We start from the raw sequence: 115343 nt of genomic DNA, 5'->3' as shown, positions 1-115343 counted from the left end.
CCGTACTGCATCCATAGGACAGACTACTTTAGTGAATTCTGCAGACAGTGCACGACAATCTATTACCAGTGTTTCGATGGATGAAGAAATGACTAACATGATGAAATATCAGTTTGCATATAACGCAGCAGCCAGAGTGCTCAACGTTTTTGATGAAATGTTTGATTCAATAGTCAATAGGTTAGGACTTGTGGGAAGGTAATGATCTTCATAATAAATGTTAAAATTCATTAAAAGTATTAAAGAACGGAATAACCTACCTATGACAACAGGAGGAAAGTGCTATGAGATCTTCGTTTTTTGGCCTTAATGTAGCCTCTAACGGATTATACACAGCTCAGAGAGGGCTGGATGTTATAAATCATAATATAAATAATGTAAATACGCCGGGATATTCAAGGCAGATGTCTGTGCAAAAAGCATTACCGGCAATGTCGGTACATGACGGGACAGGAATGATAGGGACAGGATCATATGGGGCATCTGTAGACAGGATACATGATGATTACCTGGACTTCAAATTCTGGAGTGAGAGTGATACTCTGGGAGAATGGGGAGTTAAGGCTATACAGCTGATGGATATAGAAAAAACCTTTAATGAACCCTCGAACAGCGGTTTCAATGTAGTAATAAACGATTATTTTACAGCTGTTCAGGAGCTGTCAAAGGATCCTAGCAGTACTGCCGCAAGAAAACTTCTAATAGGTGAGGGCATAACCCTTACCAAGTATTTCAATAATGTTGCAGTTCACTTGGAGAAGCTTCAGTCGGATCTTAATTATGATATAAAAATAAAAGTAGATGAAATCAATTCTTATGGAAAACAGATTCAGCAGCTAAATAAACAAATATTTGCAGCTGAGCTTGATAACAATAAAGCAAATGATTTGAGGGACCAGAGGACCTACCTGGTGGATAAGCTATCCAAGCTTATAAATGTTCAAGCCTCTGAGGTAACTGTAGGAAAGCTTCCCAACGGACAGGATGAAAAGCACTTTTTAGTTACTATAAATGGAAAAGCTTTCATAGATCATTATAATCTATCTGCACTTAAAGTAGAACAAAGGGATAAAAAGATCAATGTTGATGAAGACATAGAGAATCTTTATGACGTTTCATGGGAAGATGGCAATTCACTGGAGGTAAGAGGCGGTGAACTTAAGGGATACCTTGATATGAGGGATGGAAATGAAGGGGTGGATCAGGGCAACGGAGCATCTCCGAACTATAAAGGCGTGCCGTTTTATGTAAAGAAGCTTAACGAATTTGTCAGAAAGTTTGCTCTTGCTATGAACGAGGGTATTACAATTCATACAGATGATTCAAATAATACGGTATATACAAAGACTACTTCAGGCCACGCAGACGGCTTTGGGATGAAAAAACCGGGTGGGTCTTTAAGCCCCACAGGTATAAGATTTTTTACGGTGAAAGGATGGTCACCGATACAGAATGCCGTGTCCGAGGTTTACACATCAGAATTTATAGGAAGTGCTTCAACAGTAAATGATATAGGTAATATATATAGCAAAATGACTGCAAAAAACTTTTCGATAAGTGCAGATCTTATTCATGAAGAAAGCGGAGAGTATAATGTGGCAGCGTCCACCACTTCAGGACTTGCTGAGGATGGCTCAAACCTTTTGAATCTTATAAATATGAGGCATAACGGTCACCTTTTTATGGAAGGTACTCCTGAGGATTATATGAAGGCTATGATATCCACCCTGGGTATAGATACCCAGCAGGCTATGCAGATATCAAAGACGCAGGATGTTATAATCGGACAGATTGAGAACAGAAGAACTTCGGTTCAAGGGGTATCTTTGAACGAAGAAATGGCTAACATGGTCAAATATCAGCACGCCTATACGGCAGCTGCTAAGATGATTTCAACCTTAAGTGAGATATATGATACTCTGGTAAACCGTGTCGGGGTTTCAGGAAGGTAGGTAATATAGATGAGAATTACAAATAACATGCTGATTAACAATATGATGGGATTTATAAACGGAAATCTCAGCAGGATGAATAAATATCAGACTCAGTTGGCAACCGGAAAAAAGATCAGTGTGCCTTCAGACGATCCGATAATTGCAGCCAAAGCGTTAAAGCTTCGAACCGATGTTGCAGAGGTTGAGCAGTTTAAAAGGAACTCTAATGATGCCAATTCATGGATGAATGTAACTGAGAGCTCAATGGGAATGGTAGTTGATGTTCTTCAAAGAGCAAGAGAGCTGGCTGTTCAGGCGGCTAACGGGACAATGACAATCGATGACAGGGATAAGGTGCGAAAAGAGGTAGAGCAGCTTAAGGATCAAATAATCCATATATCCAACGCAACTTATGCAGGAAGGTATGTCTTTTCAGGTTATACCACAGATTCACCCCTGATGAATGCTGATGGCACATATAAGGTTTCCGTTGCATCAAATGAAACTGCAATAATAAAAAGCGGATTAATTGATCTTGCAAAAGCACCTATTGATAATACGGCATCAAACTTATCATTTCAGATTTGTTTGGATGGTACAAACTACAGGAACATTGCACTCCCGCAAAAGAATTATGACGGGACGGCAAATGATATAAATAGTATGGCTTATGATATACAGACAGCCATAAATGCATATCCTGAGCTTGAAAACATAAAGGTGAAAAATGACGGAGGCAGGCTTGAGTTTTCACTAAAAAACACTATCGACCCCAATGGAAACAGGCTGAAAATGTATATAAAGAAAGGCAGTCCGGAGGATTTGCTGGACAGTATAAAATTAAAAACCGATCCGGTTACAAATATAACTGTATCAAAAAGTGAAAACATAAATTACCAGATAGGCATAAGTGACAACTTAAATGTAAATGTTTTAGGTACTCAGCTTTTCGGCACTGGAACAAAGAATGACATGGGTGACTTTATGGTTGCCATGAACAGGTTTATTGATACACTAACCAGGCCTGACACAAATACATTTATTGCTGGGCATAATATTTCTGCCAGTGCAAGCAATCCATTGGTGCTTACTGACAATAACCAGTTCAATATTAAAGTTGACGGAATGGCCGCATACACCACAATTACTATACCAGACCCCGGTGGTTATACATATGACGGTACTCCCGGAAAAACTTTAAATGATCTTGTAAGCGGCATTCAAACTGCAATTGACGGCGACCCGAGTTTGGTGGCTGCAAAGGTTACAGTAAAAAATGAAGACGGCAAGCTTGTGTTTTCTGCAAATGAAGGCAGAAAATTAACCCTCATGGAAGGGCCTGCGAATAACGATGCACTTAGTGCACTGAAGATATATACCAAGCTGGATAGGACAATAACTTCACAAAGCGGGACAGAAGGCATAAGTGCAGCACTTACTGATATAGATCATCTAAGGGACAGGGTTATGAGTATACGTTCCGATATTGGTGCAAGGACCAATAGAATTGATCTTACACTTAACAGGTTGGAAAATGATACAGTAAACTTTACCCAATTGATGAGTGAAAATGAAGATGCGGATATGGCGGAAACCATAATGAACCTTAAGAATGAGGAAAATGTGTATAAGGCATCATTAGAAGGAGGAGCCAGAATTATTCAGCCAAGTCTCATGGATTTTATAAGATAGAATTGGTTTGAGTGTAAAGTAATATGAAGTATTTGGTTTGGTGTTGTAAGATCCCTGTATAGGGATTGGATTTGATGGTGCAATATGGGATTGGAAATAAGTCAGACTTATGCAAGGGTTGGTATTAATAGAACTCCAGCCGCTCTTGAAATAAAAACTGAAAATGCAAAACTGGAACTTGATAATAAAGAACCTAAGGTAAATATTCGTGCTGAGCTGCCGAGGGTAGAAATAGATCAGTATGAATGCTTTGCAAGCTCAGGCCTTAAAGGTCCTATTGATTTAACCAGGGAGTTTGCTCAAAGGGGTTATCAGAATGTTCTTGATTATATAGCAAAGACCGCTCAGGATGGTAATATGATGGCTGCTATAGAAAGTGGGGGGAGAGCTATTCCTGAGATAGCTGCCAGGGATGCATATCCACAGCATGAGTTTGGAATGGTATCCATGCCATCGGCAAAGCCACAGATTACTGTAAAGGGATCTCTTGAGATTGAGCCTGAGAGAACAAGTGAGGGGGTAAATAACGGTGTTGATGGCGTTTATACGCCAGGAAATGTGGAAATCAGGTACACTCCTGACAAAATAAGGTTTTATATGGAGCAGTATGCTTCAGTTAACATAAAGTATGTTCCTGAAAATAAGGTAGACGAAAAGATCTGATAAAAATTATATTATTGTAAAATTATTGTAACGGGCTTTCATAAATGATAGAATAGTATTAATTATCGATAGCCCGACCTATTAAATAAGGAGGAAAGATCATGCTTCTTAATACCAAGCATTTCGGGCAGCTTGAAGTGGATGAAAAAGGGATTATTGATTTCCCGGAAGGATTACCTGGATTTGAGGATGCAAAAAGATTTGTTTTGATTGCCAATAGTGGAGAAGACTCAATTTTTCAGTGGCTTCAAAGCATAGACAACCTGGATTTGGCATTTGTGGTTATTGATCCTAAGATTATCAAGGATGATTATATTGTGGATGTTCCTGAGGAAGAGGTTGAAGAGCTTCAGATTGATGAGAGCAGCGAAACCATTGTGCTCTGCATTGTGGTTGTACCTGAAGATTTGGCTAAGATGACTGCAAATCTTAAGGCACCGGTAATAATCAACAATACCAGTAAAAAAGGAAAACAGGTAGTTTTGGACAATAATGATTACGAGATAAAGCACTATATAATGCAGGAGCTTAGACAAAGGGGAGGATGAACCTAGTGCTGGTACTTACTAGAAAGAAAGAGCAGTCTATTATTATTGGGGACAATATTGAGATTACAATAGTGGATATTCAAGGTGATCAGGTAAGAATTGGCATTAATGCACCCAAGAATATAACCATTCACAGGAAAGAGGTTTATCTGGAAATCCAGGATGAGAACAGGCGAGCCGCAGACTTTAAAGGTGTGGCAATTAATAGGATTCTTGAAAAAAGGGATAAATAGCAGGTTAGTACTTTTGTTACCAAGTTTTTTATAATCAAGACACATTTTGAATGATGTATAAGCATTATTTGAAATGTGTTTTTTATGTCTTGCTAGGAAATTTATAACTTGTCTAAATATTTTGTTAAGTAAAAAAGGAGATATAACGATATATATATTGAATGGATTCAATAAGTATTTAGCTAGGCTGGCCGGATAGCTGAATATTTACTTGGACAGTAAATTGGGAATGGATTCCCTAAAACAAACAAAAATCAAGGAGGAGTTTATTATGAGAATCAATCATAATATTGCATCGTTAAACACTTATCGTCAATTATCAAGTAACCAGACTACAGGTGGAAAATCTCTTGAAAAGCTGTCATCAGGTCTTCGTATAAACCGTGCAGGCGATGATGCAGCAGGTCTTGCAATCAGTGAAAAGATGAGAGCTCAGATAAGAGGTCTCGATCAGTCGTCAAGAAATGCCCAGGATGGTATTTCACTTATACAAACAGCAGAAGGTGCTCTTGCAGAAACTCAGTCCATACTTCAAAGAATGAGAGAGCTTGCTGTTCAGTCATCAAATGATACAAACGTTGATTCAGACCGTTCTGAAATCCAGAAGGAAATCAACCAGCTTTCTTCAGAAATAAACAGAATCGGTAACACTACAGAGTTCAACACCCAGAAGCTCTTAAGAGGTAAAGATGTAGCAGTAACTGAAACAGCAGCTGCAACAACTCAGCTTGTTAAGGGTGCTGCAGGTACTGTAACAGGTGATGTAAGTGCTCTCAGAGTAGATGCAAAGAGTGTTGCGGTTGGAAAGAGCTCAAAAACTGAGGTGCAGGCATCATCAGCAACTTCAAACGGCAAGTTTGCTGACGTAGTAGAAAACACTGCCAGCATTAAGGGTGTCAAGTCCACAGCAACAATTACTAATGGTATTACTTTTGAATCAGGTACAACAAATAATAACGCATTAAATACAAAGACAATAACAATGGCTCAGTCAACCACTGCCAATGCAGCATCTTCGCTTTCAATCGACGGCAGCGGTAACTATACCATTACAATTGGTGCTGATGCCAGCGGCAACTCCAAAGCTAATGACAGGGCAACCCTATTTAATGAGATAAAGAGTGCTTTGGATGCATATGAGTCAGGAACAGGATTTACCGCTACCAACCGGATAAGCGTTAAGGCTCCTTCCAGTTCGGCTGAATCTCTTGTTGACTTTACAGGAACCTATACAATGTCAGGTGGTATAAATGAGCAAGCTGGGGACTATACTCTTGCATTGTCAAATCAAATCAAAGAAGCCGGTGATACTGTAACAGTTGGAGGTAAGACCTTTACAGCTGTATTTGGAACAGCTGATACAGCTAAGGGACAGTTTAGTATAGGTGCTGATGCTGCAAATATAGCTGCATTAAATACTCAAGCAGCTAATTTGACAGCAACGCTTGCGGCGGATGCCGACCTTAAGGCACACTATACAATAACCAATCCGGGTGCTCCATCAGCTGACATACAGTTTGTAGAGAAAACGGGGCAGGCTACAGGAACAGCCCTTGCAAATGCAACTGTAAAAGGTGCAGGATCAAATGACAAGCTTATTATAACAAATGATGGCGGTAATAACTTCAACAAAGTGGTAATAGCTCAGGCATCAACATCTGCTGCGGCAGCAGGAACAGCTACAATAAGTGATGGTGCTAATACCCTTGATTTAAATACTGTTGCTACAGGTGCAAAATATGCAAGCCTACAGGTAAAGGTTGAAGCCAATACAGCAGCTACAGCAGGTGCAAGCTATAAGGACGGCGTGTTGACAGTAAAGCTGGGAACAACCGGAGCAAATAACACAGCAGCCAATATCCAGTCTGCTATCCAGGCACTGGGTACACAGGATGGCTTCGCATTTGGCGGTTTTACAGCAACCGGTTCAGCTGGTTGGGATGCTGCCAATAATACTGCTGGTAGTATAAACAATGCCAGCAAGGAGCAGTTCATAGCAGGTGCACAGGATGCAAGGGCAGCAGGAACTATGAGCGTTGAATCGAAAAATGGAGACCTGTACATCCACCTGGCCCATGACAATGCTTCAGAAAACACAGCAGCAAAAATACAGGAAAAGGTGCAGGCATTAGGTGTTCAAAAATACGCTGATCCTAGTGGGCAGTGGAAGCAAGTAGACTTTTCAAAGTTTACCTTTGAGGCACAGGGTAACTGGGATACTGCAACATTAGGAAACCAAATAACTAAGGGCACAGGGGTTCTTGCAGGAGGTACCGAAACCGTCAAGGGTCAATACTCATTCAGTGTTACCATGGGATTTGCAGCAGGTGATGTGGTTGAAATTAAAGGCCAGCAGTTTAAAGCTGTTGCCAGCGATGCTGATGCCACCAAGGGTGAATTCAATGTGGCAGGCGGAGATATTGCCGTTCAGGCAGCAGGCCTTATGGATGCCGCAAGTGTTAACGCAACTATAAAATCACAATATAATCTCTCCTTCGGATCATTAAATACAGAGATTGTACTTACTGAAAAAGCTCCTTCAGGAGTTGACCTTTCAGCTTCAGACCTCTCAGTGAAGAATGTAGGAACTCAGGGCAAGACATCAGTAGATATGTCTACAGTTCTTGATAACGGATCAAAATTCATTATAGATGGTGAAGAAATATCTGTTTCCAACAAAAATGAGCATTCAGGCTATAGTAACGGAACTGCCATCAAAGCTTCAGACAATTCAGCAGATCAGGCTAAAGCCCTTGCAAATGCAATTAATACAAACAGTAAGCTAAGTGCAAAATATGAAGCTTCGGTCGGAACAAACGGCAATCTGGAAATTACCCAGAAGACAGGTTCTGAAACAGCTCCCAAAATTACAACAAAGAACTCATCCAGCGGTGATTTTAAATCCAACTTCCAGGTTGGTGCAAACAGCGGTCAGAGCATGACCATCGAAATAGGTGATATGCGTGCCAACGCATTATCAGTAACCGGTGACGGTACTGTAGGTACTGTTAAGGCTAGCAATGGTGTAGAAGCAAGCTATGTAAAAACAGCTAACGTAACTGACGGAACAACAAATAAATCAGTGGAATATGCTTTGGATGTTTCATCCCATGAAAAGGCAAGTGCAGCTGTAAGCGTAATCAATGATGCAATAACTGCTGTATCTGCTCAAAGATCTCAGCTCGGTTCATTCCAAAACAGACTTGAGCATACAATCAACAATTTGGGAACAACTGCTGAAAACCTTACTGCATCCGAATCACGTATCCGTGATGTAGATATGGCGAAGGAAATGATGGAGTTCACAAAGAACAACATTCTAAGCCAGGCCGCACAATCAATGCTGGCTCAAGCAAATCAGCAGCCTCAGGGAGTATTGCAGCTCTTAAGGTAATATTGGGACTCTCAATTAAGGGTCAGGGGTATACCTCTGACCCTTTTTATATAAATGATTTGCCAATAAAATGAAAATAAATTTTAAACAAATTTAAATATATTAATACATAGAAGAGGTGGCTTATGAACGAGAGAAAAAGACCTGTTTTAGAGCCGCAGTATATGAAAAGGTTTCGCTGCATAGGTTCAGCCTGTGAGGATAGTTGCTGTAAAGGCTGGAGAGTTGATATAGATCATGAAACCTACAGGAAGTATAAAAAGGTTAAGGATGATGAGCTTACAGCTATGTTTGAATCATATATTCATAGAAACAGAGCTGATAATCACGCAGACAATAATTATGCCAAAGTGAAGCTTATAGACGATGCAAAATGCCCGTTCCTGACGGAGGAAAGCTTGTGCAAGATTCAACTTAAGCGGGGAGAGGAATATCTCTCTGATGTTTGTGCAACTTATCCTAGAAATGCCAATATTATCAACAATACATTGGAAAGGTCTTTAACTATGTCCTGTCCTGAGGCTGCCAGGATTGCACTTCTAGATCCAAAGGAAATGGAATTTGATGAGTATGAGGAAACTGTAAGCACAAGAAATATTGTAAAGATCAGCTTTAATACAAAGGATATAAAGTTTAACAATAAGCCATATAAGTATTTGTGGGAACTCAGAATATTTATTATAAATGTGCTTCAGGACAGAAGGATGAGATTATCTGAAAGGCTTATTGTTTTAGGGATGTTTTTTAACAAGCTTCAGGAATATTTAAACGAGAACAGGGTAGATGACATACCTGTGCTAATCGGAACATATGTGAACTACTTGGAAACAGATGCTTTTGGCGAAAGCCTTAAGGGAATTCCAGTACAATATAATATTCAGATGGAGCTTTTAAAGGAAATATCCGACAGACGGTACCAAATGGGTGTTAACAGTACAAGGTATATTGAGTGTTTTGCAGAATTTTTAAATGGAATAGAATACAGGTTGGAGGCAACCATTGAGGAAAATGGTGAGAGATACAGGTCTGCCTGGGAAGATTATTATGAACCCTTTATGAAAGAACGTGAGTATATCTTGGAAAACTATCTGGTAAACTATGTGTTTAGGACAGCGTTTCCCTTCTCCAATGAGAAAAATATTTTTGATATATATACCGTAATGGTTCTCCATTATGCACTTATTAAAATGCAACTTATCGGTATGGCAGGATTTCGCAAGGGGTTGACGGATGAATGCGTAGTCAAACTAATTCAGGCCTTTGCAAAGGCTGTCGAGCATAACAAGGTATTCATTAACGATATGGTGGACGTGCTAAGGAGGAATGGTTATAATACCATGACTTTTATGGCAATTTTGATAAAAAACTAATACAGTTGAAAAGTTTATATAAAAAATTGCTAAAGCACTAACTTATTTGACGCTTCAATGTCAAATAAGTTAGTGCTTTAGTTTTATGTTGTGATTTTGCTTTATAAACAAAAATACTTGACACTGTTTATTAATAAGTGTTAAATAAATATATAAATTAAATGTGATAATTCCATAGTTATAAAAAATAACTAAATTTTCACGCAATTCTTGCACAGCGGTTCGTTGTTCTATTCGTGAAGTAACCGGTTTATGGCAGTAATGGCAGTCTTTGATTTTGTTGTTAAGCAGAATTAATCTTAATTTGACAGAGCAAAATAATTAATGTAATCTAATCACTTTTGTACCTAAGAGAGGTTAATCAATGATTCGACTGGAAACTGCAGTAGTTACTACTTCACGTGCTGATTATGGCCTTTTATATCCTTTGCTTAATAAATTATGCCAGGACAGTTTTTTTAACTTGAATCTGATTGTTACAGGAAGTCATTTGCAGCCTGATTTTGGGAGTACATTGGATTATATTAAACAGGATGGCTTTTCATCTTTCCATGAGGTCCAAACTTATCTGGGACGTGATGATGAAAAGGGCACAACAAGTGCTGTAGCAAAAGGGATTACCGGGTTTTCGGATTTGTTTTCAAAAGAGAAATTGGATACCGTTATAGTGTTAGGTGACAGGTATGAGCTATGGTCAGTAGCTATTGCGGCAGTCATACACAGGATACCTATTGTCCATATCCATGGGGGTGAAACTACCGAGGGTAGCACTGATGAGGTTGTAAGGCATTCGGTAACCAAATCTGCAGCAATACATTTTCCATCCATACCCCAGTATGCCCGGAGAATTATTGCTATGGGGGAAGAACCCAAAAGGGTATTTACAGTAGGTGCTTTAGGTATTGATAATATAAAAAACATAAAGCTAATAGGTATTGATGAATTATCCCGTAAGCTGGAGGTTGATTTCAAAAAAGATGTGGCACTTATGACATTTCATCCTGTTACGCTGGATAGCTATGAGGAATCAGTGTTGCAGATAAAGGAACTGCTTGATGCCATGAATGAATTGAATTTTTTTACAGTTATGACAATGCCCAATGCAGATGCAGGAAGCAGACTGATATATAAATGCATGGAGGACTTTGCAAAAAAATATCCTGACAAATTTAAAATTATTAAAAATATGGGAAGTGAAGCCTATTTAAGTGCTATGAGTCATGCTGCCATTATGATTGGGAATTCTTCAAGCGGCATAATAGAGAGTGCATCTTTTAGACTTCCTGTAGTAAATGTTGGGGACAGGCAGGCGGGAAGAATGAAGCCTGATAATGTGATTGATTGTCCTTGTTATAAAGATGCAATCAAAGAAGCGGCTGGAAAGGCCATGTCGGAAGCTTTTAAAATAGGCCTCAAAAATCTCACTAACCCTTATGGTGATGGAGATACGGCAGATAAAATAGTTAAAATTTTAAAAGAAATTGATTTTAAAGAAAAGGAAAAGCTTATAAAGAAGAAATTCTTTGATATAAACTAACATGAGTTTTATTTAAAATTCCTTTAAGAAGGGGTGTGAAAACCAATGAATAAATCACCGGGATTTATTAAAGGAAAGAACAACTATGTGGTTTTGATGGCAGGGGGTAGAGGAAGCAGGCTTAGGCCTCTTACCAATGAAATCCCCAAGTCCATGTTGAAGGTAGGAAATAAGCCTATTCTTGAAATAATTATGGATCTATTTAAAGGGTATGGATTTAATAATTTTATTATATCTATAAATTACCTGGCAGATATGGTAGAGGGGTATTTTGGAGACGGAAGTGATTTCGGTGTAAATATACAATACTTCAGAGAGTCCAAAGGGCTTGGAACAGTAGGCTGCATAAGGCATTTGAAGAGGTACCTTATAGATCCTTTTTTTGTTATGAATGGAGATCTTCTTACCAAGCTAGATGTTGAAAGCATGCTAAGGCATCACATAAATAATAAATTTGATCTTACTATTGGAGTTAAGAAATATCAGTATACTCTTCCTTATGGGGTGGTAAATACCGAAGGCGGCAAAATTACTGGTATTGTTGAGAAACCTGTAGAGTCATGGCCGGTAAACGGAGGGGTCTACTGCTTAAAGCCCCAGGTAATTGATTTTATACCGGAAAACGGGCCTTTTGATATAACCTGTCTTATAGACAGTTGCATTAGGATGGGAGCAAACGTTGGGGCATACGAAATAAACGATTACTGGGTTGACATTGGGCAAATTGAGGATTATTACAGGGCTAACCTTGAGTATGACTATGTTTGCGGGAAACACAACGAGTATGAAGGAAGGTTGATTGATATTGGATTTAAGGGGTAAAAGCGTACTTGTTACGGGTAGTGAAGGGTTTATAGGGAGCCATCTTGTTGAGAAGCTGATTGAAAGGGGAGCAGAGGTAAAGGCACTGGTACAATACAATTCTTTTAATAGATGGGGATGGATAGACACTTTACCGGATAGCATTAAGCAGGAGATAGAGATTTTCCTTGGAGATGTGAGAGAATATGACAACATAAAAAAGGCTGTAAAAGGTCAGGAAATTGTTTTTCACCTCGCAGCACTTATTGCCATTCCCTATTCATATTTGTCGCCTGCGGCTTATATTAGAACCAATGTAGAGGGAACATTAAACGTTATGCAAGCCTGCTTGGATTTCGGAGTGTCGAAGGTAATTCACACCTCAACCAGTGAGGTTTATGGGACAGCAATGTATGTTCCGATGGATGAAAATCATCCTCTTCAAGCCCAGTCTCCTTATGCTGCCAGTAAAATCGGTGCTGACAAGATAGTTGAGAGCCTGAACTTGTCGTTAGGGCTGCCTGTTACCACAATAAGGCCTTTTAATGCTTATGGCCCCAGGCAGTCAGCGAGAGCTGTAATTCCTACTATAATATCCCAGATTCTTTCGGGTATGGAAAGAATCAAATTAGGGTCCTTATTTCCATTAAGGGACTTTACCTACGTGAAGGATACCGCCGAAGGTTTTGTGAAGGCAGCAGAATCTGAAAGAAGCAGCGGACAAACAATAAATCTGGGTAATAGCAGTGAGGTATCAATCGGCCAATTAGCTCAAAAAATTATGGGTATCATGAATCGTGATATAGTTGTAGAAACTGATGAAGACAGGATCAGACCTCAAAAGAGTGAGGTAGAGAGGCTTATGTGCGACAATAAAAAAGCTGCGGAAGTCTTAGGCTGGAGACCTCAATATGATATTGATGCAGGCCTTAAGGAAACCATTCAATGGATGGAGTCCAATTTTCACCATTATAAGTCTGATATATACAATTTATAAAAAGAGGTTTGCCATGGGGAAGACAACTTGCAAAAGGAAACCTATCGTGCTTGTGGGGGCGGGAGGACACTCCCGGGTTATTATTGATATAATAAAAACATACTGCAGTGACCTGGATATAGTTGGTATTTTGGACAAGGATCCTTTGAAAAGAGGATGTCAAATTGATAACATATCAGTCATAGGTTCAGATGTAAAGCTTATTGAGCTTATGGAAGCCGGGGTTGGCAATGCCTTTATCTCAATTGGGCTTATAGACAATTTCAAGTCAAGGATGGATATTTATCATAACTTAAAAAACATGGGTTTTATGCTTCCCACTCTTATACACGGAAAAAGTGTTGTTTCAAAGGGTGTTCAAATAGGGTGCGGAAATGCTGTTATGGCATTGTCTGTGATAAATGCGGGAAGTAGGGTTGGAAATAATTGTATAATAAATACCGGAAGTATCATTGAACATGAAGCGACAATAGGAGATAATGTGCATATCGCACCAGGTGCAGTCATTTGCGGCCGAGTATGCATCGGAAGCAACTCTTTCATCGGTGCAGGTTCTACCGTTATACAGGGTGTCACAATTGGTGATAATGCAATTATTGGTGCAGGAAGTGTTGTAACAAGGGACGTTCCGTCTTTTTCCAAGGCTGTAGGTGCTCCTGCAAGATTGATATAAGGGTGATGATATATGTCGGTTTTTATTATAGCTGAGGCTGGTGTAAACCATAATGGAAGCCTTAATACAGCCATACAACTTGTGGATGCGGCAGTTGATGCAAGGTGCGATTCCATAAAATTTCAAACATTTAAAGCTGAAAAGCTGGTTACAAGAAAGGCTTCAAAGGCCGTTTATCAGGTGCAAAATACCCTCAAGCCAGGTACCCAGCTTGATATGTTGAAGGAACTTGAATTGGGGGAAGAAGAGCACAGGGTTCTCTTTGATTACTGCGGACAAAAGGGTATAAGCTTTATGTCTACTCCGTTTGATGAAGAATCTGCAGACTTTCTTGATGAGTTGGGAATGGAGATATTTAAGATACCTTCCGGTGAGATTACCAACAAGTTTTTTTTAAAGCACATAGCAAGGAAGAATAAACCCATTATACTGTCAACTGGAATGTCAACTTTAGATGAAGTAGAGGAAGCAGTCGAATGGATTTATGAGGAGGGAAACAGGAGTTTGGCACTTTTGCACTGTACATCCTGTTATCCTGCACAATATAAAGATGTCAATTTGAAAGCGATAGCTACTCTCAGGGATCGTTTTAATTTAAGAACCGGCTATTCCGATCATACCCTCGGGATTGAAACAGCAATCGGTGCGGCGGCCATAGGAGCTCAAATAATAGAAAAGCATATAACACTAGATAAAACTATGGAAGGACCTGATCACAAGTGCTCATTGGAGCCTTTTGATTTTTTCCGGATGGTCTGTTCAATAAGAAATATAGAGCTGGCATTGGGGGACGGAATTAAAAAACCTGTGGAGAATGAGCTTGAGATAAGGAATGTTGCAAGGAAGTATATTGTAGCACAAAAGCATATAATTAAAGGGCAAAGGATTACCGAAGACATGCTTTCATTCAAAAGGTCGGAATGTGGAATGGAGCCTAAGTATATTGACTTGATCTTGGGAGCATTTGCAGCAAAAGACATAGAAGAAGGCTGTACTATAAAGGCGGGAGACTTTTACGTGTAGTAAAGGAGAAAGAGTATGGACAACCTCATTCACTGTGTCATACCTGCAAGAAAAGGTTCAAAAAGGCTGAAGGGCAAGAATACCAGACTTTTTTTAGACAAGCCGCTGATTTCATGGACCATTGAGGAAGCTATGAAATCCAAAAATATTGGCAGTATAACTGTTTCGACTGATGATGAAGCTGTAATGGAAATAGCAAACAATTATGGGATCAGTATATTGCAGCGACCCCAAGAGCTTGCAGCAGATGATTCGACTACTTCAGATGTTGTGCTTCACTTTATTTCTGGTATGATGGAAAGGGGGGACGCGGTATCCCACATAATGCTTTTGCAGCCTACCTCTCCTCTCAGGACTGCTAAGCATATTGAAGAGGCTATAGATTACTACTTTTTCAATATAGATAAAATAGACTCACTCATATCCGTTTCAAGGTCTGAGCATCCGCCGTGGTGGAATAAAAAGATTGGGGAAAACGGACTTTTGACGGATGCATTCCCTTATGACAGATCAAAGTTTAATAAATCACAGGATTTTCCACGCACCTATATAGTGAATGGGGCTATATACATTGCAAAGGTTGATGAACTCATTATCCATAAGGGGTTTGAGACAGGTAGAATATTGCCCTATATAATGGAACGACAATGCTCTATCGATATAGATAACGAATTTGACTTGCTGCTGGCAGAGTTTATTGCAAAGGCATGAATAAAAAATTACTTCCGCTTTTGAGCGGGTGTTGACGAGTTAAGTCAACACATGAGCGAAATTTATAGCGGAAGTTGTTTTTTGATCATGACTAAGGCATGAATAAAAATCCAAAAAAATAAAAAAGGATGAATCAACATGTATGATAAAAGTATCAATATACCTGTAGATCAGAAATTTAATCAGTTTAAGAGCAAGTTTGCCTGTGAGTGGGAGGAGAGAAAAGGGGAGGAATATAAAAAATATAGAGATAAATGGGTTCAAAATCCAAAGAATTTTATTTTAGAAGACGGTCCAATCAATTTGGATATTGAAATAACCAACTGCTGCAACTTAAAATGTCCCATGTGTCCAAGGACTGCTATGATAAAGGATAATGTACAGGTTAGCGGGGGAAAATTTAATACCGGGTTTATGGACTTTTCTCTGTATAAAAGTCTTATTGATCAGGCAGATCAAATAGGGGTTAAGGCGGTTAAGCTTAATTGGCTTGGGGAACCCACAATGCACAAGGATGTTGTGAAAATGGTGGCCTATGCAAAGGATAAAGGCATTATAGATGTTCTAATGAATACGAATGGAGTGCTTTTAGATAAAGAGCTGGCGAGGGGATTGATTGAAGCAGGACTTGACAGGCTCCTATTTTCGTTTGATTCACCATATAAGGGAGATTATGAAAAGATTAGGATTGGTGCAGACTATGAAAAGGTTATGGAAAACATCAAATCTATTAACAAATTAAGAAATGAACTTCAAAAAGATAACCCACTGACAAGGGTTTCCATGGTTAGGATGAAGGAGAACGAGAATCAGTTCAAGGATTTTATGGAGCTTTTTAAAGAACATGTTGATATAGTGGCATGGTCGGAATATACCAACAAGGAAGAACTATTAAGAGACGAGATGAAAAGAATAAAAAGAGACAAAATTAAGAATTTTGCATGTGCCCAGCTTTGGCAAAGGATGTTTGTGTCATGGAACGGTAATGTAGTGGTTTGCTGTGCAGATGTGACGATGGAATATTTTGTAGGAGACGCTACCAAAGAAAAGCTTATTGACATTTGGAAAAATGATAGTTACCAAAATATAAGAAAAGTGCATATGTCAGGAAATTGTCAAAGCATATCTATCTGCAATAAATGTGATATGCCTGAGTTTTCAGAGGGAGGACAGAAATGATTCCTTTGAGCATACCGGAAATGACGGGGAAAGAGCTGTTCTACATTAAAGAGTGCCTTGATTCCGGATGGGTATCAAGTGCAGGACCTCATGTAAAGCTTTTTGAAGACAGGTTCAAGGACTATATCGGAGCCAAGTATGCTGTGGCGACTGTAAACTGTACATCCGCTCTTCATTTGGCTCTTATGTGTATTGGAGTAAGGGAAGATGATGAGGTTATAGTGCCCTCCCTTACCTTTGCTGCAACTGTAAATGCTATAAGATATTTGGGTGCTGAGCCTGTGTTTGTTGATGTTTGCAGGGACAGCTATTGCATGGAACCTCACAAGTTGGAAGAGCTTATAGGGGAAAAAACAAAGGCAATTATGCCTGTGCATTTGTATGGACAGACTGTGGAAATGGAATGTGTTATGGAAATAGCAAATAAATACGGGCTTAAGGTTGTTGAAGATGCAGCACAATCACTTGGCTCCAAATATAAGGGAATGAGCACCGGTACCATAGGGCACGCGGGGTGCTTTAGCTTTAACGGTAATAAACTCATAACCACAGGAAGCGGAGGAATGCTTGTTACCGATGATGAGGAAATTGCAAGCCGAGCACTATATTTGTCAACCCAGGCAAAGGACTTAAATCATAAAGGGGCGTTTTATCACAATGATGTAGGATACAACTACAGAATGTCCAATATAAATGCAGCTGTTGGATTGGGGCAGCTTGAGGATATTGAAAGAAGAATACAAATTAAAAAAAGCATATCTGATTTATATTACAAACATTTAACGGGAGTTGATAATATAGTGCTCCCCGTTAAAAAGACTTATTGCGATACTGTCTTTTGGTTATATCCAATTCTTGTAAAGTATGGAGCTAAATATGACAGGACAAGTCTTGAAGAAAAATTTTGTCAATCGGGAATTGAAACAAGAACTTTTTTTACACCTCTCCATCTTATGCCGCCTTATGTATCTCACAGACATGGAGATCTGGAAAACACCGAGTATATATCAATGCTTGGTTTAAATCTGCCAAGCTCCATAGGTATCGGAGATGATGAAATAATTAAGGTTTGCCGAATACTAAGGCATGAATGATTCAAGAAATATTGGAATAATGATTTTATTTAAATACCCTAAATCAAACATAACTATTTTCCGATATATTTAATGTAAGAACTTAAAGGCAAGTGTGTTTTAAATCATGGAGGGATTTGTTATGAAGATTGATGGCACGGATGCTACCAGTAGTGCAGTACCACGACAGCATGAGAATAACACAAACAGGACTGAAAATAAACTAACACAGGATTCCGGCCAATCTGCTTCCATTGACTTAAAGAGCTACATGAACATGTCAAGTTATGAGAAAAGCGAGCTGCCTATATCGGATAAAGTGGTGATTGAAGCAATAGAAAAAGCTAATAAAGCCATTTTAGGGTCAAACAGAAGCTTTGAGTTTTCAATACATGAGAAGACAAAGGCAATAATGGTCAAGGTAATAGACAATGAAACCCATGAGGTTATACGGGAGATTCCATCTGAAAAAATTCTTGATATGGTTGCAAATCTTTGGGAAGTGGCCGGCATCATGGTAGATGAAAGAAGGTAAGTGCTATGGCTGTAAACAGTGTATTCGGTTCTAACAGCAATTCCAACAAGCTAAGACTGACGGGTCTTGCTACAGGCCTTGATACTGATACTATTATAAGCAGTCTAATGAAAAGTGAAAAAGCACCTCTCAACAAAATTATGCAAAAAAGGCAGCTGGCAGAATGGAAAAGAGATAGCTACAGGGAGGTAACCAATCTTTTAAGAGGATTCAAGGATGAGTTCTTTGATGTGTTGAAGCCGGCTAGCAATATGTTGTCTCAAACAGGCTTGAAAAAGTTTGCGTCAACCAGCTCAGACAGTGCAGTTGTCACAGCTTTAGGCAGTTCTGAGGCCCAGGCTGGTGAACACAAAATTACAGTAACAAGGTTGGCGACATCAGCGGCAAAAGCAAGTGGTAGTACTGTAACACAAGCATTGGAGAGTACCGCTGCCATAACATCTGCCGATATTGCTAACGCTAGTGGAAAAAGCATAAAAATAGTATTGGATGGGGTTGCTAAGGAAATTAAGCTGGGGAACTATACCAGTTCAACAACTTTGTCAGAGTTTGCTTCAGATATTGAGAGTATTATAGGCAATGAATTCGGGGCGGGAAAGGTAAAGATAGATGTATCAGGAACCGGTAGTGATAAGCTTACCTTTTCTACAGCAGCTGGAGCAAGTAAGCTGACCCTTTCATCAGCAGCATCTAATGACGGGCTGTCAAGCTTCCATATAAACTCGGGAACATCCAACAGGTTAAGCTTGAGTGATACCCTGGCAACATTGAAGGACAAGCTCAAAACAACTTTTCAGTATTCGGAGAGCACAGATGGAAGTCAGAAGGTTACATTCAGCATTAATTCAAAGTCTTTTACATTTTCAAGCAATACAACTCTTTCTACGGTGTTGAACACCATCAGTAATGATACTGATGCCAAGGTTAAAATTACATATGATGATGTAACGGACAAGTTTACTATAGATGCAAAAAGATTAGGTGCAGGAAATAATATCAACATTAATGAAGCATCAAGTTCATTTTTAGCATCAATGAACCTTACTGATTTGAGGCAGGGGCAGGATGCAATTGTTGTTTTGGATGGTCAGACCATAACAAGAAGCAGCAATTCCATAACTTCAAACGGTGTAACATATAATCTTCTGAAGGAAAGCACAACTGAACAAACCATATCTTTAAAGACTGATACTGAAGCTGTATTTAACAATGTAAAGAATTTTGTAACTAAATATAATGACCTTATAGGCAAGCTTAATAGTAAGCTGACAGAAAGATACAGCAGAGAGTTTCAACCCCTTACTGAAGAACAGAAAGAAGGAATGTCTGAAGAACAGGTGAAAAAGTGGGAAGAAAGAGCTAAAACAGGTCTTTTGAAAAACGACAGTTATATTACAAAAGTGGTTGATAGTCTGAGAACTGCTCTATATGATAATATAAGCGGAATAACAACAAAGCTGACTGATATCGGAATTACCACAGGCACTTTTACAGATAAGGGTAAACTTATCATTGATGAAGACAAGCTAAAGCAGGCTATAGCGGCAAATCCCGATGGTGTAATGAACCTTTTCAGCAAGAAATCAGACAGTAATCCTTCTTACAGCCGCAATCTGACTGCTTCGGAAAAGAAAACCAGATATAATGAAGAGGGTATGGCACATAGAATTTATGACATCATAGAAGATAACATTTCAACGATCAGAGATTCTGAAGGCAAAAAAGGAATATTGCTGCAGGTAGCTGGGATTACAGGAGATACATCAGAGTATTCCAACACTATATATACACAGATTAGCCAGTATGATACCCAAATAGATAGACTCCAAGACAAACTGGCTGATAAGGAGAATAAGTATTATAAGCAGTATGCTGCACTCGAATCTGCCATATCCAAAATGAATAATCAAAGTAACTGGTTAATGAGTCAGATTAGTGGTAAATAATGGTTTCGTATAAACAAAAAATACCGGAGGGATTATTATGGTAATGAACAAAGCATCAGACCAGTATAAAGAGAACTCAATATTTACAGCTAGTCCGGAGGAATTGACACTTATGCTGTATAACGGACTTATCAAATTTATTATGCAGGCACAAATGGCAATAGATGAGAAAAATATTGAAAAGGCACATAATTGTATAGTTAGAGCAGAAAATATAATAGGCGAGTTTCAGGCAACTTTGGACCAAAAGTATGATATATCAAATAATCTGTATTTAATTTATGATTATATGAATAGAAGACTTGTAGACGCAAGCATAAAAAAGGACAAGGAAATATTAAATGAAGTTTTAGGCTTTGCAAAGGAACTTAGAGATACCTGGAGTCAAGCTATGAAAATGGCCAAACAGCAAATGCCCAAATCTCAACAAGTTGCAAAATAGGAGAACACTATGGATAATAACAATAGGATAACTGTAAATAAAAGCCCCAATACTTATGTTGAAAGGCTTTTGGAGATTACAGATGCTAAATATGCATGTTTGCAGGAAATGCTTGAGTTAACAGCTGAGCAGGCATCTGTTATAGACGAAGATGAAATAGAAAGACTTGAGAATATTTTAGATGAAAAACAAAGAATAATTGAAAAGGTTGACAAGCTTGATGATGAATTTGAGGTTTATTTTCATCGCCTTAAATCGGAATCCAGGATTAAAAGTCTTGAAGAGTTAAGCTCAAACGAAGTAAAAGGACTAAAGGAACTAAAAATCTCAGTATCAAATGTCATGGCAGTTTTAAAGGAATTATCGGATTTGGAGAAATCCAATAATTCAAGAGCAAAGAAGGCGTTAGAAGATATTGGCAATGGATTGAAAAATATAAATGTAGCCAAAAAAGTCAATTCCGCTTACGGAGCATTACCTATCCAAACCGAATCCTTTTTCATAGATAAAAAGAAGTAAAAGTTCCCTTAAAGCCAACATATGTTGGCTTCATTGCATTTATTGATGTATCTCACCACAGCTGCCAAGGCTGACAAAATCATTTCGTGATTTTCTTTAAAAAATGTGATATAATAATATTAGGTGGTTTTTTTTATACTCCACTGTACCCCACTGATAAAGGCAAACTTATCGAAAGGTAAGGACGCAAAGTCATGGGCCTTAAGCTAAGGGATGACTAAAAAATTACTTCCGCTTTTGAGTGGGTGTTGACGAGTTAAGTCAACACATGAGCGAAATTTATAGCGGAAGTTATTTTTGATCATGCCTAAGGGATGACTAGAATGGTATTTTAGTCACTAAATGCGATGGTTGCCAGATTACCGGGTGGAACATATCTTATTATTTAATCTAAAATTATTGTTCGTATTGCTCAGATCTGGTTTCCTTCCGATTGGAGGAGATTCTTCTATGAAATCCAAGTTCAATTTGTCGTGTTTTGTTATACTGGCAGTGATAGCAATATTTGTTGCTGTACCGGGGGTTGTTTATGCAGGTGATGACACAGCTGCTTCACCTGTGGACTTAGCGGAGAAGGTTAAATCGGCTATGCTTTTGAGAAATCCAACATACACAATACAGTATACAGGGGATGCAACAATAAAAAGCAATATCAAAAGCTTATTTAGCGATATTTTTAGCTCGGACGATTACCTTCACTACAGCACAAAAACGTATGGAGTTACCATCTATGGTATTACAGGAAATTTATCCATGAAGTTTAATTTTTCCTACTGGGAGTCAAAAGAGCAGTCGGATTTTGTTGAAAGTAAAGTTTCTGAGGTGTTAAATGAAATTATTACTCCTGAAATGAACGACTATCAAAAGGAAAGAGCAATTCATGACTGGATTGTAACTAATGTTGCCTATGATATTTCTCTTGGGCAGCATTCAGCATATGCAGCTCTCGTCTCACCTTATAAAACCGTATGTCAGGGTTACTCCCTTCTAGCATATAAAATGCTTAACGAGGTAGGAATAGAAACCAGAATAATCGAAGGAAAGGCAGGTGGGCAAAGCCATTCATGGGTTTTGGTAAACTTAGATGGAGCCTATTATCATCTTGATCCCACTTGGGATGATCCTGTACCCGACGTTAAGGGAAGAATTAAATATGATTATTATAATTTAACGGACGAAGAGATAAAATCTAACCACTCGTGGACTAAATCCTACCCAAAAGCTGAGAATTCTTTTGTAGATATCCTTAAATCAAAAATGGTAAGTGATGCTGAGAACTCTAGTGTTTATGAGACCATTATAAGCGATTTAGGTCTTCAGTTTACAGATGAGTCTTTGACCGTATCAAATTCTTTGGGATTGAACTCAAAAATACAAGAGGCTATCGTAGAAGAGAAAACATCAATAAAGGTTAGGTATACCGGATTATCTATTGCTACAGATATCAAGGAAGCATTCAAGGGCATCAGTAATGTGAAAACATACAGCTATACATATACTGATTATGTTCGTACTCCACAGGTTGGAGATGTGATTTTGGAATTAAACTTTTCATACGAACCTCAGGTAAATATAACAGAAATATCATTGAACCAGAGCTCTATTTCCATTGATGTTGGAAAATCCTCAACAAAGCTTATACCAACGATTAATCCTACTACTTCAAGCAATAAAAGTGTTATATGGTCTTCATCAGATATAAGTATAGCAACAGTTACTGATGGGATAATTAAGGGAATTTCCGGCGGTAATGCGACAATTACTGTGAAAACTATTGACGGTGGAATTGAGGCAGATATAGATGTTACGGTTACTGTTCCTGTTGCAAGGATAAAGCTTGATAGGGCATATTTGCAGCTTAAAGTGGAAAGTGAAGATGTGGTTCTGAAGACTTCTGTTTTTCCTGAGGATGCCACAGATCAGGATATTGTGTGGAGCAGTAATAGCCAAAATGTAGCTGTGGACGAAAATGGAACGGTACATGCTGTTGCACCTGGAAAGGCAATAATTACAGCAACATCAAAAAGCGATCCGGCCAAAAAAGCCACCTGTACAGTAGTAGTTCCTGTAACGGTAACTGAGGTATCCTTTACGAAGGATAAAATAACTTTAAAGCTTGGACAGGCACCTGTAAAGCTGATACCGATAATATTGCCGTCAAATGCAGTTATAAAAGCAGTTACATGGTCATCGAGCGATGAAGCTATTGCTACAGTAAGCAGAACAGGAAATCTGATAGCAGTGTCCGAAGGTACTGCAACTATAACAGCCACCTCAGTTGACGGAAACAAATCGGGGGCCATGGAGGTTACAGTAATAAGAGGTGTTATCAGTGTTACCCTAAATAAGAAATTTGCTACACTTAAAATCGGAGACCCTGATTTGAAGCTTGAAGCGGCAGTCTTGCCTGAAAACGCTACAATAAAGGATATACAGTGGACAAGCAGCAATCCTGCTGTGGCAACTGTAGACGAAGAGGGTAATGTCCATGCCGTATCACCCGGCAAGGTAACAATTACTGCATCGTCAAAGCAGGACGGGACAAAGAGATCTGTATGCACAATAACTATTCCTATTCCGGTATCAGGTATAAAGATCTCATCAGCAGTAAGCACATTAAAGGTTGGTCAAATAGGAATAAGGCTTTCGCCTGCTATTACACCTTACAATGCAGCCAATAAAAAAGTAGAATGGGAAAGCAGCAATTCATCTGTATTAACGGTTAGTGCATCAGGGGTGATCACTCCCCTAAAGGAGGGAACTGTGACAATTAGTGCAACTACAGTTGACGGCAGGTTTGTGGATTCCATTACCATTAATGTTGTGTACCCCGTATCTTCAGTTAAATTAGATAAGGTTACTGCAGTAATAAAAGTTGGTGATGCTGATTTGACTTTGAATGTAACGGTATTACCTGATAATGCAACCAGTAAGGAAGTTGCATGGACAAGCAGCAATCCTGCTGTGGCAACTGTTGATGAGAATGGGGTAGTACATGCTGTTTCCTCAGGCAAAACAGTAATAAGTGCCATATCCAAGCAGGACTCTCTTAAAAAAGGAATTTGCACCATTACAGTTCAGTAATGCTCAATATGACATATGGGCTGATGTAATATCACAAAGTGATTTTAAATCAGCCTCTTCCTAGACATAAAAAAAGAGGTTAGTCTTTGCGACTAACCATGTAAAGGGGGTCAAAATGTATTTTGTGAGGTCCTTATTATTATTGACGGATATGAGAGTTTTATACAGTTCATTATAAAAAATTAAAAAAATTTTTTTACTATTTCGCTTATTATATCTTCAATATCTTTATCGCAGCATTTTATAGTTAAATCACTATATTTTTCATATAGTGGTTTTCTTGTGCAGTAAAGACTTTCAAGACTTTGGTCCGGCCCCATTGCTATACCCCGGGTCTTTATATTTTTAATCCGCTTTTCAATAATTTCTAAAGGAAGATCAAAGTACACTACAATCCCATCTTTCTTTAAATGAGTCATGGATCTTTCGCTGTAAACCACACTTCCTCCTGTAGCTATAACATGATTTTTAAAATCAGTCTCAAGTATAATGCTCTCCTCTAAAGATAAAAAACCGTGTATCCCTTTTCTCTTTATAATGTTTTGCAGATAATCGTTTTCCTTTTGTTGTATAAGCAAATCTGTATCAATAAAGGGTTTATTTATTGTTTTGGCAAGTAAAACCCCTATAGTGCTCTTTCCGGAACCGGGCATTCCTATTAGTACAATGTTTTTATCCTTCATGTCAGCTTCCTTTCATAATCTATATGTTTTGAAATAATAACTAAATTCCTTATATTTTATCATATACTTGACAATAATAAATAACAATAATACTTTTTGGGAGGTAAGGATTTGGAAAATAATAATAATGAACCGGCTATGGTAAACATGGATATTGATTCAACACTTGAAGAGTTATCAAGTGGATTAAGAGTGGGTGAAACTTTGGTGCTGGATTTAGAAGACGACAACCAAAATCAGACAGACGTGATTTATGATACGCTGGTACTTAAGGGATTTAGCGTTATAGGAGACTTTATAAAAGGTAAAAGCATAATTATTATAAATAAAAATAAAAACCTTAATTTCTAATACCATGCCCAAACTATCTAAAAATTACGGGGATCATACTTTTTATACTTGGAATAACTGCTGCTGACGTTTAATTTATTGTTATCAAGTATATTCGTAAATTTCTCAAGCATTTCCTTGTCAGAAACTTTTTTTAGTGCGGCAGCCATAAGTGATTGAAAATCACTGCCTTCTTCAGGGTATGTAACAGTTGTGCAAAAGAATAAATCATTAAACTTCAAATTGATTTCAGAAAGGCTTTCGTCTATATTTGCTGCAATCTTTGTATTTACAACCTTTGCACCTGATAGGTTTGTATTGGGCAGTACAATGATTATATCCTTATTGTTTAAAATAGCGTAGTCTGTTATACGAAGTGACTGCTTGACCTTAACTATAGCTGTAGAATATGCTTTCTCCTTTAGTTGGAGATTTTCGATATAATTGCTGCTGCTGCCTAAAAGCTTTTCTTCTGTTGATTTAACCATAGTTATAAGCACGATTGACAGGTGCTGCTTGGTTCGCTTGGACATATAGATATCCTTTGCAAAATACTCTTCAAAAGACATAATTATTTTGGCGGATTCATTCACTATGTATTTAAATTTAGCCTCGATCCTTACCATGCTGCGTATTGAGCTTTGAAGCCTTGAAGGGTTGACGGGTTTCTCCATATAATCGCTCACTGAATATTTATGGACTGCATTTTTTATTTGAGGGTTATTGGGTTTTGTAATTACAATGATTGGCAGGGATTTAGTTTCAGGGCTGCTTCTGATGGATGAGATCAAAGAGAAACTTTCTTTTTCCATAGGATAATCAATCTCTATAATAACAAGAGAAAAGCTTACAAGTGAATCATGCATGTAATACAACTCCTGCACGCTTTGAACTTCTGTTATTTCAAAGTTTCCGATTTCAGAAATTATGTATTTGATTTTTTCTCTATCAAGCCTGGATTTATCAAGCAATAAAATTTTACCGTCCATAAAACCTTCCCATTTGCCAAATTCAAAGTGTTTATAATTACCTTTCATATATATCGGCAGATATCGGGATTAAAATTACAGTAAAATTTGAAAAGGTAACAAACTTTTGAATAATTCGCTACCTTTTCATTAATTATTTATATTTATCAGTTATTACCAAGTAGCATCTTTATTGGGGAGAACCATAGAAAACAATACCCTTACTTGAATCTATAGTAACAACAGAACCGCTCTTTAGAATCTTGGTTGCGTTTTCCGCTCCTACAACAACAGGTATTTCAAGAGTCAGACCTATCGTGGCAGCATGTGAACCTTCTCCGCCTTCTTCGACGATTATTCCTGATGCTCTCTTTAGAAGCGGAAGCATTTCATTGTTTGTATAAGGTGCAACTATAATATTCCCGTCTGTGAAAGTTTTTTCAGCTTCCTCTATTGCCCTCACAACACAAAGCTCCCCTGTTGTCTGTCCCATATTTATACCAGTACCCTTAACCAGAACCCTGCCTACTATGTGTACCTTTAGCAGGTTGGTGGTACCGCTGACTCCTACTGGTATACCGGCGGTTATTATTACCAGATCTCCGTTCTGAACCTTGCCTGATTCTATTGCTTTTTCCACACCCACATCAAACATCTCATCAGTTGTGGAAACTTCAGGAACCAAAAATGGTATAACTCCCCAAGACAGAGCGAGCTGACGCTGCACCTTGGGATAGACTGTAGTAGCTATTATCGGACAAGCAGGTCTGAACCTGGAAATCATCCTGGCTGTTCGGCCTGAATGGGTCACGGTAATTATTGCCGATGCATTCAGGTCCATGGCAGTAGTACATGTTGCATGGCTGATTGCATTGGTTGTGCTTGAAGCCATAGTGTAGTTCATGCTGGAAAACCTTTTCCAATAGTTCATTGAGTTTTCTGCTTTTTCTGCTATTTTGCACATGACCTCAAGGGCTTCTATAGGATATTTTCCTGATGCGGTTTCTCCTGACAGCATTATGGCACTGGTGCCGTCATATATGGCGTTTGCTATGTCGCTTGCCTCTGCTCGTGTAGGTATTGGATTTCTTATCATCGAATCAAGCATTTGGGTTGCTGTGATAACAGGTTTACCTGTCCTATAGCATTTTTCTATTATGCTTTTTTGAACAATGGGCACTTCCTCTACAGGGATTTCAACTCCCATATCTCCTCTGGCTACCATTATGCCGTCAGACACTTTTATGATATCGTCAATATTTTTTATACCTTGGCGGTTTTCAATCTTGGCTATAACGTTGATATCCTGGCCTCCGTATTTTTCAAGAAGCTTTTTAATCTCCACGACATCCGATGCTTTTCTGACAAATGATGCAGCAACAAAATCTACATCATTTTCTATTCCAAACTTTATGTCTTCAATATCCTTTTGGGTAAAAGCTGGAAGCCGGATTTCAACCTCGGGTACATTAACTCCTTTTCTGTTGCTTATAACACCACCGTTTACAACGGCACAATGAATGTCCTTGCCCGTTACTTCTTTTATTTCGAGTTCTACAAGCCCGTCATTTATAAGGATCCTTCCGCCTTTGAAAACATCCTTGTATAAGTCCTTGTAGTCAATGGAGACTTTAGTGTTATCTCCAATTATGTCTTTATTTACCAGAACAAAACTGTCACCTTCCTGCAGTGTAACTTCACCCTTTTCGAAGGTTCCTATTCTTATTTTCGGACCCTTCATATCAAGTAAGAGTGCGACAGACATTCCTAACTCATCCCTGACCTCTTTAAACAAATTGATTCTTTTTTTATGATCTTCATGGGTTCCGTGGGAAAAGTTCATTCGTCCAACATTCATGCCGGTTTTCATAAGCTGACGAAGCATATCCTTACTGTCAACAGATGGACCTAGAGTACATATAATCTTTGTTCTTCTCATAAATCATCATTCCTTTCGGTTTAAAGCAAAAACTATGAAAATTACTATATAAAATCAATAAAAAATGATTGAAATAGATATTTAGTTTTAACCCTTATTACCATTTTATGTATTAAAAAACGCAAGGCAAAAGAAAATGCCTTACGCTATTAATCGCCACAACTATTAATACCGACAAATCTAAAACAAAGGGCAATATTTCTCTTTTTCTTTACCCAATCTTTAATATATATTATTATTGTTCAAAAATCAAGAACAAAATCGGTTGCGGTTTTGCAACCTTGACACCCAAATATATTTAAAAGGTTGACAAGAAGGAGTGATACATAAAAATATGTAACAATTTGGCCGATTATGTTATAATATAAATAATTTGCGGTAGGTTTGTAAAACTAAAGAAAATTATTAATGGAGGATGATTCTAAGAATGATTAAAAAGGCATTAATTGTAAGTTTATTATTAACCTCAGTTTTTACGGGATGCAGTTCCGATAAGATTTCAAACGACTCAGATAATAGTGCTGGACAGCCATCTGCTATTTCTTCACCGGCAGATCCTAGTCCCTCTGCAGCGTCACCATCTTCAGCTGCAAGTAAGCTGGAAATAAATAAGCCCTCAAAAATTGATCAGTTCAGTGCACCTGAAAAAAACGAAACAATTGCTATTATGAAAACAAATATGGGTGATATAAAGATTAAGTTTTTCTATGAGGTGGCACCAAAAGCTGTAGAAAACTTTTTAACACATGCCAAGAACAAATATTACGATGGGTTAAAGTTCCACAGGGTTATCAAGGACTTTATGATTCAGGGCGGGGACCCTATGGGCAACGGAACAGGAGGGGAGAGCATCTGGAACAAGCCATTTGAGGACGAGTTCAGCGATAAGGTTCATAATTACAGGGGTGCACTTTCCATGGCTAACAGCGGACCCAATACAAACGGAAGTCAGTTCTTTATAGTACAACTGAACAAAGTAGATGACAACTCCGTTCAGTTTATGCAACAAAATAACGTTTCTGAGGAAGTTATAAACCAGTATAAAAAGGTAGGCGGTACCCCATGGTTGGATAACAGACATACAGTTTTTGGCCAGATATTCGAAGGTATGGATGTGGTTGACAAAATTGCAAATGTTAGAGTGGTTAAAGAGTCCCAGCCTATGGAGGAGGTTATAATCAACTCCATCGAGGTTACAACTTATAAATAAGCAGCTTATGAAGTTTATATATCATATTTAGTCATGACTTAATAAAAGGCCATCCTTATAATATTAATCATTTTAATATAAATAAGTTGGTCTTTTTTTATTGTTGCAAAATTACAAGTGATTTTGGTGACCAAAATATATTTAAAAAATTTTCAATATTATAAGACATTTTTAAAATATAATCGTAACTATTGATAGAGGTTATTAAATATTTACACACATGGCCTTGGAACTATCTATATTAAAAGTGTTAATAATCTTACATTTGGCGAAGCAAATAACGAATGGTTCAACGGGATTTGCGACAGACGAATGTAATAGATTTATCACTTTTAATCTATAGCAAATAAATTAGTGTTGTTACTTAAGGGAGGAGTATATAAATGGTAAAAAAACTGTGCTGTTCTAGAAATAATAAAGTAATTTCCGGAGTTTGCGGTGGTATTGCGGAATATTTTTCAACAGACCCTACAATTGTAAGGCTTGTATGGGGGGCAACATTTTTCCTGGGAGGAACAGGATTTATAGCCTATATTGTGGCTGCAGTCATAATGCCTAAAAGCGACTATGACAGCGGCAGTCAATCTAATCACAGCACCCATGTCAATGAATTCAGTTGCCCCGGACAAAGTGAGTCTGATAAAGACTTTACTGTTAAAACAGGACGGAACGAGTTTGATGACGGCTATTACACAAGGAACAAACCTGATAAAAATATTTTTGGAATAATACTGATTCTATTGGGAGCATTCTTTTTATTAAAGGAGTATATAAGGATAGATGATAAATTAGTGGTTCCTCTTATGTTGATAGTAGTCGGGATGGTGTTCATATTTAGGAGCAGGAGGAGATTTTGATGAAAACAGGGAAAATAGGGCTGGGAGTTTTTTTGCTAGCCATAGGAATTATATGGATTTTAATAAGCTTTAATGTCATCAGCTTCAGTTATGTTACGACTTTTTTTATATCGGCTTTTAAGCTGTGGCCGCTTATTCTGATTTTTATAGGAGTAAACCTGGTATTCAAATATAATTCTGCTGTAAAAACAATATCCTGGATTTTGTATTTTAGTATAGTATTGTCTTACGGCATTATAGCAAATCCTAAAATTGGTTTTGAGGGCGTCAAAATTAATCTGGATCTGGGTAATAGAAGGAATGAAAATTATGTAAAGTATAGCGAAAAGATCAAGGAAGCCACAAAAAACGGTAAAATAGATATCTCACTAGGGGCAACTAAAATCAATTTGGACGGCAATACCAAGGAGTTATTTTCTGCAGATGTTCCGGAAAGCGTTAAGCTCAACAAGGTAGATTATTCAAATAATGATAAAGATGTCAAAATAGACTTGAATAAAAGCCATTATTTTGATTTCGCAAGCAAAACCTGCAGCTTCAATTTAAATAAAAACGTACTTTGGGATATTGATATGAACACAGGTGCCATAAACGGTACTATGGACATGACAGACATTAAGCTCAAAAAGCTGGATCTGAATATAGGAGCTTCAAGTATAGATATGAAATTCGGTTCGGGTTATGATAAAACAAAGGTTGATATTAATGCGGGAGCTTCAAACATAAATCTTACTGTTCCAAGGTCTTCAGGTATACGCATAAAAATAAGTAAAATTACCAATCATACAAATCTGGATAGTTTGGGATGGAATAAAAATAAAGATGTGTATGAGTCTCCTAATTATGACAAAGCGGAGTCTAAGATAGATATGGAAGTTCAAATGGGAATCTCAAACTTTAATGTGTACCTGTCTGAATAATTTTCTTAAAATATTGGCAATATACGTTGATATTTATTAAAATAGTATTTATACTATATTAAAAGCATTATTATCTGTTACATTTGCCGGATGCAGACCGTATTGTCTGAATCAGACAAATGTAACAGATTTTAGTTGGTTAAATAATTTTCAGTGAATTTTAGCACTTTTTATATAGGAGGAAAGACATGAGTGATAATGATGCAATAGCTTATTCAAATTTCATTCAGGATATTATTACTGATGATTTAAACACAAACAAAAACGGCGGCAGGGTGGTTACAAGGTTTCCGCCCGAGCCCAACGGTTACTTGCATATAGGCCATGCAAAGTCAATATGCTTAAATTTCGGACTTTCAATACAGAATAAAGGAAAATGTAACTTAAGGTTTGATGATACCAATCCCGTCAAAGAGGATGTGGAATATGTTGATTCCATTCAAAGAGACGTTAAGTGGCTGGGCTTTGATTGGGACGACAGAATGTATTATGCTTCGGATTATTTCGAAAGTATTTATAAGTATGCCATAGAACTTATAAAGCTTGGCAAAGCCTATGTCTGTGACCTTACTGCAGAGCAGATCAGAGAATATAGGGGTACCCTCACTGAACCGGGTAAGAACAGTCCTTACAGAAATCGTTCTGTTGAAGAGAACCTGGAATTATTCGAAAAGATGAAAAACGGGGAGTTTGAAGATGGAAGCCGTGTGCTAAGAGCTAAAATAGATATGTCTTCGCCAAATTTAAATATGAGAGATCCTGTTATGTATAGGATACTTCATGCAAATCACCACAGATCCGGTGACAAGTGGTGTATTTATCCCATGTATGACTTTGCACATCCAATATCCGATGCTCTAGAAGGTATAACTCATTCAATTTGTACGCTAGAGTTTGAAGATCATCGCCCGTTATATGATTGGTTCTTGGAAACACTTAATTTTAAGGATAGGCCAAGGCAGATAGAGTTTGCCCGCTTGAACCTTACTTATACTGTTATGAGCAAAAGAAAGCTTTTGGAATTAGTTAAAAACTCATATGTTTTAGGTTGGGATGATCCTAGAATGCCGACAATATCCGGTATGAGGAGACGTGGATACACACCTGAGGCAATAAGAGATTTTTGTGAGCGTATAGGGGTGGCAAAAACATCAAGCACAGTTGATGTTGCTCTTTTAGAGCACTGTATAAGAGAAGACCTGAATACCAAAGCCAAAAGAGTGATGGCTGTGTTAAGACCCATCAAGGTTGTATTGGAAAATTATCCTGACGACCAGGTAGAGTGGTTTGATGCAGAGAATAATCCTGAGGATACTAATGCAGGAACCAGGAAGGTTCCATTCTCCAAGGTTGTTTATATTGATAGGGATGACTTTATGGAAGATCCCCCAAAAAAATACTTCAGGTTGTTTCCAGGATCTGAGGTAAGGCTTAAGCATGCATATTTCATAACATGCAAAAGCGTTGTGAAGGATGAAAAAACTGGAGAAATAACAGAGCTTATCTGTACCTATGATCCAGAATCAAAGGGAGGTAACTCGCCAGACGGAAGAAAAGTAAAGGGAACCATTCAATGGGTTTCTGCCAAACATGCCATTGACGCCGAAGTAAGGCTTTATGATCAGCTCTTTGCAAGTTCCAATCCTGACGAAAGTGAGAGCGGAGATTATAAAGAAAACCTTAATCCTAACTCATTGGAGGTTTTATACAATTGTAAGTTAGAGCCAGGACTTAAAGATTCCAAGCCTGAAGACAGGTACCAATTTATACGAACAGGATATTTCTGTATAGATTCAATGGATTCAAAGGAAGATAAGCTGGTATTTAATAGAATAGTTGCACTTAAAGATTCATGGGCAAAGGTACAGAAAAACCTGTAGCATACACCATAATTTCCTAGACATTAAAAAGAGCTGAACACAGATTGTAAACTATGAAAAGTAAGGTGCTTCAGCTCTTTTTATATAAAACCCATATGGAATAAAAAATATTTGTATTAGGGGTTGACAATTAAGTGACAACTATGTATAATAACCTTTGCAGGTTGGATTTGCGGGTTTAACTCAGCGGTAGAGTGTCACCTTGCCAAGGTGAAAGTCGCGAGTTCAAATCTCGTAACCCGCTCCACATGTAGAAGAGATCAGTCTTGCATTGATCTCTTAATATGCGGGTGTAGTTCAATGGTAGAACCTCAGCCTTCCAAGCTGATTGCGTGGGTTCGATTCCCATCACCCGCTTTAATACAAAAGACAGTTCAAGGAATTATCCCTGGGACTGTCTTTTGTATTATCTGCGTTTTTTTGGACAAAATCAAATACATAAATTAAAAGTATTTACTAAAAGTAATATTATAAATTAATCAAATAGAATGCCTGCTGTATTTATACTATTATGCATAATTTTAATAGCAGAAAACATATATATATTTGTCAATATTTTATCAAAGTTTTGAATTTAGATATTGAATAATATATTTTTGCATATTATAATGTATACTGGCTGAATTTTTATAATATTTTCCCTCAAGGGGAAAATTTCATATAAAAAATTTAATTTATAATATCAGAGGGAGGACGAAACGAAATGAATTTTAAGTTCACGAAGATGGCAAAGGCGTCATTGGTAAGCTTAATCAGCTTGATGATTGCCATTTTTTTGCCCTGTATGGCTATTGCGAGTGAAGCAGATTTAGTTACGCCCGAGTTTACAAGCGGTCAGAATAACTTGTTATACGCCGGTTTTGTTGTTTGCTTTCTCGGTTTGTTGTTCGGAGTATATCAGTTTGCTAGGGTAAAAAATCTTAAGGCTCATAAGTCAATGCTTGATGTAGCAGGCACAATTTATGAAACATGTAAGACCTATTTAACACAGCAGGGTAAGTTTCTTGCTATACTCTTTGTATTCATAGGTGCATGTATTGCCTTCTATTTTGGGATTCTTGAAGGAATGGGTGTAGGAAAAGTTGCATTCATACTTGGATGGACTGTAGTTGGTATATTGGGTTCTTATGGTGTTGCCTGGTATGGTATACGTATGAATACTCTGGCAAACAGTAGAATGGCATTTTCCGCCCTTGAAAGAAAACCTTTAAAGCTCTTGAACATACCTCTTGATGCAGGAATGAGTATCGGAGTTGTGCTTATCTGCGTAGAGCTTCTAATGATGCTTATTATATTGTGTTTTGTTCCTAATGAACTTGCAGGTGCAAGCTTTATCGGATTTGCGGTAGGTGAATCATTAGGTGCATCAGCTCTTCGTATCGCTGGTGGTATCTTTACAAAGATAGCAGACATCGGTTCCGACCTTATGAAAATTGTATTTAAGATAAAAGAAGATGATCCCCGTAATCCTGGTGTTATAGCTGACTGTACAGGTGATAACGCGGGTGACAGCGTTGGTCCTACAGCTGACGGTTTCGAAACCTATGGTGTAACAGGGGTTGCTTTGATCTCATTTATACTCCTTGCCGTTGGTTTTGCATTCCCTGATAAAAAAGAAATTATCCAAGGCAGTCTTCTTGTTTGGATATTCGTAATGCGTATATTGATGGTTATTACATCGGTTATTTCCTTCTTTATAAACAAAGCGATTAGCTCTGCTTTATATTCTAAAAAAGACGATTTCGATTTTGAACAGCCGCTTACAAACCTTGTTTGGATAACATCAATACTATCAATAATTGTAACTTTCGTAGTAAGCTACCTGATGATCGGTCCCGGTACTGAAGTTGCAGGTATTACTGCAAATTCAGGCAAGCTATGGTGGGTTCTTTCCATCATCATAAGCTGCGGTACTTTGGGAGCTGCTCTTATACCTGAATTCACAAAGATATTTACAAGCCCCAAATCAGCTCACGTTCAGGAAACTGTTACATCTTCAAGAGAAGGTGGAGCTTCCTTGAATATTCTTGCAGGGCTTATTGCAGGTAACTTCAGTGCTTTCTGGAAGGGTATGGTATTCTTTGGCCTTATGTTCTTGGCTTACTTTGTTAGTAATCAAGGATTAGCGGATATAATGATATATCCTTCTATCTTCGCTTTCGGTCTTGTTGCATTCGGGTTCCTCGGGATGGGACCTGTTACTATAGCTGTTGACAGCTATGGACCAGTTACTGACAATGCTCAGTCAATCTATGAGCTTTCACTTATTGAGTCAATACCTAATGTTGATAAGCAGATCGAAAAGGATTTCGGATTCAAGCCTGACTTTGACAAGGCAAAATATTACCTTGAAGCAAATGACGGTGCAGGTAATACATTTAAAGCAACTGCAAAGCCGGTTCTTATCGGTACTGCTGTTGTTGGTGCTACAACAATGATATTCTCGCTGATACTTGTTATCAAGAGTGCATTGGGTGTTGAGCCTGAGACTATATTAAACATATTAAACCCATTCACCATATTAGGCTTCCTCTGCGGTGGAGCTGTAATCTTCTGGTTTACAGGTGCGTCAACTCAGGCGGTTTCAACTGGAGCATACAGAGCTGTTGAGTATATCAAAAAGAATATAAAGCTTGACGATAAAGCCAGCCAGTCTGCTGCTACTGAAAAATCAAAGGAAGTTGTTAAGATCTGTACACAGTATGCTCAAAAGGGTATGTTCAATATATTTATTGCAATATTCTCTTTCGCACTTGCTTTTGCATTTATTTCCGCTCCACAAGGCGGTGACAACAAACCGGTAGCATTCTTCGTTGCTTACTTAATATCAATAGCTGTATTCGGTTTGTTCCAGGCAATATTTATGGCTAATGCAGGCGGATGTTGGGACAATGCAAAGAAGGTTGTTGAGGTTGACCTGAAAGAAAAAGGAACTGAGCTTCATGATGCTACAGTTGTTGGGGATACAGTAGGTGACCCATTTAAGGATACATCATCAGTTGCTTTGAACCCAATAATCAAGTTTACAACTCTGTTTGGACTCTTAGCTATGGAAATTGCAATATCGGATCATTTCAGAGACTATGCTCCAAAGGTTGGTATTGTATTCCTATTAATTGCTCTTGTCTTTGTATGGCGTTCATTCTATGGAATGAGAATTACTGCAAAGAAAAAATAATAAAATTGATTAATTAAATATTCACGTTTTATATAACAAAAAGAAACCACAATTTAATTACGTGTGGTTTCTTTTTTTATACTCTTATTATATAATAATAACAAAATGCCTTAGAGCATAAATGAGGTTTGCCTTAGAAAAATATAAAAATATATAGATTAATTACTTTTAACCTAATATTATGGAGGAGATATGGACGAGAAAGTATTTTCAGTAACCTTAAAAGAAATTATGGAAGAATTTCAATTGGAACCGGTACTTGAATATGATAATCTCGAAGATATACTGGTTGTAGCTTCGGATGTAAACAGACCGGGTTTGCAGATGACAGGGTACTTTGAACACTTCGACAGTGATAGGATTCAGGTTGTGGGCAACGTTGAATTTGCGTTTTTAAAGGGCCTTTCTACAGAGGAGAGATACAAAAGGCTGGATGCCTTATTTAAGCACAGGTTTCCATGCCTTGTAGTTGCACGGAATCTCAAAGTATTTCCTGAAATGGTTGATGTCTCGAAAAAGTATGAAGTGCCCATATTGATTTCTGCCGATACCACTTCAAGCTTTATGAGCGGACTTATAAGCTATCTCAATGTTCAGCTTGCACCAAGAACCACAAAACATGGCGTTTTGGTAGAAGTTTATGGTGAGGGGATTCTGATCTTAGGTGAAAGCGGTGTCGGAAAAAGCGAGACTGCATTGGAGCTTGTAAAAAGAGGACACAGACTGGTTGCAGATGATGTTGTTGAGGTGAGAAGGGTCTCGGAAAAGACTCTTGTAGGTCAGGCTCCTGACATCATACGTCACTTTATTGAGATTAGGGGCATTGGAATACTGGATGTAAAGAACCTCTACGGTGTCGGATCCATAAAGGTAACTGAAAATATTAGGCTTCTTATACAGCTTGAGCTTTGGGATGAAAAGAAGCAGTACGACAGACTGGGCCTTGATGATAAATATACAGAAATTTTAGGAATAGAGGTTCCTTCATTGACAATACCTGTAAGACCAGGCAGAAACCTTGCTATTATTGTAGAGGTAGCTGCGATGAACAACAGACAAAAGAAAATGGGTTATAACGCAGCAAAGGCCTTAAATGAGAAGGTTTTAGGTGAAATGAACAAAAACCTCGAAGGTAATGAATAATAAAAGACTCAGAAGGTAAAGAGCAGGGAGGGTAAAAATTGAGAATTGTAGTAGACTCGCATACTCATACTATTTCAAGCGGACATGCATACAGCACCATTCAGGAAATTGCACGGGAGGCTGCAGGGCGGGGGATTGAGGTGGTTGCAATTACTGATCATGGCCCCTCTATGATAGGTGCACCCTGTCCAGTACATTTTGGAAATCTGAGGGTTGTTCCTGAAGATATATATGGAGTAAGGATTTTAAAAGGTATAGAGGCAAATATAATAAAGTTTGACGGGACAATTGATTTGCAGGAAAACTATTTAAGAAGACTTGATTTTGTTATGGCCAGCTTTCATGACCTGTGCATAGAGCCTGGGAGTGTAGAGGAGAATACACAGGCTATGATAAGTGCAATAAAGAATCCTCTTGTTGATGCCATAGCACACCCTGGAAATCCACAGTTTCAGGTTGATATAGACATGGTTGTGGATGCTGCCAAGGAATTTGGCAAGGTACTTGAAATAAATAACCACTCCTTTACAGTAAGAACTGGAAGTGAGAAAAACTGCATGGAATTTGCGGTTAAATGTAAAGAAAAGGGTGTCAGAGTTGTTTGCGGCAGTGATGCTCATATAAGCTTTGATGTGGGTAATTTTCAAAGAGTTAAAGAGTTGTTTAGTAAGGTTAATATGCCGGAAGAACTGATTTTAAGCACCTCAAAGGATGCTTTTTTAAAGCATATAGAAGGTAAAAGAAAATAAACCTTGGAATGTAAAATTTAAAAATAAATGTATAATTTACTGCTTCTAATGTAATAGTATAGTCAGTAAAATATGTAACAGGGATAATGGTATTTAACGGACTGCAATTAACACATTTTGATTATGTCCGTGATAGAAAGGCTGATTTATGTTGGATATAAAACATGTAACAGAGCTTATTGCTAAAGTTGTCGGCGAGGAGAATGTTAAAAATTTTGAGCCCATGTCAAAGCATACATCATTTAAAATCGGAGGGCCTGCAGATATTATTGTTTCTCCGGTCACAACCCAGCAAATACAAAGAATAATTGGCATATCGAAATCTGAAAAAATTCCGATATTTATAATGGGGAATGGTTCAAACCTGATAGTAAGAGAAAAGGGTATACGAGGAATAACAGTTAAGCTCTTTGATAATTTTGGCGGATGTGATATAGAAGGATGTACTTTGAGGGCACAAGCCGGTATACTGCTTTCAAGACTTTCTCAAATTGCGTTGCAAAATGGATTGACAGGGCTGGAGTTTGCTTCGGGGATTCCAGGTACATTAGGAGGAGCAATTGCTATGAACGCCGGTGCATATGGCGGGGAAATGAAAGATGTGGTTATAAAGACCGAGTACATTGACAAGAATGGTGACATTAAGTCACTAGAGGGAGATATGCATTGTTTCGGCTATAGAACAAGCTTTATTCAAAAGGAAGAGGGTATAGTTCTAAGCAGCGAATTAAAGCTGAGAGCTGGAGATAAAAATGAAATAAAAGCCCTGATGGATGACCTTTGCAAAAGAAGGAATGATAAGCAGCCTTTAAAAATGCCTAGTGCCGGAAGTGTCTTCAAAAGACCGGAGGGTTATTTTGCAGGGAAGCTTATTGAGGATTGCGGGCTTAGGGGATACAGCATAGGTGGTGCTGAGGTATCAAATATGCACTGTGGATTTATTGTGAATAAAGGTAATGCTTCTGCAGGAGATGTTATTGAACTTATAGAATTTATTAAAAATACAGTTAAAGAAAAATTTGGTGTTGATCTTCAAACAGAGGTAAAAATCATAGGGGAAGAGTAACGCCATTGAAAATACATTATTCAATGATGTGCAGGAGGTATAAATGAGGTTCGTCATAGTTACAGGATTATCTGGTGCAGGGAAAAGTCAGGTAGTAAAGCACTTGGAGGATTTAGGTTTTTTTTGTGTTGATAATTTGCCTCCGTCTCTGATTCCTAAATTTGCTGAAGTTTGCTTTCAAAGCAGGAGCAAAATGGATAAAATAGCACTTGTCATAGATATACGTGGAGGGGAGCTTTTTAAAGACATATTCCCGGGTTTATCGGAAATCAAAGCTGCTGGCTTCAACTGTGAAATACTTTTCCTGGAGGCATCGGACGATGTTCTTATAAAAAGGTTTAAGGAAAGCAGAAGGAATCATCCTTTAGCACCTGAGGGAAGGCTTAATAAAGCAATTAGTGAGGAAAGAAAAATTCTACAGGAAATTAAAAAAAATGCGAATCATATAATAGATACCTCCAACCTTACAACAAGGCAGCTTAAGGAGGAGATAGCCCGTATATTTGTTGAAGGCAAGCATTTTGAAGGGTTGATTATAAGCATCATTTCCTTTGGATTCAAATATGGAATGCCCATGGACTGTGATTTGGTTTTTGATGTAAGGTTTATACCTAATCCATATTATATCAGCTCATTAAAAAAGCTGACCGGGAAGCATGAAGATGTTAAGGCCTATGTTTTGAAATCAAAAGAGACAGAGGTTTTTATAAATAAGCTGAGCGATATGCTTGAGTTTTTGATACCCAATTACATTAAAGAGGGCAAATCCCAATTGGTAATAGGTATAGGATGTACCGGAGGAAAGCACAGGTCGGTTGCAATTGCTGATGATATTTTCAGGATACTTGTTGAGAAGCAGCATAGAGTAGTAATAGAGCACAGGGATATTGAAAAGGATAACAAAGCATTAGCTAAGTAATCACTTGAATTTACTTCCGCTTTTGAGCGTGTGTTGACGAATAAGTCAACACGGAAGCGAAAACTAACTTGTATTTTAGGGTTGCATTGCATAATTTAAGATAGTATGGTATATTTATGTAAAAGTCAATAATTTAATTATTAGTTTTAGGTAGGGGTTAAAATTGTCTTTTTCAGCGGGTGTAAAAAATGAGTTGTGCAGAATTGATATTCAGGAAAGTTGCTGTTTACTGGCGGAGTTGGCTGGTGTTATTCTTGTTGGTGGCGTTTATGAGGACGGACCTGATAAAAAAGGTTCAAATATCCGAATTATCACTGAAAATGCTTCATTTGCCAGGAGGGTTTTTTCGATAATTAAAAAGCTTTACGATATTCATCCTGAGATAATGATCAGAAAAAACAACAAGTTTAAAAAACATGTATCTTATATACTTATTATCACATCAGCTTTCGGAGGGAGTAGGATCCTCAGGGATTTAGACCGGGTTATTAATGAATTTGATATTGAAAGCAATAGTGAAACCTCTTTTGAAAGTGATGATACCTTAAAGAGTAGTTGCTGTAAACGTGCGTTATTAAGAGGGGCTTTTTTGGCTGGCGGATCTATAAGCGATCCTGAGAAGAATTATCATCTGGAAATCACAAGCCATTCAAATAAAACAGCCTTACTAATTTGCCGGGTTGCATTCTGGTTTGAATTAAACGCTAAAATTGTGGAGAGAAAAGGTAATTTCGTCATTTATCTAAAGGAAGGCGAGAATCTGGTTGACTTTTTAAATATAATAGGTGCCCATTCAGCCTTGCTGGAGCTGGAGAATGTTAGAATTCTAAAAGGAATGCGGAATGATGTGAACCGCATAGTTAATTGTGAAACGGCAAACTTGGAAAAGACCGTAAATGCCTCTGTGAGACAGATAGAGAACATTAAATATATAGAAGAACATATGGGATTTGATAATTTATCGGATAGTCTTAGGGAAATTGCTGAGCTAAGGCTCAAATATTGTGATGCAAACCTGAAGGAATTGGGAGAATATTTATGCCCTCCTGTTGGTAAATCTGGAGTAAACCATAGACTGCGGAAGCTTGAAATGATTGCAGAAGATCTTAGGCGAATGAAAGGGGATTGTTAGATGGTTGAAAAGACAGTTGAAATAACTAATCCAATTGGTCTTCATGCCAGACCTGCCGCTATTTTTGTTCAGACAGCCGGAAAGTTTACATCTAACATATGGCTGATAAAAGAGAACAAAAAAGTGAATGCAAAAAGTATAATGGGATTAATGTCTTTAGCTATTCCAAAGGGCACTACAGTAGTGATCGGAGCAGAGGGTGAGGATGAGGACTTTGCTGTACACGAGCTGGTAGAGCTTATACAATCCGGATTCAAAGAGTTTGAGTACTGATATATGTTTGCTTAATATAAAAGTTTATTACGCATGTAAAGGGATTAGTCATGAAATAATGGCTGGTCTTTTTTTATGTCTAAGAAATAATGGTGTTTTCCACACTATAATTTTTACCAATTGAAGGAGTTATATGGGAAATATAGAATAAGTGATTATTGTAAAAATCATTGTAGATTTTTATTAAAATTCATTAATATAAAAGTGCGAAAGGAAGAGATGATTTTGAAAGTTAAGTTTGTAAATAAGGGAAATACTTTGATTGCCAGTATTATTGGAGAAATGGATCACCATACTGCTGACTATATAAGAGATAAAATTGATGGTGAGATGATTAAATCGTCTACAAAAAATATAGTGTTTGATTTCTCAAAAGTAGGCTTTATGGATAGCTCAGGCATAGGTGTGGTTATGGGAAGGTATAAAAACATAAGCAAGCTTAATGGAAAGACCTCAATAATAAAGGCCAACGAACAAATAAGAAGAATATTCGAAATGTCAGGGGTTGTAAAACTCATTCCGATATATGATAATATCGATGAAGCCATCGGAAGCTAATAGTTTTAGCAGTCAAGCTGGTATATCTAAAAACATAAAGGGGAAATCAAATAATGGAGATTATAAATGAGTTTAAACTTGAGTTTTTAAGTAAATCTAGCAATGAAGCATTTGCCAGAGTTGTGGCAGCAGCATTTGTTTCTCAGTTGGATCCAACCCTGGAGGAAATTGCAGATATAAAAACAGCAGTATCCGAAGCAGTTACAAACGCAGTTATTCACGGCTACGAGGATAATAGAGGAATGGTGAAAATGAGCTGTGTTTTATATGAATCAGCGGTTGAGATAGTAGTGGTTGACGACGGTAGGGGAATTGATGATGTGGAAAAGGCAAGACAGCCTATGTTTACCTCCAAGCCTGATCTCGAGAGATCCGGTATGGGTTTTACTATAATGGAAAACTTTATGGATGAATTGGAAATAATATCGGAGTATGGAAAGGGTACTACTGTAAAAATGTTTAAAAAGCTAGGTTTACAAAAAAAATAAAAAATTTTTGCATAACAATGTAAAAATGTGACAATAATAACAATAATAGCAATATCGATATAGCTTATACGCTTTCATTTAATGTTTGTACACTTACGAAAGGTATCATGGTAGACATTTTACAATTTAAAATAAGTAAATTTGTTTATCTATAGGGAAAAATATGAGCGCAATTTTGGATGATAACTTGCTTGATTTGATAAAAAGGGCGAAAAGCGGCGATAAAGTTGCTCAATCCTATCTGGTGGAGAAAAACATAGGATTAATATGGAGTGTAATAAAGAGGTTTCAAAACAGGGGCTATGAGACCGATGACTTGTTTCAAATAGGCAGCATTGGCCTTATCAAAGCAATTCAGAAATTTGACGAGTCCTTTGAAGTTAAGTTTTCTACATATGCCGTACCTATGATTATAGGTGAAATTAAAAGGTTTATCAGGGACGATGGAATTATTAAGGTGAGCAGATCGTTAAAAGAAATATCAAATAAAGCAAGAGTGGCTAAAGAAATCCTTAGTAAGGAAATGGGAAGAGAGCCTAGTGTATGCGAAATTGCAGAGCACTTGAGTATATCGGCTGAAGAGCTTGTGCTTGCCATGGACGCCGGAAGTTCTCCTGAATCGCTGTACAGTACGGTATGCGAAGGAGATAACTCACCTATATACCTTATTGATAGGATTGATGGTGAGGCAGACAGCAAAGAGGTGGATATAATAGATAAAATCGCCATTAGGGAAGTATTGAAAACCTTGAAGCCAAGGGAAAGGCAAATTATTGTACTTAGGTATTTCAAGGAGAAGACCCAGATGCAGATTGCCAAAATCATGGGAATATCCCAGGTTCAGGTATCGAGGATAGAAAAGAGAATTTTAGAAGATATAAGGGAAAAGATAAAATCAAATTAACATTTTTAAAATAATTCCAAAAACAACAAAAACATAACATATGCCTGCTATAATACAAAAAGTGGCAACTATAAAAACAAAAGGATACATAAAATACAAAAAATAATCCATAATAGGATTGTGAATTAAGAATAAACTTATATGGCATTTTCATGTAAGTTGCATAACCCTGTTAAATGGAGTGGATTGTATGTACGAAATTTTTCAAAGAAATAAAATTGCACTGCTGCTTATTTTATTGATTTTAATAATACTTATAATTGCTTTTGGATTGATAAGTTTAAACCAAAATATAGACAAGATACCTACAAAAGGGGTTTATATTTTCGTTTTAAATTTGTTTTTTAATGTCTAGGAAATTATGGTGTATTCCAAACCATAATTTCTCACGATCTAATTTTTGTTAATTGGAGGAATTATGCAAAAACTATTTACCAATAAGGAGTACCTGGACTATGTTGAAAAGAAGTCTCCTAAATCAAAGCTGGCAAGAAATACACTGAGGGCTTATGCTGTAGGAGGCTTGATATGTGTCGTTGGGCAGTTTATCAATAATGCACTTATGACACAGGGATTGGATAAGGATACGGCCGGAAATGTGACTGTATTGATTATGATATTGATTGGAGCATTTTTGACAGGTATAAATATTTATGATGATATAGGAAGATTTGCAGGTGCAGGATCTATTGTTCCTATCACCGGTTTTGCCAATTCCATTGTATCTCCGGCCATGGAATTTAAAAGCGAAGGTTTTGTCACCGGAGTTGGAGCAAGAATGTTTTTTATAGCAGGTCCTGTGCTTGTGTATGGGATATCTGCATCAGTGTTGGTTGGGATACTGCACTATTTAGTCAAGTTTTAGAAGTGGATTTAAGTAGCAGATCACAACTGAAAGGAGATTTATGCCGACAAAGCGAAAAGGAAAACAAACAATTAAAATAGACAGTCCTATCAGTATTATATCTACTGCCTCAATTGTGGGCCCCAAGGAGGGGCAAGGGCCTCTGGGACTCTATTATGACTTGATTATTGAAGATGAAATGTGGGGCGAGAAAAGCTGGGAAAAGGCAGAAAGTAAGCTAATGAAAGAGACTGTCAGTAAAATTATAAATAAGTCAGGTAAGACAGTGGATGATGTTAATTATGTTTTAGCGGGAGATTTACTTAATCAATGTATTGCAACAAGTTTTGCAGTAAGGGATTCAGGAGTATCTCTCTTTGGACTATACGGGGCATGCTCCACAATGGCGGAGTCTGCCAGCTTGGGTGCTATGCTTATTAATGGAGGATTTGCGGATAATATTATTTGCATAACATCAAGCCACTTTTGTTCTGCAGAAAAGCAGTTCAGATTCCCTTTGGAGTTGGGATCCCAAAGGCCTCCCACAGCACAATGGACTGTAACAGGGTCAGGCGGTGTTATGCTTTCAAACCAGGGAATCGGGCCTTATATCACTTATGTTACTACAGGAAAAGTGGTTGATATGGGTATTAAGGATTCGAACAATATGGGGGCGGCAATGGCTCCGGCAGCGGCCGACACAATAGTAACGCACTTTAAAGACACGGGATTGTCTCCATCGGATTATGACCTCATAGTAACAGGAGATCTTGGAAGCTTCGGTAAGGAATTGTGCGAAGAGCTTGTAAGCAGGCAGGGATACGATATTAAAAATGTTTATTCCGATTGCGGTATGATGGTGTATGACTCTGCAAAACAGGACACACATTCCGGGGGAAGCGGATGCGGATGCTCTGCCGTGACTTTGGCAGGCTATTTGTACCAGGAAATGAAAAAAGGAAAATTCAATAATGTTTTATTTGTTGGAACAGGGGCTTTGCTTAGTTCAACCAGTGCTCAACAGGGGGAATCCATCCCATGTATAGCACATGGAATATCAATACAGAATAAGTTCGAATGAGGTGATTTGATGCTGGCATATTTAAATGCATTTATAATTGGAGGATTCATATGTGCGGTTGGGCAGCTTCTTATAGATAAAACCAAGCTCACTCCTGCAAGGATTTTAGTAATATTTGTTACTGCGGGCACTATTCTCTCCGCCTTAGGTATTTATCAAAAGGTGGTAGATGTTGGGGGAGCAGGAGCAACGGTACCACTTACAGGCTTTGGGCATAGCCTTGCAAAGGGTGCAATCAAAGATGTAGACCAATATGGATTGTTAGGAGCGTTTACAGGTGGAATAAGGGCTGCAGCTGCAGGAATAACAGCAGCTGTGTTTTTCGGCTATATAATGTCTGTTGCATTTACTCCGAAAGCAAAAAGGTGATATTTTCTAGATGTTAAATAAGTTTAAATTTTTTAAGGCTTAATAGGGCTTTTGAATAGCATAGTGTTACCAAAGCTTTTATTAAGCCAATTTTAATATTTGATATGAAAAAATTTTAAATTTAAGAAGGATTTTATTAATTTTCATAGAATATAAAATATATGATATATCATCTTAAAGAGCTATTTTGTCTTTAAATTTTCTGGTATTCCCAATTTTACAATTACACTTGATTTTTTTATTTTCATTTTCCATCTCCTTGGCAAATGTCAATAATTACGCTACCTCACTGATATTATTAATAAATTATACAAAAAGGGCGGGATTTTATACATGAATATTGAGTATATAAACCCATTTATTGAAGCTAGTCAAACGGTATTAAAACAAATAGCAGGGATTGATGCCAAGCTTGGGAAGGTGTATCTTAAGGAGTCTCCATACAGGAGCAATTCGATAATAATTATCGTAGGATTGACCGGGCAGATCAGAGGGCAGGCAATGTTTTCCATGACCATGGATGTAGGTCTGTCGATAGCATCAAGCATGATGGGCGGTATGCCAGTACCAGAGCTGGATGAAATATCAAAGAGTGCACTTTCGGAGCTTACGAATATGATACTGGGAAATACTGCTACAATTTTGTATAATAAAGGTCTTAATATAGACATAACCCCACCCACATGTTTATTTGGAGAAAACTTACAAATATCAAACAGTAAGCTTAAAACAGTTTGCATACCGCTGATGCTGGCGGACGGAAAAGCTTTTGAGATTGATTTGGCGGTTGAGGAACAATAAAATAGCCCAAATAATACTGTAAGTCTATTAAAGGTGGTTTTCCAAACCATCTTTTTTTGATGCCTAGGAATTGTGGTGCATGCACACCACGATTTCTCACGACAACATTTAGGTGGACAAAATCGCAAGCGATTTTGTCCATGTCCAGAAAGTGATTTTTCATTCATGCCTTACTTGTGGTATAATAATGAAATAATGTGAAATGCCATTAATGTCTGGAGGTTGTAATTTGTCAGTGAATATAGTTTTGGTTGAGCCTGAAATACCGCAAAATACAGGGAATATAGTAAGGACATGTGCTGCTACAGGAGCAAAACTCCATTTGGTAAAGCCATTGGGTTTTTCTGTAGATGATAGATATTTAAAGCGTGCTGGACTTGATTATTGGAATGATGTAGACATAAGTTATTATGAATATTTTGGAGAACTGCGTGAAAAATATAAGGATAGTACTTTTTATTATGCTACCACAAAGGCTGTTAATGTTTATTCGGATATAAGCTATCCTGAAGACAGTTTTATTGTATTCGGTAAAGAAACAAAAGGTCTTCCCGAAGAGCTGCTGTATAACAATAAAGAGCATTGCATTAGGATTCCAATGAGAGATAAATTGCGATCCCTCAATTTGGCTAATTCTGTTGCAATTGTGCTTTATGAGGCCCTACGTCAGAAAGGTTTTAACGGTCTTAAGGATCAAGGCAGCCTTACCGAGTTCAGCTGGTGAATTGTTTTTAATTGCATTAAAATTAATTATAAAATTAATTAGTATTCCTGGAAAGTTATTTGTTAGCAGCAATATATATTAAATATATTCGTATATGTAAGGAGAATCCAAATGGTAAATCGTGAAAGGGTAGTCAATGAGTTTATTGAATTAGTAAGTATAGACAGCCTTTCCCTTAAGGAGAGGCAGATGGCTGATCTCTTGAAAGACAGGCTTAAAAAGATGGGTTTTGATGTTTATGAAGATGATGCAGGAGCAAAGACTGGTGGCAACACTGGAAATATAATCGGGGAAAAGAAGGGGAATAAAGACATTCCAGCAATACTTCTTATGGCTCATATGGACACAGTTACGCCAGGCATAAATAAAAAAGCAACTGTTCAGGGTGATACGATAAAGTCGGATGGTACCACAATCCTTGGCGGTGACGATGTGGCAGGTATCGTAAGTATACTGGAAGCCCTAAGGGTTATTGAGGAAAGCAATGAGGACCATGGAGACATTCAGGTTGCATTTACAATCGGTGAAGAGGTAGGCCTTATTGGAGCTAAAAACTTAGATTACGGCAAGATACATGCAAAGTATTGCTTTGTTATGGATACAGGAGGGGATATAGGCGTAGTGGCAGTAACCGCTCCCTCACAAAATAAGATTGACATAGTTGTAAAGGGTAAAGCAGCACATGCGGATGTGGAACCTGAAAAGGGTATTAACGCAATATCCATTACTGCTCATGCAATTTCACAAATGAAGCTGGGCAGGATTGATGAGGAAACTACCGCGAATATCGGTATCATAAATGGAGGCAGTGCAACAAATATAATATGCGACAGGGTTGAGTTAAAAGCTGAAGCACGAAGCAGGTGCGAAAGCAAGCTTAAGAATCAAACCGACCATATGAGGCAGTGTTTTATAGATGCTGCAACGAGATTCGGCGGTGAGATTGAGTTTAATGAAGAACTTATGTATCCTTCGTTTAAAATAAATCAGGGAGACAGCATCATAGGAATTCTAAAAAAAGCATCCGACAAATGTGGAATAAATCTGGTGCTTGAAGCAACTGGGGGAGGCAGCGATACCAATATCGTCAACAGTAAGGGAATACAGGCTGTTGATGTAAGTGTAGGTATGGATAAGGTTCACAGTGTTGAAGAACAAATTTCAATTAATGATCTTGTAAAGGCGGCATGTTTTTTGGTGGAAATAATTAAAGCAGTTGAGTAGATTAAATCGTCATTCCTATAATTGTAAAAGGAGGGATATAGTCATGATAAAGAAAATCGGCGTTCTTACAGGTGGTGGGGATTGTCCAGGACTAAATGCAGTATTGAGGGCTGTTGTTAAGACAGCTATGGGAAAGTATAATTGGGAGGTTATAGGCTTTAAGGATGGATACAGAGGGCTTGTGATGAACGATTATATCCAGTTTAAAGTTGGAGATGTGTCAGGGATTCTTGATAAAGGAGGAACCATTCTAGGATCCTCCAACAGGGATAATCCCTTCAATTTCAGGATTGAGAAGAACGGTAAGGCAGAATACAAGGATATGTCCGAAAGAGTTATAGATAATGTATGTATGCATGGCATTGATTGCATGGTTCTTATTGGGGGAGATGGTACCCTCACCAGTGCAAGGGATTTTGCCAGAAAAGGAATGAAAGTAATGGGCGTTCCTAAGACTATTGACAATGATTTATCTGCCACAGATACTACATTTGGATTTATGACGGCTGTGGAGACTGCTACCGAAGCAATAGATAAGCTTCATTCAACTGCTGAAGCACACCATAGGGTAATGATCCTTGAGGTTATGGGTAGGTATGCCGGGTGGATTGCACTAGAAGCAGGCATTGCAGGTGGGGCTGATGTAATCCTTATACCTGAGATTCCATACGACATAAAGAGTATAACCGATAAAATTTCAGAAAGAAAACAGCAGGGGAAACATTTCAGTATTATAGTTGTGGCAGAAGGTGCCAAACCAAAGGACGGGGACGTAGTTGTCAGCAAGGTAGTTGAAAACAGCCCGGACCCAATCAGGCTTGGAGGAATAGGGAACAGGATAGCTGATGAATTGGAAAAATCAACTGGGCATGAGACAAGGGTTACGGTTTTAGGACATCTACAGAGAGGCGGGAGGCCTGTACCTTTCGATAGAATACTATCAACAAGATACGGTGTAGCTGCTGTTGAAATGATTAATGAAGGTAAATTCGGCAACATGGTGGCACTTCAGGGAAATTCTATAACAGATGTTTCTTTAGAGGATGCTGTTGGTAAATTAAAGACAGTGGATCCCGATGGGGAACTTATTAGAATTGCCAGGAGTGTGGGTGTTGGATTTGGAGACTAAAATGGAGCTTGATTTAAAAGAGATAACTATAAAAGACAGGGATTATTTCAAAGGGTTTTTGGATAAAAACAATTCTGAAATATCGGAGCTTACTTTTACCAATTTGTTTATGTGGAGAAACTTTTATAAATTCAGATATGCCCAGATTGGTAATATGTTAGCCCTTATTTCTGTACCAGAGAAAGGAATACCGTTTTCATTTGCACCGTTTGGAGAGTTCAATAAAGAGAATTTTAAGGAAGCTATATTGACGGTGCAGAGATATTTTGAAAGAAATAATTGGAAAATGGTTTTTGGAAGAGTTCCAGAAAACTTATTAGCATACTTTGGTGAGATATTCCAAAATAAAGCAGAAATTACACTGGACAAAAACAACTCGGATTATGTTTATTCTGCTAAAGAATTGATTTCTCTTACCGGCAAAAAATATGACGGAAAAAGAAATCATATCCATAAGTTTAAAAAGTTATATGGATATAAATACGAGAGGCTTAGTGCTTTACATATTTCCGAGTGTAAAAGGATTATGGATGAGTGGTGTGCCCAGAGGAGTTGTGAAGAGCATGATGCAAGTTACTGTGAAAACAAGGCAAATAAAGAGCTGTTGGATAATATTAATGAGCTTGGATGTAAGGGTGCACTAATTAGCGTTGATGGGCGTTATGAGGGTTTTACTATCGGTGAAATGTTAAATAAGAATACTGCCGTTATACATGTAGAAAAAGCCAACAGCAATGTAAAAGGGCTGTATACACTGATCAATCAGCAGTTTTGCGAAAATGAATGGGACCATGCAGAATATATAAACAGGGAGCAGGATTTGGGGATAGAAGGCATTAGAAAAGCCAAGCTTTCATACCATCCTGTAAAAATGATCAACAAGTATACTATAATTTGTCAATAGCCATATGCACAATGTTTTATACGAAAAGTGATTTTGGCAGCCGATAACAAAGCTATTTAAATTGTTATGGCTGCAAAAATCACTTTTTGCATATATTTCTCATTAAAGCCTTGCAAATAAGAAATTGCATATTTTTGTTGTAGTTGTTATAATAAAATAAGATTGTTATGCTTTTTTGTCGATTATTAATGTTTTTAGTATACATAGGAGATATTAATGGCTTCAAATACTTTATTTGACGGGATTTTTAAAAGCAAATTTGTTACACAGTTCTTAAATAAGAATACTATGATACAGTTTGGCAAGACATTCGCAATTGGTATAGCAGCTGCCGGATGCGACTTTTTAATATACCATTTATTGATTAAGTATTTTAAATTATGGAGTGTTTTTTCAAGTGGGGCAAGTCAGATAGTAGGTTTCTGGGCCAGTTTTCTTTTAAATAAGTTCTGGACATTCAAAATTAAAGAGAATTTTCTAAGACAGCTTTCATCATATACTGTCCTATTCATGTTTAATTTGGCATTTTCTTCGTTAGCTATTTATTTATTGGTAGATGTCATGAATATGGATGAATATTTTTCCAAGATATTTATTATGGGCCTTATATTTATATGGAACTTTGTACTATATAAAATAATTATTTACAAGGCAAAAGGGAGTTCAAAATGAGTGATAAGTTGATTTCTATAGTTATCCCTGTATATAATGAAGAAAAGCATATACAAAAAAATATTAAAATAATCCATGATATCCTTAATAAAAATGGTATTAAGCATAACTTTATATTGGTTGATGATGGATCAAGGGACAATACCTGGGGTGAACTAAAGAGGATTTCATTGTTGCTAGAAGGTGTATTGGCAATAAAGCTCAGCAGGAATTTTGGCAAGGAAGCTGCGTTATGTGCGGGACTGGAGCATGCTTCAAGCGATGCCTGTATTGTAATGGATTCTGATCTGCAGCACCCTCCTGAGAAAATTACTGAGATGGTTTATCTATGGGAAAACGAAGGCTTTGACATCGTGGAGTGTGTTAAAGCTTCAAGGGGGAAAGAGAGTATCACATATAAATTAGGCTCTCTGTTGTTTTATAATATATTAAATAAGCTGTCAGGGTTCGATTTTGGAGGTGCATCGGATTTTAAGCTCCTTGATAAAAAGGTTGTGGATGCATGGAAGCTTATGAGCGAAAGAAATACATTTTTCAGAGGAATGTCAACATGGGTAGGCTACAAAAAAGTTCAGATACCTTTTGTAGTTGCCGAAAGAATGGAAGGGAGCTCAAAATGGTCACCCTTAAGGCTTGTAAAGCTGGCAGTAAATGCTATAACATCCTTCTCTTCACTGCCATTATACATCGTTACTTTTTTAGGAATATTGTTTTTACTAGGTGCAATACCCCTTGGTATAGAATCATTATATATGTATTTTAAAGGTCATGCAGTTGATGGGTTCACTACTGTAATTTTATTGCTTCTTATTATTGGGAGCATTCTTATGATCAGTTTAGGAATTATCGGATCCTATATTGCAAAAATATACGAGGAAGTTAAGCAAAGACCCAGATACCTCGTTGCTGAGAAAGTAGATAGCACAGTTATGTCAACTAAATAAATTAAAATAAATATTTTAAAGGGGGAATTATTTAATGGAAGTGATTCGTTTTATCCTGGGATTACTTCTGGGGGCCAGCTATTTTATTATTGCCTCATTTGTAGCATATAATCTTCTAAAGAAGGTTATACCAGGGTTGTTCAGAGTGCATAAAACTATAAGCCTGTTTGGTAAGCCCATCAAACTGGAAAACTGGATGGTAACAATACCTTCTTCCTATTTGGTAGGAACTATGCTCATTACTTGGCTTGCTTATATTGGTGCGGCTGTTTCAAATCGCTTCACCGATAAGCCCCTGCTTATGGGAAATATAATTTCCTTTAGTATTTTTGTCATTTTTTCAGCCGTAATCGTATTTAAAAGAAAAGATGAGTTCAGGTCTTTTATAAAAGATCGTTTAAGCCTTGGCTTAAGTGGCATAGGTTCATTTATCTCAAGAAACAGGTGGGAGCTTGGGTTTATCCTTATCTCATCTATTATTGTTACATTTTTTATGTTTTTGACATTAAACGTCAGCGGCAAGGATTTAACGGTAGGAGGCACTGTTCACAGCGATTTTGGGCCCCATATGTCAATGATCAGATCATTTTCGGATGGTTCAAATTTTCCTACACAATATCCCCATTTTCCTGACGGCAAAATAAGATACCATTTTATGTTTCAATTTCTTGCCGGCAATCTGGAATATATGGGTATGAGAATAGACTTTGCATTTAATACGCCTAGTATCCTCTCACTTGTAGCGTTCTTGATGCTTTTGTATTCCTTTGTCGTCATGTTGATGGGAGCAAGGGGAACAGGATTTTTAGCTGCGTTTCTTTTTGGATTTAGAAGCTCCTTTGCAGATTTTACTTACATAACCGATAAAATGAGGGAAAATATTCCCTTTGTGGACATATTAAAATCCCTATGGGATAACGCCTCGGGACACATAGGAAGGTCTTCAAGTCAGGAAGCCTGGGGCCTCTATGCACAGAACGTTTATGTAAATCAAAGGCATTTGGCTTTTTCACTGGGTATTATGGTTTTGATCCTTATTGCAGTGTATCCTATGTTTAGAAGTATGATCGGAGCACTCAAAAAGGTGAAATCCAATACAAGGGAAGAAATAAAAAGGTTAAGTGAGACCGGCTCCCAGAGCAGTGAAGCGGAAGAGGATATTTCCAATGATGGTACTGAAAGTACTGCATCAAATAATGAAGAGTTAAGCTATAGCAGCCTCTATAAGAAAAATTGGCTGAAAGAATTTTTGCTGTCAAAGGAAGCCTGGATTCCGAGGGATATTAAAAGAACCGTTTCCCTAGGACTTATACTAGGGCTAATGACATTCTGGAATGGTGCAGTAACAATTGCAACATTGCCGATACTTTGCATAATGGCGATTATGTCAAAAAGGCGTCTTGAGTATTTGGGAATCGCCCTAATAACCGTACTTCTTTCATTTCTGCAGCAGAACCTGTTTATGGGAGCAGGGCAGGCAGCTGTGAAGCCGGAGCTGTATATAGGTTTTTTAACAACATTTCCTCCTGATATGATGTATGAATTTACTCAGTATAGGGACGCACACCAATATGGAGCACTTATTGGCGTTATTATCCAAATGATGCCTTATGTAATAAAATACTTTATAGAGCTTTTAGGTATTATGCCTTATATTATGTTAATAGCTGTTTTTAGCATTCCTAAGGGGATAATAAGGTGGATTTCGCTGGTAGTTGTTACTTCACTGATAGGCGGCTCCATATTACTGTTCCCGGATGTACATATTATTTTTAAGGCAGCTGTAATTATCCTAATGCTTGTTACCACCATAATAGCAAATTCCGTTATGGATTATCCTGTAACACCTAAAGGAGGAAAGTGGCTGGCATTGGCATTCCTTATGCCTTGGGTTATTGCTGCCACTTTGAAGCTTAGTCCTGATGTACCTGTAAATCACAAGTATATAATGATTACTTCTATTTTATTTGATATTATTATGGCAAATTTTATTTACAGGATGTATATTAAAAAAGGTGTTGTTGTGAAAGCTGTAGCAGGTTTATTGGTATTTGTCCTTACATTTACAGGATTTATAGATTTAAAAACCCTTTTCAATATGAATTATTATCAAAATGTCAAGTATTCCGTAAATGATCCTATAACTACCTGGGTCAAGGAAAATACCGAGCCAAGGGATGTATTTCTTACTACAGCAAATGTTCTGGATTCGGTTCTACTGGCAGGAAGGCCGATTTATTACGGACATCCTTATTATGCATGGAGTGCAGGATATGATACCAATAGCAGAGAGAGTATCGTAAAGCGTATTTATACTTGCAAGGATGAAGCGGAACTCAAGAAGCTTTTAGAAGAAGGTAACATATCATATATATTGGTAGATGATGGAATGAGAAATGAGGCTAAAGACCTTGATGAAATTCTGCTTGGAACTGTTTTTGAAAAGGTAAGGACTTTCAAGCAAAATAATACCAATATTTATAAAGTAAAATAGCGTTTAGGGGGATAACTAAATGTCACAAAAACCTAAGAAAAATACTGAAAACATTAATAATTCAAATAACGAAGTTATCAATAATAATAATAAGTCAGTATTTAAAATATCTATCAGGATACTGCTGGTTATACTCATCGTAGTTACTGCATTAAGAATGCTCTTTAATCTATTCCCGTGTTATAAAATAGATATGGGGGGATATAGATATTGGGCAGGTTTCCTGGCGGAAAACAGCTTTAAGGACTTCTATAAAAACACACACTGTGTATATGGCCCTTTTTACATGTACTTTCTCTTTATTACAGGAAAGGTATTTGGGGCAACAGAGTTTTTTGTAAAGTTTTGGTCTGTGCTTTCTGACGTAGGCGGAGGAGTTTTAATTTATCTCATTGCCAGGAAGTACAAGAAAGAGAAGCTCGGACTAATCCTTGGAATATTATATGCCTTTAACCCTGCAGTAATATTTAATTCCTCCGTATGGGGACAGTTTGATTCTTTTACTGCTACAATGCTTTTGGCAGTTGTATATCTTTTCAATTGCAAAAGGACCTATTGGGCAATTTTCGTCTATGCCATGGCTGCATTGACAAAGCCTCAGAGTATAGCGATTTTCCCTATGGTGGTATTCCTGTATTTTAAGGATTTTCCGTGGAAAAAATACATTGAATATAAAAACAGCAGAGACAAGTCTGTACTTAAATCGGCGGTTTCTGAAACCCTTAAAAAACTGGTTCTTACAACAGCAGGTTGCATGTTGATATATTTAATAATAGTGCTTCCTTTTTATAGAGAAACGTCCTTTTATTTCCTTAAGGATATGGAAGTGTACGGAGCAACAAATACCGCAGCAAACCTGGCACAAAACAAAGAATTCAAAGCCTCTGGGGAAGAATCGGATAAGTATATTGCAAAGAATGCTTCCGATATGGACGAGAATACGGCATGGTCTTCAGAGCATGCTACCCGGCAGTGGATATACACTGACCTTGGGGAAGTAACTGAAATTAATAGAATAGTATTAAAGTGGGGCTGGGAATACGCAAAAACCTATGATATTTTGGTTTCAGATGATGCCCAAAATTGGGATTTGATTTACAGTGAAACTGTAGGGAAGAATACTTCCAGCTACAGCGGCAAGCTTGACCAAATAACCTTGCAGCCGGTAAAAGCAAGGTATGTAAAGCTGGATTGTAAAAGCAGGCCTTTTCCATATGGACTGTTTAATATAGACAAAAACACACCTGCAATAACAAAAGCCGCATTCAAGTTTACTGATTTTTATTTCTGGCTTGTCCATCAATACTCTACCAGCCTGAATGATTATCCATACGCCACAGCTAACGGGTTTAATTTCTGGACTATTCAGGGCGGCCAGACAACATCCGATAAGGAGCCTTACTGGTTTGGGTTAAGTGCACTCGTATGGGGCTATGTGTTATGGGGTATCATATCTGTTTTTGCAATAGTGCTGCTTGCGGTAAAGAAGAAAAGTGCCATGGCACTTTATTATGCAGGATATTTTCTGACATCCGGGATATTTGTCTTTGCTACCAAGATGCATGAAAGGTACTTGCTGCCTGCTATCGTGTTTGCAATGGTCACAATTTTGTGGGATAAACGGATGATTATAACCACAACTCTTATCACTGCATGTTCACTCATAAATCATTGGTATGTTTACCTTAAAGGAAATAACGACGATCCATGGGTTGGTATAGAGGATAGCATAGCTGATGCTGTTGCATGGGTTACTCTCCTTGTGATGATTGCGTCTGTAGGGTATACTATTTGGTTGACAGTAAAAAAGGACAATGTTAAAGGAACAAAAAAGGTTGCAAGTTTAAATAAAAATAGGTAAATGTCATTTGCACTAAAAGTAATTTAAAAGGGACGATAATATGAAAAAGATTAAAAACCTGGTTGGTATTGCAATTAGCATTATATTACTATATCTATTGTTTAGAAACGTAGAGTTTAAAAAGCTCGGGGATGTACTTCTAGGCATTAATTACCTTGTTATTGTTCCTGCTATATTACTTCAGATCAGCAGCTATTGGATGAGAAGCCTAAGGTGGTCAGCAATGCTCGGCAGTATTAAAAAAGTAAAAACTGTCAGCTTGTTTCCCATAATATGTATCAATTATATGGCCAACTCAGTGCTACCATTAAGGGGAGGAGACGTTGTAAGAGCGTACCTTATAGGCAGGAAGCACAATATAAGCAAAGCTGCCGCTCTTTCAACCATTATAATTGAGAAGATTTATGATGGCATAACACTGCTCCTTTTTATGGGGGCAATTTCGCTGGTTTACCCATTTCCCCAATCCATAAAGAGCTTGGGTATAATAGCCACAGTGATATTTGCAGGTGCCTTGCTATTTACTATTTTTATAGTTATGTTTAAGGAGCATGCGTTAAAGTTTCTCAATTTCTTTGCTGAACTTCTTCCAAGCAAAGTAGGTACTAATATAATGAAAATAGCAACTAAACTTATTGATGGGTTTGATATTATAAAAGATAAAAGGAGCTTACTGCCAGTTGCAATTTATTCCATAATAATATGGGCTTTGGAAGGCAGCTTGGTTTTAACAATTGCCATTGCTTTTGGAGTTGATAGCATGTTCTATTTAGCGGTGTTTACCCTGGTAGTAACCAATTTTGGTATAATGATTCCATCTGCACCGGGTAACCTTGGAACATTTGAGCAGGCTTGTAAAACAGCACTTGGAGTTTTTAAAGTGGCTGAGAATACGGCAGTAGGCTTTGCACTGGTATATCGTGTATTTTTATATATACCTGTAACTACACTTGGTTTTATATTCCTTTTAAAAGAAGGCTTGTCATTATCTTCGGTAACGTCTATAAGCGAAAAGAAGATAGAAAATTGACAAAAAACTTTTAAGGAATTTAAGAAAGTTATTATTTAATATATCAATATATTTTATGGAGGCCAAAATGAAAATTGCTGTTATCGGCGGTGGTGTAGCCGGACTATCAACTGCTTATTATATCCAGAAAAATTTAACCAAAGATGTTGATATTTACGAGAAGTCCTCGGATATTGGGGGATTGGCAGGTGTATTCAAGCTTGGTGATACTCTTATAGAAAAGTATTACCATCATGTTTTTACACACGACAAGTATCTTATGGAGCTTATCAGAGAAATAAAGCTTGAAGATTCCCTTATTTGGAGAAAGACAAAAATGGGGTATTATTGCAAAGGAAAATCCTATCCATTTGCCACACCTGTTGATATAATGAGATTTACGCCATTGAAATTTATAGACAGGATAAAGCTGGGGGCATCATCCTTACTAATATCCAGGCACAAGTACAATGATGAAATGGAAAACATAACTGCAGAGGATTATTTGATCAAGTATGCAGGAAAAGAAGGCTGGGATAAGTTCTGGAAGCCAATGATGAAAATCAAGTTTGGAGAAAATTTTAATAAAATTCCTGCGGTATGGATATGGGAAAGAATTGTTCAAAGAGTCAGATCCAGGACAAAGGGAGCAAAGGATGAGGTTCTTGGTTATATGGAAGGAAGTTTTTATACCCTTCTTAAAAAGCTTGCCGATGTCGTACAGGAAAACGGTGCAAAGCTCCACCTTAATGCAGGGCTTGAAGAGATTGTGGTAGAAAACGGAGTATGCAAAGGCATTAAGGCCAACAACGAGGTAAAGAACTACGATTATGTAGTGTTTACACCTGCACTTCAGCATTTTGTGGATGTGTGCAGGAATGCTCCAGAGGACTATATAGCACCCTTAAGGGTGGTAAAGTATGATTGTGCCATGATAATGGTTATGGTACTTAAGGAAAAACTCAGCGATTTCTACTGGCTTAACGTAGCTGATGATGAAATTCCTTTCGGGGGTCTTATAGAGCACACTAATTTTATCCCAAAAGAGGTTTATGGGGGAAAAGTTGTTTTATATTTCTCCAAATACCTTAACGTAAACAGTGAATATCTTAAGATGAGTGACGAAGAGGTTAAAAACATATACGTCGAGCACTTGCGGAAGATATACCCTGATTTCAACGAAAAAATTATTGAAAAATACATGGTGTTTAAAGACAGGTATGCACAGCCTATTTGGCCTATGAATTATTCAAAAATAAAGCCTGCATATAAAACACCTATTAAAAATTTGTATATGGCCAACACTTCACAAATTTATCCTAACGACAGAGGCATAAATTTTAGTATAAAGTTGGGAAAAGAAGTTGTGGAATGCATGGAAAATGACATAAAGGAGGCATTATAATGTTGAAAAGAGGAATAGCTTTAACCACCTTAGTTTTGTTGCTTTTAACCTCAGTTTCATTTATTTCTTACGGTGAAGGCGGCAATATCTTAAAAAATCCGGGATTTGAAGAAATAAGCGGTCAGCTTCCCGGAAACTGGTCACCTGAGATATTTGACAATAAACCTGATGCAATTAAGCTGTCTGTGGAAGAAGGAAAAGGCCGCAACAATTCAAAAGCTTTAGTAATTAACAATATTAAACCTAATGACTCCAAAGTATTTCAGGAGGTCCAGGTTCAGCCAAACAAGATTTATAAGGTTAGCTGCTGGATTAAGACAGAAAACATTGCACAGCAGCCAGGATCTGCAAATATAACACTTTTGAACGGCAGTGGAATTCACACTTCAACTGAATATTCCGATACAAAAAATGATTGGAAGGAGCTATTGTTTTATATAAAGACTACTGATAGCAGCAATATGAAAGTAGGTTGCAGGTTGGGCGGGTTTGGTACACCCAATCAAGGAACCGCATATTTCGATGACATCTCCCTTGAACTTGTTAATGAAGAACCGGAGGACGTGGAGGTTAAAAACTTTTATATCCCCGGAGATACATCAGGAAGTGGTAACAGCAACAATGCACAACAGGGCAGCGGCTCGGGTTCCGGCAAGATAATCCTTATAATTCTAGCTATAGCAGCGGTTATAGGTGCTCTCATATTTGTAGAAGTAAAATATGCGAAAAAAGCATCAAAGAACAATACATCAGACAACAATGATGGATTGGATAATAAAAAGAATGACAAAAAGAATGAAAAAGAGGCTGAAGAGCTTGAGGAAGAAGATTTTGAAGAAGAGGATTATGATGAGTAATTTCTTACATTATACAAATTTAGTTAATTAAAAACACTGGGGGAAGAAAAAATGAAAAAGATAGTAACAATTCTAATAATGATTATATTAGCATTTTCTGCAGTATCTGCTTATGCTGAAGGGAATTTATTGCTGAACCCGTCATTTGAAGAGGTTACAGGAGAAAATCCAACAGGGTGGGAACCTTGGGGGTACAATGGCGGATCGGTATTCAAGGTAGAAGAAGGTGAAGGGCACAGCGGAAAGAAATTTGTATCCATCACAAGTGAAAGTGAAAATGACGCAAGATACAAGCAGACAGTTGCTGTTAAGGAAAATTCCACATACAAACTGTCCTGCTGGGTTAAGACAGAAAATGTTGGTGCCGACAAAACAGGTGCGATAATTTCTTTGCTGGATTATGTATATTCCTCTAAAGATTTAAAAGGTACAAATGATAAGTGGGAATATACAGAAATGTATTTCAAGCCTGGTAAAGGTGTCATGAGTGTTGTTGTTACTGTGAGTCTCGGAGGCCATGGAAACATGAACAAAGGTAAAGCATATTTTGACGATCTGACTATGGAGGAAGTAGCAAGTGTGCCAAGCGGTGCAAAAGTAGCTCCTATTGAGGGCAAAGCACCAGCTGAAAACCCAGCTTCAGAAACCGGAAAATCAAGTAATACCGGTACAATAATTATCATTATTATAGTTGCTCTTATTGTTATAGGTCTTATAATATATATTGTGTTTGTTTCATCAAGGTCAGGAAAGGCTGAGAAGGATAATGACGAAGATCAATACTGTGAAGCTGACAATGAGACTAAGAATGATGAAGACTATGATGATTATGAATAGGTAATAAAAAAGCGATTAATGCAAGCTTATATGACTTTTAATTAAAAAGTTTGATTATATATAAAGGAGGCCTTTGGATGTCGGATTCTGTGATATATTCCGTTGTTGTTCCTGTTTACAATGAAGAACAGGTCGTACTTGAAAGCTATAAAAGGTTAAAAAAGGTTATGGATTCAGTTAATGAGCCGTATGAAATTATATTTGTAAATGATGGTAGTAGGGACAAGACAGCATTTATAGTAAATGAAATCTGCGAAAAGGATAAGAATATCAAGTTTCTTGACTTTTCCAGAAATTTCGGGCATCAGATAGCAATAACAGCAGGTATGGATTACACTGAAGGAGAGGCTATAATTGTTATTGATGCCGATTTGCAGGATCCTCCTGAGGTCATTCCAAAGATGATTGAAAAATGGAAGGATGGCTATGAGGTAGTATATGGGAAAAGGATAGAAAGAAAGGGAGACACTTTCTTTAAGAAATTTACTGCAGCGGCTTTTTACAGATTGCTTAGAAGAATGACTGATGTAGATATACCTGTTGATACAGGGGACTTCAGGTTGATTGACAGAAAAGTTTGCATTGCCTTATCCAATGTTGGTGAGAGAAGCCGTTATATAAGAGGACTAATAAGTTGGTTGGGATTTAAGCAGATTGGAGTAGAGTTTAGCAGGGACAAGCGTTTCGCAGGTGAAACAAAATACCCACTCAAAAAGATGGTAAAGTTTGCTTTTGATGCCATAACATCCTTTTCATATAAGCCGCTTAAGATTGCCACATATGCCGGAACATTAATATCTTTTATAGGGTTTATATATTTGATGGTGATAATATTTCAGGCATTGTTTACAAAGAACACGCAGCCTGGGTGGGCTTCATTAATGGCAATAACAATAGTCTTCAATGGTATCGTTCTTATGATTCTTGGAATTATAGGCGAGTATATAGGAAGAATCTACGATGAAGCTAAGGGAAGACCTCTATATATTGTCAGACAAACAAAAAACATCGAAAAAGATAAAAAAGGTCTAAGGGGATGGTAAGTACCATCCCTTCTTTATTTATAGGAAATTGGCGTGTTTATGGTGATTGTAAACGGGAATTTAGATGAGAAATTGTGGTGTAGAATGCAGCATAATTCCCTAGGCATCAAAAAAGCTTCCTAATCAATAGGAAGCTTTGGTGGAGGGAGATGGATTCGAACCATCGAAGTCAGCGACAACAGATTTACAGTCTGCCCCCTTTGGCCACTCGGGAACCCCTCCATATGGAGCTGGTGGACGGAATCGAACCCCCGACCTGCTGATTACAAGTCAGCTGCTCTACCTGCTGAGCTACACCAGCATATTAAGTTTTAATGGCGACCCGGAAGGGGCTCGAACCCTCGACCTCCAGCGTGACAGGCTGGCATTCTAACCAACTGAACTACCGGGCCATATTTGAAACTGAAAATATATATCAGTTTCTTTTTGGTGACCCATAGGGGAGTCGAACCCCTGTTATCGCCGTGAAAGGGCGGTGTCTTGACCACTTGACCAATGGGCCTTATTTGTTTGTCGTTGTCTTCAGCCGACAAAAGATATTGTACCCGGTATAGAGATAAAAGTCAAGCATATTTATAAAAAAAATATAATTTTTTTGTGGGGTAATATATGAGAGGGATAAATAGCTTATAATATAGCTAATTTGAGAGTTTTATAAAATTGCTAAAACAATATAAGTGAATTATTTCATTAGCAGGCTTAATAGCAACTATTTTGGTTGCCATAAGCATTTTTATCAAGCTTCAGTTTTGGCTGCCAAATGAGGGCTATAGAAGCACTGAGAATGCATGGTGCTATTGGTTATTGGTTCGGGTGTTCAGATTCAAACAAAATAAAACCGTGTATTTCATATTGGTTGAAATACACGGTTTTATTTAATGAGCCATCCGCGACTCGAACGCGGGACACCATGATTAAAAGTCATGTGCTCTGCCAACTGAGCTAATGGCCCGGACTTGTGGCTTCAGTCTTGTTGCCTGAGCCACACAAGTACATATGATACAGCATAATCCATATGTTTGTCAATAAGTTTTTTGAAATTATTTTTAAATTTATACTACTATGGTATTTGTTCTCTCTTTACCCACACCAATAAGCTTTACTCTAACTCCAACAACTTCTTCAATCCTTGACAAATACTTCTTGGCATTAGCGGGAAGGCTGTTAAATTCTCTTATATCTGAGATGTCTTCATTCCATCCGTCAAACTCTTCATAAATTGGCTCGCACTTAGCCAACTCTTCCAACGATGCAGGGAAGTGGTTTATAAGGACACCATCCTTTTTATAGCTTGTGCACAGCTTTATCTTAGCTATCTTACCAATTGTATCTATATGGTTTATGGCAAGAGCAGTAAGTCCATTAACTCTAGCGGCATACCTGATCATTACCAGGTCAAGCCATCCGCATCTTCTTGGTCTTCCGGTGGTTGTTCCGTATTCAAATCCCAGTTCTCTGATTTGGTCGCCTATTTCATTATTTTGCTCAGTAGGGAAGGGACCTGCACCAACTCTTGATGTATAGGCCTTCAAAACACCGTAAACGTCGTTTATATATGTGGGACCGATTCCTGCACCTATACAAACGCCACCAGCTACAGGATTGGAAGATGTTACATATGGATAGGTTCCAAAATCCAGGTCAAGGAATGTAGCCTGAGCACCCTCAAACAGTATGTTTTTACCTTCACTGATTGCCGTAAATAACATAAAGTTTGTATCGGTTATTTGCTTTTTCAATATTTTTGCGTATTCAAGATATTCTTCAATTATTTTATCTGCATCAAGCTTCTCGCCGCCATATACCTTTTCAATAATTAGATTCTTTATTTCAAGATTTGATTTTACTTTTTCCTTAAATATCTTCTCATCAATCAAATCACACATCCTTATGCCGCATCTCTCAGTTTTATCAGCGTAAGTCGGTCCGATTCCCCTTTTTGTAGTACCGAGGCTGTTATTGCCGCGGCTTTTTTCCTGAAGTTCATCTAGAACCTTATGATATGGCATAATAACATGGGATCTATCACTAATAAACAGATTGTCAGTATTAACACCTTTTTCATTTAAAGACCTTAATTCACCTATAAGAACAGCAGGATCGACTACAACTCCATTTCCGATTATGCATGTTTTGCCCGGATGTAGAATTCCGGATGGCACAAGATGAAGTGCATACTTGTTTCCGTTGGCTACTATTGTATGTCCGGCATTGTTACCGCCTGAGAACCGAACTACCAAATCGGAATCTTGAGCGAGTATATCAATGTATTTTCCCTTACCTTCATCTCCCCATTGGGTCCCGATTACTATCTTTGTAGACATTAAATTGTGCCTCCTAATCATAAATAAACTTTATTTTGGAAAATATCTTTTTCCAAATATATATTAACAGAATAAATATAAAAAGACAACATAAAACCCGAATATTATTTGCCAAACAATAAATAATGTTCGGGTTTTGCGTATGTAATCCTTGTGTAATTTAAAATTAGTCAAAGTGTTGCATTTATTCTTTGGTTGCAAGGTAATCATTGAGCTCTCTGACTAGTTTTTCAGGATCTATTCCATGAATACTGCATGCATCTTCGATGCTTTCTCCGGAAGATGAAGGGCATCCAATACAATGCATACCATGATTCATAAATATTGCAATTGTTCCTCTATCAATCTTCAAAACATCAGCTATGATCATTTGAGATGTTACTTTTGACATTTATATTTCCTCCTTATCATTGAATATAAATATTATACACCAATATTTTATTTTTATATACCCACTTTAATAATTTAAGAAAAGGCTTTACGACCAGTTTCGTATAAATTATTTCCGAAGCAATCTATTATAACTATTACAGGGAACTTCACAACTTCAAGCTTTCTAACAGCTTCAGCACCAAGCTCAGGGAAAGCGATAACTTCCTCTTTAACAATTGACTTGGCAAGAAGTGCACCAGCTCCTCCAGTAGCACCAAAATAGACTGATTTGAAGGACTTAATCGCAGAAACCACTTCAGGAGTTCTGAGTCCTTTACCAATCATACCCTTTAATCCTAATTCAATAAGCTTTGGTGCATATGCATCCATGCGGCCGCTGGTTGTAGGACCGGCAGAACCTATAACATGACCAGGCTTTGCAGGGCAGGGGCCAACATAGTATATGGTTTGGTTTTTTAGGTTAAAAGGCAACTCCTTACCTTCAAGAATTAAATTGTGTATTCTTTTATGTGCAGCATCTCTTGCCGCATAAATTGTACCGGTTATATAAACGGTGTCGCCGGCCTTTAAATTAATTATAACCTCATCTGACAATGGAGTATTTATATCATGATACATATATTCAGCCTCCAGCTTAATTTATAGATAAATCTCAGCATGTCTTGTGGCATGGCAACTAATATTGACAGCTACAGGAAGACCTGCTATATGAGTGGGAAAAACTTCAATATTGAGGCCCAGAGCAGTAACTCTCCCTCCTAGGCCTGCAGGACCTATACCAAGTTTATTTATGCTTTCCAGCATTTCTATCTCCAGCTCTTTAATGTGGTGCACCGGATTAAACTCATTAATAGGTCTTAGCAGTGCTTTCTTAGCCAGAAAAGCAGCTTTTTCCATGGTGCCTCCAATACCGACTCCAACAACAATAGGCGGACATGGATTAGGGCCGGCATTGCTTACAGTATCGAGTATAAACTTCTTCACTCCCTCTAGGCCATCAGAAGGCTTTAACATTTTCAGAGAACTCATGTTTTCACTTCCAAAGCCTTTTGGTGCTACAGTGATTTTTAGTTTGTCCCCATCGGTTATATTATAATGTATTACGGCTGGAGTGTTATCTCCCGTATTTTGCCTAAGAATCGGGTCTGAGACAACTGATTTTCTTAAATAACCCTTCTGGTATCCGTTTCTTACACCTTCATTTATAGCGTCGGATAAATTGCCATTAACAATTGCAACTTCCTGACCGATATCTATAAATATGACTGCCATACCGGTGTCCTGGCAAATTGCCAATTTTTCTTCTCTTGCTATACTGGCATTTTCCAGAAGCTGTTTTAATACCTCTTTGCCTGTACCTGATTCTTCTATGGCAAGTCCGGACTCCAAATTATTGAAAATGTCGGAGTTCAAGTAGTAATTGGAATCGATGCACAATTTTTCAACTGCTGTAGATATTTCTTGTGTAGTTATTTTTTTCATACAATCCTCCTCTGTATGATATAAAAATAGATGCAGATAAAAATGGATTTTTATAAACGCTATAAATATATTAATATACAACTCTCTAAAAGGCAATATTAAGGAGAGATAACATTTATTAAGTAACGATCAAGCTTGCAAAATCACTTTGTGATTTTGTTCTAATTTATGGTATAATTTAGTTATAACAATGGAAGGGGTCATGTATTTGAATTCTATACGTAATATACTTGTATGTGTTACTCAGCAAAAGACTTGCGAAAGACTGATAATGGAAGCCTCTAATATAAAGGGTAATTATGGGGGTGAACTTCATGTAATACATGTGGCTAAGAATGAGTGGAAATTCCTAGACAATGTAAAAGAAGGGGAGGCACTTGAGTACTTGTTCAGAGTCTCCAAGTCGGTTGGAGCAAAGTTGTCGGTATTAAAGTCAGATGACATTGTCAATACGATTCTAGAATATATCAATGATAATGACATTAATTTTATAGTGGTAGGTAAATCAAAAGAGATGCATAAGGAGAATAATTTCATAAAGACATTGGAAAATAATATTACTAATGTTGAAATATGTATTGTTTAGTGTGTATTTATGGAATAAAATCCGAAACTATTGATTTTTGAGGTTAAAAAGCACTAAATTATTGCTAAAAGCTTGACTTAATGCTACTTTCATTATAAAATAATGTCGAATTCCAAATACAGGAGGTTGTGTAAATGAATAAAACAGATTTAGTTAATGCAATTTCTTCAAAATCAGGTTTAAACAAGAAGAACAGTGAAGCTGCTTTAAACGCTTTTATCAGTACAGTGCAAGATACTTTGAAAGACGGAGATAAGGTTGTTCTTGTTGGATTTGGTACTTTCGAAGTAAGGGAAAGAGCTGCAAGGAAGGGTAGAAATCCTCAGACTAAGGAAGAAATTACTATACCAGCTTCAAAAGCACCTGTATTCAAAGCGGGTAAAGGTTTAAAAGATATCGTAAACTAATAAAATCCTATATTTAATTTCAAAAGAAAAACCCTTAAACTAGTTTAAGGGTTTTTCTTTGTGTGCTTTTTCTCTATATCAGGACTTTTGACAATTCAAATTTATTCTTACTTTGTCTGCTAGCATTGCTATGAACTCCGAGTTGGTGGGCTTACCTTTGCTGTAATTTATAGTATAGCCAAAAAGCGTGTCGATGCTGTCCGGATTACCCCTTGCCCATGTGCTTTCAATTGCATTTCTGATGGCTCTTTCAACCTTTTGGGGCGTAGTATTGAACTTCTGTGCAACAGATGGATAAAGAACCTTTGTAATAGAGCCAAAGACTTTGGAATTATTAACAGTCTGTACTATTGCCTCCCTAATATATTGATAACCTGCCATATGAGGGGGTATGCCGATGTCTCGCATCATGTAAGTAACCTGGACTTCAATGTCATTGGTGTTTTCGGCATGCTTCAATACACTTGAAGATGCCTTTTTTATATATGATTTGCCTTCGTTGAAGGACGAAATACAATTTTCTCTATGCAGCTGTTTTATTCTAGATATTAGCACTTCAACACTAAATGGCTTAACAATATAATATTCTGCTCCTAAGGACATTGCCTGCTGGATAAAAATATCCTGGCCAATTGCAGATAGCATAATAAAAATTGGTCTTCTAATGCTCGGCATTGTAGATAATTTTTCGAGAACACCTATTCCGTCAAGATTTGGCATTATGACATCAAGTATAACAACATCAGGTCTTAACTCTTTGATCATATCAAGTGCCTGTAAGCCATCTCTTGCAATTCCTATAACCTTCATTCCATCAGTCTGGTTCAAATAGTCATTTAGTATATCGCCAAATTCGATATTGTCATCTGTTATCAGTACTGATATTTCATTTTTCATAAATTATATCAACCCCTAGAAAATGATACTTCCTAATGCTCTACATTTTAAATAAATATAATGTTATACTGTTTAAAGTTCTTTCCCTGAATAAATAATGTTTATAATCTCATCGGCGATCTCAGTGGAAAGCTTTTCATTGCAGTCAATTATCAAAGACGCACATTTCTCATAGAGTGGTATACGCTCTAAATAAACATCATGAAAGCTTTTTCCGTCTCTGCGTGCCAATTTTCTATCCTTTGCCACTCTGTCTTCCAATACTTCAAAACTGGTTTTCAAATATATAACTATACCGTTTTTGGTGAGATGCTCCATGGCAGCTTCGCTGTATATAACACCACCACCGGTTGCAATAACTGAATTTTCAACCTTTATATTCAATACAGTCTGTTCCTGCGTTTCCAAAAATTTATCAAGCCCATAGCAGTCTACATATTCTTTTGGAGATAAACCGGTTATATTCTGAAGTAAATGATCGGTATCAAGAAAGCTTTTTCCTGTTCTTTCGGATAATAAATTACCTACGGTAGTCTTTCCTGAACTTGGCATGCCAATCATAATCAAGTTGTTTTTGCTCATATAAGTCTCCATTTATAATTAGTGTATATTGATTTTATATTGATTCTGTAAGGGCAATTTTACCCCCACAGCCTTCTATTAAATCACCAAATTCAGGGAAAGTTACATTGTAGGCCTCAGCCCCATTTATAATTACCTTACCCTCAATATTCAGACCTGCTATCGCTAAGGACATAACTATTCTGTGATCATCGTGACCTTCAACATTACCGCCTTTAAGCTTGCTGTTCCTAATAATAAGACCATCAGGAAGTTCCTCGATATCTGCTCCCAGCTTTTTTAATTCCATACACATGACAGCAATCCTGTCGGTTTCCTTAAGTCTTGCCTGGGGAACATTGACCAGGCGTGTCTCGCCCTCAGCAAAACAGCCTAAAACCGCCAGTGCCGGCAGTGCATCAGGAATTGAATTCATATCTATTTCAATACCTTTAAGGCCATTTCCCTTAACCCTTATACTGTTGCTGTTTATATCTACGGTAGCTCCCATCTCTTTTAAAATGGAAAAAACCATTTTGTCTCCCTGAGGGTCAGTCATATCCAAATTTTCCATTATGATTTCATCACCTGATATAGCGGCTTGAACAGCAAAAAAGGTCGCAGATGAAAAATCACCGGGAATAGCCATGTTAAATGGCTTGTAAGATTGATTGCCGTATACATATATTGATTTAAAGTTATTATTCTGGTACTTAATTCCCTGTTTGTCTAGCCACCATAGGGTCATTTCCACATAAGGTGCCTCGTTTAGCCTTGTTATGCTTATTTCGGAATCCTTTTCCAAAAGCGGTGTATGTATAAGCAAAGATGACAAATATTGTGATGTTATAGCATCAATGCTTGTATTGCCGCCTTTTAATACTCCTCTGACTACAACAGGTGCCAGGCCGTTGTTTCTTGTGGAAAAAACATTGGCTCCTAATGAGTTGAGGGATTCTATCAAGGGACCGAGGGGGCGTCTGCGTATTTGATAGTCTCCTGTCAATACGGTGCAGCCTGGGTTCAAGGATGCAGTTGAAACTGCAAACCTCATGGTAGTACCTGAATTTCCTACATCCACTATATCATCAGGGGTTATGGGATTGGTTCCGAAGCCGTCTATTTCATATTTGTTATCTGTGAAATTTATATTTGCACCAAAGAACTCACATACTTTCACTGCAGAGTCCGCATCATTTGAAAGAAGCGGATCATAAATCTGAGAAGCTCCTTTTGTAAGGCTGGCTAAAAACAATGCTCTAATGGTATGTGACTTTGAGCCTGGAATTTTTATTTTTCCGGTTATTTTAGATTTTTCTACTATTAAATACATGTTGACCCCTTTCATAGAACTACAAATATAATAAGGTAAAACTTTACAAAAGCTAAATAAAAACCATATATAAACTTACAATATGCATGAAAGTTTTGAATTTTGCTTACCCTAACTATATATCTATATTAATATAGTTATTACTAGTAGTCAAATTTGATTTGTCATGGGCAAGAAAATTTGAACACAAAAATCCTTAAAAATTCTTAAATATTTGATGGATATTTGATCAGGTTCACAGGAAAATCTTTATTCATAAATGCATCAGTTATATGTAAAAATGTGGGAAGGAATTTAAAAGATTTGTTATTTAATAGCTAATATTGGTCATAAAGCTGAAACGGCATAAATATTAGTTGACTTACATATAAATTTTGGTTAAAATTTAACTATAAATTAACTTTTATTGTGCTAAAATAGCTCGTAAAATCAGAATCTAAATAATAGACATAAGTTTTAAAATAAAACGACAGATCACTTAAATTGTGCTGTCTCGTTTATTTTTTATCACCGTATGACCAAGTTTGATTATCTTTAAAAAAGATTAACATACAAAACTAATAAAGGTATATGTGTATATTTGAAAGTAATATGCTGCTATCTTATGAGGATAACAGTGTTTTACAAATAAATTTTAGAAGATTGTTCAAAAATGTGTTCTTTGATAAGTGAATATCGTACACTAATATATGCTATAACACGATATTAATACAGTTTTATATATAGTATTCGCTGAAATTGTACTTAGTACTATTTATCCTATAAGTCTAAGGAGTTAAATATATTTATATCTAAGAAGATTTAGATTTATCGTATATAATACATAGATGGATCGATCTTTCTGCATAAATATATAGAATTATCCTTCAGCCTAGATATTTGCATTATGGAATATCCCTATAATTCTATCTTTTATTCACTCATTTCTTTATTCTCATAATTCCTGATATATCAGTACGGTTTATTAACAAAGTAGTATTGTATAAATATGCACATTTATTAAACCGGTATTATGAAATAAGTTAATTAACTGCTTATGGGATAATTCTTATAAATGGCTTAATTAATGAAAGGGGGAATAAAACTTATTATCGGACTTCCAATGTATATGATTATAGGATGATAAAGTATTCAGGGTTTTCTAGCATAAATTGTACATGTAGTGTTTATGCATAATTATTATTTAGTGTTGATATCACTTGCAAAGCCGGTTTTTGTACAGATTCTAATTAATTTGTTTACTAATAATAGGAGGGAAAGAGATGCTAAAAAAATTATCAGTAATTGGGCTGCTTTCATTTACAGCAGTGGCGGCAGCGTCAACAGCTAATGCAGCTGAGCTACTCCAGACCACAACCTTTACAGGCGGAGTCAGCTTACCATGGCACATATCTGAAAGTAATGAAAACAACTCTTATTCATTTATTAAGGATGGCAAGTATGTTGTTCACATGGACGGAAAAGGAACAAACAAATGGGATGTTCAGATCAGACACAGAGAAATAGCAATTCAAGCAAATCACAAGTATACAGTTAAATTCTCTGTAACTGCGGATAAGTCTACTAAGATTTATACAAAGATCGGAGACATGGGTGAGCCATACGGTGAAGCTTGGAACAACAACTGGAACCCATTCTCAATCACAGCAGGACAAACTCTTACTGTAAATCAAACGTTCACAGCAAGTAAAGACTATAAGACTGCTGAGTGGGCTTTCCACCTTGGTGGTGAATTAGCCACCTCACTTCCTGTTGAGATAAGCTTTATCTCAATGTCACTTGATGATCCAGATTTTAAGCCGACTCCAGTACCAACAGCTACACCAGCAAGAGATATCCGTGTAAATCAGCTGGGTTATTACCCAAATGCTGCTAAAAAGGCAACTTTAAAAGTAGCTGCGGGAGCTTCAACTACTACTTGGCAGCTCAAAAACAGCTCAGGTACAGTTGTTGCATCAGGTACTACAAAACCATACGGTCCTGACCATGCATCAGGAGAAAACGTGCAGATAATCGATTTCTCAGATTTCAAAACTGTTGGTAAGAATTATCAGCTTGTTGCTGGTAGTGCTACAAGCTTCCCGTTCGATATCGGCACTGATATGTATACTTCAATGAAATATGATGCAATCAAGTATTTCTATCATGCAAGAAGCGGTATAGAAATTAAAATGCCTTATGCTGTTGACACAAAATGGGCACGTGCAGCTGGTCATACAAAAGATACCGCTACACTAATTACAGGAAGAAACTACAATGGTCCTGCAAGCGTTGACGGTACAGGCGGATGGTATGATGCAGGTGACCATGGTAAATACGTTGTAAACGGTGGTATCTCACTGTGGACAATGCAGAACATATATGAGCACTCCCTTGCAAAAGGTAAAGATGCTCAGTTCGCTGACAGCAAATTAAACATTCCAGAAAGCGGAAACGGCAAAAATGATATGCTTGATGAAACTCGCTGGGAAATGGAATGGATGCTCAAGATGCAGATTCCTTCAGGATATGACAGAGCAGGTATGGCAATTCACAAAATGGCTGATGAAGCTTGGACAGCATTGGCAACTCGTCCTGATCAGGACACATTGAAACGTATATACTATCCACCATCAACAGCAGCTACATTAAACCTTGCTGCATGTGCTGCACAGGCTGCACGTATGTGGAAAACAGCTGACTCAGCATTCTCATCAAAATGTTTGACTGCAGCAGAAACAGCTTACGCTGCTGCTAAGAAAAACCCTGCTGTATATGCTCCATACGGACAAGAGCCAGGTAGCGGAACTTACGGTGACAACTATGTAGAAGATGATTTCTACTGGGCAGCATGTGAATTATATATTACAACTGGTAAATCAGATTACCTTACTGATATAAAAGGCTACAAAGCTGCATTCCAAATGCCTGTTACATTGTCAGGTGAATCCAACGGTATGGCTGGATGCTTTGACTGGGGTGCTACAGGTGGTTTAGGAACCCTTTCACTTGCTTTGCACAAATTAACTGAATTCCCAGAAGTAGGAACAAGCATTATGAAGGCTGCTGATACATTTATGGCAGTTCAGGCTAAAGAAGGTTATGGTATACCTCTTGCTGAATCAACTTACGTAAACGAATTCGCCGGTCAGTCAGAGACTATATCAGGTTACCCTTGGGCATCAAACTCATTCGTTATCAATGAGTCAATCGTTATGGCTTACGCTTTTGATGTAAGTAAGGGAAATTCAAAATACTTCAACGGTGTTACAGAATCAATGGACTACCTGATGGGACGTAACCCATTGTTACAGAACTATGTAACAGGATACGGAGAAAACCCATTAAAGTATCCTCACCACCGTTTCTTCTGTCCTCAGATAGATCCTGCATACCCATCAGCACCTCCAGGATTCCTTTCAGGCGGACCAAACTCAGCTTGTCAGGACCCATGGGCTTCCGGTTCAGGTTTGAAGGGTTCTGCAGCACAGTTGACTTTCCTTGACCACGTTGAATCATGGTCAACAAACGAAGTAACAATCAACTGGAATGCTCCTCTTGCATGGATCACTTACTACCTGGATACTTATAATGGTGGAGTAGTACAAACATCAGAAACTCCGACTACTACTACTAAACCTACTACAGTTGTTCAGGTGCCTGAAGATGTAAACCAAGACCGTGCTGTTAACATGGCTGACGTTATGTTTATAGCAAGAGCATTCGGTACTACTTCATCTGATACTAAGTATGATCCTGCTTGCGATTTGAATAAAGATGGGGCTATAAACATGGCTGACGTTATGATGCTCGCTTTGAAATTTGGGTATACTTATTAATATTAAAAATATATATTAACAAGCTAATTTTGTAATAATATTCAGAGGTATGAAAATGCAAACGTTTTCATACCTCTTTTGTATTTATAGTAGAAATACATAGTGCCAAAATGTAAAATAATATTATATTATAAAATAATAAATATAACATTTAGGAGAACGATATGCTGGATATATGTATTTTAGGAACAGGCGGGATGATGCCTCTGCCTGGCAGGTGGCTTTCTTCCGCGTTAATCAGGTATAATGGTAAAATGATACTTGTTGATTGCGGAGAAGGTACCCAGATAACATTAAGAAATGTTGAATGGGGTTTTAAATCAATCGAAGCAATTTGCGTTACTCACTTTCATGCAGATCACATAGCAGGCTTGCCCGGACTCTTGCTGACTATCGGCAATTCCGGCAGGGAGGAAAACCTTAAAATAATCGGTCCTAGAGGGCTAAATAAGGTTGTAGAATGCCTGACATATATATCACCACAGCTTCCCTTTTCTCTTGACTTGATTGAAGTAGAAGAAGATGCTGGAAGTTGTATTGATGTAAGCGGTATATCATTGGAATATCTCATGCTGGATCATAACATTCCCTGCTATGGATACAGCTTTAACATAAAGCGACCGGGTAAGTTTGATGTAGATAAGGCCAATAGATTAAGTGTCCCACAAAGGTTATGGAGCAAGCTTCAAAAGGGTGAGGAAATCGAGCATGAGGGCAAAATATACAGACCGGACATGGTGTTGGGGGATGAGAGAAAAGGACTTAAGATCTCTTATTGCACCGATACAAGGCCTACAGAGGGAATGGTGGAATTTATAAAGGACTCAGATATCTTTGTATGTGAAGGAATGTACGGAGAGGATGACAAGATTCAAAAGGCAATAGAAAAAAAGCACATGCTGTTTAAAGAAGCAGCTCAGCTTGCCCGGCAGGGACACGTAAAAGAGATGTGGCTTACACATTATAGCCCATCCTTAGAAAATCCGGATGAATTTTTGGAAAATGCTGCCCATATATTCCCGAACACTTTGGCAAGTAAGGATTTAATGAAAAAGACGTTGAGGTTTGAAGACTAGATATAAAGGCTAGATATAAAGACTAGGCATAAAGGCTAGGCATAAAGACTAAATGAAGTCTATTTAAAGATCACCTATGAGTTGGTATGGGGAGGAGGAAAAAGAATGAGTAAAAGATCAGAAAAAAATTTGCATGAAAGGGTGGACTTAAAAATAAACAAGTGCAAAAACAATTGCATAAGCAAAAGAATGGCGGCAAGGATAATCACCATGGCAATAACAATACCTTTAGCTGCAGCAACCTATGTTGTAACAGAAAGAAGCGGTTCAATGGCAGCATCGGGGTCAGCTGATATATATCAGCAAAGATTTATGGAGATGTGGGATAAGATCAATGACCCTGATAACGGTTATTTCAGTGAAAAAGGTATACCATATCACTCTGTGGAAACCCTGATGTGCGAAGCCCCTGATTATGGACATGAGTCCACAAGTGAGGCATTTAGCTACTGGATATGGCTTGCATCTATGTATGGAAGGTTTACAAGTGATTGGTCAAAGTTTGATCAAACCTGGGTGGCTACAGAAAAATATATTATACCGTCTTTTTTGGACCAGCCCGGTATGGACAAGTATACCCCTGAAAAGCCTGCACAATTTGCCGCTGAGTGGGAAACACCCGATAAGTACCCCAGTGCACTGAGTGATCAGGTGAGATCAGGGAACGATCCTCTGCATGCCGGTTTGGTATCTGCATACGGCACTGACATAATGTATGGAATGCATTGGCTTCTGGATGTAGATAACTGGTATGGCTATGGCAGAAGGGGAGACGGAAGGACCAAACCGTCAGTTATGAATACATACCAAAGAGGTCCCCAGGAATCGGTATGGGAAACTATACCACATCCATCCTGGGATAATTTTAAGCCAGGATGGGGCGGTAAAAAGGGCTTTGTAGATCTCTTTGTTGCCGATTCGGCACCGGATAAGCAGTGGAGGTATTCTATCGCTTCCGATGCGGATGCAAGAGCAATCCAGGCTACATATTGGGCTAGCAAGTGGGCTAAAGAACAGGGCTATAATGTAACAGGATCTGTATCAAAGGCATCAAAGCTGGGGGATTACCTCAGGTATTCTATGTTTGACAAGTACTTCAGGGTGATCGGAGGTAAAGGAAAGGCAGGTCCGGGAGGAACTGACTATGATTCATGCCATTACCTGCTTGCATGGTATTATGCCTGGGGAGGAGGACTTAATGGTTATTGGTCGTGGAAAATAGGTTCAAGCCACAATCATTTCGGTTATCAAAACCCAATGGCAGCATGGGTTATGTCAAACCAGACGGAATTCAAGCCAAAATCCACAACAGGCTCAAATGACTGGGCAAAGAGTTTTGAAAGGCAGCTGGAATTCTATACATGGCTTCAGTCTGATGAAGGAGCTATTGCAGGCGGTGCTACTAACTCATTAAACGGTAGATATGACTTATTCTCCGAAGATACAGCTACCTTCTATGGTATGGGATATGAAGCGAACCCGGTTTATTTAGATCCGGGAAGCAATACATGGTTTGGATTTCAGGCCTGGTCAATGCAGCGTATAGCGGAATTGTATTATGAAACAGGAAATCAAGCTGCAAAAAAACTTATGGATAAATGGGTGGGTTGGATTAAGAAAGAAGTAAAGCTATCACCCGATGGCAAGTTCGAAATCCCATCAACAATATCATGGTCGGGACAGCCTTATACCTGGAATGGAGCGAGACAGGAAAATGACCGGCTGCATATTAAGGTTGAAAATTATGGGACTGATTTGGGCATAACAGGTTCATTGGCGAATACATTATTATACTACAGTGCAGCCACAAAAAAGTGGTCAACATATGATGACTCATCAAGGCTGTTAGCAAAAGAGCTACTTGACCGTATGTGGAATATGTACAAGGATGAAAAAGGTCTTTCGGCACCGGAAGCACGTGCCGATTATAGCAAGTTTTTTGATCAGACTGTATATGTACCAAGCGGCTGGACAGGAACCATGCCTAATGGAGATATAATCAAGCCCGGTATCAAGTTTATTGATATACGTTCAAAGTATAAAAATGATCCGGACTGGAAGAAGGTAGAGGATGCTTACAAGAGCGGTATGGCACCTGTCTTCAACTACCATCGTTTCTGGGCACAATGTGATATAGCATTGGCTCTAGGTACATATAGTTTACTCTTCGGAAATCCACAGGTTGTTAAGCCTTCAGAAAAACCCACTACTGTTCCTACACCTACGCCTGCACCTGTTAAGGGATTAATAAAGATTGAGGAGTATAATGCCAATCCTGTAGATATTGCCAGCAGTATCAGGCCAAGGTTCTTTGTTTCAAATGTAAGTGATTCGCCTATAAATCTGGAGGATATTAAACTTAGGTACTATTACATAAATGAAGGTGAAGATATTCCGCCTGAGTTTACCTGTGACAGTGCTTCTGTGACAAATGCCACCGGATTTCATGACTTCAAGAAGTGGGTCAAATATAAGTTCAGTGTTATTGAGGAGCCATCTGATGATGCGGATTATTATATGGAATTTGGGTTTAATTCCGGGGCTGGGAAGCTGGAACCAGGGGAAAGCATTAAAATAGAACTTAGATGGAACAAGCCCAACTGGCCAAACTATTATCAGGCAAATGACTATTCTTACAATCCAACTGCAGAAAGTCCCGTAGAGTGGCTTAAGACTACCGGGTATGTAAAGAATGTTTTAGAGTGGGGGAAAGAACCTGATTGTATAACACCTGTTATGCCTTCTGTTACTTCTACTCTTGTGCCATCGACTCCCGGTTCTTCATCAGGTTATACCGTAACAGGTTATGTTAGTGCCGACTTTTCATATAGCCAGGCTTCAGCACCTAAAGTTAAAGGCGGGTTTAAGGTTGAGATAAGTGACGGTAAATTATCGGCAGTTACTAATGAAGATGGGCATTTTGAAATCAAGAACGTTCCTGCTAATACAAACGGATATTCTCTAAAAATATCAAAGGATGGGTTTTTGGCAAGGGTAATTAATAATATAAAGGTAGAGTCCGACAAGGTTATTTCGGCTGCAAACTCTCCAATTATTTTGTGGGCTGGGGATTTTAATACCGGGGACCCGCAGGATGGTGTAATAAATATGAAAGACATTATTGCACTTGCAAAGTTATTTGGTGTAACAAATTCTGATAGTAAATACTCTGAAGAGTTTGATCTAAACAGGGACAATGCAATAAACATGGGAGATGTTATTATAATAGCAAAGCGTTTTAATAAAGTTTCTTCAGAATACTAAGCTGTAATGCGTATAATATGGTTTACCCATGTTAAGCATCATTGACAAACTGATAATAAAAATAATATAATAGTAATGTACATTTAAATACAATAAAAGTAAAAATGTTGGTAATCGGTGCTACTATATGTAATTTTATGAAACAGTTACATGTAGTGCAATCCATTATAATCAATACAAAGAGAAAGTGGGGGTTTTATGACAAAAAGTGTTGGTAAAAGAACGAAAAGAGTTTTAAGTATCATGCTTGCAGTATTTATGCTGTTTGGCATGAGTGTGGTCTCTATGGCTGAAGATAATACTGCAGCTCAGGACAATACTGCTGCCTATAAGGTTTCAGGGTATGTGTCTGTAGAAACCTCAGGAGCTCCTGTTAATGAAATCATGGTTTATTCGCCGGTGAGAGTGCAGATTGAAGGAACAGATCTTTCAGCAACTGCTGACGGTAAAGGGTATTTTGAAATCCCAAATGTTCCGGAAAATACTTCAGGTTATACGCTGAAGTTCAGTAAAAGAAACTGCCTTACTAGAACAGTAGAAGGAATAGTTGTATTGACGGATACAGTTGTAAGCACTGAAAAAGAGCCTATTATGCTCTGGACCGGGGATGTTCCGAAGGATGGAGTCCAGGATGGTGTTGTTAATGTGTCTGATGTTATTACAATAGCAACAGCCTTTAACACAACATCAGCAAACCCGAATTTTAAAAGGGACTGTGACCTGAATGCTGACTCATCGGTTAATATGGCTGATGTGGTTATTGTTGCAAGAAATTTTAACAAAACAATTCAAGACTACCGCAAGCATTTTGCTCCTTTACCTGTTGTAGGTTCATTTGAAAATTTAAAAAATATGATACCTAAAAATACCTATTCAACATACTATTTAGATGGATGGAATGCAACTACAGGTATGCCGACAGGTATTCCGGTACCTGTTGCCACAGCTGCACCAGGTGGTTCTGCTACTCCTAATGCCCCTAAAAGCACCGACTACTCAAAAGTAAACAGTCAGGTGGAGGGTGTTGATGAAGCCGACGTAGTTCAGACAGATGGGGAATACATATACCAGGTAAATAAAAACAAGATTGTCGTGGCAAAAGCTTATCCTGCGAACAACATGGAAGTTGTAAACACGCTGAGCCTATCAACAGACACTTCCTTTACTCCAAGGGAGATGCTTCTTGGAAAGGACAAGCTTATTGTTATAGGCACATCATATGAGACTATAAAAGTTAATCTTCCTACACCAGTACCTTCATTATCTACAATACTACCCGCAGTTACACCAACACCAGGCAGAGTAACTCCTAGTATAGGTCTCATTGCACCTCCTACAAATTATATCCCAACCTATAGCGTGACAACAACAAGGGCTTTTGTACTTGATATTACCGATAAAAAGGACATTAAAACAATTAGAGTTGTTGACGTGGATGGAAATTATATTTCGTCTAGAAAGATTGACTCGGTATTGTACCTTGTAACAAACAAATCAATCTATAACTACATCCAGTATGGAGACACTGATTACGCAAAGCCTCGCTACCGTGATTCCAGCTTAGGAGACAGCTATAAATGTGTTGACTATGACAATATCAACTATTTCCCAGAGTTTATAAGACCAAATTATCTTAACATAGCAGGATTTGATGTTGAAGATAAGGGGAGCAAGCTAAATTTTACAAGCTATTTAGGTGCGGGAGATAAAATGTATGTATCTCAGAACAATATTTATATTGCAGAGACAAATTATTATTCATATCCTGTGCTTCTCGCAAAACCTGCAGTAGGCATAATGCCCATGCCTTTATATAACACTCAAAACACATTGATATACAAGTTCTCAATTGATAAGGGCGTATCTTCGTTTAAAGGCAAGGGAGAAGTGCCCGGAACTATTTTAAACCAGTATTCAATGGATGAAAGTAAGGGATATTTCAGAATTGCTACTACTGTTGGTTCTGTTTGGGGAACTGGAGATAATATTTCTAAAAACAACCTGTACGTAATGGATGATAATTTTAAAATTACGGGAAAAATTGAAAACATAGCTCCTGGTGAAAAGATTTACTCTGTTCGTTTCATGGGTGACAGGGGATATATGGTTACATTTAAAAAGGTGGACCCATTATTCGTATTTGACCTGAAGGACCCTAACAAGCCTGCAATTTTGGGGGAATTAAAGATACCTGGTTATAGTGATTATCTGCATCCTTATGATGAAAATCATGTAATAGGCTTTGGCAAGGATTCCATTGAATCAGGAAGCGATCAATTCGCATGGTATCAGGGTATGAAGGTTGCAATGTTTGACATTACTGATGTAAACAATCCAAAAGAGAAGTTCAAGGTTCTTATTGGGGACAGGGGAACTGACTCAGAGCTTTTATATAATCCAAAAGCACTGTTATTCTCCAAATCCAAAAACATAATGTCTTTCCCGGTGAAATTGTATGAGATTCCTGAAGAAAAGAAGCAGGACCCATCCGTTACTGTTTCTACTTCAATGCCTGAATATGGAAAGTTTACATATCAGGGAGCTTATGTATTTAATATCGATATGGAAAAAGGTTTTATATTAAAGGGAAGAATAACACACCTTTCCGATCAGGAATTGGCACAAATCAATTCATCACAATACTATTATTCGTATAATAATGACAGTTTTATAAACAGAATAATGTATATAGATGATGTTCTTTATACTTTGTCCAATAACAAGATAAAAGCCAGCAACATGGGAGATCTGAAAGAAATAAACAAGGTTGATATTGTACAACCAACTGCTACTCCCACTCCTATAAAAGTATATTAAGGCATAACAAAAAAACAACTTAAAGCCCAAATAGCCAAAATAAAAAGCCCGATTAACCAAAGTTAATCGGGCTTAGTTTTATTTGAAATTATTAGCCTTGTGCCATTTTTTCAAGCTGCTCGTATTTTTCAAGTGCGTTCTTTTCAGCAGCAGTAAAGAGTTCTTCAGCCTTTTCAGGGAAGAGTCTTGTGAGTGAAGAGTAACGTACTTCGCTCATTATAAACTCTTTAAATGAAGCAGTAGGCTTCTTTGAATCCAGTATGAACGGATTCTTTCCTTCCAACTTGAGTAATGGGTTGTATCTGTAGAGGAACCAGTAACCAGCTTCAACAGCAAGCTTGGATTCCAACTGAGTGCATCCCATACCTAGCTTCAATCCATGATTGATACATGGAGCGTATGCAATAACAAGTGATGGTCCAGGATAACTTTCAGCTTCAATTAATGCTTTTATTAATTGATTCTGATTAGCACCCATAGCAACCATTGCTACGTATACATATCCATATGACATTGCCATCATAGCAAGGTCTTTCTTCTTAGTTACTTTACCTGATGCAGCAAACTGTGCTATAGCACCTGTTGGAGTAGCCTTTGAAGACTGACCGCCTGTATTCGAGTAAACTTCTGTATCCATAACCAGTATGTTTACATCTTCGCCTGAAGCAAGGACATGGTCGAGACCACCGAAACCGATATCATAAGCCCATCCGTCTCCACCGAATATCCATTGTGATTTCTTAACGAGGAATTCTTCTTTTTCAACAATTTCATCAACTATAGCTTTAGCTTCGCTGCCAGTGTATGCTTTGAGTAAAGGTAACAATGTAAGAGCTGCTTTCTTTGAACCCTTTGCATTATCCTTATTTTCCAACCAGTCTTTCAATGCAGCCTTTATTTCTTCAGATATGCCTGTATTTAAAGCTTCATTAGCAAGATCTGCAAGCTTAGCTCTGATTTGGTTAACAGCAAGAGCCATACCATAACCGTACTCGGCATTGTCTTCGAACAATGAGTTTGCCCAAGCAGGTCCATGACCTTTATGGTTTGTTGTATATGGAGTTGATGGTGCACTTCCGCCCCAGATTGATGAACATCCTGTTGCGTTGGCTATATACATTCTGTCACCAAACAACTGTGTGATTAATTTTGTATAAGGAGTTTCTCCACAACCCATACATGCTCCAGAGAACTCAAGGAGAGGCTGTTCGAACTGGCTTCCTTTAACTGTTTCTGGATTCGCAGGATTTTCCTTAACGGATAATTTCATTGCGTAATCCCAGTTTTCTATTTCAGCTGTCTGTGATGCCAATGGCTTCATAACAAGTGATTTAACCTTGGAAGGACAAACCTGTGCACAGTTTCCGCAGCCAGTACAGTCAAGAGTTGAAACCTGGATCTTAAAGTCGTAGTTTTCAAAGCCCTTACCGATAGCTTTCTTTGTTACAAATGACTTAGGTGCATTTGCAGTCTCTTCAGAAGTAAGAAGGAATGGTCTTATGGCAGCATGAGGACATACATATGAACACTGGTTACACTGAATACAGTTATCAGCCTGCCATTCAGGAACGTCTATAGCAATACCTCTTTTTTCATACTTTGATGATCCCTGTGGGAAAGTACCGTCTTCAATACCAACAAAAGTACTTACAGGGAGCTTGTCGCCTTCCTGTCTGTTAACTGGATCTTGTATGTTCTTAACGAATGCAGGAACATCCATTTCAACTACAGGAGCATCTTCAGCAGTTGCCCATGAAGCAGGAACATCAATTTTATTTAATGCACCAATACCCTTGTCAACAGCAAGCTGATTCATGTTGACAATTTTTTCTCCCTTTTTGCCGTATGAAGCAACTATAGCATCTTTCATGTACTTAATAGCATCTTCAAGAGGAATGATATCAGCGAGCTTGAAGAATGCAGCCTGCATGATCATGTTGATCCTGTTTCCAAGGCCTATTTCTTTAGCTATGCTAACAGCGTCTATTGTATAGAATTTTATATTGTTTTTAGCAAGTATTCTCTTCATTTTTCCAGGAAGATTCTTATCCAATTCTTCTGCAGACCATGCACAGTTTAAGAGGAAAGTTCCGTTTGGCTTAATGTCGGAAACCATATCATATTTATCAACATATGAAGGGTTGTGACAAGCAAGGAAGTCTGCCTTTTTAACGAGATATGTTGATCTGATTGGCTTTTTGCCGAATCTTAAGTGGGATACTGTTATACCGCCTGATTTCTTTGAGTCATATGAAAAGTATGCCTGTGCATACATGTCGGTGTGGTCACCTATTATCTTAATGGAGTTCTTGTTGGCACCAACAGTACCGTCAGAGCCCAAGCCCCAGAATTTACAACTGATTGTACCTTCGCCTGTTGTATCTACTTCTTCACCGATAGGAAGTGACAAGTTTGTAACATCATCAACGATACCAACAGTGAAGTGGTTCTTGGGAGCATCTGCCTTAAGGTTGTCAAATACTGCGATAACCTGTGCAGGTGTTGTATCCTTAGAACCAAGACCGTAACGTCCGCAAACGATGAGTGGCCTAACTTCCTGATCATAGTAAACTGTAGCTATATCCTGGTACAATGGTTCTCCTATTGCACCTGGTTCTTTTGTTCTGTCAAGAACCGCGATTTTCTTAACTGATGCAGGCATTGCTGAAAGGAAGTGCTTAACTGAGAAAGGTCTGAAAAGACGTACTTTTAATATACCGACTTTTTCGCCTTTAGTAGTCAAGTAATCAATTGCTTCTTCAGCAGCATCACATACAGAACCCATAGCAACGATTACTCTGTCTGCATCCGGTGCTCCGTAGTAGTTGAACAAGCCGTAGTTTCTTCCTGTCAGCTTGTTGATTTCATTCATGTAGTTTTCTACTATTGCGGGAACTGCATTATAGAAAGGATTGCAAGCTTCACGAGCCTGGAAGAATATATCAGGGTTCTGAGCTGTTCCTCTTAATACAGGATGTTCAGGATTTAATGCATTCTTCCTGAACTGCTTTATTGCATCCCAATCCACTAATTTAGCCAGGTCTGCATAATCAAGAACTTCTATCTTCTGAACTTCTGCTGATGATCTGAAACCATCGAAGAAGTGAAGGAATGGAACTCTTCCTTTAATAGCACTTAAGTGAGCTACAGCAGCTAAATCCATTATTTCTTGAACGTTGCTTGCACAGAGCATTGCAAAACCTGTCTGACGACAAGCCATAACGTCTGAATGGTCACCGAATATTGAAAGAGCATGGCTTGCAAGAGCACGTGCACTTACATGAAATACACCTGGAAGCAATTCACCTGCTATTTTGTACATGTTCGGAATCATTAAAAGAAGACCTTGAGACGCTGTAAAAGTAGTTGTTAAAGCACCTGCAGCGAGGGAACCGTGAACTGTACCTGCTGCTCCTGCCTCTGACTGTAATTCGGCAACTTTAACCTGTTGTCCGAAAATGTTTTTTCTACCGTGTGCTGACCACTGGTCAACATTTTCTGCCATTGTAGATGATGGCGTGATAGGATAGATACCTGCAACCTCAGTAAACGCATAGGCTACATGGGCGGCAGCGGCATTTCCATCCATTGTCTTCATGACCTTTGCCATTTTATTTTCCCCCATTTGCTATATATATTATTTATTGAAAAGCGAGTATTGTGTATACATTATACATTCTATAACTCATAATCATTATAACATAAAAATAAATCTAGTAAATACCATAATTAAAGTTAGATAAAGAATTTTGTTAAAAAAATAGCAATTTTTTTTGTGCATTGGTTAACCGTAATTGTTTATCCCTTATTTAATTTATACTACCTGAATGATTATATATGATATAATTCTTTATTATGATATATTTAATAAAAAGTGGAAAAAATAAACCAATCACATGGATTTGGATGGGGGATAAAAAATGCAAAGAAGCAATAGCTTTGTAAGTGCTATAATTGTAGCCGCGGGAAGCGGGACACGAATGAACATGGAAAAAAACAAAATGTACATAGATGTGGGAGCTAAACCGCTTCTTGCAAGAACCATACAGGTTTTTCAGGAAAGCAGTCTTATTGATGAAATAATATTGGTTACAGGTTCAGGTGATATTGTCTTTTGCAAGCAGCATATTATTGACTGGTACGATTTAAATAAGGTAAAAAAAATAGTAGCAGGAGGTAAGGAAAGACAAAATTCCGTATATAATGGTCTTTGTGAAGTTTGTGAAAGAACTGATGTAGTTCTTATACATGATGGTGCAAGACCTTTTATAAACGATGAAATAATAAAAAACAGTATTGATGCTGCAGTTTTATACGGAGCAGCAGGTGTGGCGGTGCCGGTTAAGGATACAATAAAGGTTTCAGATGAAGAGGCTTATATAAAGGATACCCCTGACAGAAAGTATCTGTGGGCTATTCAGACCCCCCAGTCCTTTAAGTATGATATTGTTTTAAATGCTCACAGAAGGGCTGTAGAAGACGGTTATATCGGGACGGATGATGCAGTTTTGGTGGAGAGGATGGGGCATAGGATGAAGCTCATAATGGGAAGCTACTATAATATAAAGATAACAACGATGGAGGATATTGCTTTTGCAAATGCTATAGTTGAAAACATGGATAAGGGACTTTAATTTAAGGAGGGATTTTTATGGTTAGTGTTCAAGGACTAGCAAAAAGTTTTGGCGTTAACAAGGCAGTAGAAAATATCAGCTTTGAAATAAGAAAGGGAGAAGTCTTCGGCCTTCTTGGGGAAAACGGTGCAGGCAAGACTACCACCCTTAGAATGCTTGCTACAATGCTGAAGCCTACATCGGGAACAGCTGTGATTAATGGCAAAGATATAAATGAAGACCCTCAGGCTGTACGCTTCCAGATAGGTATTCTATTCGGCGGAGAGATGGGCTTATATGACAGGCTTACGGTATATGAAAACATAGCATATTTTGCAGAGCTTAACGATATGGACAAAAGTAAAATAAAAACAAGGATAGGGGAGATTGCAAAAATCTTTGGAATGGAAGAATTTATGAATAAGCGAGCAGGCAAGCTTTCAAAGGGAATGAAGCAGAAGGCTGCATTCGGAAGGGCTATTGTTCATGATCCCCAGATCATGTTTTTTGATGAGCCTACATCAGGTCTGGATGTGAGTGCTGCTAGAAACGTTCATGATTTCATAATGGATTGCAAAAAGGGTGGCAAAACCGTACTTTTTTCCAGTCATACCATGAGTGAAGTGGAAAAGCTCTGCGACAGGATAGGTATAATACATAAAGGAAGAATCATTGATACAGGCACTGTTGAGGAGCTAAAAACAAGATACAACAACAGCAGCCTTGAGGAAATATTTATTCATCTGGTGAAAGGGGGCAAACAATAATGTTAAAGCATATATGGACAGTATTCAAAAAAGAAGTTAAGGATCTTGCAAGAGATAAAAGAACGCTTTTGATTAGTCTGATTGTTCCCATGGTAATTATCCCTCTATTAAACAGCTTTGTGGGAGGGGGTATGGAAAAGCTTCAAAAGGATATAAATGAGAATGTTTCAATAGCCTTATCCGATGACTCGAGAACGGACGAAATAAAAGAACTGGTTAAAAACAGGCTGTTTGCTAAAAACAATAACATAAAGGTTGTGGATGAAGAAAAACCTATAGAAGCATTGAAGCAGGATAAGGTAAGGCTTGTTATAAGCATCGACAAAGAATTTAAAAGCAGAATTGCGGAAGGTAAGCCCTTTCAAATTGATATTTCATATGATAAATCCAAAACAAAATCAGAAGGAAGTATATGGATAGTCAGGCAAGCAATAGAGGAGTTTAATAAAAGCATTCTTAATGAGAGAATTGCCGGCCTGGGAAAAAGTCCTGAGTTTCTAGAGCCCACAAGGATAGAAGAGAAAAACGTAGCTGACGAAGCTAAAACAAGTACCAGCATGCTGGCCACATTTTTACCTATTATAATAGTTATACTGATGACAGTGGGAGGAGTACCGGCAGCTACCGATCTTGTGGCTGGAGAAAAGGAGAGAAATACTTTGGAGCCGCTGCTTACTACAAAGCCTAAACGAGTAGCTATACTTCTCGGCAAGTATTTTACTGTGACCCTCTTTTCGTTTGTTACTGTTATAGCATCCATATTCGGACTTATAATAGGGTATATATTAAATCCAAACTCCCTCAATATGGGATCGGGCCAGAATATATCAGGATTTTTCGTTCCTATACCGGCACTTATCCTGGCTATATTGCTAGCAATGGCATTAGGTATGACTTTTGCCGGAATTCAGATTGCTCTAAGCACATATGCCAGGTCCTTCAAGGAAGCACAGGTATACCTGTCATTTCTCATGATTGCAGCTATGGTTCCTTCGTACGCTAACTTTTTTACCCAGCCGGCAGATATACCTTTTTACTATTATTTTATTCCGGTAATCAACACCGTTTCTGCTTTTAAGGTGGTTTTAGGCGGCACAATAAATTATTTGAATCTTCTTATAGCTTTCATATCTTCAGCAGTACATGTAGTGATAGCACTTGCAATTGCCGTATCCATGTTTGGTAAGGAGAAGGTTCTCTTTAGAAGTTAATTAAATTAAGTAATGTTTTAATGATAGAGAATTAAGTAGTCGTTATACATGAAAATACTTGAATTCCCAAGCCTTGGCCAAATTGAGTCAACCCCTCTCCGGTAGTAGCTGTTATGCCTATGCTGTCCTCGGGGATATTTAATAGCTTAGAAAGACTGTTTCTTATCTGGGATATTTTAGGGGTTATCTTTGGCCTTTGGCATTCTATTGAGATAGATAGATGAACAATTTTATGATTATTAAGATACTTTAGTGCCTCTTCCAGATAGACTCTGCTGTCGGTTATTCCATCTTTGAGGCAGAGATCATCGCTTATTTTTCCCAGAATGTTTACACACGTTATACCTGATATGGCATTTGTCACCGAATGCAGTATTACATCCGCATCACTGTTACCTTGTAGAGGAGGCTCGCCTTCAAATGTGACACCCCCCAATACAAGCTTTTTCTCATTATCGTTAAAATCAAATCTGTGACTGTCCTGACCTATGGCAACTCTCATAATGATACCTCACTAATAATAATCATACATATTGAAATTGGTATAAAATATAAATTAAATCCTATAATAACATAGTGATAAATGGCTGTAAAGGTACCTGAAAACCCAAATTTGACAGAGTCTATTGACATAGCCAATAAGGTATAATATATTTAAAATTATGATTGCGAGAGCTTATGAGCTGGGAGTAAGCCGATTAAATGCTCCGTTCAATTGAAATTTTATATTATTAAACATAAATAAGGAGTGATATCGATGGCACAGGAAAAAAAGCTGGTTGAAGCCATAACATCTATGGATGAGGATTTTGCCCAATGGTATACTGATATAATTAAAAAGGCTGACTTGGTTGATTATGCAAGCGTCAGGGGCTGCATGATAATCAGGCCTTATGGTTATGCAATTTGGGAGAATATACAAAAAGAGCTGGATAGAAGATTTAAAGAGACGGGACATGAGAATGTGTACATGCCAATGTTTATTCCTGAAAGTCTCTTACTTAAGGAAAAAGAGCATGTAGAAGGCTTTGCACCTGAGGTTGCATGGGTTACCCATGGAGGGGACGAAAAGCTCACTGAAAGGTTGTGTGTGCGTCCCACTTCAGAAACATTGTTTTGTGAACACTATTCGAATGTAATCCAATCATATAGAGATTTACCCAAATTATACAACCAGTGGTGCTCGGTAGTTCGCTGGGAAAAGACTACCCGTCCTTTCTTAAGAACCCTTGAATTCCTGTGGCAGGAAGGACACACTGCACATGCTACTGCTGAAGAAGCACAGGAAGAAACAATAAAAATGCTGAATGTGTATGCAGATTTTTGCGAAAAGGTGCTTGCTATTCCTGTTGTAAAGGGAAAGAAGACCGATAAGGAGAAATTTGCAGGGGCAAAGGCTACATATACAATTGAAAGTCTTATGCACGACGGAAAAGCGTTGCAATCAGGTACATCACACAACTTCGGCAATGGATTTGCCCAAGCCTTCGGAATACAGTATACCGATAAAAACAATCAGCTTCAATATGTGCATCAAACCTCATGGGGGGTTACAACACGCCTTATCGGAGCGATTATAATGGTACATGGAGACGACAACGGACTTGTTCTCCCTCCGAGGATAGCACCTACTCAGCTGGCTATTCTGCCTATATCAATGCACAAGGAAGGTGTTCTTGAGAAGGCCAGAGAGTTGAAAGACAGGCTGTCTAAAAAGTTCAGGGTTATTTTGGATGACAGTGATAAAATGCCCGGATGGAAGTTTAGTGAGTATGAAATGAAGGGTGTTCCTGTAAGGCTTGAAATAGGACCTAAGGATATCGAAAAAAATCAGGTAGTGCTTGTCAGAAGGGATACAAGGGAAAAGATATTTGTCCATATGGATGAGCTTGAGTCAAAGCTTCAGGAACTGCTTGACTCCTTGCAGCAGGCTTTGTTTGATAAAGCAAGGGAACTGAGAGATAAAAAGACATACATCGCAACAAACCTGGATGAGTTTATAAAAACAGCACAGGAAACACCAGGCTTTATTAAGGCTATGTGGTGCGAGGACAGGGCTTGTGAGGATCTCATAAAGGAAAAAACTTCCGCAACTGCACGCTGTGTACCTTTCGAGCAGGAAGCGGTTTCAGACAAATGCGTATGCTGCGGCAAACCCGCAAAGCACATGCTATACTGGGGGAAGGCGTACTAATAATAAAGAAAAACTTCTTTCATAATAGAATTTAATATATATAAATAATTCAGCCAAATCTGTTAATACTATTAACAAATACGTTTGTTTGTGTGATTCCGATAATGGATGGAAACAATAATTGAACAAACTGGAGGGATTATATGAAGAGAAAGATAGTTTTTCTGGTGGTATTTACTATAATCTGTTCCTGTATAATGGGCTACTCAGGTGCAAATGCACAGACAGGCAGCTATGGAACAATACAAAATGTTAATATCACTAATGCTACTGTCACGGCTGAATACTTGAATGTTCGCCAAGGACCTTCAACTAGTCATCAGATAGTATGTGTACTTAAAAAAGGCCAGACTGTGAAGATTTTTGGTAAATACGGGGATTGGTACGCGGTTTATGAGCCTGTAAAAGGCTGTGTTGGAATGGCCAATAAGAGCTTTCTTAAGGTTGCTGGGAATGGAACTTTGACACCTGCGACTCCTAAATGGACAAAAGCTCCTGTTAGTACACCAAAACCATCGGCTGTGGCTCCAACACCAAAACCGTCGGTTGTAATTCCATCGCCAAAGCCATCAATTGCTCCTACTCCTGTCATAACAGGTCCTTCACCAACAGGTACAACTTCGGAGGAAGAAGCATTGTTAAGCCTTATTAACAAGGCGAGATCTGATGCAGGTCTTGGACCTCTGAAGTTTGATATGCAGTTGGTTAAGGTAGCAAGGCTTAAGGCTCAGGATATGGTTGATAAGAATTATTTCTCACATGATTCTCCAACCTATGGATCACCATTTGATATGATGAGACAGTTTGGAGTCAGCTTCAAATATGCAGGTGAAAACATAGCAGGGAATTCAACAATAGAAGGTGCTTTTAAGGCTTGGATGAATTCTCCGGGGCATAAGGCCAACATATTGAAGGCTGACTTTAACTATAACGGTATAGGTATAGTAAGCAGTCCCACATATGGAAAAGTATTGGTTCAGATGTTTATAGGAAGATAATAATTAAATGGTTAAAAAGGCCGGGGATGTATCCTCGGCCTTTTATCGATTATATTAACTTCTTGTGTCGGACAAGGTAGTCCTGAACATCATCATAAAATCCTGTTTGATTGGAATAAAGGACATAATTCTTTATAGTCCTTAACCATTCTATAGTCGTAGGCTTTGTTCTTTCTATGACATTCAAAAGGTCTGACATGCTTATGGGGCGTTCCACGCCAGTACTCATTATTTCAATTATGACCTCTTCTGCTGCGGATTCCACTACATTTTCAATGTCAGCACCCGAATAAAGCTCGGTGCAGTTGGCTAATCTTCCATAATCTATCGGTCCACAGGGCCTATCCAGCATTTTTAATCTGAATATGGTCTGGCGGGCTTTTTCATCTGGTGGGGGAACAAACACTGATTTATCAAACCTTCCCGGACGCCTTAATGCAGGGTCTACGTCCCAGGGCATGTTGGTAGCACCTATTATCAATAGTTTATCGGTAGAAGAATCTATTCCCTCAATTTCTATTAGAAGTTGATCTATAATCGGCCGCATTGTGTCGCCGGACAATTTTGATCTGTTATAACCTATGGTATCTATTTCATCAAAAAATAGTATGCAGGGCTTTCTTGCTCTGGCTGTTGAAAAGACCTGTTTTATATTTTGAGAGCTGACACCTAAGTAAGGGTCCAGGATATCTGTTATATGAACAGGCACAAATTTGGCCCCGCATTCTCCGGCTGTTGCTCTGGCTATAAAGGTTTTGCCGCATCCCGGAGGGCCGAACAGAAGGATTCCGCCGCCGATTTTTTTCCTGAAGCGATCAAATAGTCCTGGATGCTGAAAGGGTTTGATAATCTTCATACGTATGGAATCCTTGAGTTTATCAAGACCTCCGACATCTGAAAAACTTACTGTATTTTTTTCTTCATCAACAGGTAATTGACCCATTGTTTCCATTCTTTTGTGCTCAAGAACTTTGAGAGGTATCAGATTATCTTCCTCATCTATATCCGCAGTGTCAGAATGGATATCGGTATCTTGAGTTTTTTTGAGATCAATTTTACCATGGATTACTTTAAAGCCACCGGACTTTTCATCAACTGATGATGGCTCGCTGTTTGGCGGCTTCGAGATGGTAGTGTCATTTGCCTTGGCTTCAGTTGAGGGAGCAATGTCCTGTGACAATATTTTCATTGTAAGGGTAGACAGTTCACCTGCTATTATAGACCGGGACTTCTCATCAGCGTATTTTAGTGCCTCGGAAAAAGTAGCAGCGGCATTTTTAAAGTCATTGGAATCTCTGTATTCTATGGCTAAAAGGCACAATGTATCAGCATCTTGCGGGTTGCTTTCAAGCATTTTTTTTAATATGTCAAGCTTGTTCATGGTGGTTGTTTTTCCTTCCTTTCAGCTTTTTATAGATAAATTTAATAATTTTATATAATAGATAGAATGAAAGTACATTCCCTGAAAATATTATGGCCAAAAATAAAATGGCGACAACAGCGGTAGCTCCCACAACCAATCCAACTGCTGCAAGCAATAAAAGTTCAGCCAAAATTCCAAATATACCCATAACTATCTGAACCAACACGTTCATCTCTTCGGTACGGTGATAAAACTTTGCAAGCCTTATGTGCTTTTCAGTTAGCTTATTATATACTACCAATAAAATCAGTGAAAAAAATCTTCCAACCAACAATGCATCAATAATGCCAAAAGGCAGTCCAATTCTTGGAAGCATAATAAAAACCACTACTTCAATAAAAAAGGTTATAAATGCCAATACAGTAGCAAGACGTATATTTTTGGGTGATATCCCGATAAGTTTGGCTGTGATACGAAATTGGTATCTTAGTATCAGCGGGCCGCCTATAACGGTAAGGACTGTGATGCTGTCCATTTCTTGTGCCTTTTTTTGGATATCTTTGTTATTCTCATATCTTGAAAGCGAGGGGGTGGTTATCTCTTCAGAAAGCATTCAGATCACCCCTTTCCTTGATATGTAAATATTATAAAGCATGTAGGATAATTCGATATACAAAAAAATTAAAATAAATGCAAAAGATATGCACCATGCAGCGGTATAGTATTTAAAATATCTTAGAACCAAAACCTGCACAATAAATATCATCCACCATACTATATGACCTCCTGTCATTTCAAGAATTCTGTTGGGCATATAGAAATTTGAGGTTTTATACTCCAATACATGCATCATCCATGAAAGTCTTTTGTTGGTAGGTTCTAATGTAAATGCTTGTCTCATTAGGTCTTTGGCAGGTTTATATTTTTTTGAAAGGTATTCATTAAACCCAAGGTGAAACAGCTTGTCAACTTCTTCATTGGAAATTTCCATAAGCCTTTCATTAAAAAAGGTTTCAAAATTCTTTTTATTTGTAGTACTTTGAAAAAGAAGTTTGAGGAAGTTGGCAGTAGAGTTTGAAGGCTCCAGCTCCAATGCTTTGTCTATTAAGAGGTTGGCTTTATCTATACAGCCTGTAAACATCATAAAATCAGCATAACAGGAATAAACATGGGCATCGTTGGGATTTTCTTCAACACTTCTTATAAAGCATTCATCAGCTTTAAAAAAATCACGCTTTCTCCAGTGAATCATTGCTTCAAAGTTGTGCTGAATGCCGGTATACCCCAATTCAACAGCGTTATGCAATTCATCGAGGGCATCATCATACTGGTCAAGTGCGTATAAAACTCTTGCACGGTTAAAATGATAATTATAATTGTTTATATCCAGGGACAACAGGCTTTCTATGACGCGTAATGCCTGCTCCCAACGTTCAATGTCATTATAATGCTCGAATAAACTCCATAGTCTTTCCTGCTCCATATCAGAGCTATCGTTGATGTTTTGCATTGTTGATGATCCTTTCAATATATATCTGCTTTTATTTTAGCATAATATACCTGCTTCTATTTTAGCATAAAATATTTAAGGATAAAATAGAATAACGAGAAAGGATTTGACATCTTATACCTTTGGCAGACTAAAACCTGGATTGACCTCAAAAACTCTTCCTTTTAAATAATCCAGGCAGCTCTTATCTACAAAGTCAAAGAGTAGTTTATATGCCCAAAGGGCTTGGGATTTGATTCCCATGCTCCTGTTGAACTGATTGGTACCATATTTGCCGTCACCCACAATTGGGTGTCCTATATAAGCCAAATGAGCACGAATCTGGTGCGTGCGGCCTGTAACAAGTTCAACTTCGAGCTTTGTATAGCCGGGTTCATAGGAAAGTACCCTGTACTTTGTAATAATCTCAACTGCATTTTTTGATCTAACATCACTTACAAAGACGCGGCTCTTTCTAGCATCCTTTTCAAGGTATGCTTTCAAGGTTGCGGATTTCTTTTCTACACGGCCCTGAACAAGGCACTGATAATATTTTTTAATCTCTTTATTTTTTATTTTATCAAAGATTGTTTTAAGGCTTTCCTCATTTTTGGCAATAATAACAAGGCCGCCTGTATTCCTGTCGAGGCGGTGACAAAGGGATGGTGTAAATGAGTTTTTATTCTGGGGGGAATAGTCCCCCTTTAGCTCTAAGTATGATTTGATATTATCAATAAGTGTATTGTCTTTCTGATCGCTGTCAGGATGTACCGGGATACCCTGTTCTTTATTTACTATCAAAATATTATTGTCTTCATAAACAACGTTAAAACCTATGTTCATTGAAGTGTCCTTGGAAACAGGCTTTCCGTCTAGAATATTATCCGGTATGTAGATATCTATTTTATAACCCGGGTTAACCAGGTAATCTTCTTTTACCCTGACTCCGTTTACCCGTATATCTTTTTTTCTGAACGCCTTAAACATTGCACTTGCAGGCATGTTTGGAAACTCGTTTCTTATTACATATTCCAGTTTTTTATTTATGTATTTGCCGCTTACAGTGATCGAACGCATATTACTCCCTTGCCTGGTAATGACAAAATATTACCTATCTAGTATTAATAATTGTCCTTATTTTGTCCAGATACTTTTCCGATATCGATTCGGCTATCTGAGGTGTATCACCTTCGGAGTAAACTCTGCAAAGAGGCATATCCGCATCAGGCAAAACAAGAACCCATCCGCTTTCCATTATAAACTTAACCCCATCTAAAAGCTCTACTTTTTCATCGTTCTTTTCTGTTATTAGAGTTCTCATTACTTTGCCTTTTAATTCCCATGGACAGAAGATCTTCTTTTTACTGACATAAAAAGCAGGTATTTCCTCAATGACCTGAGCAAGATGGGTTTTATTCTTGCATAAATATTCTATAATTTTGACCAGCCCAGCCAATGCATCAAAATTGAGCAGGAACTGGTACATATTTTCTCTGGTTTTTAAAAGGTTGTGATTGAGCATTTGCTCCATAACGGCCTGAGGAGAGGTCTTGGTTCTTAAAACATTGCCATTGTATTTCTTTGCCATAGCCTCTATGATTGACGGGGCTGTAATGGGCACAACAACCTTTGAGTTTGCCATATTCTTAAACATTATAAGTGATGTAAGAGAAAGAAACAAGTCATCATTTATAACATTGCCTGTTTTATCAATAAGTGAAAGGGTTTCACCATTGCTGTCAATGAATGCAGCAAAGTCCGCATTTGTTTTTTCGATTTCCTCGATTATTCTTTTCTTAGCATTAAAGCTTGAAGAAAAGCTTACAACTTTGCAGCCGATGTCTTGAAGCATAGGGACCACAAGAGATATAACAAAATCGGAAGGGGAGATTATGCATATCTTCTGAGGAAAAGTCCTTATGGCATCAGTATTGACATCATTTAATATAGAGCGTACATAATAATTCTTAAAATCAGTAATATTATTCAGTCTGCTAATCTCTTCCCCGGAGCATCGTCTGAAGTCTTCCCTGAAAAAGGCGTTCTCAATTTTTCTTTCAGTAATTCTGCTTATGCTGGCTCCTTTGGAGTCCATAAAATCCACACGCAGCTTGTTTGGGTTGTCATTGCTGAGTTTTACATGTATTCCGCCTTCTACCGACAGAAAATTAATGGCATGGCGGGATATGGGAGTAAGGAGACTGCTCAGGTTGAATACCTCCACGCCAACGGACAAAATGCCGGCTGCAAAAGCATGCTTGAACATCCTGGCTGAATTGGATGTGGTAGAGCTTACAACAACCTTCGAACCCTTTTTATAAATGGAGCCGTACGCAGCACCTAGACGTGAAGCAAACTCCGGTGATATATCCACATTTATAATACCTGATAGACCGTTTTCACCAAAGATGGACTTATTGTGTTTAGAACCCCAGACCATGTTTCTGTCAACAATTGCAAGGGGGTCAATGGTTTTTTGAGGCCAAATCTTTATTCCGGGCTTTATTATAGCCCTCTCATTTACAATACATTTATCCCCGATAACAGCATTTTCAAATATTGAGACATAGTGCTTGAAGTTAACCTTGTTACAAATTATTGAGCCTCTTATTTGAGAACCGTACTCTATATAATTGCTATCCCAAATTACACTTCTTTTTATTGAGGTCTCACCCTCGATTACATTGTTGTCCCCTATAACGCACATATCTTCTATGGCGGCACTGTTGGAAATACGGCAATTGTTGCCTATTATACAGGGGCCGCTGATCATTGCATTAGGCTCAATAAGGGTACCCGATCCAACCCAAATGCCTTTTTTTATTTCGGTATAATCATTGAGAAGATTTATTTTGCCTTGAAAAATATCATAATGTGCCTGCAAATATGCATTAAGGTCACCTATGTCGCACCAGTAGTCATGAGTCACATAGCCATAAAGGGGGTCATGTTTTTTTAACATCATTGGAAATAAATCCTGGCTAAAATCAAACTTTTTGCCAAAAGGAAAATAATCTAAAACATCTGGCTCTAAAATATATGTACCTGTATTCACGGTATCGCTGAAAACTTCTCCCCAGCTTGGCTTTTCTAAAAAGCCCTCTATACGTCCTTCCTTATCAGCCAGTACTACACCATACTCAAGAGGTACGTCAACCTTTGTGAGGATAAGGGTGGCTTTGGATTTTTTTGAGTAATGAAAATTTATGGCGTTTTTGAGATTGATATTTGTAAGTGAGTCTCCACTTATAACAACAAAAGTTTCATCAAGAAAATCACCGGCGTTTTTAACACTTCCGGCGGTACCTAATGGAGTATCTTCGGTAAAGTAATGAAGATTAACTCCAAAGCTGGAGCCATTTCCAAAGTAATCCCTTATCTTTTGCGGCAAGTACATTAATGTAATACCTATTTCAGTAATGCCATGCAGTTTCAATAAGTTTATTATATGCTCCATTATTGGCTTGTTAGCAACATTGACCATGGGTTTTGGCAAGTCACAAGTAAGGGGACGCAGCCTTGAGCCTTCTCCTCCAGCCATAATTATTGCTTTCATTAGGATCACCCTTTCACCAGTGTAAAATATTATGCCCTAAAATAAGCAGACTTATAAGATGTACTATATATTAAGCTATCCGAAATTATTCATTTGTAGATATAATGCAATATGAAAGGAATTCGGTCATCGAAAATAATCATCAATTATGTATATTCAATATAAATAATAAAAATCCTTCATCACTCAGAAAAATAAATATTATTCATAAACAATAGTTCACTTTTTTGCCCACCAATTACACCTTTATTATGTAAACTGATAGTGCTAAAATTAAATAGCCTAATTCTTAAATCTTATATAAGAAACGGGGGACCTAATTTTTGGGGTAAATTACGTATTTGCGTAAAGGGTGTCTCTTCTACCTAACCCGTCAACTAACCTCGTAGGCAGTGAGTTTACAGAAAAAGTATTGTGTATTTCAAGCTTTATGTAAACTACAAGAGAGGGGTACAATTTATGATTAGCAAAAAGGTGTTGTTCAGTTCTATTGCGGCTATTGGACTGTCTGCAGGAATTTATGCAAATCCTGTAAATGTTCAAGCTGCATCATCAAATCTTCAAAAAGGTTCAAAGGGAACGGCAGTTACTACACTCCAGAACAATCTGAGGCAGGCCGGATATTTTAATTTAAAGAGCACTGGCTACTTTGGATCAGTGACTCAAAGTTCCGTATTAAAGCTCCAGAAAAAATATGGCTTAAAAGCCGATGGCATTGTAGGGCCAAAAACTTATAAAGCTATCAATGATGCTTTATCAAGGGACGGTGCTGCGATGACAAGCAGTAAACCAACAGAAAAAGTAGCAGCTAGTGCAACAAACAATTTAACAGTTATGAAAACATCCGATTTTACTTCAGACAGTGAGACAAAGCCTGCACCTAAAATTTCTTCAAGAGCTGAGTATGAAAGGGGAGGGTCCTTAATTCCATGGTTTGGTGGTGTGGAGGATATCTTTGCCCGTGAAACCGAAGCTGTTGTTTTTGATATTGATACAGGCTTAAGTTTTAAGGTGCTGAGAAGTTATGGTTATAATCACGCTGATTGTGAGCCTCTTACGAAAAAGGATACTGATATTCTCAAAAGTATTTATGGCGATCAGTGGAGCTGGAACAGAAGGGCAGTTATTGTAACTATAGACGGAATAAAGATACCTGCATCAATGGCCGGTATGCCACATGCCGGATTAGACAGTGAACCTGTAAATGCTAATGTTTCATATAGAAGCGGCGGATATGGTACAGGTTTAAATTTGGATATGGTTAAGAATAATGGTATGGATGGACATTTTGATATTCACTTTTATAACAGCAAGACCCATGGAAGCAATAAAGTTGATGCCAATCACCAGAAGATGGTCTCAAAAGCCTTTCAATGGCTCGAAGGGAATTTTTAGCAAAGGTTATTTGTTTGATTCTGAATATATTAATTAATATTGGATATGTTAAATGTAACGAACTTTTTAGTTATAAATTATTGGTTTTATTGCTAAATAGTTCGTTATATTTATATATATAAATATATGCAAAAGAACAGAAATACTTTATATAAAGTCGATTTTAAGAGTGGATAGGAGGAGATGGTAAATGAGAGATAGAAGGGGTAAACAGGTTAGAGAAACAGGAATGGGTCCTACCGTAGCACCCGGCATTAATGATGAACAGCTAGGAGAAAATGCTACAAAAGAGGATATAAAAAATGGAAATTCTACAAAAGTTATAAGGCTGTTTTGGGATGAAAATGACCCAAGAAGCAAATAATAATAACGTACTCGTTACTGTAGAAATAAAAATTGGTGAATAAGCAGCAAGGATTTAAGGAGAGGATAAAAGTGGATAACAATAAAAAAGGTAAAAAAAATAAGGGTATTCAGCCTGATATAGCCAACGATCAGCTTGGTGAAAATGAAATTGACAAAGATATGGCCGATAAGTACCGGGAAGTAAAAAACAAGAAGAAAAACAAATAATTGATGTATGGAATAACGAACTGGTTCAAGATAATGATTCAGTTCGTTATTTTATTCTATTGATTTTACAGCAATTCCAATCTTACATTATTTTAACTCAGATAGAATTAGTTTTACATATTGATTTTATAGTAGTATGATTTATATGACAAATATATAGAATTATTATTGCAAAACGCATAGTTGCAAAGATTAAAAGTTATTATTTAAGAGGTGCACGGTATTATGATAACAGTTGTTTCTCTTAACCCTGCATTGGATAAAGTTTATTTTATTGATGAATTTAAGGCCGGGTCCATGTTCAGGGTAAAAAATATTATTAAATCGCCTGGGGGTAAGGGTATAAATGTATCCAGGGTGTTGTCCATTTTAGGAGCCAAGGTTTATGCTGCAGGTTTTATTGCAGGGGACACCGGCAGGTGGATTAGTGACAGCCTTGCAAGCCGCGGGATTAAAAGCAGGTTTATCCAGGTGGATGGTGAAACCAGAACAAACATAAATATAATTGACAAAGCAGGCATGACTGAAACAGAAATTCTGGAGTTTGGGCCATATATTAAAGAATCGGATATGGATCAATTTCTGACAGATTTTAAAACTGTATTGGAAAGTACCAGTGTATTGGTATGCACAGGCGGGCTTCCTGAAGGAATACCGGTGGAATTTTATAAAATATTAATTGACATGGCTAAACCTCTTGGGGTTGTTACAATCCTTGATGCAAGCGGTGATGCCTTAAAAGAAGGAATAAAGGCAGGACCGAATTTTATCAAGCCAAATACCAGGGAGCTTTCACAGGCTTCAGGTAAAAGCATCAGAGGAAAAGAAGATATTATAAATGCATGCAGCGATATTTTGAATTCAGGGGTTGGCTCTGTTATTGCTTCAATGGGAGCTGACGGAGCATTGCTGGTTGATAGATACTCTAAAATACATGCTAAACCACCCAAGGTAGAAGTTGTGAATGCTATTGGCTCAGGAGATTCCATGACTGCCGGTGTTGCACTAAGCATTATACAGGGGTATTCAAGGGATGATATGATGAGATTTGCAACAGCTTGTGCAGTGTCCAACACCCAATTTACGGAGATTGGAATGGTTTGTGGTAAATCTGTTGAACAGCTCATGAAAGACTGTACATTAGAATATTTATAGGCACTAAAATAATGGAGCCTAGTCATACTTGTAATCCATAAGGAAGGTATAACTAGGCTCAGCAGTTTTTTAAAGTCTAGGAAATTATGGTGTATTCACACTACAATTTCACACGACAACGATCAAGGTTCAAAATCGCAATCGATTTTGTTCTAACATGCATCAATGTGTCAAATTGGCTGATAAGCTGCTCCTGAAACTGTGGGGCTGTGAATTGGGAGCTTTTGGCTTTTCTATGTTAAAGTCCCCATCGAATATTTCTACCCTGTTACGGCCGTTAGCTTTAGCCTTAAGCAGGGCCAGGTCTGCTTCTCCAATAAGTCTGGTGACTTCTGTGTCTGAATCGGCATCCAAATTTATATGAGCACTTTTAACGCCAATGCTTATTGTTATTTTTAACTGATGATTGTCTATAGGAAAAGATGTTTTTTCTATTTTTTGCCGGAGCCTCTCCGCTAAAATCTTTGTTCCGATGAGATCTTCATTTGGAACTACTATTAAGAATTCTTCTCCTCCATATCGAGCCATAATATCCACATCTCTCACCATATTCTTTAGGGTGTGGGCCACTTCCTTTAAAAGCATATCTCCGACCAAATGACCGTATGTATCGTTAATATGCTTGAAATGATCAATATCAACCATTATGAATGAAATAGATTCCTGATACTTAGACGCATGAGTAATATCGTTTACAAGCCTGCTTAAGATGTACCTTTTGTTGTACAAGCCGGTAAGGCCATCTGTTACCGTCATTTGCTGAAGGAGCAGGTTTTTTTCCACTAGTTCCCTGTTCTTCTTCTCAAGTTCACTTTGCATTGATATAATTCTTAACTGGTTTTTTATTCTGGCATAAACTTCGGCAAAACGGAAGGGCTTAACTATATAATCGCTGGCACCTGATAAAAATCCATATACCTTTGAATTGACGTCAATAGCGGAAGAAAGTATAATGATGGGTATATTTGAAGATAATTGATTGATTGTAAGAACGTTTAACAGATCTTCTCCACTTTTTGACTTCATAAGGATATCAAGAAGTATAATATCAGGTCTATTTGTTCTGATAACATCAAAAGCACTATCTTCATCAGCAGCGGTTAGTACATTTATACCAACGCTTTTTAGCCTGTTTGATAATATGCTTGTGACAGATTTATCTTTATCGATTACCAATACCTTCTCTTCATTTTCTTTTAGGTTTACTTTCATCGTTATTTGCCACCTCCTTACAATTATATCGACAAAAATTCGATTTTTTTAACAATAAAATTTTGTACAAAGCCAAGGTTGCAAATGCAATTTATGTATATTATATTAGAAGTGGTAAATATCCGGATTATTATTATTGGAGCGAATGCGATGAGCGAGGTTTTTGCGTTAAAAATTGATTCAGGCACTAATGTAGGCAATTATGACAGACTTATGAGCTGTGTCAGCAGTGAAAAGCAAGCAAGAATAAAAAAGTACAGAATGCAAGAGGATGCATTAAGGGCATTATTTGGAGATTTGATGGTCCGTTATGTCATATGTACAAGGCTCAACTTAACCAATGAAGAATTGTTTTTTAAACTCAATGATTACGGCAAGCCATACCTTTTAGGGAATACTGATTTTAATTTTAATATATCTCATTCAGGCGAATGGGTTGTATGTATAGCAGACTCTTCTCCTGCAGGTATAGATGTTGAAGGTATCCGCAGCATGGACATGAAAATAGCGGAGCGTTTTTTTTCTAAGGACGAACTCATTGATATAAATTCAAAGCAGCCATGTGACAGGGTGGATTACTTTTTTCAGCTGTGGACTTTAAAAGAAAGTTATATAAAAGCTTGCGGCAAAGGATTGTCAATTCCCCTTGATTCCTTTTCAATAAGGATGGCTGCAAATAATATTTATGTGGAAGATTCCAATGGAAGCAGCAAGTGGTTTTTTAAGCAGTATGATATTGGAGAGGGCTACAAGATGGCAGCATGCTCCATGCACAATAAATTTCCCGATAATGTTGAGAGAATTGGTGTATTAGAGTTATCTGGTTTTTTTGATGTCTAGGGGGATTTTTAATAAAAAGTTGCACATAATTCAGTTGAAAAAATTCTTGATTTTTAGTAAATATTTTAGTAGGCTTTTATACAAATTTATGGTATAATTAAATTGCCACAGTTAACAATACTGACTTTTTCATTATGTTCCTCCTTTAAAAAGGTGAGGTTTATTTTATCTTAAAGCACTTACTTTATTGGAATTATTTATAAAATATATCTTAAAGTGCTTTTTTTTTGCCCATTTTTAACACAAGCTATGATAAGTTTTTATTATCCACATATTTTTTAAGAGATAAAGGCACAATATACAACATAATTTCCTAGACATCAAAAAATTGTATATTTTTATTTGCTAAAATGTCTTGATATATATTAAACTTTCGCATATAATATTTGAGTACCTTGTTAACAGTTTTATTGTCTACAAGGCTTGATAAGTTAATAATGTTTAAATATTTGGTCGTGCTAGATGGGGAGATAGCGGTGCCCTATTCCTGCAATCCGCTTAGCAGGGTTGAATTCCTACACCGAGGCTTACTTTTGTAGGGACTGCCCCAAGCAAGAAGCGATGATAATTGGGTCTCACGCAACGAAACCCTGCGAACCCCGTCAGGTCTTGACAGAAGCAGCGGTAAACAGGCACTTTCGTGTGCCGTGGGGGGTCCTGGTTTGAGTTTACTACTTGGGTAACGCTTGTAATGGTTAGTCGAAGTTAGGTGCACGGCCAATAAATTATAAATTAAAAGGGTGTCCAGTTACGCTCTTTTTTTGATTTTAGGAATGATTTTGAGCATTCGTTTAGGGAGATAGATAATATGTCATATTTAGCTTTATACAGGAAATGGAGACCTCTGCTTTTTGAAGATGTGGTTGAGCAGGAGCATGTAGTTAAGACGCTTAAAAACAGTGTAGTTACAGATCATATAGCACATGCATACCTGTTTTGCGGTACAAGGGGTACAGGAAAAACTACAATGGCCAAAATCTTTTCTAGGGCTATAAACTGTTTGAATCCTAAGGCTGGCGATCCCTGTAATGAGTGTGATATATGCAAGGGGATTCTTTCGGGCAGTATCATGGATGTTATAGAAATAGACGCGGCATCAAACAACAGCGTTGATAATGTGAGGGAAATAAGGGATGAGGTGATTTATAGACCATCTCAGGCCAGATTTAAGGTTTATATAATAGACGAGGTACATATGCTTTCTACCGGAGCATTTAATGCCTTGCTTAAGACACTTGAGGAGCCGCCGTCACATGTGGTTTTTATTCTTGCTACAACAGAGCCTCACAAGCTGCCTGCGACAATTTTGTCAAGGTGTCAGAGGTATGATTTCAGAAGGATACCAATTGACAGCATAGTGAAAAGATTAGAGACTATTTCCAGTTCAAGCGGGGTTGTGCTGGATCCGGAGGCTTCCAGGCTTATTGCCAAGCTATCCGACGGTGCATTAAGAGATGCAATAAGTATACTTGACCAGTGTATTTCACAAGGGGATAAAAATATTACTTACGAGCATACCTTGAAGGTTGTGGGAATTGTCAACGACACTTTTATTTCAGAATTTGTAGAAGCAATCAGGGACAGAAATATAAATAGAATACTTGCTCTTATAGATGAGCTTATTATGGCCGGAAAAGATATTTCCAAGTTTTTGTCCGATTTGATATTTTACTATAGAAATCTTTTAGTTTGTAAGCTTACGGACAAGCCTGAGGAAGTAATAGATGTTATGAATGATGTGCTTGATACAATGAAAAAGCAGAGCGGTTTTTTTTCTAAGGAAGAGATCATGCTTACAATTAGGGAATTTTCATCATTGGAGGCTAATATAAAATGGTCGAAGCATCCTCGGATTCTTTTTGAGCTATCCTTGATAAAAATATGTGACAGCAATTTTAACAAACTTCAGGATGATATTATCGAAAGGCTCTCCATACTTGAAAACAAACTGCAGAACGGTGAATTCAGTAAAATGGAGAGTTTCTCAGGTAATGGAGGGATAAAAAACGGCAGCGATCAAGTGGTGGATAAGAAGGAAGCTAAAAAGCCAGTCTCATCACAACATGAAAATGTTGACGTATCTAAAGTTGATATTAACTCTCTAAAGTCGATAGACTGCTGGGAGCAAATAATTGATGACTTTAGGAAAATGGGAAGAATGGTTCTTTATGCAAATTTGTTGGATACAAAAGCAATAGAGCTGGGAAGTAAGACTATTGGCGTTGTGCTGGGGCCGGGAAAAGGGCTTGCCAAGACAATTCTGTCCAAGGCTGAAAACATTGAGTTCATTGAGAATGCTTTAAAAGAAAGATTGGGTAGGGATGTAAAGGCAAAGTGTTTTGATGAGGATAGTCTTGGAGACAATATGGAAAAGGAAAAAAAGGACGAGGATGAGCTAGCCCGGGAATTAGTGGACAAGTTTGAAATGCCGGTAAATATCATTGATGAATAATATTGCTGTAGAATTTTGTGCAGAATATAAGAAAATTTCAAAATACGAAGAAACTCCTGACAAAAGTTTATGAAATACTATTTGTCAGGAGCTTTTTATTGTCTAATGATATATATCTATCACTAAGCGATTGTCTGGCCAAACACTTTACCGATAACTATTACATCGGCCATATTTATTGCACCGTCATCAGTCAGATCGTATGCAGGTTTGAATTTGCTTTCTCCGGAAACTGCACCAAAAGCAGTAGCCATGAGAATAACGTCTGCCATATTAACTACTTTGTCACCGTTTAAATCAGGTGTTTTTATTGCTGACGAAGGAGTTGGCGTCGACGTAGGAGTTACAGTAGGTCCAACTGACGGTTTAGCTGTTGCAGAGAAGGTGAACCAGTCAAGGTTAACGGGGCCAGTGAACTTCAAGACTATCTTGTTGACTCCTGTTACCTTGTTGATACCGGTAGAACTTTCAGTGTAAACATTCCAACCACCTGTTGAGTTAACATATAGAGTACCCAAAAGCGTGCCGGTTTCACTATTTAACCGTACCTCGATATTTGTGGTGGATTGTGATCCTGATGCAACTCTGGCTCTGAATAAGGTTGAGCCTGCAGTACCGAAATCCACATTGCTGTATGTAACATAGTTTCCGTTAGATATGTATCCCAAATTGACTGTACCATCTTCGTTAACGGATTTTTCTATAGTCGCTGCACTTACAGATGAATAATTCTCAGCCTCAATAACTTTCATTGCATCCCTCACTGTTAAGTCAGGTGTGGGTGTAGGTGTTGGAGTAAATGTCGGCAATGGAGTTACCGTGGATTTTAAATACTCCCTTAGCCATTTAAGTGCAGGACGTTCTTCGTTTCTAAGTGTAAGTAGATGTGTTTGCTCTTTCCATGTAGTTCCTTCGATATATCCCCAAAGGGTTATGCCTTTTACTCCAGTATGTTCCCACAAAACAGGGAATTTTTCCTTGTATCTGGCTAACTGGGTAGCGTCATCGCCGGTCATGTCAAGCTCGGAAACGTATATTGGAAGTCCTGTAGCAGCCAATGAATTTAGAACGCTTCTCATTGTGCTTGTTGTAACAGTATCCATATTGAATTGGTGGCACTGTATGCCTATACCGTCAATAAGGTTTCTGTCTTTAAGTAATTTAATAATATTTAAATAGTTGTTAGTTGCACCTGGATCGCTTATGATTCCATACTCATTAATGAGGAGCTTTCCCTTAAATCTCTTTCTTGCTTCCTGGAATGACCAGATAACCCAGTCCCAACCGGTAGAACCGTTGCCGCCTATTGCATCTTTAAAAGATGGCGGCTGATGTAAAGGTTCGTTTACAACATCAATGAACTCCGAATCTCCGTATTTTTCTGCAACAGCATCCATCCACTCCAATACTTCTTCTTTCTTTTCAGCGTTAGGGATACTTGTCATCCATGTAGGCTCCTGACTTCCCCATACTAAAGTGTGGAATTTGAATGGATATTTGTTGGTTTTGCAATAATCATAGATAAGATCAACGTTAGCCCAGTTCATTTTGTCGCGAGTTTCCTCAACTGGACCCCATTTGCTCGCATTTTCAGGTGTTACCTGATTCCAATAGGTAGAAAAACCTGCCGGAATTTTGCTGGCAATAACATTACCTAGAAACTTTTCGCCACTAACAAGCTCTGCATTGGCTTGCTGTGATACTGGGAATTGCAATCCTGCCATTAAAGAAACAGATAATGCTACGGCCGTAAAGCTTTTTAAAGCCTTTTTAAGCTTCATAAATTTACCCCCTTAAATAAAATTAGATAGTTTTACATAATATACTTATATATATATATTATACGCAACTTCCCCCCCCCTTCAATAGATTTTGATAGAAATATTTATGAAAATCAAATATAATATAACTATAACAAGCATTTGAGAAATATTGTGACGCATATTTTTTGGAGAGGAGTGGTAGATTAACGATTGAGAAATTGTGGTGGTATATACCATAATTTGACAGAAATTAAAAAATGAAAGAGACATTTACTAATAAATACTATACCATACTACATATCAAATTCCATCATATAATATTCAATTCTATACTTGTTTCTGTTTCTTCATTAATAATTATTGTTTAAGTTTAATTAATATTTTGTAGAAAGGGGATTGTTTTAATGAAAAAGACAATATCTTTACTTGTGATGTTCTCGATATTTGTAGGAATGCTGGTACCGCAAGCATCGTACAGTGCCGCCTCAAATTTCAACTATGGGGAAGCATTGCAAAAATCGTTGATTTTTTATGAGTTCCAGAGATCGGGTAAGCTTCCGGATGACAAAAGGGATAACTGGCGTGGAGATTCTACTACGACAGATGGTGCCGATGCAGGACTAGACCTTACAGGAGGGTGGTTTGATGCAGGTGACCATGTCAAGTTCAATCTGCCTATGGCCTATACCCTTGCAATGTTGGCATGGAGCGTTTATGAAGATAAGGATGCATATGTTAAAAGCGGTCAGTACAAATATGTTATGGACAGCATCAAATGGGCAGCAGATTATTTTATTAAATGCCATCCATCTCCTAATGTTTACTATTTCCAGGTGGGTGACGGTATTTCTGACCATAACTGGTGGGGAGCACCCGAAGTTATGACATTGAAAAGACCTTCATATAAAGCTACTACTTCCAGTGGTGCTTCAACGGTATCCGCAGAAACAGCAGCGGCTTTGGCTGCTACTTCCATTGTGTTTAAGGATGTGGATCCTACATATGCGGCAAATTGTTTAAAGCATGCAAAGGAGCTTTTCGCATTTGCAGAATCCACAAAGAGTGATGCGGCATATTCACCTGTAGCAGATAATTTCTATAAATCCCACAGCTCCTTCTGGGATGAATTCTCATGGGCAGGAACATGGATTTATCTTGCAGGAGGGGATTCGTCATTCCTTGATAAGGCTGAATCCTACGTAGGAAACTGGGGTACCGAAATGGGAACAACCACTATAAAATATAAGTGGGCTCATTGCTGGGATGATGTACATATTGGGGCATCCTTATTGCTTGCAAGGATTACAAAGAAAGATATCTATAAGAAAGTAATGGAAAACCATCTGGACTGGCTTACAACTGGTGCTAATGGAGAACGTGCAAAGTATTCGCCAAAGGGAATGGTCTTTATAGATGGATGGGGATCTTTGCGATATGCTACAACTTGTGCTTTTATAGCAGATCTCTATGCTGATTCAGCAGAATGTCCAACTTCAAAGACCGCTACTTATAGGTCTTTTGCCAAGACTCAGGTGGATTATGCACTTGGAAGCACAGGAAGAAGTTATGTGGTAGGATATGGTACCAACCCGCCTCAGCATCCTCATCACAGGGCAGCACACGGATCATGGGGAGATAACTTTAATATACCCGACAAACACAGGCATATATTATATGGAGCACTTGTAGGTGGACCAGGCGTTTCTGACGATTATGATGATAGCACAAACAACTATACCAACAATGAGGTTGCATGTGACTATAACGCAGGATTTGCTGCGGTTTTGGCAAGAATGTATGACAAGTTTGGCGGTGAGCCAATAAGCGGATTTAATGCAATTGAGAAGCCTGGGCTTGAGGTATATATCAGTGGGTCAGCAACCTCTTCAGACAGCAAGACAGATTTCAAGGTAATGCTTTATAATAAATCAGCATGGCCGGCACGTTCTTACAACAACCTTTCGTTCAAATATTTCATGGATCTTTCAGAAGTTTATGCTGCAGGACGTACATACAAAGATGTTACTGTAACAATTAACTACGCAGAGGGAGGAAAATCCGGCGGAATATTCCCATATGATGAATCAAAACATATATACTATGCACTCATTGACTTTAACGGAGTAACTGTTGTCCCAGGTGGAGCCATTTCTTTCAGAAAAGAAGCTCAGGTAGTGCTTGCAGGACCTTCAGGGGTTAAATGGGATGGAACTAACGACTACTCATATAAGGGCTTTGCGGCAGGGACTGAGGATAACCCCAATATGCCTGTTTATGCCAGCGGAAAACTCCTTTATGGTATTGAGCCTGACGGCACAAGACCAAGCACACAGATTCCGTCGACAACCCCTACTCCTTCAACCCCCACACCGGTTTCACCTACTCCGTTTGTAACCGGATTGCCTCGTGACTATAGCAGTGTATCAGGATATGTTTCACCGGAGTCGGCTGTTTCATCTACAAGCTCTGAGTTGAAGGCAGGATTTACTGTTACTGTTGAAGGAACATCGTTTAAGGCAGTAACTGATGATAAGGGTTATTTTTATATTCCGAATATTAAATTACCGTCTTCATCAAATTACATATTCAGCCTGCTTATCAGCAAGTCCGGCTTCCTGACAAGGAAAATAGACAACCTGCAAGGTTCATTTGTATACTTTGTAGGCACTTCATCGGCACCTGCCGTTATGTGGGCGGGAGACATACCTGTAAATGGTGTCTCGGATAATGCTATAAACATAAAGGATGTTGTAGAGATTTCCAAAGTGTTTAACTCTATATCCACTGACGCGAAATACAATCCCGATTGTGATTTAAACAAGGACGGATCTATTAACATGAGCGATGTTATTGTTGTAGCCAAATACTTTGGAAAGGTATCAAGTGATTATAGTCCGGTAAGTATTTCCAAGATTACGGCTTAAATTTGTGATTGTATAAATAATTCATATTGATATAAGCAAGACACTTGCGGCTGGCCAGCAGCTTATTAGTCGCAGGTGTCTTGTATTTTTATGAATAATTTTTCATGAATAATTTATTAAATTTATTAAATTTTTAAAACTTAAGTTGTATATGTTTTAGTGATTACTGTATAATATAAATGTTCAAGATAATATATAGGAGGAATTATAATGGGTAAAGGTGGATTCCCCGGTTTTGGGGGCAACATGAATAACTTGTTAAAGCAAGCTCAAAAGATGCAAAAGGATATGGAAAAAGTTCAGGAGGATGTTCACCAGAAGACAGTGGAAGTAACTGCAGGCGGTGGAGCAATAACTGTAGTTGTTTCCGGCAAAAAAGAATTGGTTAAAATTGATATAAAGCCTGAGGTTGTAGATCCCGATGATGTAGAAATGCTTCAAGACCTCATTATAGCATCAGTTAACGAGGCTATAAGAAAAGCGGATGAAATGGTAAATGCAGAAATGAGTAAGGTTGCAGGTGGCCTTAACGGATTCCCGGGATTGTTTTAGTAGGAGATAAATAATGAATTATTATTCAGCTCCAGTAGCCAGGCTAATTGAAGAGTTTGAAAAGCTGCCCGGTATAGGGCATAAGACAGCACAAAGGTTGGCATTTCATGTTTTGAACATGCCTATGGAAAAGGCTGAAGGCTTGTCCGGAGCAATTATTGATGCCAAGCTGAAGACCAAGTATTGTTCTGTGTGCAACAATCTGACGGATATAGATCCTTGCGGGATATGCAGTGGTACTTCAAGGGATAATACTACCATATGTGTTGTTGAAAATCCCCGTGATGTTGTTGCAATGGAGAAAACAAGAGAGTTCAAGGGATTATACCACGTTCTGCATGGGGCAATTTCCCCTATGGATGGAGTAGGACCTGAGGATATAAAAATAAAGGAGTTGTTGGTGAGAATTGGACAAGGCAGTATTAAAGAGGTAATACTTGCTACAAACCCCAATATTGAGGGTGAAGCAACTGCCATGTATATTTCCAAACTCTTAAAACCTCTTGGAATCAGGACCAGCAGAATAGCACACGGTTTACCTGTCGGCGGTGATTTGGAATATGCAGATGAAGTAACATTGGCAAAGGCCTTAGAGGGCCGCAGGGAGCTTTAGTGTAGAGAGATTTGTAGTCATGGGAAAAGTGCGATAGAAATTGCATTTGAACCGTGGCTTTTTTATTTGGTTTTAAGGATTAAGTGAAAAGATTATGGATACAGGGATTTGATGGATCCTTATAATCGAGTATATAGTAATGTCTATCTGAAGCTATACAAATTTTTATTCTTTCTTTCATTCTTTATCTGATACATAAGCTTATCACTGATTTCAATGTAGTCTTTTACCTTTTTTCCTGTTTCCGGCGGCAGAACTTGATATCCATAACTTGCAGTAATGCGGAATTCCAGCATATTATCCCTGCATAAAAGGTCCAGTATGGTTGTAAATCGTTTTATAAAGTCGTCAAATATCTCCTGCGAATAGTCATTGCCAATAATATAAAACTCATCGCCGCCAACCCTGGCAATAAGCTCATTTTGGCGAGAAGCCTTCTTAAGTGCACTGGCCAGAAGTACGATTGCCTGATCTCCAACTGAATGTCCATGATGATCATTTATATATTTAAGACCATCCATATCCATGACCATAAAAAGCATATCTTTCTGATTTTTAACAGCGTTCTGATAGATGTCTTCGGAAAGAAGCTCATATCCTCTTCTGTTGTACACTCCTGTCAATTGGTCTCTGATATTTAGTTCCTCCAAATTGGAGATTAGTGAATTGATCTTAGTTTTATTTAACATAGCCTCCATTGCTGTTGCCAAATTTACTGCAAATAATGCAGCAAAACTGGTAGAAGTCGCATGATTTTTGTAGGAGACTGTTAAATACCCAAATAGATGTTTTTCAAAATGTATATCAATAAATTGGCATATTATCGGTTCATCATTATAGCTGTCCGTATCAATTATATTCTTTGCCGGAATGCAGAAATCTTCCTTATATATCGGTTCTTTTGGATTGATACGATCCACGGAAGCCGCCACATAAATAGTATCCGTAATCATTTGGATTGGTTCCTCATAGGATCTTACGCCTTTATCGTTTTGATATAGACAAAGACTTACCCTATGAGAATCCTTAAAATCGTGGACAAAGGTGTAAAATATCTTTCGTATATCCATTATTGTGCCTGCCTTCATGTTTTCCAAAATGATAACAAACATATCTACAAATGTGGTATCCATAAGATAACTGTATTCCTGTAACAGGGTGCTGCGCTTTTTTAATGCTTCATGTAAATCTTCAGGCGCACAGCCGCAAGAGTTATTACAAAACAGGCCAGGTTCAACTTTAAATACTTTTTCCTGGGAACAACCATTTAAAGCATTATCAATTATGTGAACGGATTGAACTGCGATGTCTGCTATTGGAAAACCTACTGTTGTAATAGAAGGGATATGAACAGATGTCTTCCAGATATTGTCAAAGCCAGAGATTGCAATATCACCTGGAATATTAATTCCTCTTTTGATCAATGCATCACAAAGCCCGATAGCCATATAATCATTAGCACAGACTATGGCTTGGGGAAGTTTCTCTTCTACTGTTAAAAAATAACCTGCTGCTTCATTGCAATACGTGGTCCAAAAATCACCTTCAAAAACATATTTTTCATCATATGGCAGCTGATATTCTTTCATAAACTTTTTGTAACTTGCAAGCCGGGTAATGGCATCAGGATGATTCAATGGGCCGGACATGTAGTAAATCCTGGTAAAACCATGATCCAGCACAAAATGCCTCATGACCATTTCAATTCCCTTTCCATGATCAAGCTGGAGATGATAACCGCCTTCTTTCTTGGCTGCCTTATGTACTACCGGACAAGTTGTTCTATTGTCAATGCGGCTGTATATTTCATCAAGAAAGCTGGGAATTACAAAGATATCATCCAATATAATAATGCCATCCAATTCTTCAAACGGTATAATATCTAAAAGTCCTATTTCACCTTTTCCATAAGCTTCAGACATAGATATCTTACCGACAAAATTAAATATTGCCACATTATAGCCTAGCTTTTCTGCTTCCCTTGAAACAGACGGTATAAACAAACTTGGGTATTCGTTATGAAAACCGCTTACAAATAATCCTATAGTTTTCCTACCATTATGAAACAATATGTCATCCCCCTTCATACAAAAGGTATTTCAGTTGAAGCAAGTATAAACGCGAGAACTGGCAAAATTTATATAAATATATTCGATTATATTCGATATTTTTTTAAATAATCCTTCTATTTAGGGTATGGCTAAAAAACCAGAAAAGGAACATTAAATATTTTCATACAGACCACAAGATAAATAAATGCTATAATCCATGAAAGTATGGGTTTCTTATGGTGCAGAGCAATTAATGGAAATTGGATAGTATTATGCAAAAGTGACCACCATATATTCCATCCATTGGAATACTCTATTGTATTAAACTTTAAGTTAATAAGTTCTAAAGCCATATAAATTCCTATCCACATACTGTTATAAGCAATTTGACTATATAGTTTCTTAGGGTAATGGGATAAGAATATTAATGTAGTGGGAAAGAAACAACCAAATATTAATAGCAGTTCATCAAGTGGGGATATTAAAAAATTAGTTGGAAAGTCCCACAAAGGCTTATCACTAAACACAGCAATATAAATTAAATCCGCCATACCGACAAAACACATAGTAGGATAGTACTTTTTCCAATTTTTCCAATCTCCCCATTTATAGGCACTTACTAAAAATATAGAAACTGATATAATTCTTATCAGAATATAATTCATTTATTTCACCTTTATGCATTCTATTCATGCTCTGCCAAGTGTAAGAGTGTTAAAACTTTAATGTGCAAAAGCTTACATTTATTAACTTGAATTATATATAAAATAATAAACATAGTATGTGGTGTATAGAAAACAATTATGTTGTTAAATTAATCTGCATTTTTACTAGAGATGATTTTATTTTGTTCTTCGTATTTCAGAAAATAGGCATATGGGGTAATGAATGGAAATTATTCTTGGCTCAACGTGGGGACATGGCTTTTTTATTTGATATATGTTATTATTTTGGTATTGTTAATTATGCTTTATATTTAAGAATAAGGGGGGGTTCAATGAATAAGAATGATCGTCCATCCATTAAGATACAATTCTCACTACTGGAAAAAGTCCTCGAAGGAATAAGTATTTTTTGTATTGGAGCTATCATTGTAGTTCTTTTTATAAACTGGATGAGCCTGCCGGACAGAATACCGATTCATTTCGGTATTTCGGGAAGCCCCGATTCATGGGGAGACAAAATCAAATTGATTTATATTCCCATTGTTATGATTTTTATATACGTAATGCTGACACTAGTGGCAAGATTTCCGCATACCTTTAATTATCTTGTTGAGATAACCCAGGATAATGCAAAGTTTCAATACCAAAATGCGAGAAAAATGATACTATGGCTTAAGGCGGAAATTATTATTGTTTTTGGATATATCGAGTGGATAACCATACTGGTTGCCCACAATAGGAAGCCTGGAATGGATGTGTGGTTTCTTCCTGTGTTTTTGATCTTATTGTTTGGAACAGTTATATATCACTTTTTAAAAATGATTAGAAATAGGTAAGGGGGCAAAGCAATTGATCTATTTTGTTAAATTTATTTATCAAACATTTATACTGCCGCCGGGCATATTTATTGTAGCACTGCTTCTGATAACAATATATGCCTTTAGGAAAAAATCAAGGGTTTGGCCTGTGTTCCTGAGTTTAGCTATATTTTTGTACCTATCCTCCATTCCCTTGGTAAGCGATAGGATTATTCACACAATGGAAAAGAGATATACTCCTCCGGTAGAGGCAAGAGGGGATGTAATCATAATGCTTGGAGGAGGGGCTACTTCCGATACTCCGGGGGTTAACGGGCCGGGACATTTATCAGGATATGCTGCCAACCGGCTGCTTACATGTGCACAACTGTACAGGAAACTTGAGGTACCTATAATTATATCAGGAGGAAGTGTGGAGGGTGTTACAGGTTCTGATGCAGTTGTAGGGAGAAGAATTCTTATGGGACTTGGAGTACCGGAGGATAAGATAATAACAGAGAGTGAAAGCCGTAATACCACAGAGAATGCAAATTTGACAAAAGATGTTTTGAACAGGTACTCGTTTAAAAGTCCGATTTTAGTGACTTCTGCATTTCATATGCATAGGTCTGTAATACAATTTGAAAAGATGAACATTGATGTGATACCATATCCAACTGATTATCAGACCAATTTAAAAACTCATTTTATTTTAAATGATCTGGTGCCTAATGCAGAGGCACTATCAAAAATAAATCTTACAGTGAAAGAATATTTGGGTATTCTGGTGTCCAAATGGTATTAATTAAAAAATTTTACAGCAGGACAAGGAGACATATATGAAGTTACTTTTGATTTCTGACATTCATGGATCGCTGTTTTACGCTAAGAAAGCCATCGAGGCGTTTCACAAGGAAGAAGCGGAATTTATCGCTATACTTGGAGATGAGCTGTATCACGGAGCTAGAAATCCATTGCCTGTAGAATACAACCCAAAAGGAGTAGCAGAGCTCTTAAACGGATATTCAGATAAAATTATTGCAGTCAGAGGGAATTGCGACAGTGAGGTAGATGAAATGGTGTTGGATTACCCCATAATGGCTGCATACTCAACTATATTATATGGGCAAAAAAGGATTTTCCTGACACATGGGCATATTTATAATGAGAACAATTTACCAAAGCTTTCTAAAGGTGATGTTTTTGTTTATGGACACACACATGTTCCGAAGGCAGATAATGTGAACCAAATTTACATTATTAATCCAGGCTCCATTACATTTCCTAAGGAAGAAAGTCCAAATTCCTATGCGGTATTATTCAATAACATGATTGAAATTAAAGATTTTGAAGGTAATATTTATAAAAATATTAAGCTTATTTAAGGGAAAACTTGTATGAGTATTAATAATTTTAAGTTGAATATTAATAATATTAATATTCCTATTGACAA

The 115343-nt window shown here is 37.8% G+C and carries 96 protein-coding genes, 7 tRNA genes, 1 other RNA gene, 2 pseudogenes and 2 riboswitches (1 of these 108 running past the window's edge); of the genes and pseudogenes, 80 read left to right on the top strand and 26 right to left on the bottom strand.

The genetic code is table 11. From position 1 onward, the window contains the following. The 22 genes and pseudogenes from flgK (VIO64_RS16955) to VIO64_RS16850 form a co-directional block, all read left to right on the top strand. On the top strand, positions 1-202 hold the 3' portion of the coding sequence (gene flgK / locus VIO64_RS16955) for a flagellar hook-associated protein FlgK (RefSeq protein WP_331920389.1). The gene continues 1868 nt to the left of window position 1, outside the view; only the last 202 of its 2070 coding nucleotides appear in the window; its start codon lies beyond the left edge, outside the window; the stop codon is at positions 200-202. 82 nt (positions 203-284) lie between these two features. Beyond that, positions 285-1952 (top strand): flagellar hook-associated protein FlgK, encoded by a 1668-nt coding sequence (gene flgK / locus VIO64_RS16950; protein WP_331920387.1) that lies wholly within the window; start codon positions 285-287, stop codon positions 1950-1952. A gap of 9 nt (positions 1953-1961) precedes the next feature. Then, on the top strand, positions 1962-3626 hold the full coding sequence (gene flgL, locus VIO64_RS16945; RefSeq protein ID WP_331920385.1) for a flagellar hook-associated protein FlgL: 1665 nt from the start codon (positions 1962-1964) through the stop codon (positions 3624-3626). Between the two features lie 84 nt (positions 3627-3710). Then, complete coding sequence (locus VIO64_RS16940) at positions 3711-4289, top strand: DUF6470 family protein (protein ID WP_331920383.1); 579 nt, start codon at positions 3711-3713, stop codon at positions 4287-4289. A gap of 101 nt (positions 4290-4390) precedes the next feature. After that, the gene (fliW, locus tag VIO64_RS16935; RefSeq protein WP_331920381.1) at positions 4391-4837 is read left to right on the top strand and encodes a flagellar assembly protein FliW; all 447 of its coding nucleotides are present in this window, start codon (positions 4391-4393) and stop codon (positions 4835-4837) included. Between the two features lie 5 nt (positions 4838-4842). Further along, positions 4843-5070, top strand: coding sequence for a carbon storage regulator CsrA (gene csrA, locus VIO64_RS16930; RefSeq protein ID WP_331920379.1), 228 nt, complete (start codon positions 4843-4845; stop codon positions 5068-5070). Between the two features lie 229 nt (positions 5071-5299). Beyond that, positions 5300-5698, top strand: a pseudogene (locus tag VIO64_RS16925) (hypothetical protein); the annotation flags it as partial. A gap of 2490 nt (positions 5699-8188) precedes the next feature. Beyond that, positions 8189-8464: pseudogene (locus VIO64_RS23145) on the top strand (flagellin); the annotation flags it as partial. A 125-nt stretch (positions 8465-8589) separates the two neighbouring features. After that, on the top strand, positions 8590-9834 hold the full coding sequence (gene fliB, locus VIO64_RS16915; RefSeq protein WP_331920377.1) for a flagellin lysine-N-methylase: 1245 nt from the start codon (positions 8590-8592) through the stop codon (positions 9832-9834). Between the two features lie 364 nt (positions 9835-10198). After that, positions 10199-11371, top strand: coding sequence for a UDP-N-acetylglucosamine 2-epimerase (gene neuC, locus VIO64_RS16910; RefSeq protein ID WP_331920375.1), 1173 nt, complete (start codon positions 10199-10201; stop codon positions 11369-11371). Between the two features lie 45 nt (positions 11372-11416). Continuing rightward, positions 11417-12193 carry a nucleotidyltransferase family protein gene (locus VIO64_RS16905; protein WP_331920373.1) on the top strand — a complete coding sequence of 259 codons (777 nt, stop codon included), beginning with the start codon at positions 11417-11419 and terminating at the stop codon, positions 12191-12193. After that, a complete protein-coding gene (locus VIO64_RS16900) occupies positions 12177-13169 on the top strand; it encodes an NAD-dependent 4,6-dehydratase LegB (RefSeq protein WP_331920371.1) in 993 nt (330 codons plus the stop codon). Before VIO64_RS16905 ends, VIO64_RS16900 begins: the two co-directional genes overlap by 17 nt. A 13-nt stretch (positions 13170-13182) precedes the next feature. Next, entirely contained in the window at positions 13183-13842 is a 660-nt protein-coding gene (locus VIO64_RS16895; RefSeq protein ID WP_331920369.1) for an acetyltransferase, read from the top strand. 12 nt (positions 13843-13854) lie between these two features. Continuing rightward, on the top strand, positions 13855-14865 hold the full coding sequence (gene neuB / locus VIO64_RS16890) for an N-acetylneuraminate synthase (RefSeq protein WP_331920367.1): 1011 nt from the start codon (positions 13855-13857) through the stop codon (positions 14863-14865). 15 nt (positions 14866-14880) lie between these two features. Then, on the top strand, positions 14881-15576 hold the full coding sequence (locus VIO64_RS16885; RefSeq protein ID WP_331920365.1) for an acylneuraminate cytidylyltransferase family protein: 696 nt from the start codon (positions 14881-14883) through the stop codon (positions 15574-15576). 138 nt (positions 15577-15714) lie between these two features. After that, positions 15715-16755, top strand: coding sequence for a radical SAM protein (locus VIO64_RS16880; RefSeq protein WP_331920363.1), 1041 nt, complete (start codon positions 15715-15717; stop codon positions 16753-16755). Then, the gene (locus VIO64_RS16875; RefSeq protein ID WP_331920361.1) at positions 16752-17849 is read left to right on the top strand and encodes an aminotransferase class I/II-fold pyridoxal phosphate-dependent enzyme; all 1098 of its coding nucleotides are present in this window, start codon (positions 16752-16754) and stop codon (positions 17847-17849) included. Before VIO64_RS16880 ends, VIO64_RS16875 begins: the two co-directional genes overlap by 4 nt. Positions 17850-17970: 121 nt before the next feature. Beyond that, positions 17971-18363 carry a flagellar protein FlaG gene (locus VIO64_RS16870; protein WP_331920359.1) on the top strand — a complete coding sequence of 131 codons (393 nt, stop codon included), beginning with the start codon at positions 17971-17973 and terminating at the stop codon, positions 18361-18363. Positions 18364-18368: 5 nt separating this feature from the next. Continuing rightward, positions 18369-20309, top strand: coding sequence for a flagellar filament capping protein FliD (fliD, locus tag VIO64_RS16865; RefSeq protein WP_331920357.1), 1941 nt, complete (start codon positions 18369-18371; stop codon positions 20307-20309). A gap of 37 nt (positions 20310-20346) precedes the next feature. Then, on the top strand, positions 20347-20751 hold the full coding sequence (gene fliS, locus VIO64_RS16860) for a flagellar export chaperone FliS (RefSeq protein ID WP_331920355.1): 405 nt from the start codon (positions 20347-20349) through the stop codon (positions 20749-20751). A gap of 9 nt (positions 20752-20760) precedes the next feature. After that, the gene (locus VIO64_RS16855) at positions 20761-21270 is read left to right on the top strand and encodes a flagellar protein FlgN (protein ID WP_331920353.1); all 510 of its coding nucleotides are present in this window, start codon (positions 20761-20763) and stop codon (positions 21268-21270) included. Between the two features lie 151 nt (positions 21271-21421). Beyond that, positions 21422-21495: riboswitch (cyclic di-GMP riboswitch) on the top strand. A gap of 225 nt (positions 21496-21720) precedes the next feature. Beyond that, positions 21721-24354, top strand: coding sequence for an Ig-like domain-containing protein (locus tag VIO64_RS16850; protein ID WP_331920351.1), 2634 nt, complete (start codon positions 21721-21723; stop codon positions 24352-24354). A 182-nt stretch (positions 24355-24536) separates the two neighbouring features. On the opposite strand, the gene VIO64_RS16845 is transcribed toward VIO64_RS16850, so the two are convergent. Next, on the bottom strand, positions 24537-25037 hold the full coding sequence (locus tag VIO64_RS16845; RefSeq protein ID WP_331920349.1) for a shikimate kinase: 501 nt from the start codon (positions 25035-25037) through the stop codon (positions 24537-24539). Between the two features lie 111 nt (positions 25038-25148). Here VIO64_RS16845 and VIO64_RS16840 point away from each other — a divergent pair, with 111 nt between their 5' ends. Then, the gene (locus VIO64_RS16840) at positions 25149-25388 is read left to right on the top strand and encodes a hypothetical protein (RefSeq protein WP_331920347.1); all 240 of its coding nucleotides are present in this window, start codon (positions 25149-25151) and stop codon (positions 25386-25388) included. 17 nt (positions 25389-25405) lie between these two features. On the opposite strand, the gene VIO64_RS16835 is transcribed toward VIO64_RS16840, so the two are convergent. Together VIO64_RS16835 and pyk are read right to left on the bottom strand one after the other, a co-directional pair. Further along, positions 25406-26356: a response regulator gene (locus VIO64_RS16835; protein WP_331920345.1), complete on the bottom strand. Its 951-nt coding sequence runs from the start codon at positions 26354-26356 to the stop codon at positions 25406-25408. 169 nt (positions 26357-26525) lie between these two features. Further along, entirely contained in the window at positions 26526-28274 is a 1749-nt protein-coding gene (gene pyk, locus VIO64_RS16830; RefSeq protein ID WP_331920343.1) for a pyruvate kinase, read from the bottom strand. A 427-nt stretch (positions 28275-28701) separates the two neighbouring features. Between pyk and VIO64_RS16825 the strand changes: the two genes are divergently transcribed. The 33 genes from VIO64_RS16825 to VIO64_RS16665 all read left to right on the top strand — a co-directional run bounded on the left by VIO64_RS16825 (position 28702) and on the right by VIO64_RS16665 (position 61749). Next, positions 28702-29484: a peptidylprolyl isomerase gene (locus VIO64_RS16825; RefSeq protein WP_331920341.1), complete on the top strand. Its 783-nt coding sequence runs from the start codon at positions 28702-28704 to the stop codon at positions 29482-29484. Positions 29485-29867: 383 nt separating this feature from the next. Beyond that, complete coding sequence (locus tag VIO64_RS16820; RefSeq protein WP_331920339.1) at positions 29868-30341, top strand: PspC domain-containing protein; 474 nt, start codon at positions 29868-29870, stop codon at positions 30339-30341. After that, the gene (locus VIO64_RS16815; protein WP_331920337.1) at positions 30341-31261 is read left to right on the top strand and encodes a hypothetical protein; all 921 of its coding nucleotides are present in this window, start codon (positions 30341-30343) and stop codon (positions 31259-31261) included. Before VIO64_RS16820 ends, VIO64_RS16815 begins: the two co-directional genes overlap by 1 nt. 188 nt (positions 31262-31449) lie before the next feature. After that, positions 31450-33141 (top strand): glutamine--tRNA ligase/YqeY domain fusion protein, encoded by a 1692-nt coding sequence (locus VIO64_RS16810; RefSeq protein ID WP_331920335.1) that lies wholly within the window; start codon positions 31450-31452, stop codon positions 33139-33141. A 172-nt stretch (positions 33142-33313) separates the two neighbouring features. Continuing rightward, positions 33314-33388, top strand: a tRNA-Gly gene (locus tag VIO64_RS16805). A gap of 39 nt (positions 33389-33427) precedes the next feature. After that, positions 33428-33498: transfer RNA gene (locus tag VIO64_RS16800), tRNA-Gly, on the top strand. Positions 33499-33844: 346 nt separating this feature from the next. Continuing rightward, a complete protein-coding gene (locus VIO64_RS16795; protein ID WP_331920333.1) occupies positions 33845-36319 on the top strand; it encodes a sodium-translocating pyrophosphatase in 2475 nt (824 codons plus the stop codon). A gap of 192 nt (positions 36320-36511) precedes the next feature. Beyond that, on the top strand, positions 36512-37462 hold the full coding sequence (hprK, locus tag VIO64_RS16790) for an HPr(Ser) kinase/phosphatase (protein WP_331920331.1): 951 nt from the start codon (positions 36512-36514) through the stop codon (positions 37460-37462). 38 nt (positions 37463-37500) lie between these two features. Further along, a complete protein-coding gene (locus VIO64_RS16785; protein WP_331920329.1) occupies positions 37501-38211 on the top strand; it encodes a phosphatase in 711 nt (236 codons plus the stop codon). A gap of 148 nt (positions 38212-38359) precedes the next feature. Beyond that, positions 38360-39277 carry a UDP-N-acetylmuramate dehydrogenase gene (gene murB, locus VIO64_RS16780; RefSeq protein WP_331920327.1) on the top strand — a complete coding sequence of 306 codons (918 nt, stop codon included), beginning with the start codon at positions 38360-38362 and terminating at the stop codon, positions 39275-39277. Between the two features lie 43 nt (positions 39278-39320). Beyond that, on the top strand, positions 39321-40196 hold the full coding sequence (rapZ, locus tag VIO64_RS16775) for an RNase adapter RapZ (RefSeq protein ID WP_331920325.1): 876 nt from the start codon (positions 39321-39323) through the stop codon (positions 40194-40196). A gap of 163 nt (positions 40197-40359) precedes the next feature. Beyond that, the gene (gene whiA, locus VIO64_RS16770; protein WP_331920323.1) at positions 40360-41328 is read left to right on the top strand and encodes a DNA-binding protein WhiA; all 969 of its coding nucleotides are present in this window, start codon (positions 40360-40362) and stop codon (positions 41326-41328) included. Further along, positions 41329-41601, top strand: coding sequence for an HPr family phosphocarrier protein (locus VIO64_RS16765; protein WP_331920321.1), 273 nt, complete (start codon positions 41329-41331; stop codon positions 41599-41601). Between the two features lie 219 nt (positions 41602-41820). Continuing rightward, a complete protein-coding gene (gene spoIIAA, locus VIO64_RS16760) occupies positions 41821-42159 on the top strand; it encodes an anti-sigma F factor antagonist (protein ID WP_414705298.1) in 339 nt (112 codons plus the stop codon). A gap of 53 nt (positions 42160-42212) precedes the next feature. After that, positions 42213-42647, top strand: a complete 435-nt coding sequence (gene spoIIAB, locus VIO64_RS16755) for an anti-sigma F factor (protein WP_331920317.1) — start codon at positions 42213-42215, stop codon at positions 42645-42647. A 163-nt stretch (positions 42648-42810) separates the two neighbouring features. Further along, entirely contained in the window at positions 42811-43551 is a 741-nt protein-coding gene (sigF, locus tag VIO64_RS16750; protein WP_331920315.1) for an RNA polymerase sporulation sigma factor SigF, read from the top strand. 418 nt (positions 43552-43969) lie between these two features. Beyond that, positions 43970-44416 (top strand): stage V sporulation protein AC, encoded by a 447-nt coding sequence (gene spoVAC, locus VIO64_RS16745; RefSeq protein WP_331920313.1) that lies wholly within the window; start codon positions 43970-43972, stop codon positions 44414-44416. Positions 44417-44456: 40 nt separating this feature from the next. Next, complete coding sequence (gene spoVAD / locus VIO64_RS16740) at positions 44457-45476, top strand: stage V sporulation protein AD (protein ID WP_331920311.1); 1020 nt, start codon at positions 44457-44459, stop codon at positions 45474-45476. Positions 45477-45488: 12 nt separating this feature from the next. After that, a complete protein-coding gene (gene spoVAE, locus VIO64_RS16735; protein WP_331920477.1) occupies positions 45489-45845 on the top strand; it encodes a stage V sporulation protein AE in 357 nt (118 codons plus the stop codon). Positions 45846-46178: 333 nt separating this feature from the next. After that, complete coding sequence (locus VIO64_RS16730) at positions 46179-46646, top strand: chemotaxis protein CheX (RefSeq protein ID WP_331920309.1); 468 nt, start codon at positions 46179-46181, stop codon at positions 46644-46646. A 229-nt stretch (positions 46647-46875) separates the two neighbouring features. Continuing rightward, positions 46876-47370, top strand: coding sequence for a tRNA (uridine(34)/cytosine(34)/5-carboxymethylaminomethyluridine(34)-2'-O)-methyltransferase TrmL (trmL, locus tag VIO64_RS16725; protein ID WP_331920307.1), 495 nt, complete (start codon positions 46876-46878; stop codon positions 47368-47370). A 111-nt stretch (positions 47371-47481) separates the two neighbouring features. Beyond that, positions 47482-48594 (top strand): M20/M25/M40 family metallo-hydrolase, encoded by a 1113-nt coding sequence (locus tag VIO64_RS16720; protein ID WP_331920305.1) that lies wholly within the window; start codon positions 47482-47484, stop codon positions 48592-48594. A 43-nt stretch (positions 48595-48637) separates the two neighbouring features. Then, entirely contained in the window at positions 48638-49723 is a 1086-nt protein-coding gene (locus tag VIO64_RS16715; protein ID WP_331920303.1) for a 6-phosphofructokinase, read from the top strand. Continuing rightward, positions 49707-50627 (top strand): DUF2156 domain-containing protein, encoded by a 921-nt coding sequence (locus tag VIO64_RS16710; protein ID WP_331920301.1) that lies wholly within the window; start codon positions 49707-49709, stop codon positions 50625-50627. The genes VIO64_RS16715 and VIO64_RS16710 overlap by 17 nt, the downstream gene beginning before the upstream one ends. Positions 50628-50843: 216 nt before the next feature. Further along, a complete protein-coding gene (locus tag VIO64_RS16705) occupies positions 50844-51299 on the top strand; it encodes a GtrA family protein (protein WP_331920299.1) in 456 nt (151 codons plus the stop codon). Then, positions 51296-52243 (top strand): glycosyltransferase family 2 protein, encoded by a 948-nt coding sequence (locus VIO64_RS16700; protein ID WP_331920297.1) that lies wholly within the window; start codon positions 51296-51298, stop codon positions 52241-52243. The genes VIO64_RS16705 and VIO64_RS16700 overlap by 4 nt, the downstream gene beginning before the upstream one ends. 34 nt (positions 52244-52277) lie before the next feature. Beyond that, positions 52278-54737 (top strand): hypothetical protein, encoded by a 2460-nt coding sequence (locus VIO64_RS16695; protein ID WP_331920295.1) that lies wholly within the window; start codon positions 52278-52280, stop codon positions 54735-54737. A gap of 19 nt (positions 54738-54756) precedes the next feature. After that, positions 54757-56598 carry a discoidin domain-containing protein gene (locus tag VIO64_RS16690; protein WP_331920293.1) on the top strand — a complete coding sequence of 614 codons (1842 nt, stop codon included), beginning with the start codon at positions 54757-54759 and terminating at the stop codon, positions 56596-56598. A gap of 40 nt (positions 56599-56638) precedes the next feature. Continuing rightward, positions 56639-57628, top strand: coding sequence for a lysylphosphatidylglycerol synthase transmembrane domain-containing protein (locus VIO64_RS16685; protein ID WP_331920291.1), 990 nt, complete (start codon positions 56639-56641; stop codon positions 57626-57628). A 67-nt stretch (positions 57629-57695) separates the two neighbouring features. Beyond that, positions 57696-59012: an NAD(P)/FAD-dependent oxidoreductase gene (locus VIO64_RS16680; RefSeq protein ID WP_331920289.1), complete on the top strand. Its 1317-nt coding sequence runs from the start codon at positions 57696-57698 to the stop codon at positions 59010-59012. Beyond that, positions 59012-59869 carry a carbohydrate binding domain-containing protein gene (locus tag VIO64_RS16675; RefSeq protein ID WP_331920287.1) on the top strand — a complete coding sequence of 286 codons (858 nt, stop codon included), beginning with the start codon at positions 59012-59014 and terminating at the stop codon, positions 59867-59869. Before VIO64_RS16680 ends, VIO64_RS16675 begins: the two co-directional genes overlap by 1 nt. Positions 59870-59920: 51 nt before the next feature. After that, a complete protein-coding gene (locus VIO64_RS16670) occupies positions 59921-60706 on the top strand; it encodes a carbohydrate binding domain-containing protein (RefSeq protein WP_331920285.1) in 786 nt (261 codons plus the stop codon). 77 nt (positions 60707-60783) lie between these two features. Further along, entirely contained in the window at positions 60784-61749 is a 966-nt protein-coding gene (locus VIO64_RS16665) for a glycosyltransferase family 2 protein (protein WP_331920283.1), read from the top strand. Positions 61750-61886: 137 nt separating this feature from the next. Here VIO64_RS16665 and VIO64_RS16660 read toward each other — a convergent pair. The 9 genes from VIO64_RS16660 to VIO64_RS16620 form a co-directional block, all read right to left on the bottom strand. Next, positions 61887-61971: transfer RNA gene (locus VIO64_RS16660), tRNA-Tyr, on the bottom strand. A gap of 3 nt (positions 61972-61974) precedes the next feature. Beyond that, positions 61975-62050 (bottom strand) — tRNA-Thr (locus tag VIO64_RS16655). Positions 62051-62064: 14 nt separating this feature from the next. Beyond that, positions 62065-62141, bottom strand: a tRNA-Asp gene (locus VIO64_RS16650). 35 nt (positions 62142-62176) lie between these two features. Continuing rightward, positions 62177-62251: transfer RNA gene (locus VIO64_RS16645), tRNA-Glu, on the bottom strand. Between the two features lie 377 nt (positions 62252-62628). Continuing rightward, positions 62629-62701, bottom strand: a tRNA-Lys gene (locus VIO64_RS16640). A 100-nt stretch (positions 62702-62801) separates the two neighbouring features. After that, on the bottom strand, positions 62802-64073 hold the full coding sequence (locus VIO64_RS16635; RefSeq protein ID WP_331920281.1) for an adenylosuccinate synthase: 1272 nt from the start codon (positions 64071-64073) through the stop codon (positions 62802-62804). Positions 64074-64257: 184 nt separating this feature from the next. Beyond that, positions 64258-64464, bottom strand: a complete 207-nt coding sequence (locus tag VIO64_RS16630) for a DUF1858 domain-containing protein (RefSeq protein ID WP_331920279.1) — start codon at positions 64462-64464, stop codon at positions 64258-64260. Between the two features lie 74 nt (positions 64465-64538). Beyond that, on the bottom strand, positions 64539-65084 hold the full coding sequence (locus VIO64_RS16625) for a Fe-S-containing hydro-lyase (protein WP_331920277.1): 546 nt from the start codon (positions 65082-65084) through the stop codon (positions 64539-64541). A 21-nt stretch (positions 65085-65105) separates the two neighbouring features. After that, entirely contained in the window at positions 65106-65948 is an 843-nt protein-coding gene (locus tag VIO64_RS16620) for a fumarate hydratase (protein WP_331920275.1), read from the bottom strand. A 202-nt stretch (positions 65949-66150) separates the two neighbouring features. Here VIO64_RS16620 and VIO64_RS16615 point away from each other — a divergent pair, with 202 nt between their 5' ends. Beyond that, complete coding sequence (locus VIO64_RS16615; RefSeq protein WP_331920273.1) at positions 66151-66534, top strand: universal stress protein; 384 nt, start codon at positions 66151-66153, stop codon at positions 66532-66534. A 134-nt stretch (positions 66535-66668) separates the two neighbouring features. Further along, positions 66669-66941: an HU family DNA-binding protein gene (locus VIO64_RS16610; RefSeq protein WP_331920271.1), complete on the top strand. Its 273-nt coding sequence runs from the start codon at positions 66669-66671 to the stop codon at positions 66939-66941. Positions 66942-67019: 78 nt separating this feature from the next. Here the strand turns inward: VIO64_RS16610 and spo0A are convergent, their stop codons facing one another. From spo0A to aroA, 3 genes are all read right to left on the bottom strand, one after another. Next, positions 67020-67838 (bottom strand): sporulation transcription factor Spo0A, encoded by an 819-nt coding sequence (spo0A, locus tag VIO64_RS16605; protein ID WP_331920269.1) that lies wholly within the window; start codon positions 67836-67838, stop codon positions 67020-67022. 72 nt (positions 67839-67910) lie between these two features. Beyond that, complete coding sequence (locus VIO64_RS16600; protein ID WP_331920267.1) at positions 67911-68420, bottom strand: shikimate kinase; 510 nt, start codon at positions 68418-68420, stop codon at positions 67911-67913. A 34-nt stretch (positions 68421-68454) separates the two neighbouring features. Beyond that, positions 68455-69732, bottom strand: coding sequence for a 3-phosphoshikimate 1-carboxyvinyltransferase (gene aroA, locus VIO64_RS16595; RefSeq protein ID WP_331920265.1), 1278 nt, complete (start codon positions 69730-69732; stop codon positions 68455-68457). Positions 69733-70994: 1262 nt separating this feature from the next. On the opposite strand from aroA, the gene VIO64_RS16590 reads away from it, so the two are divergent. From VIO64_RS16590 to VIO64_RS16575, 4 genes are all read left to right on the top strand, one after another. Further along, the gene (locus VIO64_RS16590; protein WP_331920263.1) at positions 70995-73550 is read left to right on the top strand and encodes a glycoside hydrolase family 9 protein; all 2556 of its coding nucleotides are present in this window, start codon (positions 70995-70997) and stop codon (positions 73548-73550) included. A gap of 164 nt (positions 73551-73714) precedes the next feature. Then, positions 73715-74626 carry a ribonuclease Z gene (locus tag VIO64_RS16585; protein WP_331920261.1) on the top strand — a complete coding sequence of 304 codons (912 nt, stop codon included), beginning with the start codon at positions 73715-73717 and terminating at the stop codon, positions 74624-74626. A 105-nt stretch (positions 74627-74731) separates the two neighbouring features. Further along, positions 74732-77890, top strand: a complete 3159-nt coding sequence (locus VIO64_RS16580) for a glycoside hydrolase family 48 protein (RefSeq protein ID WP_331920259.1) — start codon at positions 74732-74734, stop codon at positions 77888-77890. Positions 77891-78088: 198 nt separating this feature from the next. Then, entirely contained in the window at positions 78089-80707 is a 2619-nt protein-coding gene (locus VIO64_RS16575) for a beta-propeller domain-containing protein (protein WP_331920257.1), read from the top strand. A gap of 91 nt (positions 80708-80798) precedes the next feature. Here the strand turns inward: VIO64_RS16575 and nifJ are convergent, their stop codons facing one another. After that, complete coding sequence (gene nifJ / locus VIO64_RS16570) at positions 80799-84317, bottom strand: pyruvate:ferredoxin (flavodoxin) oxidoreductase (RefSeq protein ID WP_331920255.1); 3519 nt, start codon at positions 84315-84317, stop codon at positions 80799-80801. 310 nt (positions 84318-84627) lie between these two features. Here nifJ and ispD point away from each other — a divergent pair, with 310 nt between their 5' ends. From ispD to VIO64_RS16555, 3 genes are read left to right on the top strand one after another with little or no spacing between them, the layout of a single operon-like run. After that, positions 84628-85341, top strand: a complete 714-nt coding sequence (ispD, locus tag VIO64_RS16565) for a 2-C-methyl-D-erythritol 4-phosphate cytidylyltransferase (RefSeq protein ID WP_331920253.1) — start codon at positions 84628-84630, stop codon at positions 85339-85341. Between the two features lie 17 nt (positions 85342-85358). Then, positions 85359-86087 (top strand): ABC transporter ATP-binding protein, encoded by a 729-nt coding sequence (locus VIO64_RS16560; protein ID WP_331920251.1) that lies wholly within the window; start codon positions 85359-85361, stop codon positions 86085-86087. Next, the gene (locus tag VIO64_RS16555; protein WP_331920249.1) at positions 86087-87298 is read left to right on the top strand and encodes an ABC transporter permease; all 1212 of its coding nucleotides are present in this window, start codon (positions 86087-86089) and stop codon (positions 87296-87298) included. Before VIO64_RS16560 ends, VIO64_RS16555 begins: the two co-directional genes overlap by 1 nt. Positions 87299-87329: 31 nt before the next feature. On the opposite strand, the gene ispF is transcribed toward VIO64_RS16555, so the two are convergent. Further along, a complete protein-coding gene (gene ispF, locus VIO64_RS16550) occupies positions 87330-87800 on the bottom strand; it encodes a 2-C-methyl-D-erythritol 2,4-cyclodiphosphate synthase (protein WP_331920247.1) in 471 nt (156 codons plus the stop codon). A gap of 255 nt (positions 87801-88055) precedes the next feature. On the opposite strand from ispF, the gene proS reads away from it, so the two are divergent. Both proS and VIO64_RS16540 read left to right on the top strand, forming a co-directional pair. Further along, entirely contained in the window at positions 88056-89492 is a 1437-nt protein-coding gene (proS, locus tag VIO64_RS16545; RefSeq protein WP_331920245.1) for a proline--tRNA ligase, read from the top strand. Positions 89493-89635: 143 nt separating this feature from the next. Beyond that, positions 89636-90490: a CAP domain-containing protein gene (locus tag VIO64_RS16540; RefSeq protein ID WP_331920243.1), complete on the top strand. Its 855-nt coding sequence runs from the start codon at positions 89636-89638 to the stop codon at positions 90488-90490. Positions 90491-90539: 49 nt separating this feature from the next. On the opposite strand, the gene VIO64_RS16535 is transcribed toward VIO64_RS16540, so the two are convergent. The 5 genes from VIO64_RS16535 to VIO64_RS16515 all read right to left on the bottom strand — a co-directional run bounded on the left by VIO64_RS16535 (position 90540) and on the right by VIO64_RS16515 (position 96898). Then, positions 90540-91871 carry an ATP-binding protein gene (locus VIO64_RS16535; protein WP_331920241.1) on the bottom strand — a complete coding sequence of 444 codons (1332 nt, stop codon included), beginning with the start codon at positions 91869-91871 and terminating at the stop codon, positions 90540-90542. Beyond that, the gene (locus tag VIO64_RS16530) at positions 91858-92466 is read right to left on the bottom strand and encodes a hypothetical protein (RefSeq protein WP_331920239.1); all 609 of its coding nucleotides are present in this window, start codon (positions 92464-92466) and stop codon (positions 91858-91860) included. The genes VIO64_RS16535 and VIO64_RS16530 overlap by 14 nt, the downstream gene beginning before the upstream one ends. Then, positions 92467-93381 carry a hypothetical protein gene (locus VIO64_RS16525; RefSeq protein ID WP_331920237.1) on the bottom strand — a complete coding sequence of 305 codons (915 nt, stop codon included), beginning with the start codon at positions 93379-93381 and terminating at the stop codon, positions 92467-92469. 96 nt (positions 93382-93477) lie between these two features. After that, positions 93478-94419, bottom strand: coding sequence for an RluA family pseudouridine synthase (locus VIO64_RS16520; protein WP_331920235.1), 942 nt, complete (start codon positions 94417-94419; stop codon positions 93478-93480). Positions 94420-94453: 34 nt separating this feature from the next. Beyond that, entirely contained in the window at positions 94454-96898 is a 2445-nt protein-coding gene (locus tag VIO64_RS16515; RefSeq protein WP_331920233.1) for a mannose-1-phosphate guanyltransferase, read from the bottom strand. 269 nt (positions 96899-97167) lie between these two features. Next, a riboswitch (cyclic di-AMP (ydaO/yuaA leader) is annotated at positions 97168-97307 on the top strand. A gap of 50 nt (positions 97308-97357) precedes the next feature. On the opposite strand from VIO64_RS16515, the gene VIO64_RS16510 reads away from it, so the two are divergent. The 4 genes from VIO64_RS16510 to pfkB all read left to right on the top strand — a co-directional run bounded on the left by VIO64_RS16510 (position 97358) and on the right by pfkB (position 100021). After that, on the top strand, positions 97358-98293 hold the full coding sequence (locus tag VIO64_RS16510) for a peptidoglycan-binding domain-containing protein (RefSeq protein ID WP_331920231.1): 936 nt from the start codon (positions 97358-97360) through the stop codon (positions 98291-98293). A gap of 190 nt (positions 98294-98483) precedes the next feature. Beyond that, positions 98484-98657 carry a hypothetical protein gene (locus VIO64_RS16505; protein ID WP_331920229.1) on the top strand — a complete coding sequence of 58 codons (174 nt, stop codon included), beginning with the start codon at positions 98484-98486 and terminating at the stop codon, positions 98655-98657. 71 nt (positions 98658-98728) lie between these two features. Next, a complete protein-coding gene (locus tag VIO64_RS16500; protein ID WP_331920227.1) occupies positions 98729-98866 on the top strand; it encodes a hypothetical protein in 138 nt (45 codons plus the stop codon). 225 nt (positions 98867-99091) lie between these two features. Further along, the gene (gene pfkB / locus VIO64_RS16495) at positions 99092-100021 is read left to right on the top strand and encodes a 1-phosphofructokinase (RefSeq protein WP_331920225.1); all 930 of its coding nucleotides are present in this window, start codon (positions 99092-99094) and stop codon (positions 100019-100021) included. 162 nt (positions 100022-100183) lie between these two features. On the opposite strand, the gene VIO64_RS16490 is transcribed toward pfkB, so the two are convergent. Then, positions 100184-101233: a diguanylate cyclase gene (locus VIO64_RS16490; protein WP_331920223.1), complete on the bottom strand. Its 1050-nt coding sequence runs from the start codon at positions 101231-101233 to the stop codon at positions 100184-100186. A gap of 150 nt (positions 101234-101383) precedes the next feature. Between VIO64_RS16490 and VIO64_RS16485 the strand changes: the two genes are divergently transcribed. The 3 genes from VIO64_RS16485 (at position 101384) to dnaX (ending at position 104525) form a co-directional block, all read left to right on the top strand. Further along, positions 101384-102073, top strand: coding sequence for a 4'-phosphopantetheinyl transferase family protein (locus tag VIO64_RS16485; protein WP_331920221.1), 690 nt, complete (start codon positions 101384-101386; stop codon positions 102071-102073). A 453-nt stretch (positions 102074-102526) separates the two neighbouring features. Next, an RNA gene (gene ffs / locus VIO64_RS16480) (signal recognition particle sRNA large type) lies at positions 102527-102790 on the top strand. Positions 102791-102881: 91 nt separating this feature from the next. Further along, positions 102882-104525, top strand: a complete 1644-nt coding sequence (gene dnaX / locus VIO64_RS16475; protein ID WP_331920219.1) for a DNA polymerase III subunit gamma/tau — start codon at positions 102882-102884, stop codon at positions 104523-104525. Positions 104526-104647: 122 nt separating this feature from the next. On the opposite strand, the gene VIO64_RS16470 is transcribed toward dnaX, so the two are convergent. After that, on the bottom strand, positions 104648-106306 hold the full coding sequence (locus tag VIO64_RS16470) for an endo-1,4-beta-xylanase (protein WP_331920217.1): 1659 nt from the start codon (positions 106304-106306) through the stop codon (positions 104648-104650). 386 nt (positions 106307-106692) lie between these two features. On the opposite strand from VIO64_RS16470, the gene VIO64_RS16465 reads away from it, so the two are divergent. The 3 genes from VIO64_RS16465 to recR all read left to right on the top strand — a co-directional run bounded on the left by VIO64_RS16465 (position 106693) and on the right by recR (position 110377). Further along, positions 106693-109212, top strand: coding sequence for a glycoside hydrolase family 9 protein (locus VIO64_RS16465; RefSeq protein ID WP_331920215.1), 2520 nt, complete (start codon positions 106693-106695; stop codon positions 109210-109212). A 210-nt stretch (positions 109213-109422) separates the two neighbouring features. Next, a complete protein-coding gene (locus tag VIO64_RS16460) occupies positions 109423-109764 on the top strand; it encodes a YbaB/EbfC family nucleoid-associated protein (RefSeq protein WP_331920214.1) in 342 nt (113 codons plus the stop codon). 13 nt (positions 109765-109777) lie between these two features. After that, positions 109778-110377 carry a recombination mediator RecR gene (gene recR, locus VIO64_RS16455; protein ID WP_331920212.1) on the top strand — a complete coding sequence of 200 codons (600 nt, stop codon included), beginning with the start codon at positions 109778-109780 and terminating at the stop codon, positions 110375-110377. A gap of 143 nt (positions 110378-110520) precedes the next feature. On the opposite strand, the gene VIO64_RS16450 is transcribed toward recR, so the two are convergent. Further along, positions 110521-112446, bottom strand: a complete 1926-nt coding sequence (locus tag VIO64_RS16450; protein WP_331920210.1) for a GGDEF domain-containing protein — start codon at positions 112444-112446, stop codon at positions 110521-110523. A gap of 131 nt (positions 112447-112577) precedes the next feature. Continuing rightward, complete coding sequence (locus VIO64_RS23140) at positions 112578-113093, bottom strand: CBO0543 family protein (protein ID WP_414705295.1); 516 nt, start codon at positions 113091-113093, stop codon at positions 112578-112580. Positions 113094-113425: 332 nt separating this feature from the next. On the opposite strand from VIO64_RS23140, the gene VIO64_RS16445 reads away from it, so the two are divergent. Genes VIO64_RS16445 through yfcE form a run of 3 tightly spaced genes read left to right on the top strand, consistent with a single transcriptional unit; the run spans position 113426 to position 115275 of the window. Further along, a complete protein-coding gene (locus VIO64_RS16445; protein ID WP_331920208.1) occupies positions 113426-113929 on the top strand; it encodes a DUF1648 domain-containing protein in 504 nt (167 codons plus the stop codon). Between the two features lie 13 nt (positions 113930-113942). After that, positions 113943-114695, top strand: coding sequence for a YdcF family protein (locus VIO64_RS16440; protein WP_331920206.1), 753 nt, complete (start codon positions 113943-113945; stop codon positions 114693-114695). A 34-nt stretch (positions 114696-114729) separates the two neighbouring features. Further along, the gene (gene yfcE, locus VIO64_RS16435) at positions 114730-115275 is read left to right on the top strand and encodes a phosphodiesterase (protein ID WP_331920204.1); all 546 of its coding nucleotides are present in this window, start codon (positions 114730-114732) and stop codon (positions 115273-115275) included. Positions 115276-115343: the final 68 nt, after the last annotated feature.

This window comes from Pseudobacteroides sp., from assembly GCF_036567765.1.
Taxonomy (GTDB): Bacteria; Bacillota; Clostridia; order Acetivibrionales; family DSM-2933; genus Pseudobacteroides.
The sequence above is the reverse complement of the archived record's forward strand: the minus strand, read 5'-3'. Positions and strand labels throughout refer to the sequence as shown.

Bases quoted from the DNA above. Each gene is read 5' to 3' on its own strand.
- VIO64_RS16620 (WP_331920275.1), bottom strand. From the start codon at position 65,948: ATGAAAAAAATAACTACACAAGAAATATCTACAGCAGTTGAAAAATTG.
- VIO64_RS16510 (WP_331920231.1), top strand. From the start codon at position 97,358: ATGATTAGCAAAAAGGTGTTGTTCAGTTCTATTGCGGCTATTGGACTG.
- VIO64_RS16705 (WP_331920299.1), top strand. From the start codon at position 50,844: ATGGCTTCAAATACTTTATTTGACGGGATTTTTAAAAGCAAATTTGTT.
- fliW (WP_331920381.1), top strand. From the start codon at position 4,391: ATGCTTCTTAATACCAAGCATTTCGGGCAGCTTGAAGTGGATGAAAAA.
- VIO64_RS16690 (WP_331920293.1), top strand. From the start codon at position 54,757: ATGTCACAAAAACCTAAGAAAAATACTGAAAACATTAATAATTCAAAT.
- VIO64_RS16700 (WP_331920297.1), top strand. From the start codon at position 51,296: ATGAGTGATAAGTTGATTTCTATAGTTATCCCTGTATATAATGAAGAA.
- fliS (WP_331920355.1), top strand. From the start codon at position 20,347: ATGGTAATGAACAAAGCATCAGACCAGTATAAAGAGAACTCAATATTT.
- VIO64_RS16520 (WP_331920235.1), bottom strand. From the start codon at position 94,419: ATGCGTTCGATCACTGTAAGCGGCAAATACATAAATAAAAAACTGGAA.
- flgL (WP_331920385.1), top strand. From the start codon at position 1,962: ATGAGAATTACAAATAACATGCTGATTAACAATATGATGGGATTTATA.
- spo0A (WP_331920269.1), bottom strand. From the start codon at position 67,838: ATGAAAAATGAAATATCAGTACTGATAACAGATGACAATATCGAATTT.
- VIO64_RS16610 (WP_331920271.1), top strand. From the start codon at position 66,669: ATGAATAAAACAGATTTAGTTAATGCAATTTCTTCAAAATCAGGTTTA.
- VIO64_RS16490 (WP_331920223.1), bottom strand. From the start codon at position 101,233: ATGAAAGTAAACCTAAAAGAAAATGAAGAGAAGGTATTGGTAATCGAT.
- spoIIAA (WP_414705298.1), top strand. From the start codon at position 41,821: ATGATTTTGAAAGTTAAGTTTGTAAATAAGGGAAATACTTTGATTGCC.
- VIO64_RS16615 (WP_331920273.1), top strand. From the start codon at position 66,151: ATGTATTTGAATTCTATACGTAATATACTTGTATGTGTTACTCAGCAA.
- VIO64_RS16870 (WP_331920359.1), top strand. From the start codon at position 17,971: ATGAAGATTGATGGCACGGATGCTACCAGTAGTGCAGTACCACGACAG.
- VIO64_RS16470 (WP_331920217.1), bottom strand. From the start codon at position 106,306: ATGAAGCTTAAAAAGGCTTTAAAAAGCTTTACGGCCGTAGCATTATCT.
- sigF (WP_331920315.1), top strand. From the start codon at position 42,811: ATGAGCGCAATTTTGGATGATAACTTGCTTGATTTGATAAAAAGGGCG.
- yfcE (WP_331920204.1), top strand. From the start codon at position 114,730: ATGAAGTTACTTTTGATTTCTGACATTCATGGATCGCTGTTTTACGCT.
- VIO64_RS16730 (WP_331920309.1), top strand. From the start codon at position 46,179: ATGAATATTGAGTATATAAACCCATTTATTGAAGCTAGTCAAACGGTA.
- VIO64_RS16905 (WP_331920373.1), top strand. From the start codon at position 11,417: ATGAATAAATCACCGGGATTTATTAAAGGAAAGAACAACTATGTGGTT.
- VIO64_RS16885 (WP_331920365.1), top strand. From the start codon at position 14,881: ATGGACAACCTCATTCACTGTGTCATACCTGCAAGAAAAGGTTCAAAA.
- VIO64_RS16590 (WP_331920263.1), top strand. From the start codon at position 70,995: ATGCTAAAAAAATTATCAGTAATTGGGCTGCTTTCATTTACAGCAGTG.
- pyk (WP_331920343.1), bottom strand. From the start codon at position 28,274: ATGAGAAGAACAAAGATTATATGTACTCTAGGTCCATCTGTTGACAGT.
- spoIIAB (WP_331920317.1), top strand. From the start codon at position 42,213: ATGGAGATTATAAATGAGTTTAAACTTGAGTTTTTAAGTAAATCTAGC.
- pfkB (WP_331920225.1), top strand. From the start codon at position 99,092: ATGATAACAGTTGTTTCTCTTAACCCTGCATTGGATAAAGTTTATTTT.
- VIO64_RS16625 (WP_331920277.1), bottom strand. From the start codon at position 65,084: ATGTATCATGATATAAATACTCCATTGTCAGATGAGGTTATAATTAAT.
- ispD (WP_331920253.1), top strand. From the start codon at position 84,628: ATGCAAAGAAGCAATAGCTTTGTAAGTGCTATAATTGTAGCCGCGGGA.
- VIO64_RS16810 (WP_331920335.1), top strand. From the start codon at position 31,450: ATGAGTGATAATGATGCAATAGCTTATTCAAATTTCATTCAGGATATT.
- spoVAD (WP_331920311.1), top strand. From the start codon at position 44,457: ATGCCGACAAAGCGAAAAGGAAAACAAACAATTAAAATAGACAGTCCT.
- VIO64_RS23140 (WP_414705295.1), bottom strand. From the start codon at position 113,093: ATGAATTATATTCTGATAAGAATTATATCAGTTTCTATATTTTTAGTA.
- VIO64_RS16530 (WP_331920239.1), bottom strand. From the start codon at position 92,466: ATGCTTTCTGAAGAGATAACCACCCCCTCGCTTTCAAGATATGAGAAT.
- VIO64_RS16940 (WP_331920383.1), top strand. From the start codon at position 3,711: ATGGGATTGGAAATAAGTCAGACTTATGCAAGGGTTGGTATTAATAGA.
- ispF (WP_331920247.1), bottom strand. From the start codon at position 87,800: ATGAGAGTTGCCATAGGTCAGGACAGTCACAGATTTGATTTTAACGAT.
- dnaX (WP_331920219.1), top strand. From the start codon at position 102,882: ATGTCATATTTAGCTTTATACAGGAAATGGAGACCTCTGCTTTTTGAA.
- VIO64_RS16855 (WP_331920353.1), top strand. From the start codon at position 20,761: ATGGATAATAACAATAGGATAACTGTAAATAAAAGCCCCAATACTTAT.
- rapZ (WP_331920325.1), top strand. From the start codon at position 39,321: ATGAGGTTCGTCATAGTTACAGGATTATCTGGTGCAGGGAAAAGTCAG.
- VIO64_RS16765 (WP_331920321.1), top strand. From the start codon at position 41,329: ATGGTTGAAAAGACAGTTGAAATAACTAATCCAATTGGTCTTCATGCC.
- VIO64_RS16555 (WP_331920249.1), top strand. From the start codon at position 86,087: ATGTTAAAGCATATATGGACAGTATTCAAAAAAGAAGTTAAGGATCTT.
- proS (WP_331920245.1), top strand. From the start codon at position 88,056: ATGGCACAGGAAAAAAAGCTGGTTGAAGCCATAACATCTATGGATGAG.
- VIO64_RS16560 (WP_331920251.1), top strand. From the start codon at position 85,359: ATGGTTAGTGTTCAAGGACTAGCAAAAAGTTTTGGCGTTAACAAGGCA.
- VIO64_RS16505 (WP_331920229.1), top strand. From the start codon at position 98,484: ATGAGAGATAGAAGGGGTAAACAGGTTAGAGAAACAGGAATGGGTCCT.
- VIO64_RS16720 (WP_331920305.1), top strand. From the start codon at position 47,482: ATGGTAAATCGTGAAAGGGTAGTCAATGAGTTTATTGAATTAGTAAGT.
- spoVAC (WP_331920313.1), top strand. From the start codon at position 43,970: ATGCAAAAACTATTTACCAATAAGGAGTACCTGGACTATGTTGAAAAG.
- VIO64_RS16835 (WP_331920345.1), bottom strand. From the start codon at position 26,356: ATGGACGGTAAAATTTTATTGCTTGATAAATCCAGGCTTGATAGAGAA.
- VIO64_RS16465 (WP_331920215.1), top strand. From the start codon at position 106,693: ATGAAAAAGACAATATCTTTACTTGTGATGTTCTCGATATTTGTAGGA.
- VIO64_RS16825 (WP_331920341.1), top strand. From the start codon at position 28,702: ATGATTAAAAAGGCATTAATTGTAAGTTTATTATTAACCTCAGTTTTT.
- aroA (WP_331920265.1), bottom strand. From the start codon at position 69,732: ATGTATTTAATAGTAGAAAAATCTAAAATAACCGGAAAAATAAAAATT.
- VIO64_RS16820 (WP_331920339.1), top strand. From the start codon at position 29,868: ATGGTAAAAAAACTGTGCTGTTCTAGAAATAATAAAGTAATTTCCGGA.
- VIO64_RS16815 (WP_331920337.1), top strand. From the start codon at position 30,341: ATGAAAACAGGGAAAATAGGGCTGGGAGTTTTTTTGCTAGCCATAGGA.
- hprK (WP_331920331.1), top strand. From the start codon at position 36,512: ATGGACGAGAAAGTATTTTCAGTAACCTTAAAAGAAATTATGGAAGAA.
- VIO64_RS16580 (WP_331920259.1), top strand. From the start codon at position 74,732: ATGAGTAAAAGATCAGAAAAAAATTTGCATGAAAGGGTGGACTTAAAA.
- murB (WP_331920327.1), top strand. From the start codon at position 38,360: ATGTTGGATATAAAACATGTAACAGAGCTTATTGCTAAAGTTGTCGGC.
- VIO64_RS16665 (WP_331920283.1), top strand. From the start codon at position 60,784: ATGTCGGATTCTGTGATATATTCCGTTGTTGTTCCTGTTTACAATGAA.
- VIO64_RS16685 (WP_331920291.1), top strand. From the start codon at position 56,639: ATGAAAAAGATTAAAAACCTGGTTGGTATTGCAATTAGCATTATATTA.
- VIO64_RS16670 (WP_331920285.1), top strand. From the start codon at position 59,921: ATGAAAAAGATAGTAACAATTCTAATAATGATTATATTAGCATTTTCT.
- VIO64_RS16635 (WP_331920281.1), bottom strand. From the start codon at position 64,073: ATGTCTACAAAGATAGTAATCGGGACCCAATGGGGAGATGAAGGTAAG.
- neuB (WP_331920367.1), top strand. From the start codon at position 13,855: ATGTCGGTTTTTATTATAGCTGAGGCTGGTGTAAACCATAATGGAAGC.
- VIO64_RS16795 (WP_331920333.1), top strand. From the start codon at position 33,845: ATGAATTTTAAGTTCACGAAGATGGCAAAGGCGTCATTGGTAAGCTTA.
- recR (WP_331920212.1), top strand. From the start codon at position 109,778: ATGAATTATTATTCAGCTCCAGTAGCCAGGCTAATTGAAGAGTTTGAA.
- VIO64_RS16715 (WP_331920303.1), top strand. From the start codon at position 48,638: ATGATAAAGAAAATCGGCGTTCTTACAGGTGGTGGGGATTGTCCAGGA.
- VIO64_RS16540 (WP_331920243.1), top strand. From the start codon at position 89,636: ATGAAGAGAAAGATAGTTTTTCTGGTGGTATTTACTATAATCTGTTCC.
- neuC (WP_331920375.1), top strand. From the start codon at position 10,199: ATGATTCGACTGGAAACTGCAGTAGTTACTACTTCACGTGCTGATTAT.
- VIO64_RS16695 (WP_331920295.1), top strand. From the start codon at position 52,278: ATGGAAGTGATTCGTTTTATCCTGGGATTACTTCTGGGGGCCAGCTAT.
- nifJ (WP_331920255.1), bottom strand. From the start codon at position 84,317: ATGGCAAAGGTCATGAAGACAATGGATGGAAATGCCGCTGCCGCCCAT.
- fliD (WP_331920357.1), top strand. From the start codon at position 18,369: ATGGCTGTAAACAGTGTATTCGGTTCTAACAGCAATTCCAACAAGCTA.
- fliB (WP_331920377.1), top strand. From the start codon at position 8,590: ATGAACGAGAGAAAAAGACCTGTTTTAGAGCCGCAGTATATGAAAAGG.
- VIO64_RS16895 (WP_331920369.1), top strand. From the start codon at position 13,183: ATGGGGAAGACAACTTGCAAAAGGAAACCTATCGTGCTTGTGGGGGCG.
- VIO64_RS16845 (WP_331920349.1), bottom strand. From the start codon at position 25,037: ATGAAGGATAAAAACATTGTACTAATAGGAATGCCCGGTTCCGGAAAG.
- VIO64_RS16680 (WP_331920289.1), top strand. From the start codon at position 57,696: ATGAAAATTGCTGTTATCGGCGGTGGTGTAGCCGGACTATCAACTGCT.
- VIO64_RS16630 (WP_331920279.1), bottom strand. From the start codon at position 64,464: ATGTCAAAAGTAACATCTCAAATGATCATAGCTGATGTTTTGAAGATT.
- VIO64_RS16515 (WP_331920233.1), bottom strand. From the start codon at position 96,898: ATGAAAGCAATAATTATGGCTGGAGGAGAAGGCTCAAGGCTGCGTCCC.
- VIO64_RS16485 (WP_331920221.1), top strand. From the start codon at position 101,384: ATGAGCGAGGTTTTTGCGTTAAAAATTGATTCAGGCACTAATGTAGGC.
- VIO64_RS16600 (WP_331920267.1), bottom strand. From the start codon at position 68,420: ATGAGCAAAAACAACTTGATTATGATTGGCATGCCAAGTTCAGGAAAG.
- flgK (WP_331920387.1), top strand. From the start codon at position 285: ATGAGATCTTCGTTTTTTGGCCTTAATGTAGCCTCTAACGGATTATAC.
- VIO64_RS16850 (WP_331920351.1), top strand. From the start codon at position 21,721: ATGAAATCCAAGTTCAATTTGTCGTGTTTTGTTATACTGGCAGTGATA.
- VIO64_RS16460 (WP_331920214.1), top strand. From the start codon at position 109,423: ATGGGTAAAGGTGGATTCCCCGGTTTTGGGGGCAACATGAATAACTTG.
- VIO64_RS16585 (WP_331920261.1), top strand. From the start codon at position 73,715: ATGCTGGATATATGTATTTTAGGAACAGGCGGGATGATGCCTCTGCCT.
- VIO64_RS16535 (WP_331920241.1), bottom strand. From the start codon at position 91,871: ATGAACAAGCTTGACATATTAAAAAAAATGCTTGAAAGCAACCCGCAA.
- VIO64_RS16880 (WP_331920363.1), top strand. From the start codon at position 15,715: ATGTATGATAAAAGTATCAATATACCTGTAGATCAGAAATTTAATCAG.
- VIO64_RS16675 (WP_331920287.1), top strand. From the start codon at position 59,012: ATGTTGAAAAGAGGAATAGCTTTAACCACCTTAGTTTTGTTGCTTTTA.
- VIO64_RS16575 (WP_331920257.1), top strand. From the start codon at position 78,089: ATGACAAAAAGTGTTGGTAAAAGAACGAAAAGAGTTTTAAGTATCATG.
- VIO64_RS16445 (WP_331920208.1), top strand. From the start codon at position 113,426: ATGAATAAGAATGATCGTCCATCCATTAAGATACAATTCTCACTACTG.
- VIO64_RS16875 (WP_331920361.1), top strand. From the start codon at position 16,752: ATGATTCCTTTGAGCATACCGGAAATGACGGGGAAAGAGCTGTTCTAC.